88 protein-coding genes and 1 riboswitch (2 of these 89 cut by a window edge) are annotated in these 115343 nt (G+C 47.1%); of the genes, 46 read left to right on the top strand and 42 right to left on the bottom strand.

All coding sequences use genetic code 11. From position 1 onward, the window contains the following. Positions 1 to 1283: the 5' portion of a sensor histidine kinase gene (locus ACMVP2_RS12200; RefSeq protein ID WP_416867894.1), read on the bottom strand. 349 nt of this gene lie to the left of the window's left edge; the window shows 1283 of its 1632 coding nt (coding positions 1–1283); it begins with the start codon at positions 1281 to 1283; the stop codon falls past the left edge of the window. 122 nt (positions 1284 to 1405) lie between these two features. On the opposite strand from ACMVP2_RS12200, the gene ACMVP2_RS12195 reads away from it, so the two are divergent. Both ACMVP2_RS12195 and ACMVP2_RS12190 read left to right on the top strand, forming a co-directional pair. Beyond that, on the top strand, positions 1406 to 2368 hold the full coding sequence (locus ACMVP2_RS12195; RefSeq protein ID WP_416867893.1) for a T9SS type A sorting domain-containing protein: 963 nt from the start codon (positions 1406 to 1408) through the stop codon (positions 2366 to 2368). Positions 2369 to 2493: 125 nt separating this feature from the next. Beyond that, entirely contained in the window at positions 2494 to 2739 is a 246-nt protein-coding gene (locus ACMVP2_RS12190) for a hypothetical protein (protein WP_339785383.1), read from the top strand. Here the strand turns inward: ACMVP2_RS12190 and coaE are convergent. From coaE to ACMVP2_RS12155, 7 genes are all read right to left on the bottom strand, one after another. Beyond that, positions 2714 to 3346, bottom strand: coding sequence for a dephospho-CoA kinase (gene coaE, locus ACMVP2_RS12185; RefSeq protein ID WP_416867892.1), 633 nt, complete (start codon positions 3344 to 3346; stop codon positions 2714 to 2716). The two genes, ACMVP2_RS12190 and coaE, sit on opposite strands and share 26 nt — an antisense overlap. Beyond that, on the bottom strand, positions 3333 to 4292 hold the full coding sequence (locus ACMVP2_RS12180) for a hypothetical protein (protein WP_339785387.1): 960 nt from the start codon (positions 4290 to 4292) through the stop codon (positions 3333 to 3335). Before ACMVP2_RS12180 ends, coaE begins: the two co-directional genes overlap by 14 nt. Positions 4293 to 4318: 26 nt before the next feature. Continuing rightward, positions 4319 to 4639 (bottom strand): preprotein translocase subunit YajC, encoded by a 321-nt coding sequence (yajC, locus tag ACMVP2_RS12175; RefSeq protein WP_317489266.1) that lies wholly within the window; start codon positions 4637 to 4639, stop codon positions 4319 to 4321. 24 nt (positions 4640 to 4663) lie between these two features. Then, entirely contained in the window at positions 4664 to 5227 is a 564-nt protein-coding gene (locus ACMVP2_RS12170; protein WP_416867891.1) for a DUF1573 domain-containing protein, read from the bottom strand. A gap of 159 nt (positions 5228 to 5386) precedes the next feature. After that, on the bottom strand, positions 5387 to 5683 hold the full coding sequence (locus ACMVP2_RS12165) for a YtxH domain-containing protein (protein ID WP_151997673.1): 297 nt from the start codon (positions 5681 to 5683) through the stop codon (positions 5387 to 5389). Positions 5684 to 5692: 9 nt separating this feature from the next. After that, positions 5693 to 6871, bottom strand: coding sequence for a transcription antitermination factor NusB (gene nusB, locus ACMVP2_RS12160; protein ID WP_416867890.1), 1179 nt, complete (start codon positions 6869 to 6871; stop codon positions 5693 to 5695). 47 nt (positions 6872 to 6918) lie between these two features. Continuing rightward, positions 6919 to 8019 (bottom strand): Glu/Leu/Phe/Val dehydrogenase dimerization domain-containing protein, encoded by a 1101-nt coding sequence (locus ACMVP2_RS12155; protein WP_416867889.1) that lies wholly within the window; start codon positions 8017 to 8019, stop codon positions 6919 to 6921. 174 nt (positions 8020 to 8193) lie between these two features. Between ACMVP2_RS12155 and ACMVP2_RS12150 the strand changes: the two genes are divergently transcribed. Both ACMVP2_RS12150 and ACMVP2_RS12145 read left to right on the top strand, forming a co-directional pair. After that, positions 8194 to 9981, top strand: a complete 1788-nt coding sequence (locus ACMVP2_RS12150; RefSeq protein ID WP_416867888.1) for an ABC transporter ATP-binding protein — start codon at positions 8194 to 8196, stop codon at positions 9979 to 9981. Positions 9982 to 10066: 85 nt separating this feature from the next. Next, a complete protein-coding gene (locus tag ACMVP2_RS12145) occupies positions 10067 to 10879 on the top strand; it encodes a hypothetical protein (RefSeq protein WP_339785395.1) in 813 nt (270 codons plus the stop codon). 21 nt (positions 10880 to 10900) lie between these two features. Here ACMVP2_RS12145 and ACMVP2_RS12140 read toward each other — a convergent pair whose 3' ends face one another. Continuing rightward, positions 10901 to 11764 carry a helix-turn-helix domain-containing protein gene (locus ACMVP2_RS12140; RefSeq protein WP_416867887.1) on the bottom strand — a complete coding sequence of 288 codons (864 nt, stop codon included), beginning with the start codon at positions 11762 to 11764 and terminating at the stop codon, positions 10901 to 10903. 127 nt (positions 11765 to 11891) lie between these two features. Here ACMVP2_RS12140 and ACMVP2_RS12135 point away from each other — a divergent pair, with 127 nt between their 5' ends. Beyond that, a complete protein-coding gene (locus tag ACMVP2_RS12135; protein WP_416867886.1) occupies positions 11892 to 12365 on the top strand; it encodes a hypothetical protein in 474 nt (157 codons plus the stop codon). Between the two features lie 79 nt (positions 12366 to 12444). On the opposite strand, the gene ACMVP2_RS12130 is transcribed toward ACMVP2_RS12135, so the two are convergent. Continuing rightward, positions 12445 to 19449: a lamin tail domain-containing protein gene (locus tag ACMVP2_RS12130; protein WP_416867885.1), complete on the bottom strand. Its 7005-nt coding sequence runs from the start codon at positions 19447 to 19449 to the stop codon at positions 12445 to 12447. Between the two features lie 612 nt (positions 19450 to 20061). Between ACMVP2_RS12130 and ACMVP2_RS12125 the strand changes: the two genes are divergently transcribed. From ACMVP2_RS12125 to ACMVP2_RS12115, 3 genes are all read left to right on the top strand, one after another. After that, positions 20062 to 21219, top strand: a complete 1158-nt coding sequence (locus tag ACMVP2_RS12125) for a YncE family protein (protein ID WP_416867884.1) — start codon at positions 20062 to 20064, stop codon at positions 21217 to 21219. Positions 21220 to 21852: 633 nt separating this feature from the next. Beyond that, positions 21853 to 22317, top strand: coding sequence for a helix-turn-helix domain-containing protein (locus ACMVP2_RS12120; protein WP_416867883.1), 465 nt, complete (start codon positions 21853 to 21855; stop codon positions 22315 to 22317). Beyond that, positions 22304 to 22882, top strand: a complete 579-nt coding sequence (locus tag ACMVP2_RS12115) for a PIN domain-containing protein (protein WP_416867882.1) — start codon at positions 22304 to 22306, stop codon at positions 22880 to 22882. The genes ACMVP2_RS12120 and ACMVP2_RS12115 overlap by 14 nt, the downstream gene beginning before the upstream one ends. A gap of 289 nt (positions 22883 to 23171) precedes the next feature. Here ACMVP2_RS12115 and ACMVP2_RS12110 read toward each other — a convergent pair whose 3' ends face one another. Beyond that, positions 23172 to 24503: a sigma-54-dependent transcriptional regulator gene (locus ACMVP2_RS12110; RefSeq protein WP_416867881.1), complete on the bottom strand. Its 1332-nt coding sequence runs from the start codon at positions 24501 to 24503 to the stop codon at positions 23172 to 23174. Continuing rightward, a complete protein-coding gene (locus tag ACMVP2_RS12105; RefSeq protein ID WP_416867880.1) occupies positions 24500 to 25615 on the bottom strand; it encodes a sensor histidine kinase in 1116 nt (371 codons plus the stop codon). Before ACMVP2_RS12105 ends, ACMVP2_RS12110 begins: the two co-directional genes overlap by 4 nt. Positions 25616 to 25813: 198 nt before the next feature. Between ACMVP2_RS12105 and ACMVP2_RS12100 the strand changes: the two genes are divergently transcribed. Next, complete coding sequence (locus ACMVP2_RS12100) at positions 25814 to 26221, top strand: GreA/GreB family elongation factor (protein ID WP_416867879.1); 408 nt, start codon at positions 25814 to 25816, stop codon at positions 26219 to 26221. Between the two features lie 65 nt (positions 26222 to 26286). Next, positions 26287 to 26916, top strand: a complete 630-nt coding sequence (locus ACMVP2_RS12095) for an MCP four helix bundle domain-containing protein (protein ID WP_416867878.1) — start codon at positions 26287 to 26289, stop codon at positions 26914 to 26916. Between the two features lie 931 nt (positions 26917 to 27847). On the opposite strand, the gene ACMVP2_RS12090 is transcribed toward ACMVP2_RS12095, so the two are convergent. From ACMVP2_RS12090 to ACMVP2_RS12075, 4 genes are read right to left on the bottom strand one after another with little or no spacing between them, the layout of a single operon-like run. Then, the gene (locus tag ACMVP2_RS12090) at positions 27848 to 28750 is read right to left on the bottom strand and encodes a response regulator (protein WP_416867877.1); all 903 of its coding nucleotides are present in this window, start codon (positions 28748 to 28750) and stop codon (positions 27848 to 27850) included. After that, a complete protein-coding gene (locus ACMVP2_RS12085; RefSeq protein ID WP_416867876.1) occupies positions 28747 to 31056 on the bottom strand; it encodes a sensor histidine kinase in 2310 nt (769 codons plus the stop codon). Before ACMVP2_RS12085 ends, ACMVP2_RS12090 begins: the two co-directional genes overlap by 4 nt. Beyond that, complete coding sequence (locus tag ACMVP2_RS12080) at positions 31056 to 32279, bottom strand: DNA cytosine methyltransferase (protein WP_416867875.1); 1224 nt, start codon at positions 32277 to 32279, stop codon at positions 31056 to 31058. Before ACMVP2_RS12080 ends, ACMVP2_RS12085 begins: the two co-directional genes overlap by 1 nt. After that, positions 32276 to 32491, bottom strand: a complete 216-nt coding sequence (locus ACMVP2_RS12075; RefSeq protein WP_416867874.1) for a helix-turn-helix domain-containing protein — start codon at positions 32489 to 32491, stop codon at positions 32276 to 32278. Before ACMVP2_RS12075 ends, ACMVP2_RS12080 begins: the two co-directional genes overlap by 4 nt. A 602-nt stretch (positions 32492 to 33093) precedes the next feature. On the opposite strand from ACMVP2_RS12075, the gene ACMVP2_RS12070 reads away from it, so the two are divergent. Both ACMVP2_RS12070 and ACMVP2_RS12065 read left to right on the top strand, forming a co-directional pair. After that, positions 33094 to 34086 carry an aspartate-semialdehyde dehydrogenase gene (locus ACMVP2_RS12070; RefSeq protein WP_416867873.1) on the top strand — a complete coding sequence of 331 codons (993 nt, stop codon included), beginning with the start codon at positions 33094 to 33096 and terminating at the stop codon, positions 34084 to 34086. After that, entirely contained in the window at positions 34083 to 35264 is a 1182-nt protein-coding gene (locus ACMVP2_RS12065) for a class I SAM-dependent methyltransferase (RefSeq protein ID WP_416867872.1), read from the top strand. Before ACMVP2_RS12070 ends, ACMVP2_RS12065 begins: the two co-directional genes overlap by 4 nt. A gap of 160 nt (positions 35265 to 35424) precedes the next feature. On the opposite strand, the gene ACMVP2_RS12060 is transcribed toward ACMVP2_RS12065, so the two are convergent. Then, positions 35425 to 36702 (bottom strand): hypothetical protein, encoded by a 1278-nt coding sequence (locus ACMVP2_RS12060; protein ID WP_339785408.1) that lies wholly within the window; start codon positions 36700 to 36702, stop codon positions 35425 to 35427. Between the two features lie 184 nt (positions 36703 to 36886). Here ACMVP2_RS12060 and ACMVP2_RS12055 point away from each other — a divergent pair, with 184 nt between their 5' ends. Next, positions 36887 to 37351: a THUMP-like domain-containing protein gene (locus ACMVP2_RS12055; protein WP_416867871.1), complete on the top strand. Its 465-nt coding sequence runs from the start codon at positions 36887 to 36889 to the stop codon at positions 37349 to 37351. 2 nt (positions 37352 to 37353) lie between these two features. Here the strand turns inward: ACMVP2_RS12055 and ACMVP2_RS12050 are convergent, their stop codons facing one another. Beyond that, the gene (locus tag ACMVP2_RS12050) at positions 37354 to 38625 is read right to left on the bottom strand and encodes a hypothetical protein (protein ID WP_416867870.1); all 1272 of its coding nucleotides are present in this window, start codon (positions 38623 to 38625) and stop codon (positions 37354 to 37356) included. Between the two features lie 200 nt (positions 38626 to 38825). On the opposite strand from ACMVP2_RS12050, the gene ACMVP2_RS12045 reads away from it, so the two are divergent. Beyond that, entirely contained in the window at positions 38826 to 39299 is a 474-nt protein-coding gene (locus ACMVP2_RS12045; RefSeq protein WP_416867869.1) for an SRPBCC family protein, read from the top strand. 57 nt (positions 39300 to 39356) lie between these two features. On the opposite strand, the gene ACMVP2_RS12040 is transcribed toward ACMVP2_RS12045, so the two are convergent. From ACMVP2_RS12040 to ACMVP2_RS12020, 5 genes are all read right to left on the bottom strand, one after another. Next, entirely contained in the window at positions 39357 to 39956 is a 600-nt protein-coding gene (locus tag ACMVP2_RS12040; protein ID WP_416867868.1) for a hypothetical protein, read from the bottom strand. 52 nt (positions 39957 to 40008) lie between these two features. After that, a complete protein-coding gene (locus tag ACMVP2_RS12035; protein ID WP_339788486.1) occupies positions 40009 to 41490 on the bottom strand; it encodes a sodium:solute symporter in 1482 nt (493 codons plus the stop codon). 251 nt (positions 41491 to 41741) lie between these two features. Then, positions 41742 to 42668, bottom strand: a complete 927-nt coding sequence (locus tag ACMVP2_RS12030; RefSeq protein ID WP_416867867.1) for a dihydrodipicolinate synthase family protein — start codon at positions 42666 to 42668, stop codon at positions 41742 to 41744. A 36-nt stretch (positions 42669 to 42704) separates the two neighbouring features. After that, positions 42705 to 44102, bottom strand: a complete 1398-nt coding sequence (locus ACMVP2_RS12025; protein WP_416867866.1) for a DUF3748 domain-containing protein — start codon at positions 44100 to 44102, stop codon at positions 42705 to 42707. Between the two features lie 11 nt (positions 44103 to 44113). Then, entirely contained in the window at positions 44114 to 45289 is a 1176-nt protein-coding gene (locus tag ACMVP2_RS12020; protein WP_416867865.1) for a sialidase family protein, read from the bottom strand. Between the two features lie 203 nt (positions 45290 to 45492). On the opposite strand from ACMVP2_RS12020, the gene ACMVP2_RS12015 reads away from it, so the two are divergent. Then, positions 45493 to 46368, top strand: a complete 876-nt coding sequence (locus ACMVP2_RS12015; protein ID WP_339788498.1) for an AraC family transcriptional regulator — start codon at positions 45493 to 45495, stop codon at positions 46366 to 46368. A gap of 66 nt (positions 46369 to 46434) precedes the next feature. Here the strand turns inward: ACMVP2_RS12015 and ACMVP2_RS12010 are convergent, their stop codons facing one another. The 5 genes from ACMVP2_RS12010 to ACMVP2_RS11990 form a co-directional block, all read right to left on the bottom strand. Further along, positions 46435 to 47256 carry a DUF4097 family beta strand repeat-containing protein gene (locus tag ACMVP2_RS12010; RefSeq protein ID WP_339788501.1) on the bottom strand — a complete coding sequence of 274 codons (822 nt, stop codon included), beginning with the start codon at positions 47254 to 47256 and terminating at the stop codon, positions 46435 to 46437. A gap of 7 nt (positions 47257 to 47263) precedes the next feature. Then, positions 47264 to 48130 carry a hypothetical protein gene (locus tag ACMVP2_RS12005; protein ID WP_416867864.1) on the bottom strand — a complete coding sequence of 289 codons (867 nt, stop codon included), beginning with the start codon at positions 48128 to 48130 and terminating at the stop codon, positions 47264 to 47266. An 11-nt stretch (positions 48131 to 48141) separates the two neighbouring features. Beyond that, positions 48142 to 48930 carry a HEAT repeat domain-containing protein gene (locus ACMVP2_RS12000; protein ID WP_416867863.1) on the bottom strand — a complete coding sequence of 263 codons (789 nt, stop codon included), beginning with the start codon at positions 48928 to 48930 and terminating at the stop codon, positions 48142 to 48144. A 4-nt stretch (positions 48931 to 48934) separates the two neighbouring features. Beyond that, positions 48935 to 49501, bottom strand: a complete 567-nt coding sequence (locus ACMVP2_RS11995) for an RNA polymerase sigma factor (protein ID WP_416867862.1) — start codon at positions 49499 to 49501, stop codon at positions 48935 to 48937. 82 nt (positions 49502 to 49583) lie between these two features. Next, positions 49584 to 51233 (bottom strand): S41 family peptidase, encoded by a 1650-nt coding sequence (locus tag ACMVP2_RS11990; protein WP_339788510.1) that lies wholly within the window; start codon positions 51231 to 51233, stop codon positions 49584 to 49586. Between the two features lie 158 nt (positions 51234 to 51391). On the opposite strand from ACMVP2_RS11990, the gene ACMVP2_RS11985 reads away from it, so the two are divergent. The 3 genes from ACMVP2_RS11985 to ACMVP2_RS11975 are packed head-to-tail and all read left to right on the top strand — an operon-like array spanning position 51392 to position 54851. Continuing rightward, on the top strand, positions 51392 to 52213 hold the full coding sequence (locus tag ACMVP2_RS11985; protein WP_339788512.1) for an NAD(P)-dependent oxidoreductase: 822 nt from the start codon (positions 51392 to 51394) through the stop codon (positions 52211 to 52213). An 18-nt stretch (positions 52214 to 52231) separates the two neighbouring features. Continuing rightward, positions 52232 to 54250, top strand: coding sequence for an alpha amylase C-terminal domain-containing protein (locus ACMVP2_RS11980; protein WP_416867861.1), 2019 nt, complete (start codon positions 52232 to 52234; stop codon positions 54248 to 54250). A gap of 4 nt (positions 54251 to 54254) precedes the next feature. Further along, positions 54255 to 54851 carry a hypothetical protein gene (locus tag ACMVP2_RS11975; RefSeq protein WP_416867860.1) on the top strand — a complete coding sequence of 199 codons (597 nt, stop codon included), beginning with the start codon at positions 54255 to 54257 and terminating at the stop codon, positions 54849 to 54851. A 61-nt stretch (positions 54852 to 54912) separates the two neighbouring features. Here the strand turns inward: ACMVP2_RS11975 and ACMVP2_RS11970 are convergent, their stop codons facing one another. The 3 genes from ACMVP2_RS11970 to ACMVP2_RS11960 all read right to left on the bottom strand — a co-directional run bounded on the left by ACMVP2_RS11970 (position 54913) and on the right by ACMVP2_RS11960 (position 60711). Then, positions 54913 to 56214 carry a hypothetical protein gene (locus ACMVP2_RS11970; RefSeq protein ID WP_416867859.1) on the bottom strand — a complete coding sequence of 434 codons (1302 nt, stop codon included), beginning with the start codon at positions 56212 to 56214 and terminating at the stop codon, positions 54913 to 54915. A gap of 105 nt (positions 56215 to 56319) precedes the next feature. Beyond that, positions 56320 to 58983, bottom strand: a complete 2664-nt coding sequence (locus ACMVP2_RS11965) for a prolyl oligopeptidase family serine peptidase (RefSeq protein ID WP_416867858.1) — start codon at positions 58981 to 58983, stop codon at positions 56320 to 56322. Between the two features lie 105 nt (positions 58984 to 59088). Next, positions 59089 to 60711 carry an IS1634 family transposase gene (locus ACMVP2_RS11960; RefSeq protein ID WP_416865513.1) on the bottom strand — a complete coding sequence of 541 codons (1623 nt, stop codon included), beginning with the start codon at positions 60709 to 60711 and terminating at the stop codon, positions 59089 to 59091. Between the two features lie 282 nt (positions 60712 to 60993). On the opposite strand from ACMVP2_RS11960, the gene ACMVP2_RS11955 reads away from it, so the two are divergent. Next, positions 60994 to 61308, top strand: a complete 315-nt coding sequence (locus ACMVP2_RS11955; protein ID WP_416867857.1) for a HigA family addiction module antitoxin — start codon at positions 60994 to 60996, stop codon at positions 61306 to 61308. A 23-nt stretch (positions 61309 to 61331) separates the two neighbouring features. Here the strand turns inward: ACMVP2_RS11955 and ACMVP2_RS11950 are convergent, their stop codons facing one another. Together ACMVP2_RS11950 and ACMVP2_RS11945 are read right to left on the bottom strand one after the other, a co-directional pair. Further along, complete coding sequence (locus ACMVP2_RS11950; RefSeq protein ID WP_416867856.1) at positions 61332 to 64259, bottom strand: FAD-binding and (Fe-S)-binding domain-containing protein; 2928 nt, start codon at positions 64257 to 64259, stop codon at positions 61332 to 61334. Between the two features lie 79 nt (positions 64260 to 64338). Continuing rightward, positions 64339 to 64761 carry a hypothetical protein gene (locus ACMVP2_RS11945; RefSeq protein WP_416867855.1) on the bottom strand — a complete coding sequence of 141 codons (423 nt, stop codon included), beginning with the start codon at positions 64759 to 64761 and terminating at the stop codon, positions 64339 to 64341. A 126-nt stretch (positions 64762 to 64887) separates the two neighbouring features. On the opposite strand from ACMVP2_RS11945, the gene ACMVP2_RS11940 reads away from it, so the two are divergent. Genes ACMVP2_RS11940 through ACMVP2_RS11930 form a run of 3 tightly spaced genes read left to right on the top strand, consistent with a single transcriptional unit; the run spans position 64888 to position 67867 of the window. Continuing rightward, positions 64888 to 65490: a YceI family protein gene (locus ACMVP2_RS11940; RefSeq protein ID WP_416867854.1), complete on the top strand. Its 603-nt coding sequence runs from the start codon at positions 64888 to 64890 to the stop codon at positions 65488 to 65490. A 7-nt stretch (positions 65491 to 65497) separates the two neighbouring features. Continuing rightward, complete coding sequence (locus ACMVP2_RS11935) at positions 65498 to 66475, top strand: formylglycine-generating enzyme family protein (protein ID WP_416867853.1); 978 nt, start codon at positions 65498 to 65500, stop codon at positions 66473 to 66475. Between the two features lie 48 nt (positions 66476 to 66523). Continuing rightward, positions 66524 to 67867, top strand: a complete 1344-nt coding sequence (locus tag ACMVP2_RS11930) for a Gfo/Idh/MocA family oxidoreductase (protein WP_416867852.1) — start codon at positions 66524 to 66526, stop codon at positions 67865 to 67867. A gap of 60 nt (positions 67868 to 67927) precedes the next feature. Here the strand turns inward: ACMVP2_RS11930 and ACMVP2_RS11925 are convergent, their stop codons facing one another. Beyond that, positions 67928 to 68836: an FAD:protein FMN transferase gene (locus ACMVP2_RS11925; RefSeq protein WP_416867851.1), complete on the bottom strand. Its 909-nt coding sequence runs from the start codon at positions 68834 to 68836 to the stop codon at positions 67928 to 67930. Between the two features lie 194 nt (positions 68837 to 69030). Here ACMVP2_RS11925 and ACMVP2_RS11920 point away from each other — a divergent pair, with 194 nt between their 5' ends. The 12 genes from ACMVP2_RS11920 to ACMVP2_RS11865 all read left to right on the top strand — a co-directional run bounded on the left by ACMVP2_RS11920 (position 69031) and on the right by ACMVP2_RS11865 (position 86599). After that, entirely contained in the window at positions 69031 to 72090 is a 3060-nt protein-coding gene (locus tag ACMVP2_RS11920; RefSeq protein ID WP_416867850.1) for a PVC-type heme-binding CxxCH protein, read from the top strand. A gap of 40 nt (positions 72091 to 72130) precedes the next feature. Further along, positions 72131 to 73051, top strand: a complete 921-nt coding sequence (locus tag ACMVP2_RS11915) for a hydroxypyruvate isomerase family protein (RefSeq protein ID WP_416867849.1) — start codon at positions 72131 to 72133, stop codon at positions 73049 to 73051. 202 nt (positions 73052 to 73253) lie between these two features. Beyond that, positions 73254 to 73988, top strand: a complete 735-nt coding sequence (locus ACMVP2_RS11910; protein WP_339788550.1) for a hypothetical protein — start codon at positions 73254 to 73256, stop codon at positions 73986 to 73988. A 2-nt stretch (positions 73989 to 73990) separates the two neighbouring features. Further along, positions 73991 to 76753 carry a TonB-dependent receptor gene (locus ACMVP2_RS11905; protein ID WP_416867848.1) on the top strand — a complete coding sequence of 921 codons (2763 nt, stop codon included), beginning with the start codon at positions 73991 to 73993 and terminating at the stop codon, positions 76751 to 76753. Positions 76754 to 76757: 4 nt separating this feature from the next. Then, entirely contained in the window at positions 76758 to 78491 is a 1734-nt protein-coding gene (locus ACMVP2_RS11900) for a hypothetical protein (RefSeq protein WP_416867847.1), read from the top strand. Next, positions 78488 to 79654 (top strand): DUF4249 domain-containing protein, encoded by a 1167-nt coding sequence (locus ACMVP2_RS11895; RefSeq protein WP_416867846.1) that lies wholly within the window; start codon positions 78488 to 78490, stop codon positions 79652 to 79654. The genes ACMVP2_RS11900 and ACMVP2_RS11895 overlap by 4 nt, the downstream gene beginning before the upstream one ends. A 66-nt stretch (positions 79655 to 79720) precedes the next feature. Next, a complete protein-coding gene (locus ACMVP2_RS11890) occupies positions 79721 to 80881 on the top strand; it encodes a DUF4249 domain-containing protein (protein WP_416867845.1) in 1161 nt (386 codons plus the stop codon). Continuing rightward, entirely contained in the window at positions 80878 to 81951 is a 1074-nt protein-coding gene (locus tag ACMVP2_RS11885) for a DUF4249 domain-containing protein (RefSeq protein WP_416867844.1), read from the top strand. The genes ACMVP2_RS11890 and ACMVP2_RS11885 overlap by 4 nt, the downstream gene beginning before the upstream one ends. Before the next feature lie 18 nt (positions 81952 to 81969). Next, the gene (locus ACMVP2_RS11880) at positions 81970 to 83163 is read left to right on the top strand and encodes a DUF4249 domain-containing protein (RefSeq protein WP_339788531.1); all 1194 of its coding nucleotides are present in this window, start codon (positions 81970 to 81972) and stop codon (positions 83161 to 83163) included. 19 nt (positions 83164 to 83182) lie between these two features. Beyond that, a complete protein-coding gene (locus ACMVP2_RS11875) occupies positions 83183 to 84364 on the top strand; it encodes a DUF4249 domain-containing protein (protein WP_416867843.1) in 1182 nt (393 codons plus the stop codon). 95 nt (positions 84365 to 84459) lie between these two features. Further along, on the top strand, positions 84460 to 84837 hold the full coding sequence (locus tag ACMVP2_RS11870) for a hypothetical protein (protein ID WP_416867842.1): 378 nt from the start codon (positions 84460 to 84462) through the stop codon (positions 84835 to 84837). Between the two features lie 139 nt (positions 84838 to 84976). Further along, a complete protein-coding gene (locus ACMVP2_RS11865) occupies positions 84977 to 86599 on the top strand; it encodes an IS1634 family transposase (protein ID WP_416864871.1) in 1623 nt (540 codons plus the stop codon). A gap of 329 nt (positions 86600 to 86928) precedes the next feature. Here the strand turns inward: ACMVP2_RS11865 and ACMVP2_RS11860 are convergent, their stop codons facing one another. The 6 genes from ACMVP2_RS11860 to ACMVP2_RS11835 all read right to left on the bottom strand — a co-directional run bounded on the left by ACMVP2_RS11860 (position 86929) and on the right by ACMVP2_RS11835 (position 96327). Continuing rightward, positions 86929 to 87576 (bottom strand): hypothetical protein, encoded by a 648-nt coding sequence (locus tag ACMVP2_RS11860; RefSeq protein ID WP_416867841.1) that lies wholly within the window; start codon positions 87574 to 87576, stop codon positions 86929 to 86931. Positions 87577 to 87673: 97 nt separating this feature from the next. Further along, positions 87674 to 88012, bottom strand: coding sequence for an SCP2 sterol-binding domain-containing protein (locus tag ACMVP2_RS11855; protein WP_416867840.1), 339 nt, complete (start codon positions 88010 to 88012; stop codon positions 87674 to 87676). Positions 88013 to 88241: 229 nt separating this feature from the next. Further along, positions 88242 to 90377, bottom strand: a complete 2136-nt coding sequence (locus ACMVP2_RS11850; RefSeq protein ID WP_416867839.1) for a 3-hydroxyacyl-CoA dehydrogenase NAD-binding domain-containing protein — start codon at positions 90375 to 90377, stop codon at positions 88242 to 88244. Positions 90378 to 90488: 111 nt separating this feature from the next. Then, entirely contained in the window at positions 90489 to 91913 is a 1425-nt protein-coding gene (locus tag ACMVP2_RS11845) for a DUF4403 family protein (protein WP_339784524.1), read from the bottom strand. Continuing rightward, positions 91913 to 93211: an acetyl-CoA C-acyltransferase gene (locus ACMVP2_RS11840; protein ID WP_416867838.1), complete on the bottom strand. Its 1299-nt coding sequence runs from the start codon at positions 93209 to 93211 to the stop codon at positions 91913 to 91915. The genes ACMVP2_RS11845 and ACMVP2_RS11840 overlap by 1 nt, the downstream gene beginning before the upstream one ends. Before the next feature lie 92 nt (positions 93212 to 93303). After that, positions 93304 to 96327 carry an AsmA-like C-terminal region-containing protein gene (locus ACMVP2_RS11835; protein WP_416867837.1) on the bottom strand — a complete coding sequence of 1008 codons (3024 nt, stop codon included), beginning with the start codon at positions 96325 to 96327 and terminating at the stop codon, positions 93304 to 93306. 172 nt (positions 96328 to 96499) lie between these two features. On the opposite strand from ACMVP2_RS11835, the gene ACMVP2_RS11830 reads away from it, so the two are divergent. The 4 genes from ACMVP2_RS11830 (at position 96500) to ACMVP2_RS11815 (ending at position 99319) form a co-directional block, all read left to right on the top strand. After that, the gene (locus ACMVP2_RS11830) at positions 96500 to 97144 is read left to right on the top strand and encodes a DUF4230 domain-containing protein (RefSeq protein WP_416867836.1); all 645 of its coding nucleotides are present in this window, start codon (positions 96500 to 96502) and stop codon (positions 97142 to 97144) included. A gap of 25 nt (positions 97145 to 97169) precedes the next feature. After that, complete coding sequence (locus tag ACMVP2_RS11825) at positions 97170 to 98624, top strand: pyridoxal phosphate-dependent decarboxylase family protein (RefSeq protein ID WP_416867835.1); 1455 nt, start codon at positions 97170 to 97172, stop codon at positions 98622 to 98624. A 26-nt stretch (positions 98625 to 98650) separates the two neighbouring features. Further along, the gene (locus ACMVP2_RS11820; RefSeq protein ID WP_416867834.1) at positions 98651 to 98872 is read left to right on the top strand and encodes a UPF0175 family protein; all 222 of its coding nucleotides are present in this window, start codon (positions 98651 to 98653) and stop codon (positions 98870 to 98872) included. Between the two features lie 132 nt (positions 98873 to 99004). Continuing rightward, positions 99005 to 99319, top strand: coding sequence for a DUF3368 domain-containing protein (locus ACMVP2_RS11815; protein ID WP_416867833.1), 315 nt, complete (start codon positions 99005 to 99007; stop codon positions 99317 to 99319). Here ACMVP2_RS11815 and ACMVP2_RS11810 read toward each other — a convergent pair whose 3' ends face one another. Both ACMVP2_RS11810 and ACMVP2_RS11805 read right to left on the bottom strand, forming a co-directional pair. Further along, on the bottom strand, positions 99320 to 100423 hold the full coding sequence (locus ACMVP2_RS11810; RefSeq protein WP_416867832.1) for a homoserine O-acetyltransferase family protein: 1104 nt from the start codon (positions 100421 to 100423) through the stop codon (positions 99320 to 99322). 31 nt (positions 100424 to 100454) lie between these two features. Continuing rightward, a complete protein-coding gene (locus ACMVP2_RS11805; protein WP_152001295.1) occupies positions 100455 to 101762 on the bottom strand; it encodes an O-acetylhomoserine aminocarboxypropyltransferase/cysteine synthase family protein in 1308 nt (435 codons plus the stop codon). 252 nt (positions 101763 to 102014) lie between these two features. Then, a riboswitch (SAM riboswitch) is annotated at positions 102015 to 102123 on the bottom strand. A gap of 208 nt (positions 102124 to 102331) precedes the next feature. Between ACMVP2_RS11805 and tpiA the strand changes: the two genes are divergently transcribed. From tpiA to ACMVP2_RS11765, 8 genes are all read left to right on the top strand, one after another. Then, on the top strand, positions 102332 to 103096 hold the full coding sequence (gene tpiA / locus ACMVP2_RS11800; RefSeq protein ID WP_416867831.1) for a triose-phosphate isomerase: 765 nt from the start codon (positions 102332 to 102334) through the stop codon (positions 103094 to 103096). After that, complete coding sequence (locus ACMVP2_RS11795; RefSeq protein ID WP_416867830.1) at positions 103097 to 103441, top strand: DUF6150 family protein; 345 nt, start codon at positions 103097 to 103099, stop codon at positions 103439 to 103441. Between the two features lie 29 nt (positions 103442 to 103470). After that, positions 103471 to 104310 carry a 50S ribosomal protein L11 methyltransferase gene (prmA, locus tag ACMVP2_RS11790; RefSeq protein WP_416867829.1) on the top strand — a complete coding sequence of 280 codons (840 nt, stop codon included), beginning with the start codon at positions 103471 to 103473 and terminating at the stop codon, positions 104308 to 104310. A 74-nt stretch (positions 104311 to 104384) separates the two neighbouring features. Continuing rightward, on the top strand, positions 104385 to 109139 hold the full coding sequence (locus tag ACMVP2_RS11785; protein WP_416867828.1) for a hypothetical protein: 4755 nt from the start codon (positions 104385 to 104387) through the stop codon (positions 109137 to 109139). Between the two features lie 222 nt (positions 109140 to 109361). Then, positions 109362 to 110744 carry a dipeptidase gene (locus tag ACMVP2_RS11780; protein WP_416867827.1) on the top strand — a complete coding sequence of 461 codons (1383 nt, stop codon included), beginning with the start codon at positions 109362 to 109364 and terminating at the stop codon, positions 110742 to 110744. Positions 110745 to 110828: 84 nt separating this feature from the next. Continuing rightward, a complete protein-coding gene (locus ACMVP2_RS11775) occupies positions 110829 to 112856 on the top strand; it encodes a cytochrome c biogenesis protein CcdA (RefSeq protein ID WP_416867826.1) in 2028 nt (675 codons plus the stop codon). Positions 112857 to 112865: 9 nt separating this feature from the next. Further along, positions 112866 to 114161 (top strand): peptidoglycan DD-metalloendopeptidase family protein, encoded by a 1296-nt coding sequence (locus ACMVP2_RS11770; RefSeq protein ID WP_416867825.1) that lies wholly within the window; start codon positions 112866 to 112868, stop codon positions 114159 to 114161. 81 nt (positions 114162 to 114242) lie between these two features. After that, positions 114243 to 115343, top strand: the 5' portion of a protein-coding gene (locus ACMVP2_RS11765) for a patatin-like phospholipase family protein (RefSeq protein ID WP_416867824.1). 1191 nt of this gene lie beyond the right edge of the window; the window shows 1101 of its 2292 coding nt (coding positions 1–1101); the start codon lies at positions 114243 to 114245; its stop codon lies beyond the right edge, outside the window.

Below are 115343 nucleotides of genomic sequence, written 5' to 3'. Positions count from 1 at the left end.
GGTATTTTGGCCGGATTGGCTTTCATCTCGGTGGTGATTGTTCCGTTTCGTTTTTGCACCTGAAGCGCCACATTGTCAATGGCCTTTTCGATCAGGTCATTGATGTCCACGCTTTCCAGTTTAAGCCTGAAATCTTTTCTGTCGAGTGCGGCCATTTGAAGCACCTTTTCTACCTGAAGGCCGAGGCGTTTGTTCTCCTCAGAAATAATTTTCAGATAACGTTTTTGAAAGGTTGGCTGAACGGCCACCTGCTCATCCTGCAGAGCTTCGCAAGCCAGGGCGACCGTTGAGATGGGCGTTTTGAACTCATGGGTCATGTTGTTAATGAAGTCGTTCTTTATCTCCGATATTTTCTTTTGCTTGATGATGGTTTGCACGGCATAGCCAAAGCAAAAGATGATTGTCACCAAAAGCACGGCTGAGGAGGCCATGCTGGTCCAAATCTTCTGAAGCAAAAACGATTTTTGGTTGGGGAAGCTTATCAGCAGGGTGCTGCCCTCACCCAGCAAGTCGTTGGGGAAGAGGCTGGCCCTGAATTCCGTGTGCCGCCTTGTTTTCGGTTGATAGTTGGTGGAGGCCAAAACAATCTTGCCTGACTCCTCATCAACAATGCTGTAGTCGTACTCGGTGTTAATACCTTTATTTTCAAGCTCCGAAGCCAGCAGAGAATCAAGCTGATGTGGGTCGATCCTATTGGAGATGGTGGGTTTCTCAAAAAGCAGCTCGTGCAGCGCCACCTGGATCATTTCAGTTTTTTGAGCTGCTTTTTGTATGGTTTTCTTATACTGCCCAACGGCAAAATGCGTAGAGTCGCCGATTTCTGAAGTAAATGTGAAGCCACTGAATCCGTCGCCGGGTGATGATGGCACTACAAGAACAGACGTGTCCTGAACGACATAGATATTATCGCCTTCATTTGATTCGAATTGGTACTGCACACTATAAGGGAGCTTTTTCACCTTTTGAGAAGCTTCAACCGGTTCTTCTCCACTCTTCACCTCCCATTTTTTATAGGTGCTCTCAATATACCTGACATTGCCCGGGGCCATGGGCGTGACACTTCTGAACTTGATATTGGAATTGAAATTGTCGAAAGCCACCAGCATGGCCTCTTGCCTTTCCAGCTTGTCCACGGCGTTGGTCAGGGCAGTTTGCACGTCCTTTCTGAAGCGCTCCTGATTCACCTCTATCACAGCATCAATCCAGTAAAGCTGGAAGGCTACCAGCCCAATAAGGGCTACGCTCATTAGCGCTATGATCCAACGAAGGGTGTTCTTACTCATGCTCCAAATTTACGCTCTAGATACCTAACTGGTTCGCTTTTAACCTTTTTTAACAACAATTAACCATGCTTTAACATCCCCGCTTTGCTCATCGGAGTACATTTGGTTAAACACTACGAACTATGAAAACTATGACAGTAACAAAAAGAATAAGGCTTTTGCTCCCGGTCTTCGTATTGTTGGCTGGTGGAGCTCTGGCCCAAAAGCAAACCACTATTGAACAGTCAAAAGACAAAAGTATCCATGTGGAGTTGCGGACTGATGAAGACGGAAGCACCAAGACTTTCAAGAAGGAATATAAGACCAGAGAGGAGATGCTGGCCGACGAAGAGCTCAAGGCTTTTCTGGATGAGAATAAGCTGGATGTGCACTTTTACGACAATGATAAAGAAGAAGGCTTACATACCATCATTCTGGATCAGTCTCAGTCTCCGGGTGTAAAAGAGCGAATACATATTCTCTCGGACTCCGACTCATTAAAGTCTTTCTTTTTCGATGGTTCGGGAACATTTCAGTTCAATGGGACGGATGGAGCGCAATCATATGTTTTTAGAGCCCCTAAAGCCTCTGAAGATGCTGTTTGGATGTTTGGAGGGATGGATAGCCTCTTCAGTACGAAGCTAACCCCATTTGATATCGACTCGCTGAGGGAAGTTTTCGGACAGCGGTTCGAAATGGGTGGCGACAATGGTTACTTCTTCGAATGGGATAGTGAAGACGGCGACAAGCATGGGTCGACAATAGTGCTGCGAAAGAAAATAACTATCTCAAAAATAGAGGATAACGAAGCTTCGCTTGATCAGCTCCCGGCCAAAAAAATGGAAAAGCTTGAACCGCTGGACCTGACCTATTACCCTAACCCTAACAATGGCAGGTTCACGCTTAAGATGTCACTTCAATCAACTGATCCGCTACAGGTGTCTATTGTGGACCTAAGCGGGAAAACGATTTATGAAGAGGAAATCAAAACTTTCGATGGCAGGTACTCGAAGGAATTTAACCTCACTGACCAGCCAGCGGGCATTTATCTGCTTCAGGTGTTGCAGGGAAAAAGCAGGCTTGTTAGAAAAATAATGATCAATTAATAATTGCACGTATGTTTCAGAGAAAGGCACCGGGGCATTGCTTCGGTGTTTTTTATTTGGCGAAGTCCATTTCACTTTATCCGATTTTTTGTGATATTCAGGCATCTGTAAATCGAATAACTGGTTTGAAAAGCTTCGATCAATTGTCACTCAATCAAAAAATCAACAAGTTGTATGTTGAGGGAGAATTCCTGTTTGCGATCAGGTACTACGGGCACAAAGTGAACCTTTATCAACTGGGTTCACAGCTTTTTGAGGTTTTCTATAACCACAAGTATGACAGAATTGACAAGATTGAGCCCTTTGACGATAAAAGTACCAGAATAAAGTTCTACGCAGACCAGATCAAGCTTCCTTTGCAGCTTTTTTAGCGGCAGCGGTCAGTAGTTCTTCGTGTAGTGCCACTACCTCAGGCACCAAAAGTTCCTGCTCGTTATTGTTGAGTACATAGTCGGCCAGTTTTTTTTTCTCCTCGTCTTTGAGCTGATTCCCGATGATGTCCCTCACCTGCTTTTCGTTTCGCTGTGGATCACGGGCCAGCACCCGGCGAACTCTGAGTTCTTCCGGTGCCGTGACAAGCACGATGCTGTCCAGCGAGTTGTTTGAACCGGTTTCAAACAACAATGCCGCTTCTTTGATAACGTAAGGCTGATTACTTTGAACGGCTACCCAGGAAGCAAAATCCCGCCCGACAGCGGGATGTACCAGGCTATTGAGCTTTTGTAATTTGGAAGGATTTGAGAAAACTTCCTTTGCCAGAAAGCTTCTGTTGAGGTTTTGACCGTCCGGATAGGCCTCTTCTCCGAAAGCCGCCTTTATTTCCTCAACAAGCGCTTTGTCTTCTACCATTAGCGACTTGGCTCTGTTGTCGGAGTTATAGACGGGCACACCAAGCACTTCAAATACTTTGCACACAGTTGACTTGCCGGAGCCAATGCCGCCGGTGACGCCAACAAGCATGGGTTTACTGGTTGGCATGGCCGACCTTGAGTTTTTCAGGGAGCAGCTGAAGTTCGAGCACCTCCGAAGGCCTGAACAAGACGACGGGAGTAATAGTGGAATCTTCGCTGTTGTACATTTTGAAATCGGCAGCAATGGAAAATGCTGAATCGCTGACCTGGCTGGCCAGATCGCCCTTGATGGTGTAAAAGACGTACGTGGTGGTGTCAGCCAGATAAGGCACTTTGCCCCGGTACCTGTTTGGGAAGTTCACGGGCTGAATTTCTACCAGCAGGGAGTCTCTTATGAATTCTTCGGCTCTGAACTTAACAGTCACTGACTTGGGCGTCGAACTCATCAGTCGATTGTCAGTCAGGGGTACGGCCAGCGACCGCTCAAAATCACCAGCGATGTCGCTGCGGTCAAACTCCAGCAACCAGGTAGACGGAAATCGGTTCATAAGGCTTGATGGGCCTTCTATCAGCACACTGTCTGGCTCGTAAGTAATTGCGCTGGTGAGTCGGTAGTTTGTTGCAAGGGGAATGGTCAGGCTATCCACCACGGCCATTACCATTTTCTGAATTTTGGGCTCGACAGAAATAAAAAGTGTGTCCGTCACCACCCTGTTCAGGTCAATGTCAGTCAGCTGGTCTTTTATGATGTCGTAGAGGGAGTTTCTGGTAAGAAACTTTATTTCGGTGGGGTTGTCGAGTTGAATAACCAACGGGTCTACGTTGAACCAAAAGGTTTTGCGCAAGAGGTTCCAGCCCCCGCTGGCCACGTCAATACGCACTTCATCCGGAAGCGGCTTAACAATTACGACGCTGTCACGTGGGAAATCAAAAGCAATAGGGTAGCTGAGCCTGGCCTCGTAGTTTTTGTTGAGGGAGTTAAAAAACCAAAAGGTAGTAGCGGCTAAAACTGCCAATACTACTACCTTCCAATTTTCTCCAATCTTAAATGTAAAGATTTTTTTGTTTGCCATTCTAGCAGGCAATATTTGAGGTTTCCTTATGAGGCTGCTGCTGTCGGCGTCGCATATTTTTTGCTGGCATCCAGCGAAATAGCAGCCTTTTCGAATTTAATTTTCAGCCCCTTGTCAACCTCAAGAACAACCGTGTCGTCTTCCACTGCAGCAATCTTCCCGTGGATTCCCCCGGTGGTTACAACAGTGTCGCCTTTCTTTATTTCATCAATAAACTTGCGTTGCTCTTTCTGCTTTTTTTGTTGAGGCCTGATGAAAAAAAGCCAAAATATCAGGATCATGCCACCCAGCATAACAAACTGCATGTAGCCCCCACCTGAACTTGCCTGTGCTAAAATCAAATGCATTCTTATGTGATTGTTTAGGTATAATTATTTTTTGACCGGGCCATCTGCTGCACCAGCCTTAGGAGAAACCACCGCTTTGATGTTCAAACGTGATAACTTGGGGTTGGTGTTGGCTGTGATGCTGACAGTTTTGTTCTGCACACCTGGCTTGTTGCTACTGTTGAATTTGACCTGTATTTCGCCTGTTCCACCCACTGGAATAGGCTCTTTAGGCCAAACTGGCACGGTGCAGCCGCAAGAAGCTGAAGCGTTTGAGATAATCAAAGGTGCTTCACCAGTGTTAGTGAATTTGAACACGTGTTCGGCGATCTCACCTTCTGTGATCGTGCCAAAATCATGGGTCTCTTCGGCCCATGTGAAAACTGGTGCCGGCCCTGATGGCACTTCTTCTTCAAGCGCAGTTTGCTGAATGGTAGGGCTGGCTGTAGCTGCCGAGGAGGCTGGTCCGCTTCTGGCTTTGCCGGCTTCCAATTCTGCCACACGACCTTCCAATCTGGCCAGACGGCCTTCCATTTCGGCATTTGAGCAGCTAAATCCTACTGCCACTAATGCTCCAAAAACTAATACGTTAACTACTGACTTCTTCATGACTATGGTATTTTGAAGGGTTAGTAAAATTCTGTTAGGAACTTCAAATTTAGTATAAACAATGAATAAAACGGAATGGGCAGGTTAAAGATTCCCTATTACACGAAAGGCAAAAAGCCCTTTGCAGAGGAGAATTTAACCAAACTTTCCCGGGTCGTACTATTTTTTTCTGATCTGACCGATGAGCTCATCCACATCGTCAAGCAGTCTTTCTGCTTTTTCCTTAGCGTCGTTGATGATCCTTTCTCCTTCGGATTTCGCTTCGCTCTCCACCAGGCCTTTGCTCTCCATCAGCTCATCAATCAACTCCTGAAGTCTACCTTTGTACTTGTCGAGCTGGAAGGAAAGCTTGTCCCTCGTGTTTGTTCCCTTATCGGGAGCATATAAAATACCTAGCACCGCTCCTGTGGCGGCTCCAGCCAAAAATGCTATTAAGGTACCAGTAGTCCTGCTCATAGTATATTTCTATTTGTTATCAATTAATCCTCTTCCACTTTTCTTTATAACGCCTTTCGCAGCCAAATCGTTGGCCAATACATCTAATAATCCGTTGACGAACTGCTTGCTCTTGGGCGTACTATAGTTTTTTGATATCTCAATAAACTCATTTATCGTCACTTTTACCGGTATTGAAGGAAAATGAACCATTTCTGCGATAGCCATTTTCAAAATCACCTTATCGATAAGTGCAATTCTATCGATTTCCCAGTTTTTTGATTTCTCAGCAACAATGGCCTCATACTCTTCATTATTGGCAAATGTTATTTTAAACAGGTCACGAAAATAGTCAAGGTCGTCTTCCAGGTTGGCAGAAAGCTCCAGCAGTTGGAAAGGCTCTCCCTGCCCTTGAAACGCCTTGATTGTTTTCACCGCCAGGCTTTTCACAATGCCGCTGTTTTCTTCCCAATACAAGTCCTTCTCTTCCATGAAGGTTTGAATGGTTGGGTGTTTGAAAAACAGCTTTTTGATAATGTGCAAAACGATTTCTTTGTCCTGCTCCAGCGTTGGATTTGAAAGTAGCTGATAGGCTTTGTAAGCCTCGTCCGCTTTCAGAATGTCCTTGTACCAGGTGCTTGTGTCGTCTCTGTAAGCTGACCAGCTGAGCGACCGTTGGCCAAGCTGCTGCTGCAACGGTTCAAAATCAAGAAGGGCCTGAACAACCTTATTGTCGGCCAGGTTGTAGTCATTGGCCACAACAATTTTTTCCGACGACAGATTGCCCAATTGCTTTCTTTTTTCCTTCGATACATGCAGTGCAAACTCCGCAGGTAACATCAGTGCCAGATAGTAAGAGTCGTGGATGCTATCAACGTCTTTAAGCATGCGGCTCTGAAAAGCTTCCTTGTCCTTTTTGACCTGATTTCTGAAGTAGGTGACAGCGTCTGCCACAGATTTCTTCATCTCATCATCCGCCTCAGCAGGATATTGAATGGTATCATTCTTATGCTGCTCGGCGAAGCAAGTTTGCGCTATCTTTCCTTTCTTCTTGAGAAGTTTGGCGTCCTGAGGCTCCATACTATTCAAATCAGGCCGAAAGTAATCAGCGATTTGTTGATTGGCGATTTCAAAGTCGGAGATGATACTTTGCTCAAGAGCAAAATATGATTGCACGGCTTTGATCCGAAGGGTTCTTCTGTTTAGCATTTCCCAATAAAAAAAGAACGAAAAGTTTTATTTTAATTTCTATTAAGCTAGTAAGATAACTTGATCTTACCAATATCATTGATCCTGTTAATGGCTATTTCCATGGCTGATTCCTGAGGCGTAATGCCTTTTTTCTCTGCCAGATCAAATACCCTAAGGGTTGTTTCGTATATTCTTTCGGTCTGCTGATACACCACTTCCCTGTTATAGTTGCCTATTTGCTCGTAATACACATTAGTAATGCCGCCGCCATTGATAAGAAAGTCAGGTGCGTACAGGATTCCTTTTTCAATCAGCTTTCTGCCATGCTTTAGCTCTTCCGCCAGTTGATTATTGGCACCGCCCGCAATCATGGCACATTTCAACCGACCGATTGTGTCGTCATTTATCGTAGCGCCTAAGGCACAGGGTGAATAGATGTCAACGTCCAGGTCGTAAATGTCGTCGACAGGCACCACTGTGGCTCCGAAACTGTCGGCGGCATGCTTGAGCTTCTCTTCATGAAAGTCGCATACAAATATTTTTGCACCTTCTTTGGCGAGATGCTCCATGAGGTAGGTCGCCACATGGCCTGCTCCCTGTACTGCAACCTTTTTCCCCTTCAAAGAGTCGCTGCCATATACTTTTTTGGCCGTTGCCTTCATGCCCATGAATACACCAAAGGCCGTAACCGGAGAGGGATCACCTCCACCACCCATCGACTCCGGCACACCGGTTACGTAGGGAGTTTCCATTCTGATATATTCCATGTCACGGGTAGACATATTGACATCTTCCGCCGTCCAGTAACGGCCGCCCAGCCCATGCACGAACTTGCCAAAGCGGCGCATCAGCACCTCGTTTTTTATTTTTTTGGCATCGCCAATAATCACTGCTTTTCCGCCACCAATATTAAGGCCTGCAATGGCTGACTTAAATGTCATTCCCCTCGACAAACGCAGGGCGTCATTAAGGGCGTCCTCCTCCGAAGCGTAATTCCACATACGGGTGCCGCCAACAGCAGGCCCCAAAACTGTGTTGTGAATAGCAACTATGGCTTTTAAGCCAGTTGCCTTGTCGTGGCAAAATACCACCTGCTCATGCTCCAACTCCGACAGCTGGTTGAAAATACCCATGCCGGTGGTTTTCAATTCTGAAGTTTCGATCATCACGAAGATAAAATAAGGTCACATGTTGTTATTTGGGTTCAAAGCTTTCCCTACTTTTGACAAGAAATGTCGGAATTGCGTTTGTAGCCACAAAGCTACGTTTTTTTTAGGTTGCGAACCAAGGTATTCGCCAGGCCAATGAACCATTTACCCAAAGTCTCGTTTTAAGATTCAGTGAAAGATCTAGCAGCAATAAATAAGTATCTCCTCAAATATAAGTACCACCTGATTCTGGGTACTTTGTTCATTATAATTTCCAATGTGTTTGCCATTATTCCCGCCTATCTGGTAAGGCAGGCATTTGATATTGTGCAGCGGGGAATCAGCCTGCATAGTGCCTTTCAGGGCCTTGAGCTACAGTCGGAAACTTATGACTTGTTCACATCCAGCATCTTCATTTATGGTTTTTTTATTCTGCTGATGGCGCTGCTTCGGGGTGTGTTTTTGTTTTTCATGAGGCAGACAATTATTGTGATGTCACGCCTGATAGAGTATGACATGAAGAACGAGATTTATGCGCATTATCAGACGCTGCCACTTAGCTTCTACCGCCGCAATAATACTGGGGATCTGATGGCAAGAATCTCTGAGGATGTGAGCAAAGTGCGCATGTATATTGGCCCCGCCATCATGTATGGAATCACGCTGTTCACCCTGTTTTTTATGGTGATTCCATTCATGTTCAGCATCAACCCGAAGTTGACACTTTATTCTCTGTTGCCCTTGCCGGTGTTGTCGGTCAGCATCTACTTTGTTAACAACATCATCAACAAGCGTTCGGAAGAGATTCAAAGGAGTCTTTCCAATCTTTCAACTTTTGTGCAGGAGGCTTTCTCTGGCATAAGAGTGATTAAGTCGTTCGTGAGGGAGCACGACTTTGATGATAAGTTCAACAAGGAGAGCAATGAGTACAAAGACAAATCGCTGCAGCTCACCTTCGTCAATGCGCTGTTCTTTCCTCTCATCATGTTCCTGATCGGCCTCAGTACAATTCTCACTGTTTATATTGGATCGATTGAAGTGATGGCGGGAGCGATCACCACAGGTATCATCGCTGAATTTATTATTTACGTAAACATGCTTACCTGGCCGGTGACTTCCTTGGGCTGGATTACCAGTATCATCCAGCGGGCAGCGGCCTCTCAAAAGCGGATCAACGAATTTCTGGATACAAAGACAGAAATTGTTTCGACACTCAATGTAAAGCAAGAAATCAAGGGAGCGATTAAGTTCGAAGATGTGTCGTTTGTATACCCCGATTCAGGCATCAAGGCTTTGAGCCATGTTTCATTTACAGTGGATCCCGGCGACTCTTTGGCCGTGATTGGCACCACAGGGTCGGGCAAGTCGACCATTGCCAACCTCATTTGCCGCATGTACGATGTGAATCAGGGGCAAATAAAAGTGGATGGTCACGACATAAGAGCCTACAATGTTCAGCATTTGCGTGGGCAGATAGGCTATGTGCCGCAGGATGTATTTCTCTTTTCGGACACATTGGCTAACAACATTGCCTTTGGCGGCAATGACCACGACAGGGATCAAATAGTGAAAGCTGCCGAAGATGCTGACCTTCTCGAAAACATAAAGGGATTCCCGGCTGGGTTTGAGACCAAAATTGGAGAGCGGGGCATTACCCTGTCAGGTGGGCAGAAGCAAAGGTTGTCTATTGCCAGGGCCATTGTGCGAAACCCGCAAATCCTTATTCTCGACGATTCTCTTTCGGCTGTAGACACAAAAACAGAGAATTCGATTCTACAGGCGATGAAGCGCATCATGCAAAATCGCACGACGATCATTATCTCACACCGTGTATCTTCGGCCAAGCTGGCCAACAAGATCATTGTGCTGGACGATGGCGAGATCAAAGAGTACGGTGTCCACGAATCGCTGCTGGCTCAGGGCGGCATTTACAAAGAGCTTTACGAAAAGCAGTTGCAGACAGAAGAGAGTGAGGGGTAGGGTTGCCCCAGCTGATATAAGAAGCCTTAAATTTTATGTGATATTTGGCTGATAATGGTGTACTTTATTAGCTAAAGCATATAAAGTGAAGTTTTCCCTTTTGTTAGTTCTGTTTATTCTTCCTGCTGCCTGCCATCAAAGGCAACAAGTGCGTAGCGATGGCCCCAATTACACGCTTGTTGATGAGTATGATGGCATTGTTGTAGAGCGGTTCGATTCTTCAGTAATGGACGAAAATCGGTATAACCTTAACAATAAGATTTTCAGGGTAGGTACAGAATTCATTTATTCCTACTTGTACATTAGTCCATCGGGCAGGGAACTGCGCTACAAGACTACTGCCGACGGATGGGAGTTTGTTTCTCCTGATTCATCGGACCAGGCCACAATAACGAATATCATCATCAAGGCACTTCCAGGGCAGAACGACAGACCTGAGTACAAGCAAACAGTTATATCCTACCAGCTTACCCCTCAAACAACCTTTTCTATTTCCGGCGCTATTGAAAATGAAGCCAACCTTTGGGTGCACCCTCCCAGAGACGACCTTTTTAAGGTCCTGGAAATCAACCCGTTTCCCTATGTAAAATTCCCTTTGGAAATAGGGAACACATGGAACTGGAAGCTAGGAATTGGGGATCATTGGGGCGATGAGAGGTGGCTGAAATGGGAAGGGGACATTACAAATGAGTATACATACGAAGTTGCTGACAGCGAAGTGCGAAGCAGCAAATGGGGCAATCTACTTTGCTTTGAGACTGTATCGACAGCAAAGAGCAGGTTGGGAGAAACTAAACTAACTTCAATTTTTAACGAGGATGTTGGTTTTCTTGAATTCAACTATGTGAATATTGATGGGTCTCAAATCAGACTTACTCTCATTGACAAAATAGATTGATTCTTTGGCTTCAGGGGCTTTCTACACCTCCAGCTTGTACCCCTTGCCGTGCACGTTACTGATTTTAAGGTTAGGGTCTGCTTGCAGCTTTTTACGAAGCTTCGACACAAACATATCCAGGCTGCGGCCTACAATAACGCCTTCATCTTCCCACACTTCTTTCATGAGTTTGTCCCTTTCCAGCACCATGTTAGGCTGTTTGGCGAAGAGTGTCAGAATCTTTGCCTCTTTTGCCGTAAGGTCGATGATTTCGTTTTTGTGCTTCAGTATGCCGTTGTGCAGGTCAAAGGCAAACTGCCCAATCGAAAGTGTGGCCGACGGCTTTTGTTCATTCTGTGCAGTGGGAGCCTTTCTTAAATAAATAAACCCGGCCAGCGCCAGGCAGGTAAGGGCCAAGCCACCCAGCTTCCATTTTCCACCAGCAAGGAGAGTGGATCGTTCGAAGGTAATTTTGATCGCATAGCAACCCACCGGCTGGTCTCTGCCCTTACAAGGTACCAGGGTGTTTTCCTCCGTACCGGCCATTTGGTAACTGTACACAACCAAATTGCCAGTGCACTCCATCACGTTCACCACATAGGCGCTTGGTATAATTTTGGCGCTAATGCCGGGAGCAAGTGCCTCGTGGATGACCTTTACCAGTGTGTCGGTGGTGAATGTCAAAGGGTTTTCGAACCGGATCAAGTAGATGTTATTATCAACTTTTGTCACGGGAAGTACCCTTGATGACGAATCTCCTGCCGCCAATAGCACTCTATAGCCAACATTGCGCATGGCTATTTCCGCCTTTTCGCCAGCCATAGGTGGCGAGTCGCTGCCTGTGAGAAGGAGAACTGCAGCCAGGAGGCCAATTGCCAAACACGTCCCTGCCAAAATGGTCTTCATGTCTTAAAGGTACGGCTTTGCTCGAAGCTATGTTCAGCTTTTACAGCTGTTTACATTCTTTTTACAATTGATTTACTATTGCCGGACGGGCTGGTACCTAGTTTTGGGCAAACTAACAGCCAACGAGATGTTGAAATTACTTCTGTGCATTCTTTTGACGCTGCAGATCGGAGCCGTGCAGGCCCAGGCGGTCAATCCACTATTGTTGCTATCGAAAGAACAGCTAAAAGAAAGGAGGGATAAGATCATACAGGACAATGAGTTTGTGCGCAATGAGGTGGGCAGGCACACCAATATCCATGTGGACTGCCTGCTGCTCAATGGTGTATCGTTTGATGTGGCGCTGCTGGACACAAAAAGTTGGGGGTTAATATCGCTTGTGAGGGGAAAGCCTGGAAGCCCCGAGCAGGAAAACATTCCATTCAGGGCTTATCTGCGAAGAGGGGAGATTGTCATGTACAATGCATTCTTCCAAAATCCCGTGTATGAAGTGTCCATTTCTAAGGTGCTTTCGGGGGCAAAGCCTGGAGACGTAATCATTGTAGAGCCTGTGAGGGACGAGGACTACAAGGCCAAAAGAGTATTGAAGCTGATTGATTGAGAGGCTGGGTGTGAAGACACACCCACAAACACAAAGCCGTTCACTCTGTTCTGTCTTCAGACCGGAAGGCGAGCCCCGTTTAAAACCTGGCCCCCACCGCCACGGTGGTACGCACCACGTCCTTCTGACCAGCGGCATTGAAGTACTCAATCTGTATGATGTAGACACCCACTCTTGCCATTTCACCCTTGTCGGTGGAGCCATCCCAGCGGAAAAAGCTGCCATCTGCCACTGTTTGACCTTCCGTAAGCGTTTTGATTTTTCTGCCCGCTATGTCGTAGATATAGACGTCAATACGGGCATTGGTCAGGGAACTGTCGAAGGTGATTTCTGTGAAGCCGTTCAGAGCGTCGCCAGGGATAAAGGCCTGCGGTTCGGCGGATACTTTTCCGGTAGCGGGTTGCCCGGCCCTTTGGTTGGCATTGTTGTAACCTGGGGTTGCAAAGCCTGTCGTCGATATGCCTGACTCCCAGTTCCCCGGGTCATTTGTTTCGTGCTCCACGGAAACTCTTTCCAAAGCCACTCCTTTGACATCCTCAAGAAAAGGCGAGTGGAGGTCTTCATCGTAATTGAACCAGTCGAGTACCCGGCCGTCGACATTTCTGATAATCACCCCGCCTTCCGTGTTGGGGTAAGTGGGCAAATCTGCTTCGAAAAATGCCTCCACTTTGCCTGACGGGTAATCGCCCTTTAAGGTCGTGGGCGATTCCGTCAACACCAGAAAGTGGCCTGGTGCGAGCAGGTGATTCGAAGTTGTAATGGTATTGAAATCATTGGGCTGTCCCGTGGCTGTTATGATGTTGCCAATTTCCCAGCCCTGGATGTCAAGGTATTTGTCGGAGCGGTTGTAAAGCTCCACAAAATCGACACCGCCGCTTCTGGGGTTGAACAAGATTTCGTTGATTACCACATCCAGGCTGTCGGAGGGTGAGGGAAGAATGAAGCTGGCTGATAATTTTTCTGCCGGGCTGATGTTTCCCCGGCAGTCAGCAAGGCCCGAAAGAGAGACTGTATAGAAAGTGCCTGGACTGATACTTTCCTGATACTGAATAGTAAAGCTGTTGGCAAGCAAGTTCGACTGGATAGTGAGCTCTCCGAGCGAAGGCGTAATGCGGATCTGCAATTTATCTGCATCGATGATGACCTGCTCGCTAAGCCGTGCAAGCAGCGTAGAGTCGGAGATTGGGATAACTTCCATCAGACTTGCGGGTGTGCCGTCGCCCAGGGTATTGTTCACCGAGTTGATTTGACCAGGCGTCCCACCGTTTTCGTTGACCGAAGCTGTCCAGTTTTCTTCTCTGGCGCAGGGCAGATTTACATCGATGATCTCCAGCGACCAGCCGCCATCCTTTTTTGAGTTGTCGGTAAAAAGGCCGTCCTCATATTGCATGCGGTGAATCAGGTTACTTTCAATATAGAGGGAAATGTCGTCGCCGTCGTTTTTCAATGCGGGCATGGAAGTGATGACAAGTGTGGCGCCGAATTCCTTCAATCGGGGCTGGTTTCCCGAGCTGCAGAGAATGAGAAAAGACCCGGGAGCAATAGCTCCGTTAGGAAAAGTTGCTTGCTTTTCTCCTACAATCAAACTCGATCCGTTGTAGCTGATCCATTCGTTAGTGGGGTTAAAGATCTCGATGTACTCAGCTTCTGGCAAACCTTGTGTTGGGTCGGGGTCTGGCATGATTTCGGAGATGACTAGCTCTCCAAAAGTGGGGGGTCTGCCAACGCCAACCTTCATATCAGCTACTTTCATTTTGTTGCCACTACAGTCCACAATTCCGCCGACGGTGACCATGTACTCGGCTCCAGGAGTGAGCGGCTGCTTTAGTGTTGCCAGCACACTTGTCCGATCCTCTGCCAATTCAAACGAGGCCGCTTCAGGCCCACCGCTGACAGTCACTTGCAGATCGGTGAGCCCGATTTCGCTTATCCATTCTGAAAAGACCAGACTAAGTTGATTGGGCGCCACAACGGCTATGCTCACCAAAGCCGGAGCCACCGAGTCGACCTTCGAAAAAGTCAGAGAGTTAGCTGAACCTGGTGTACCACCAAGCTCATTTTTTGAAGCTGCCCAGCGATAGTCTTCCCCGCAAGCTGAGTCACCCAAAATCCGCTCAAGCGACCAGCCACCTTCGTCTTTTTGGGAGTCCTTGTACCAGGAGGTGGTATAAACCACCTGGTCGATGACTTCGCCATAGTAATTTATCAGGCTCAGGGAATCCTTCGTGTTGGACAGGGCCGACCAGCCAGCCAAGCCAACCGCATTGCCAAAGTCAGCAAGCGAGGCTGTGTCATTTTGAGAGCACAGGATCAAATAGCTCCCCGGCACAAGGCGACCTTCCCCCAAATCAAAAGCCTTATCGCTATTGACGAACCCAAATGCAGAGAGCTCGAAATCAATGTCGGAGTTGTTGAATAGCTCTACATATTCGACCTCAGGCAGCCCGACTGATGGGCTTGGGTCTGCCATGATCTCGGTGATCAGGACTTCACCAATCTTGGGAATGTTTGGTCTGGCGTAGATAAATGACAGCGTGTCTTCATCCATGACGTTGCCGGAGATGTCTTCGACATTTTTCACTACCAATTGATAGGCCGTCTTGTCGACAAACTCATTTTTGAAAGATAGCGAAACCGAAAGTTGATCAGCGCCTGTGAACACTACCTGGTCCGGTTGCGCCAATCCTATAACGGTGTAATGATTGGGACTGAGTGCTGTTGAACTGGAAACCTTTTCCGAGAACTCCACGATAACCTCCGAGAACAATCGGGAGAAGACGTTCTCAACTGTCGCCGGTTGTGCGTCGATAGCAAATGAGATGGATTGGTCAGGAATTTTTCTACCCCATACATCGTACAGCTCGGAAAAAGTGAGCGTCAAGGTTTCGTTGAAGGGAAGGTTTTCGTCAAAGTAGATATTCACTTTGTTGGGCTCGTCGGCATCCGTCAAAACAAGAGAAGGATTGATTTCCCCGGGGGCGACGACGACTTGCGTCGCTGTTGAAAGGCTGTCTGCATTGACCGGTACGGTAAGCAAAAGTTCAACAAGTACTGGGTGATTGGAAGTAACCTGCTCAACCCTGGAATGGTAAGTAAAGTCAATAGTTTTTGATGCGCCAAGGGCAATTTCATTCGCTGAAGTCAGACCATTGAATGTGTAGCCGTACAGTGAATCTTCCTCGAATTTGCCGGATACTTCCAGTTCTAACAGGTGAGCCTCGTCTCCTTTTTTCAGGGCCGCAATGTCGTTGCCGGTGACATTTGTGGCAGAGATATCGTTGTTCAACTCTTTGTTGAAAGAGATCAATACTTTGCTGTCCGAAGTGGCTGTCGCCTTTCCGGGCTGCAGGTCTTCGTTGTTGACGATGGCACTGATTTTCACGGACTTATTACCGTAAAAATCCGAGATGCCATCGATCACTAGTGGAATGTTATTGACATCCGGAAGAGCCTCAGCAAAGGTAAGGATCACCACATTTGAGTCTGGAAGTGTTCGTTTCGCTGTAGAGGGCTGCTTGTTGCCCAGGAGGTAATGGACAAGGGCTGATGCCTCGGCGGTAACTGGTTCGGAAAATGATATCTCCAGTGTCTTCGGCGAGGTAACGATAACCGCACTTACTCGGGGAGGAAGGGTGTCGTAAACGAAGGGTTTGGTAACGGCTTTGGTTATTTGGTTTCCATAAAGGTCTTTCAGGTTAACCACCGAAAGCTGCTGCTCGGTTTCCTGAGGAAAAGGTTCTCCAAAAGAAAGCAAGACAGATTTTTTATCCGTTTGCAAGGCAACAGCATCAGGGTGACCATGCGCTTTCCATTCGTAGTTGCCGGTGGCTTCCGCATACGAAGCCTGGAGGCGCTCATTTAGGTACACCAGCAAATGCGTGGCATCCTTCGTTGCGACTGAATCTATCACCGGAGGTTTTGTGTCGTATCGAAAAATGTAGTCAGGGGTAATCAGGGTTTCCTCCTCCGAAGTCACCAGATTGGAGATTGAGAGCGTCAGGTCTTTGTTTTCAGAGAAATTGCTTTCAAAAATTAACCGGGCAACGTTCTGGGCTACCGCAATTAGTTTCAACGGCTTAGCTTTCGCATCTAAACGGTAATTGTCTGCCGATGTAATTGATCCGTTGTCAGGAACCATATTGAAACTAACCGACAAAAAATTGGCTCCTTCCACCCACACCGAATCGATGTGTTGCTGCACGGAAAAGGCCAGCGTGACTGGAGATGCCATCACATTTTCCAGCGTGTCTTTCAGGTTACTCACCTCAATTTCGTAGGAGGCACCCACCGCAAATGGTTCTTCAAACTTCAGCAATACCGACTGAGGAGAGTCAGTCAGGAGATTGGCTTTTGCAGGAGCTGTTTCCAGCTCGATTATTTTGTAGTTTTCCTCTTTCTCGGCGTCTGTTTCTTTCAAAGGCTCGTCGAACTGAAGCAGCAGGCTGCTGAACGAACGAAGCACCACCTGCTCCGGAACCGGTGGCTTCGTGTCGTAGTAAAATTCAAACAGATTATTGTCCATTGAATTCCCGGCACAATCACTCAGCCCCGAAAGCTCCAAAGAATAGTGGGCTTCGGAGACCAAAGGCGTGGTCAGCACAATTGAAAGGGTCTGGTCGTCAGAAAAAGAAAAGCTGGCGACATCCTCACCATTAAGTTGAGCAGTAATGCCTGCCAGGTCAGTGCCCATTTTCTCATTGAAATGAATGGCGATGGTTTCTTTGTCTACAATTTCTACTTCCGCAACGGTTGGTGCAGTTGTGTCAGGCGAATCGTCAAAAACCGAGTTTTGAGTGCCTGGTGTGGCTCCTTTTTCATCGATGGACGTGCGCCAGTTGGCACTGCTTTCGCAAGCGGGCTGCGGGTTGATCTTTTCGAGCGACCAGCCACCGTCTTTTTCGCTGTCATCGTTCCAACTGCTGCTGAAAGTTACTTGCTCGATGGTGTTGCCGAGCTGGTCTTTCAATGTGATGACCTCGCCAGAGTTGGTGAGGCTGTTCCAGCTGGTTACGCTCACTGCATTGCCCAAAGCCTGGTAATCGGTCAGGTAGCTTGCAGGCACCAGTGCTACATAAGATCCCCCAGCGAGTGAATAACTGCCGATAGTGCCGCCGGTAAGTGTAAAACCTGATAGAGTGATGGTGTGATCGCCGGGGTTATAGATTTCTACAAACTCAGCCCCTGAAGCGGTAGGCAGCACCACAGGATCAGGACTGATGCCTTTGGGGTTAGGGTCGGCGAGAATTTCGGTGATGATGAGTGCACTGACCGGAGTTGCTTTGGCCACAGCAACAGCTTCTGCGATGTTTTCGGCTGAGGCATTGCCGGCGAGGTTGGTTACACCGTTGACGGTGAGCTCATAAGTGAAGTTGAAGAAATCTTCGGAGAAGGCAAGCTCGACGATTTTGTTATCTGCTTCGGAAATGCTGGCAGTTTGCGGGTTTCCAAAACCGTCGTCCAGGGAATAATTGGAGGCGAGTGCTGCGGAGCTTGGATCGACTGCTTGATTGAACGTAAGCTGTAATGTGTTTTCGCCAGTAACGCTGACCTCAGTAATGGTCAAAGACAGGTAAGAAAAGGCAAGCACGCTAGGCGCTGGCGAAAGAGGGGTTGATGACTCATCTGTCAGGTTGCTGATTGAAATTTCATAGCTGTCGTTTAGCAGAGGTGTGCCCAGGGTGAGCACCACTTCATTTGGTTCAGCGCCAATAGCCACAAAGGAGGGCATGCCGATGCCTTTGTTGACAGAATAGTTTTCCAGTGTTTGAGCTGGCCCAACTGCTACGGCTTTATTGAAGCTGATGCTTAATTGATTTTTGGACATCACTTCAACCGCCTCTGCGATGAGTGGAACAACAAAATCGAAATCGTAGGAAGCGCCAGGATCGATCTGGCTATTGCCGGAAGCGTTGGACAGGCCATTCGGTAAGGCCAGTTCATAATCCTGTTCACCCAGGTCTGTCCCGAGTGTGAGCAAAACTTCTTTTGCGTTGGAAGGGTTCAGCACTGCACTGGCGGGCGTGCCGATGCCACCGTTGATGGTGTAGTTCGAAACGGTTTCGGCTGCCGTTTCATCGACGTCATCGTTGAAAATGAGCTTTAGCTCGGTGGCGGAAGGAGTGATGATTTCCGAGAGGGCGAGTTGGGTGTAAGAAAAAGCAATGGGATCAATTACTCCCTGAAGTGTGCCTGTTTGCTCTTCTATCAGGTTTGACACTGTCAGGAAGTAGTCATCAGTTGATAGGTCACTGACCGTTAGCTCGACCCGAGAACTGTTGCCCGCTGAGCGAGTCGCTGAATTTACGGCAATGGCGTTGTCGATTGTGAAATTTGATGTTTCGCTAACTGTGGCCTCAGTCACTGCTTGATTGAAAAGCACCTTGACGGTGTTTTTAGAAATGACTTCGACACTTTCTACGGTTAGGCCAGCTGTGACGCTCAGAGAGCCGAAATAGTAGTTATTTTTGTTAGACGAAGTTTGATTTACTACAATTCCAAAATTTGATGTCGATGTAAATGTGTCGTCGAACACTGGTGCTTCATCTTCGACAAAATTAGTTCCCCCAGCAAGGTCGGCAGCTAACGTCCAATTTCCTACGTCATCTCTTGTTACACGTATTCTGGCGTTTGCCCCGCTGGACATTGCCGCATCAAAGGAGTGCATGATTCTGGATGTACTTGTGCCATTTTGCCTGTAAAGATCCACTCCATCATTTGAACCACCTTCACCAATTCTTATGAAATAGCCATTTAAACTAGTTGTAAGATTCTCCTGATCGGCCATCAAGTAGATCCTCATGTTATTGGTATTGCTTGGCGACACGGAGAGTTTTACACTGAACTCCCAGGTTGTCCATTTGACAAACTGATTGGGTGTGCTGATGAAATAAGAGGTTTCAATGTCGGGCCCCTGGCTTCGCAGTTTACTTTCACCAGCATTGAAAGTAAAATATTCAGTATTTCCAGACCAGACAGGATTTGCACTCAAATCCCCATCCGAGAAATCATCGATTACCTGACAAAGAGAGTGAAATGAAAGACAAGAAATAAGAATAATGGAGCAACAGATAGCTCTGGTAATCATATTTGAAAAAAGGTAGGTTGGTTATTTAATATAAACAATCTATCATATTTCAATTAAAAATTAGCTGCCAGTGGCTATTTTTTTGATTGTCATTTTGTGCAGCAATGGACTTACTTTGGCGGCCATGCCCTAAGGGGTGCAGTTGGACAAGCATTTTTTGAGTAAGCGTGGAAGCAATAGGAGATTTTTTTTCTGTCGCTTGAAGCCAGGAAACTATTGGCGTGTTATAGACCAGGGGTAGGTTACGTGTGAAGACACACGGACAAACAATTCATTTATTCGGTAAGCCTTTTTAGAAGTCTGTATTCCGCCGGGCTCAAGCAAAAACCTTTTCGATTAAGGTTTGCGTAAGGGATAGCAGCGGAAAGCCCGGAGCCGCCTCTTTGCGGTGAGGACTTGCGGCGAATAGCCCGACCCCCGCCAAGTCTTCTCTGTTGCTTTCAAACGGAATATTGCTGGCGGGGGCACGCCCAAACTGTCTTCCCGGTAATCCCGCTTAGCCATCAGCTAATCTATCGATCGGTGTCGTTCACCGAAAACGAGGCTCTCTTCGGGCTGGAGTCACTAATTTTGTGGCAGGTTTAATGGTTTTTATTGTTTTCCGAAATGCTTATGAGAAATTTTGTCGTTGTATCCTTTGTTCTTTTGTTCACCATTTTCACCGGTTGCGACCATGCTGCCGACGATCAGGCAACGCCGGCCAGAGATGTGACAATCGTTAATGATGAGGTGTCGCTCAACAGCAGGATGGTTAACCATCAGGATACTGTGTATACTACACCAGAAAATGATGGTGGGCGCACGATAAGGCATTTCAGGCTTATTCTAAAGTCTACCCTTACGCCGCCCGTGGTTGACGAAAATACGCTTCAGGCATCGTCGCTTCAGAACCATCAGGGAGGGTATTTGGTGAGCTACAACTACCAGGGTGAAGCGTATTACGGTGGCGTCGATTTTGTGGATGCCGACCTTAGGGTGACGAGCGAAATTTTGTATAACGATGCTGACATACATTCCCTTACCTCGCACGACAGGTATGTGTACCTGACGGGAGCTAAAAAAGGTGAAGAGCAGCCAGCTTACATAGAACGTGTGTTGCTTGATGGCGGCAAGTTTTCGATGGAGGATAACACTGTGGTAGGCCTGGGCAGCTATGCGGCCACGAGTGCCATTCAGCATCAGGGGGATATATTCGTCACCACTGGCAGCGACGAAACAAACGGTGGAGGGGTGTATAAACTCGACCGTAACCTGACACTCGAAAGCTATACGGCTTTACACGACGCCCGCTGGATTTTCGGGTCGGGCAACGAGGTGTTTGTGGCTCAGGGAACCCCCGGAAATGTGACCGTATTTGATTCGAAGTCGATGGGGACCAATAACAGTTTTTCGTTTGACGGGGCGAATGTGCCGGAGGCAAAAACGACCCTTGAGGTTGACAGCAAAAGGATATTTGTGGCAGCGGGCACTGAGGGTGTAAAGATTTTAGATATAAAGACAGGCGAACTGCTTCACACGATCACTTTCGACGAAGGGGTAGTGACCAACGCTGTGTCGGCCGAGCATGGCTTGCTGTTTATTTCCAATGGCGAAGATGGTGCCTATGTGGCGGTGTATGAAGAAGGCAATAACAAAGAAGCACCCGAGGTGCTTGGCAAAATAGACCTTGGAGAAAATCAGTCGGTGAACCATGTGCTGTTCCGAAACTACAGACTGTGGATAGCTGCCGGCCTTGAAGGCGTTCATCAGGTAGACATTGAGATTTGGTAAGCCAACAATAATATTGTTTGACAAACCAGTTTAGTGCCCATTCGGGCGACCCAGCTAAAAAGTCTCAATTTAGAGCCCCTTCGTGGGGCTTTTTTTATGCCTTTGGCCGATGCAAAGGGGTGACTAAATGCGCAACCAGTGCAAGGCGTGCCAGCGGGGCACTTTGAAGAGCGGGGGAAGACCTGGAAATCGGATGCCTTTTGCAAATATCGGTTGAGTGTGAAGACATACTCACAAACAATTTGTTTGGGGTCAATTTGGAAATACAGCAGGGGCTAGGCGCTCCCAGGGGTAGCGAATTTGAGGAAGTTTGCCGCAGAAGAAATCCTCGTATGCCAAAGGCTTCGGCGGACAAAGGAGGAACACAGAGCAAGAAGTCCCGTAGGGACGAAACAACGGTAACCCGAACCCATGCGAATGTCCTGCGAGTGCCGTCGGTACGACATATACAGTCCGAGCAAATCAGTGGCCTGCCCTAGAAGCCCATTAAAGAGGTTACTCTGTCCTGAGCCATAGAGTAACCTCTTTAATCTCCGACGGGTGCAGGGTCAAGGTTTACGCCCATTGTTCGCAATAAACAACTAATGTTTCGTTTATTTCGTTTATATTTGCAGTAGTAAACCAACAAGCAATATGTCTGATACGCAACTAAACAGTCCGCCCACCCATCAGGAGAGACAAATAGCTAATGAAGGATTTCAAAAGTTAATTGCGGCCATTGACGAAATTGGGCACCCAGAAAATACGCCGGAGATTTCCATTCTGGAAACTGGAGAGCCTATTCAGATTCCATTGAAGGTGCTGAAGATGCTGGCTGAGATTCTAAGGAACTACCGGGATGGGAATGCAGTTTCAATCGTTCCCGTGGGCACTGCCTTTACAACACAGAAGGCTGCGGAGTTTCTAAACTGTTCAAGACCTCATGTTACTAAACTGATAGACCAGGGCAAACTGAAGGCAGAAATGGTTGGCCGCCACAGAAGAGTGCAGTTTGAAGACCTTATCAAGTTCAAGAAGAATATGATTAAAGAGAGGAAAGAGGCTTTAATCGAGTTGATGAGAGATTCAGAGGAGTTGGGTTTGTATGAAACTGATTAACAGTGCGCACTTTACTGCTGTACTCGATGCCAATGTACTGTTTCCAGTAGTTATCCGTGACTATCTGATTTGGCTGTTGCTCTACGACTTATACACGCCAAAATGGAGTGGAAAGCTACTTGAAGAGTTTACTGACATTTTTCAAAAGAGAAATTTGAATTTATCGCCGGAGCAAATTAGTCGGCAGGTCAAACTGATTAATAAAGCCTGCCCTCATGCGCTTGTAGAAAGATACGAAGCCATTATCCCCTCGATAAAACTTCCTGATGAAAACGACCGTCACGTGGTAGCAGCAGCTATCAAATGCAACGCTAATGTGATTGTCACATACAACCTGCAGGACTTCCCTAACGAATACTTAGAAACGGCGGGGCTATCTGCCGTTGATCAGGATACCTTCATTGCCGATATGATAGACCTATCTCCAAAGAGGTGTTGTGAGGCTTTTCGGGAGATGGTGCTTACGAAGAATAAGCCTCCATACGATGAGCAGCAATATCTGGATATTTTGCGGCGGAATAAGCTTGTTCAGACGGCTGATGAATTGGAAAGGCACCTCGCATAATCCAACAGGGAATATCTCCGGGGATTCCTGATTGGCATGTTTCCACTAGAGCTAGAGTTTACAGCAGAGTTGCACAGAGCAAGAGTGCCGTAGGCACGACATATAGAATCCGAGCAGATCAGTCGCCTACCCTCGAAGCCCATTAAAGAGGTTGCTTTCTCCTGAAGCACAGAGTAACCTCTTTAATTCGAACAAATTTCCGAAGTCACCGGTGGGCAGAACAAGCAACAAGTTCGCACTAGCGTGTAGGTCTTGTCGTTCCGACCAGCAGGGGCTAAGCTTCTGCTGCTTACGCTTTCTTCATCTTTTCCCGAAGCGTTTTCCTGTCAATGCCAAGCACCCTTGCGGCGAGCGATACATTATTTTGATTGGCAGCGAGCACATCCGCTATATATCCCTTCACCATGTCGTCCAGTGTCCTGTCAAGAGTGCCCGACTGTGAGGCTGAAAACCGGAAAGATTCCGGCAGGTCGGGTACATCGATGGTCGAGTCGTCGGCCAGGATAACCAGGCGGTGCATCAGGTTTTGCAGCTCACGCACATTGCCCGGCCACGCATAACCCTGAAGCGCCCTGCTGGCTTTGGGCGTAAAGTGCATGGCTGATTTGCCAAGCTCCTTTACGTATTTGTTCAGGAAAAACTCAGCCAGCTGCAGTATGTCGGGCCCCCGCTCCCGGAGTGGTGGCAAATCGATGGTAATGATGTTGAGCCGGTAGTAAAGGTCTTCTCTGAACAGCCCCTTTTTAATCAGCTGCATAAGATCCACGTTGGTAGCTGCCACCACCCGCAGATTCACCTTCAGCGACTTTTTAGAGCCCACCATATAGAACTCTTTTTCCTGCAACACCCGCAGCAGCTTAGCCTGCATCGCAAGGCTGGTGTTGCTGATCTCGTCCAGGAAGATGGTTCCCTTATCGGCTGTCTGGAAAAAACCCGGCCGGGTTTCATTGGCCCCTGTAAAGGCTCCCTTCACATATCCGAAAAGCTCACTTTCCAGCAAATTGTCGGGAATGCCGCCGCAATTCACCGGCACAAAAGGTGCCTTAGAATCATTTCCGCCATAGTGCAGCGCCCGGGCCACAAGTTCTTTGCCTGTGCCGCTCTCCCCCTGAATGAGCACTGTGGCTTGTGTGGCCCTGGCCTTGGTGATGGTATCAAAGACCTGCACCATGCCCTCCGAGGCACCAACAATTCCAAAGGTTTGCGGTGATAGCTCCCTCCCTGACTTTTTCTTATGGCTCGTTTTTTTGAGGGCATTTTTCACCGCCTGAAAAAGCTCCTCGTCGGTAAAAGACTTCACAAGGTATTCTTCTGCTCCTATTTTGATGGACTCTACGGCACCCTGGATGGATGGAAACCCGGTGATGACAAGAATGGCCACCCCTTTGAAGTTTTCAGATACATGGCGCACCAGTGTAAGCCCACTTTCGCCGGGCATTTTCAGGTCGGTAATCAGCAGGTCTATGTTGATCGTTTCCAGAAGCTTGATGGCCGACTGTACATTGCTTGCAGCGAACACATGGTAGCCTACAGATTCGAGATTGCGCCTGATCAGCTCCACCGTTTCAGGCGAGTCATCCACAATCAGCACCTCATGGGCTGGAGAATTTTCTTTTTTCATTGCGTCGCCTGTTTGATGGGTAAGCTGATTTCAAACTTCGAGCCTTTTCCTTTGGTGCTTGATACCCTAATGCTGCCGCCGTGCGAATCGATGATGCCCTGCACTACCGACAGCCCAAGCCCCGTGCCATGCCCCAGGGGTTTTGTGGTGAAAAATGGTTCAAATATCCGTTTCATTACCGAAGCTGGCATTCCTGTGCCGCTATCTTTTACTTCCAGCAGTATATTCTTTGCTTTGTGGCTTGTGCTTACGGTTATCTTCCCCTCACCAGAGGTGGCATGCACCGCATTGGTAATGAGGTTTACAAGTACCTGGCTCATCTGCACAGGGTCTGCCTCAATCAAGGGGAGGTTCGGATCCAGCCGCTGGATAATATTGATGCCCCGCTCCTGAAAGCGAACATCAATGAAGTACAGTGTGTTGGCGATGGTGGTGTTGAGATTGACCTCCACAATTTGCTGGGGCATTTGCCGGGAGAAAATCATCAGCTTCTTTATTATCTCACGGGTATACAACGATGCCTTGATGATTCGCTCAAGGTCTTGCTGCTGCTGAAAGTTCAGCTCCCCGCCTTTTTTGAGCAACTGAGCGAAGCCGAGTATTTTACCAAGTGGTTCGTTCATCTCGTGTGCGATGCCTGCTGTGAGCTCGCCTACAAATGCCAGCCGCTCAGCATGCTGCAGGTGCGTTTTTAGCCTTTGTTTATCTTCCTCCGCCGCCGCCCTGCGGATAAACGACAAAAGTTCGCTGGCCACAATCTTGAGCAGGTTTTCTTCCTCCGGCAAAAAAGCGGAGTGTTTGTCGGTGAGCCCTTCGCCTCCCCTGTAGCCGACCTTGATAACGCCATAATCGGCATCCCCCACTTTCAGGGGCGACGACAAATGCCACCTGCACGCTCCGAAGCGGGACGTTGCGTAGGTTTTCTTATTCACCTTGATTTGAACCTCAGCAAGCTGGGGATACTGCATGGCCTCCGGCAAAATCTGCAATGTTTTTGTGAGTATGGCCTTCAGGTCGTTGTGCTGCTCCCAGGCAATTCTGGAAAGCTCATAAAGGCAGTTCAATTCCTTTACCCGTTCTTTCAGCTGAAAATCTGTCGATTGCTCATTCATAATTTCTGCCCAAAGCTAGAAATACTTCGCCACAATTCACCCGTCCTTTTGTTGGAAACACGTATTTGAAGTGAGGAATAATTCCCCAGTGGGTATTTTTTGCTCACCATCAAGATATTGAAACTGCACTGCGGTAGAATGAAGGGGGTTTTATCGTGGCACGCTTCGTGCATGATACATCGTCAATATATTGAAATTATGGAAAAGAGAATTGTAACGATCAGTGATTACGAACGATTGATGTCCCACAGGTACTACGCACTGTACCGTGCAAAAAAGCCAGAGATCGTAGAACGTTTCCTGATAGATTTAATGGAGGCCGAGCTGGTTGACCCATCACAAATCCCCGAGGGGATCATTACGATGAACAGTATTGTACTTTTAAAAGAGATTGGTGCGGGACACCAAATCGAACTTAAGCTGACGTATCCAAACGAATCGAACGAGCTGGAGCGAAAGATAGCTGTGTTTTCCTCCATTGGCACTGCTCTGCTGGGAAGGCGGGTTGGTCATGTTGTGTCCTGGCAAATACAGGGGAAATCAGCTGAAATGGAAATTCTCCGGGTTACCCATCAACCTGAACCTGTCGAATATTTTTACTTGTAAGAAGCTCAAAAGGCGGGTGGGTGAAAATCGAAAACATTTGAGTTAAACCATTAAACTAATATGTTATGAGGTGGCAAAAGATACTTAGCAAAAAAAGCAATGTTGGTCTTGCCCTGGTGGGAGTGCTGGTGGTTATGCTTTTACTCAGCTTTGTGCATAAGAGGCACCTTTCAGAGGTTCAGGCGGCCATGTCGTCCATTTATATGGATCGGTTGGTAGCAGAAACTCACCTATATCAGCTTTCGCACAAGATTTTTGAAAAAAAGATGCTGATCGACCGCAACGACGACCGTATGCTGGAGCAAAGCATACTGGCAAATGACACTATTCAGCAGCTAATGAATAAGTACGAGGCCACCTACCTCACGGCAGATGAATCGGTGCAGTTGTTGAAGCTCAAGGACTATATCAGGCTATCTCAGCAGTTTGAGAACCAGTTTATTAGCGGTGCGTCGCCCATACAAAGGGACGCACTGAGCCTGGAGCTGACCAAACATTACGACTCGATACTGGCAAGTTTAAATGGATTGACTCAGCTCCAGCTTCATGAAGCCCAAAAACTTATTGACGAGTCGAACCGGATCGTTGCTTCGAGCAACATGACTTCTCAACTGGCGGCAGGTATGCTCGTTGTTTTGGGCTTATTGATCTACGCCACGTTATCACCGGCCCGACTCCGCCTGGAGCATACCTAGGGATGGTATAGGAAGCTCAATTACATGTGTGGGAAGTCCTTCATTCAGGGGAGCTTACAGAAGGCCAGGCAATTAGTGATGGAGTCTGCCGCAGAGGAAATCCTTTTACGCCAAAGGCTTCGGCGGACAAAGGCCACCTGCGTCAGAGGCTTCGGCGGACAAGGAGAAGCGCAGAGCGTGAGTCCCGTAGGGACGGAACAGAGGTAAACCCTGAGTCACATACGAATGTCCTGCGAGTGCCGTAGGTACGGCATATAAAACCCAGGTAAGTGGGCCTGCCAGTCGAAATGCGGTTGCGAGCGTGGCCCTTAGTGATGTGCAGTATGTCTATTGAGACGATCGGTTATCTCCACCCTCACCAAACCAGCGCCATGCCTGCCCGCAGAAACGAAGTGTAGGCGAGGCCGATTGCGAAGATTGCTCACATCCACCATCACCATACCAACGTCATCCCGTTCCGCTATCGCTCCACTACGAAATGACGGCTGTTATGGAGGCTTCTGCAGATCAGCAGTTTTGCCGATGAGGCCCACCATGGAAGGTTCCTAGTGGTGTGCCAGTGGAGTGTGGCTCGATGAAATAACAGAGAATAAGTAAGTTTAATCGAAATGTGGTTTAATTCCCCGATCCTTGGATCGGAAATAGCTTTGTTTGTGAAACAAACTCAACTTGATACCCCGTCAGCTTGCTGCAGGGTAGTTCATTAAATGAAGACAAATGGCTAAGTTTTGCCAGCCTTTTTTGGGTTGGGTAGCAGCCTTGGTAACGGGTTAAATTACCTTCTTTTTTCTTGGAGCGATGTAGCTAACAGGGAATTTTGCGGCACTAACATTTGATTTTTATTGGGTAGACTTTCATTCTGTTATAAGGTGCAACGACGTGGCAAAAGTGCGCCGTGGTATCCGAGCTAAAATGCATCGCTTAGGGAAACCTAACCTTTCAATTGAGCAATAACCCTGTCAAGGTTGATCCTATGCTTATTGATGTCAATTCGAATTTTTTTGCATAGCTCATCATCAAAAGTAATTCCTTCAGCCTTGTTCCGGAAAAACTCTCGGCCATTCTCATCAATCTCAAGCACAGCATGAGCAAATTGATTTCTTATATTAATAACTTCTGCCTTGAAGTCAGCAATAAAGTCTTCCTGTCCTCTCAAACGGAGAATGTTACCGACTGCATCAGCACGTTGATGTGAGGAAAACATAACAGGGTCCGATAGGACTTTGTCCACTCTACTTTTCTTTTTAAAACTTTCAACTTTATGAAGCTTTTCCTGATGAAATGCTATTATGGAATCAAAGATTAAATTTATTACCTCATCATTTTGGTTAGCTTCGAAAAAAGAGTTTACAATCTGGAGAGTCGTTTGATCAAGGGAGCTAGTCTCATGCATAATCATTCCTCTCATGGCAACAATATGTTGGAATTTTTTAATAGTTAGGCCTATTAGGCTCTTCACTGCTTGCAAAACAAGATCCTTATGATCGCCCAAAAGGGTATTTGTTTCGAGAAAGCTAACCCTATTTATTCGATCTGTATCCGCTAGATCAGCTTGTGCCGTGTAGAAAAGAATTTCCGACATGACAGAGTGGTCTTGTCCCCGGATCGTTTTTATTATTTCATGGCCATTGCTATCATTTAAATGGTAGTCAGTTAGAATCAAGTCAAACGAATCATCCACACTCGCAAGGAATTCCTGTGTGTTATCTAATGCTGTAATTTCCGGTTTAAATCCACTTTCTCTTAGAAAGTCTTCAATTTCAGAAATAATCTCATCTTCGATAAACTCTTCAATCTTGTCATCTAACCAAAGGATTTTATAAGAGAGTTTCATGGTATGGTGATCTTAAAGGTAGTGCCACTATTTAACTCTGACTTAACATCTATCTCACCGTTCATTTTATTCTCAATTATATCTTTAATCTGATATAGACCAATCCCTGATCCCCCGGTAGTGGTATAGCCCAAATCAAATATATCCCCAATCCTGCTCGAATGGATTCCTTTTCCATCGTCTACAATCTGTATTTCAAGTTTTGAATCCTTAATGTGGAAATTGAAATTTACAAATGAAGCCCCTGCTTTTTCGGCATTGGAAACAAAATTATCTAAAATGGTGGTGATTTCTAGCGGGCGAATTGTAGTTTCAAATGTACTGTTATTGGTCTCCAAGTTAATTCTTAATTTAGTATCGATTATCGCATCTTCATGAATATAGATTTCTTTTAGATAATCGACAATAAAATCTACCAATTCAGTATCTATTTCGGATGCTTTTAGGTTAAAGTTTGCCTTCGTGATAAAGTTCGCAATGGAATTGATCTTAGATGCTTCAAGAGAAATTACCTTGATGTATTTCTTGGATGCTTCGTCAAGAGATGACAGATCCAGTTTTTTCATGAGTAGCCTCAAGTTACGGTGTATTCTACTTGACGAATGGTACACTTGATGCTGCATTGAAATTATACGTTCCTTATCTGTTCCAATCAACGCACCCTGAAAAGCACCTTTCTTGATTTGCCGTTCTAAGTTTTCTGAAACCTCCTCATTTTTTATTCCTTTATCTAGGGCTTCTTCTTCTGCTTCGTCTTTCGCCTTCTTTAGCTGTTCAAGTTTCAGGCTAGTCTCCCTAATACGGTTTAGAATATCCTTTTTGTCGAAGCTTTCACCCTCAATTGCATCAGAAATATTCTTTAAGGATTTTTGAACCGATTTTTCGCTCTTCTTATCTAGAATCTCCAGAATATCTGGAGCTAACTGCACAGCCTTAATATTTTTCGCAGATGAAATAGATTCGATGAGTCTTACCAAATTATCATTAACATCCTTAATGCCATTTTCACCCTTTTTGAAGGCTGCATTGAAGTTAATGTAGTCTTCTTCGGAAAGAAAATTTCCCCAATCCACTACATCAATAATGTAGCGTTCTACTCTCTTTAGGTTTTGATAAAACCACTCAATTAGTTGAAAATATTCCTTTGTTTTTAGTAACCCATCACCTCGACTTGTAGTTTCTCTTAATTCATCGTTAGGCTCTTTGATAGATATGTATCCAAGTATTTCACGAGTGCCCAAATATCTTGACGGACCTTGTACTTTCCTGTTATCAATCTTAAATGGATCTTCACCCCGTTCTCCGTATGGGTAAATTCTGACTCCATTTTTGTAGACGAAAACATGACCGTAGTTAACCGGTTCAACCCCCATTCTCCTTGTGAACGTTGACTTAGCGGAACGATTCAAGTAATAAATTTCAAGATCTACATTGTGCAACTTGTCGAGCAAATTTTCTTCGACAATTCTGTAAACGGGTATTCCACCCTCAAATAGAGTAGTTTCAATTTCCTTAGACACCTCGTCAGACACTTTGGATATGATTTTCGTGGTCTTAAGGTCTAGTGTTTCAAAAATGAGGTTTTGAATCTTGCCATTTACAATGCTTCCATAATCCTGATACTTTTTGTCTTCACTTAATTGTTGAGGGACTTTTAATTCGATTTCAAACAGGTCATCGTCTGGTTCGGTATTGGGATTGATGAGCTTAGCTAGATCACTTTTCAACTTCAAGAATTTTTCCCGGTCCCACTCACTTTTTAAATTTGAAATTTCAAGTACTGTGCCGTGTTTCAGATCATAATTACTTATTTCTTTTGTATCATGTAAAACACTTATGTCAACGAATTCATCTTTTATATTACCTTCGAACTCATCCCATTCAGTAAGCAGAGTTTCTACTTTGGAATTTGTCTCATCTTTTATAGTTTCAAGATATAAGGTACGCCCAAGCCTGTCACAAGAGAATCTGCCAATTCCCTTTGCCCCAGCATATGCTCTTTTGACTTTAATGCGGTCTCTGTAATTGTAGCCATCTTCTTCTGTTCCCTCTTTTTTGGCAGAATAAGCAACAAATAGCCACTTGTTAATCAAGTCATCATAGTTCATCCCTTTGCCGTTGTCCTTTATCACAATTTTGGCGTTTGGACTGTTTATCTGATCGAATAGGATTTCGACTCTGGAAGCATGAGCATCATAAGCATTTTTAACCAATTCAAAAATTGCTATGTAGTCGTCACTTATCAGATCACTGCCAATAATGTTCTTTAATGCGGCACTGATTCTAAACTGAAGTGGTTTTTGCATTAGTCAATCATTTGGCTTAAAACTCTTCCAACCTGCTCTCCAAAAAGCGGAGGGATGGCATTTCCTATTTGTGAATACCTTGGAACTTCCTGAGTTCTCATCTTGCCACCTGTTGTGTACTTTCCTTTAAACTCATACCAATCCTTGAACGATTGAATTCTGGCATATTCACGAACGGTAAATATTCTGGGTTCAGAGTAGTGTAGGTAGTCATCTGGTAAGGTGGTAATTGTTGACGCTGGCATATTTCCCGCAAGAGGAATTACGGTGTGCTTCTTTATCCCATAGGCCTTTTTAAGGTCTTCACTGAGTGTTTTATTTTTTGGGGCATTTAGGAGAATGTGTTGAAACCTCTTTATTGTCAATTCTTTATGATTTGGGAACCTATGACTATCAGGAATCTCACAGGAATTTTGAGCTCTTAGGTACTTCTGATACCCTGAGCCTGCCACCCCATAAACCCCTGCCTTAAACCCTCTGCTATCGGGTGACTCAGTTTGCCCATGCGAGTAAAGAAGATCAGATATTGCTTCGTTTAATGAGGTTGTAATGGATAGTCCTTTCGATACAAGAAATTTTTCTCTGTCGTTTTTCAACCTGTTGAAGAAAAGTTCGGGATTTACTGACGCAGCAATATCTCTTCTAATCCCAACGAGAATAAATCTGGTTCTCTTCTGAGGCACACCATATTCTGCAAAGTTTATAAGCTGTCCATGTACCTTATAGCCCACGCAGTCTATTACTTTTCTTTTTAAGGCCATAGTAACGTATTGAGAGTAAATTCTGCCTTTGACCTTGTTTCGATCAAATTGCTGAGTAAAACCCCGGACATTCTCAAAGAAGATCATCTTTGGCTGAACAATTCTTATGAATTTAATATAACTGTCAATTAGTTTATTTCTCTCATCCTGTTCGTAGCGCTTTCCCGCTGATGAAAATCCTTGACATGGGGGGCCACCGACAACCAAATCAACTTGATCTTTGAGTCTTGAAAGTTCCTCCGAATGGGACTTCAAGATTGCGTTGATGTCATGGTTTGTTTGAGGAAGCCAACCAGGCCATTCGAAATGCTTCTTTTTATTGAGTAGGTTATGTTCCAAGGTGGAAAATGCGTCCTTGTTTTTTTCAATGGCGAACAATCCTTTCCAGCCGGATAAATGCAAACCAAGAGATAGTCCTCCGCATCCTGCGAATAAGTCGATGTAGGTATTTGGTGTGCTCATTTCAACAACGTCACTTCTTTAAAAACTTCCTTTAACATTTCGTGAGGTTCGACATCTATAGCAAGCGCTATTAGATAGAGCTCTTTGGCTTTTAAGTGAGTTGCCGGGTTATTTGCTAGCTCGCTAATACGAGATCGGCTAATTCCTGTCCGATTCGATACAGCTGCCTTACTAATTGCCTTTTTCTCTAAATATTCGCCTAAATGGGTCATGCCAATTTCGAAATTTCGATCTAATGTACGGATAATGCTCCAATTGTTTAGAGAATCTAAACGTTCACTTGGACCGTCAGTCAGCTGGTATGGGTAAGTTCTTTTCTCTTTAGAGTTGGAGTCTCAACCTTTGCCTCAACCACATATTAAAATCTCCACACCCTCATGAAAGCCACATCGATCCTTTCTCTTCGTGAGGGATAGCAGCGGAAAGCCCGGAGGCTGAGGTACGAAGCTGAGGACTTGGAGCGAATAGCCCGACCCCCGCCAAACGGTTTCTACGACTTTCTAAGGGAATGTTGTTGGCGGGGGGCACGCCCATAAAAACGCTGCCAGGTCGGGGGATTCCGTTCCGGCGTCGGGTTCCACGTCGGCTCACTTCTCGGGCTCACTGCTATTATCCGGGGGATATCTCACCCTTCGGGATTCGATATGACGGCGTGTTATGGGGGCTTCGGCAGGAGGGCGGCCTTTCTATTGCTCCATAGACAAGCCCACATCAAAAAAATCACACAACAATTCATGCATTATCATGGCCCAAACTCGCTGGGCTTTAATGATTTCTTTTACTTTTGCACCTCAGTATTCAAAATTCAATTACAATGAAATTAGCGGTAGTAGGGGCCACAGGGCTTGTGGGCTCCGAGATGTTGAAAGTGCTGGAAGAAAGGAACTTCCACTTTGATGAGTTGTACCTGGTAGCGTCGGAACGCAGTGTCGGCACTAAGATAAAATACAAGGGCAAGGAATACAGCGTGATTGGGATGCAAACGGCGGTGGACATAAAACCGGATATCGCTATTTTTTCGGCCGGTGGCAGCACGTCGCTGGAGTGGGCGCCTAAGTTTGAGGCGGCGGGCAGCATTGTGATCGACAACTCGTCGGCCTGGCGGATGGATCCTGCCAAAAAGCTGGTGGTGCCGGAGATCAATGGCAGCACGCTGCGCATAGACGACCGCATTATTGCCAACCCCAACTGCTCCACTATTCAGATGGTGATGGTGCTGGCACCGTTGCATAAGAAGTATGGGATTAAAAGAGTGGTGGTGAGTACCTACCAGTCGGTGACGGGCACAGGCAAAGCGGCCATGGACCAGATGATGGCCGAAAGGGCCGGAAAATCGGAGCCCAAGGTATACCCTCACCCGATCGATATGAATGTGCTGCCGCACATTGACGTGTTCCTCGACAATGGTTACACCAAAGAGGAGATGAAGATGGTGAAGGAGACGACCAAGATTATGGGCGACGACAGCATTAAGGTGACGGCGACTACGGTGCGGGTGCCAACGGTGGGCGGCCATAGCGAGGCGGTGAACGTGGAGTTCCTGAAGGACTTTGACCTGGCCGAGGTGCGAGACCTGATGAGCCATACGCCGGGCGTGGTGCTGCAGGATGAGCCGTCGAAGAATATTTACCCGATGCCGATTTGGGCGCATAACAAAGACGAGGTGTTTGTAGGCCGGATCCGCAGGGATGAGTCGCAGGCCAACACGATCAATATGTGGATTGTGGCGGACAACCTGCGCAAGGGGGCTGCTACCAATGCGGTGCAAATAGCAGAGTACCTGGTGGAGGCTAACCTGGTGTTTTGATTGAAGCGCTGAGCCAACCGGACGTTCAGGCTTTTTTGAAGGCCCATGCTACGGACAGTCCGGCGAAGCTTGCTTTGCAAAGGCACCTGCCTGGGGGCGTTAGTGCGTCTCTGCTGGCATCTCAACTAAAGGCTCGTCAAAAGGCCAAAGACAAATTGCCATCCTGGCTGAGCCGGGATGGCATTATTTTTCCCCATGGCGTAGCCATGGAGCAGTGCTCGTCGGAAACGACGGCGGCCTGGAAGGCCAGCCACTACAGTGGAAGCTCCTTTGCCGACCTGACGGGTGGCGCTGGAGTGGATGCGTTTTTTTTCTCCCAGTCTTTTGAGCGAGGGGTGTATGTGGAGGCCGACGCCGAAAGGTGTGAGCTGGCCAGCCACAATTTTGGTGTGCTGGGCGCTCCGCATTTGCAGGTGGTACAAAATACAGCCGAGGCTTTTTTGGCAAGCAAGACCGATTCTTTCGACCTTATTTATATCGACCCCGACCGCCGGGCTGGTGCCCAACGGGCGGTAGGCTTTAGCGATAGCACGCCTGATGTGGTGCAGCTAATGCCGGACCTTTTGAAACGGGCAACCACGGTGTTGGTCAAGGCTTCGCCCATGATCGATATCCGCCAGGGTATTCGTGACCTGGGCGCCGTGCGCAAGGTGACGGTGCTGGCGGTGAACAACGAATGCAAGGAGGTGCTGTTTGAGTGTGGAGCGGCGGCGCAGCCGTTGCAGATTGAGGCAGTTCATTTGCTGCAGGGGAAGGAGCAGCGGTTTGTGTTTGATCCGGAGGAGGAGGGGACTGCCGAAGTGACATTGGCGGGCGTGCTGGCCTACCTTTATGACCCGAATGTGGCGATTACCAAAGCCGGAGCTTTTAAGACGGTTGGCACCCGGTACGGGCTGGCCAAGCTGCATGTGAATACGCATTTGTACACTTCTAACATGCTGGTGGGGGACTTCCCCGGCCGGACGTTCCGGGTGCTGGAGGTGCTGCCCTTTTCTTCGAAAGGACTGAAAAGTTTGAAGCTGCCTTTTGCCAAGGCCCATGTGATGAGCAAGAACTTTCCCCTGGAGGCGGCAGAGTTACAAAAGCGCCTGAAGCTGAAAGAGGGCGAGGAGGGTTTTGTGATGGGATTGACGGTTGGGAGTGGGAAAGTGTTGGTGGTGGCGGAGCGGGTGAATTAAGTCGAGTGTGGAGATACACCGGAGGTCGGTGATTTGTGGGCGGGTGTTAGGGGAGTGATCGTGTGTGAAGACACACTCGAAAACAGCAGTTGAGGGGCGAGAGGCCGAAATGAGGAACTCACAAGCTTGCTCGACTGGGGGCCTTGGGGGATGGGAGGGGCTAACGAACCCTGACACCAAAGCCTACCAAAAAGTCTTTCCTGTTCATTTTAAAACTGAGATTGCTCTTTATCTGGCTGTCATCAATATTATCGTACCGGCCAGCGTCACCAAATACATTCGCTTGCATCTGAGCAAAAATACCTATATGCCTCCCAAGCTTTCCTTCCAGACCAGCAGCAGCCAGAAAACCAGGCTGAGGGCTTGCCGGCTCAAACTCGTAATAGTCTTCATCGTAGTAGCCTTCATATTGTACGTACCGTTTTCGACTAACATCGCCCCCGTATTTCATTGATCTAAGGACCATGCCCGCCCGGATATATGGTGTGATTTTACTTTTTGAGAATAGCTCATAGTGGATTACCAGAGGGATTTTTGTCATTTTTCCGTCGATAACTACATCATTAACAGCTTCCGCAATGTTTCCATTAGGGAAAACATATGGTACGTTATGCAAAAACGAATAGTCAAATTGCGAGAAGTTCATCCCTATCTCTACCATCAACCTCTCGCTAATTCTCGGAAGTAATATACCGATGGCAAAACCGGTTTGGCGAATCGAACTTTCTATAGGGCCACTGCCTAGCAAGGTTTCGTCCCCGGTGGTGTTACCTGAATAATCGAATTTCATCTGCATCTGCCCAAAGTCGGTGTACACAGAAGGCGCAAGCCTGAAAATAGGTTTCTTTTTGAAAACTACCTCGTAGTCTGATCCTCGGCAGGTGTTGTATTGTTTAGTCAGAGCTATGAGTTTATCACGATTGACATTTGTAGATGAGGGAGATAGCTTAATTTCTGGACAATCTTGAAACAAATAGTTGAGAATACCATAGTGCACAAGGTTGGCTTTTGCATTGGTATATACACCATTCTGTTCCCGTATCATCGGAGTTGCCTCAAGCACTATGTAGGAGAGCGTGTCCTTTTTGAAAATGAAATGCTCTTTGTACATATATAAAGAGGTTTGCCCAACTACCAGCACCTCTATAAATTTCTTAGGCCGGTCAGGATCCACCTCGGAAATGGTCTCTGAAATAAAAAAGTTAAGCCCTTCAATACTAAAACCGCCAATCTCTCCAGGCGAGTACTTTACTATCTCACTACTGCCTTCTGCCTTGAATTGGCACTGAGAAAAATTAAGGTAAAAGTCTTTTTCGTTGATTTTCCCCCGTATGGTGTCGCCAGCGAGCGTGACAACAAACCCCTCTGTGAAGTTTTTTTGGCTGAAAAGTGGAAATGACAGAATTGTTAGAATCAGTAATAGCAGCGGCTTTTTCATGTAATTTCGAATTGAAAGGCCAATAATAGCTATTGTAAGATAATTTTTGTCTTGAGTAGGCTGCTTTTTTTGGCTTTGTTATGCAATTTTTTGCCGGCCACTTTCTGGTCATAGGGTGTTACCTAACCGAAGAAGGAAATTTTTTCGGAAGGGTGACTGTGGGGAGTGGAGGGTAACGCAGCCGTTGCAGATTGAGGCAGTTCATTTGCTGCAGGGAAAGGAGCAGCAGTTTGTGTTTGATCCGGAAGAGGAGGCCGCTGCCGAAGTGACGTTGGCCCATGTTCAGGCCTATCTTTACGACCCGAATGTGGCGATTTCCAAGGCCGGAGCCTTTAAAACAGTGGCAGCCCGGTACGGACTCGGTAAGCTGCATGTGAATACGCATTTGTACACTTCCGCCAAGCTGGTGGAGGACTTCCCCGGCCGGACGTTTCGGGTGCTGGAGGTGCTGCCTTTTAGCTCAAAAGTGATGAAGTCGGCAGCGTTGCCTTTTAAGAAGGCGCATGTGATCACCCGGAACTTTCCACTGGAGGCGGCAGAGCTGCAAAAGAGGCTGAAGCTGAAAGAGGGGGAGCAGGGTCTTGTGATGGGAGTAACGGTGGGGAGTGGGAAAGTGTTGGTGGTGGCGGAGCGGGTTGTGATAGCTTGAGACTAACGAACCCGAACACCAAAACCTACGAGATAGTCTTGCCTTATCATTTTGAAACTAAGTTTGAGCTCTCCGCTGTTACTCACATTGTCGTACTGGGCCCTGTCTCTAAATATATTTGTCTGTACCTGGCCAAAAATGCTTATGTGTTTTCCGAGCCTTCCTTCCAGTCCAATTGCCCCAAGAAGGCCGGGCAGAATAAGTGCTGGCTCAAAATTGTAGTAATCTTCCTTATAATAACTGTCGTATTGAAAATACCGCCGTCTTCCAATATTCTCTGCGTACTGTATTGATCTAATAACCACACCCGCACGGACAAATGGTGTAATGCTACTTTTTGAGAAAAGTTCATAGTGAACCACTAGCGGGATTTTGATCATTTTCCCATCAATAGTCACTTCATTTACTGCCTCTCCAATGTTCCCGCCTCCGAGATTAACGGGAGTATCATATATAAAAGAATAGTCGAATTGCGAGAAGTTCATCCCCAATTCTATCATCAATCTTTCGCTAATTCTGGGAAGGAAAAAACCGATCGCAAAACCGGTTTGATGCATAGTTCTTTCTACTGGCTCACTTCCTAAAATCGATTCATCTCCGTTTTCGTTGTCCGAATAATCGTATCGTAGTTGCATCTGGCCAAAATCGGTATAAACAGAAGGCGCCAGCCTGGCATACTTTTTCTTGAAAACCACTTCGTAGTCCGATCCCCGGCAGGCATTATACTGCTTAGTCAGACTAATGAGTTTACCCCGATTGATATTAGTTTTCGATGGGGAGAGGTCAATCTCCCGGCAGTCCTGAAACAGGTAGTTTAGGATGCCAAGATGTACCAGATTGGCTTTAGTATTTGTATTGAAGCCGTTCTGATCTCTTGCCATTGGAGTGGCTTCTAACACGAGGTAAGAAAGCGTGTCCTTCTTGAAGAGGAAATGGTCCTTATATCTATATAACGATGTTTGTCCCACCACAAGTGCTTCTATGAACTTCATCGGGCGATCCGGATCTACTTGCGTTATGCTCTCTGAAATAAAAAAGTTAAGCCCCCCGATACTAAAGCCTTTTATCTCTTCTGGTTCATACTTTACTACTTGGTCCCCCTGGTCAGCCTTGAACTGGCACTGAGAGAAGTTGAGGTAAAAATCCTTCTCGTTGATCTTTCCTTTGATGGTATCTCCCGACAGAGTGACTATAAATCCATCAGTGAAGCTTTTTTGACTGAAAAGTGAAAATGACAGAATTGATAGGACCAGGAATAGTTGTAGCTTTTTCATGTAACTTCGTATTGAAAGGCCAATAATAGCTATCATAAGATAATTTTTGCTTTGACCAGGCTGTTTTTTAGGCTTTCTTACACAATTTTTTTGCTGGCCACTTTCTGGTCGTGGACGGTGATGCCGGGTGTGAGGTACGGTGGTAGTGAGTGAAGACATGCCCGGAAAACGTTAAATTGTTGACGACCTGGAAAACTGTTATGCCAATTATTCAGATAAAGATGGTAATTGAGGCTCCCATAGACAGATGCTTTGACCTTTCAAGAAGTATCGATCTGCATAAAATATCCACCAGCCATACCGGCGAGGAAGCGATAGGGGGTGTGACGTCCGGCCTTATTGGTTTGGGTGAATCAGTGACCTGGAGGGCGAGGCACTTTGGTATCAGGCAAACACTGACGACAAAGATCACGAAATTTGATTCACCGAATTTCTTTGTGGACGAGATGGTGGAGGGTGCTTTCAAGAGATTCCGTCATGAACACCACTTCAGGGATGTTGATGGGAAAACTGAAATGCGGGACTGTGTTGATTATGATTTGCCACTTGGCATCCTTGGGAAAGTATTTGACTCGATTGTGCTTAAGAGGTATATGCAGAACCTTTTGGAGCAACGGAATTTGATCATTAAGGAATATGCGGAGTCTGATAAATGGATGGAAGTGCTGGATTAGCGGGTAAGAGTCAGTTATCATGTGTGAAGACACATACGATAACTGTAGGGGGTCATCTTAAGCTTTATTCTTTTTAATCATCTCCAGCTCCGCCACATCTAGTAAATCTTTTGGTCGCCCGCAGAGGGTCTTTTCTTTGATCAGGTCGTTGATATGGATAACTGTAATCGGCGTCTCGTCGAAGTGCCCTTTTCTTGCTTTGGCATAACATGCCTCAAAGTCCTCTGGCTTGAAAGCTTTGGTGTAGCCCATAAAATCAGCCACAAATCCTTCATCGCCAATGCTGATCGTTGACCAACCTGGCACCATGGGCACGGTCAGGTAGTTGTCGGCTGCAGGAACATCAATGGCCTTTAGCGCATTGACCAGGCGTTGTTTGTTCTCAGGCACCTCTTGAACCCATAAGTCCAGATCCTGAGTGGTTCTGACAAAGCCATGGTAAACTGTTGCAAATCCGCCAACGAGCATATATTTCACCTCATGATCAAAGAGGCTTTGTAAGAAAGCCTTTACCTCCTTGCTGGATATATCCATAAACGCTTTAGGGGGATTCTCTGGATTAGACTGATAGACTGTTTTGGCGACAAAATTCAGCTTGGCAAACCTGGTTAGGTTGCTACTTGCTTCCGAGTCGGTTGCTGCTGGTACATGTGCCATCAAGTAAATTTAACCAGAAAATGTCCGGATGTGCTATTTTCTGGACTGATTGTTAACGTTCTTTCTTCACAAGAGCTGTCAACCCAAACCCCACGCAAAATATTGCCGTCGTACTCAAAATGATGGTCAGGTTGGCATGAAAGGGGCTTCTGAAAGCGAGCCAGCCGTCGGAGGTGAAGAATACGGGCGATAGGCTCAGCCACATAATCACGAGCACACCTACTACCACACCAATAGCCGCATGCACACTTTTGGCTCTTTTGGAGATCACGCCCAAAAGGAAGAGTCCAAGCACACCTCCGCTGAACACCGACGAGAGCGCCCACCACGCATCGAGAGCGCTGGTGACGCCATTGAGGGCCAGGGCCACAAAAATGCTGGTGCCGCCCATCGCAAAGGAGGCGGTGAGCAGTACCCGCATCGACTCTTTTTGGGAAGGTGTTCTGTTGAAGAACTTTTTATAGAAGTCGGACAGGATGACCGTGCCGGAGCTGTTGATGCTGGTGGAAACCGTACTCATGCCCGCCGCAAAGATGGAAGCAATCAGCAGGCCGGTTACGCCCGCTGGCAAGCCCGTGACAATGAAGTAGGGGAATATTTTGTCGCCTGCACCCTGTAGCTCTGCGGGCAGCAACTCAGGCTTGGCCTGGTAGTAGGCGAACAGGGCTGTGCCGATAAAGAAGAAAAGCAGCGATACTGGAACGTACAGGAGGCTTCCCAGCCATGTCGATTTTTCCGCTTCTTTTTGGGTGCGGGCACTGAGGTAGCGCTGCACGTAGTTCTGGTCGACTCCAAAGTTTTGCAGATTGATGAACAGGCCATAAATCAGCAGCAGCCAGAAAGTGGAGGTGGTAAAATCGAAGTCGAAACTTCCCAGGCTGAATTTGTTAGCTTCGGAGGCAATCGTAAATACCTGGCCCGGTCCTTCGGGCATAGAAAACATGATGACTAGCAAGCTGGCCAGCGCACCTCCAACGAGGATGATGCCCTGAATGGCGTCCGTCCAAACGACGGCTTCAAACCCACCAAGGCTTGCGTAAACAATCACGCTGATGCCTGTTACCACAATGATCAGGGGAATGCTCCACCCGAGCAGGGCGTTCATGGGCAGTGCCAGCAGGTACATGATGGCACCCATACGGGCCAGCTGCGTGAGGAGGTAGCAAATGGAGGCGTAGGTGCCAGCCCAGGGGCCGAAGCGCTGCTCCAGGTAGTAGTACGCCGACTCGCTTTTTAGCTTGCGGTACAGCGGCACGAAGTACTTCACAGCGACAATGGCTGCCAAAGGAATGGAGAGGCTGAAGACAAAACCGTTCCAGTTGCCCATATAGGCGTTGCCGGGCAAGGCTAAAAAGCTGATGCTGCTGACAAACGTGGCGAAGATGGACATGCCAATCGCCCAGGCCGGTAATCTGCCGCCACCCAGGGTGTAGTCTTCGGCGGTTCGTTTCCGAAACGAAAACGAGATGCCGAAGCCGATGATTAGCAGCATGTAAAAGAAGAAGATGGCCAGGTCAATAATTGGCAAGTCCATGGTAGGTAGGTGTTAGTTAAGGTTAGGTTTTATCACGTAATACCGGTTCAAAATTAGAATATCGTCATTCCGGAAAATAGAGCCCCAGATTTCAAAAAGGGCTCTATTTATCCGGAATCTCTTAATGAATTGATGGAGATTGCGGACTGCCCGTCTGGGATAATTTTCTTCAGATTGGAGAAATATCTGAAGAAAATTTCCGCAATGACGTTCCTATTGATGATTGATGTATTCTCGTTTCTAGTCAAACATCAAAGTAAGCCTCTTTTTTCAAGCGTTAATTTAAACTGTTCAATGATAGGCGTCACATGTTTTGTTTCAGCGGAGTCAAAGGCTGCCAGTGGCGGGGCCATGTGGCTTTGGCAAATGTTCATCAGGGACAAGGCAGTTTTGATGCTCTTCAGGTAACTGGAGCTATACATGCCCACACCATAAAGGCTGTTGCTGATCTCCATCACTATGCTCTGAAGATCTGCGACGGTGGCAAAGTCTTTTTGTGCGGCGGCCTCGTAAAGTTTTACAAACAGCTTCGGAAACATATTCGCTCCTCCGCTCACTCCTCCATGGCCTCCCATCAACACCGACTCGGCCATGGCTTCCTCTGGCCCGACCAGTAAAGTGAAATCAGGTTTTGCCCGCAGCGACTGACACAGCGACTGAAAGTAAACCGAGTTGGCCGAGCTGTCTTTCAGTCCGATGATATTGGGGTGCTCGGAAAGGCGTACGGCCGTGCCTACCTCAATGTGCACTTTGCACAGCCCCGGCATATTGTAGAGGAACAGGGGCAGTGTCAGGCTTCCGGCCAGTTTTTCGTAGTAATTGAAGAGCTCCTTTTGGTTCAGGTTGAAATAGTAGGGTGGTGCGGCTACTACTGCCGAGGCCCCGGCCGCATGTGCTGCTTCCGCCAGACTGAGGCTCTCAACCAGCGAAGTGTCAGTGATGCCCACCAGCACGGGCACTCTACCCGCCGCTGCCCGGCAAGTTTCTTTGATCAGCTGACGCCGCACCGCATAGCTTAGGCTAGTCGATTCACCGGTGGAGCCCAGGATAAACAACCCGCTGACTCCCCCTGCTATCAGGTGCTCCACCACTTTGTTGAGGCCTGTGAGGTCGAGGCTCATGTCTTCGAGCAAAGGCGTCACCATGGGTGGGATGATGCCGGTGAGCGGTTGTTTCAATTTTTTGTTCCCAGTCATATAGTTGCTATCAAAAATTTATTTCAAAATGAATACCTGGTACCAGGCACCGTCAGCAGTTACCACCTTTCGGTTGTAAGCCAGCACATAGCCTTCGTTTGACCAGTTGATATTTTCGAGATCAGTGCTGTCGTAGCTCCTGACAAGAGACACCTTCGATGTTTCGCCTGTTTGAATATTGGTCAGGTAGACGTCCTGGCTGTAGCCGTAAGCCAAATATTTTCCATCTGCACTTATGCTAAACGAGGTGTCAAGGGAAAAGCCATTGTGCGTGATTTGCCTGGTGTCTCCGCCGTTTGGTGAAACAACATGCACTTGCACGAAGCCGTTGTCATCTTTCATAGGGAAGAAAATCAGTGAGCCATCGGGCAGGCAGCGCAGCCATTGACGGGGGCCTTGTACGCCTGGATTTTTCTGGTCGGTGGTGTAAGTGACCCTTCTTTGCCTGACACCTGCCGGGGGAAAAGGACGTTGTGTGGTGGTACCTTCCAAAGGCCTTTCACGATCAGCCATTGCCAGGTTGGTGTCCAGGTCTACAATGAATACTTCTGCCACGAGCTTGCCATTGGCAGCCCTTGTGTCACCCAAAAAAGCCAGCGCCTTGCTGACATGGCTACCGTCCGCTTTCACATAGCCATTTGTTCCGATCCAGCCTTCTTCATAGGCTTTTTCTATTTCGTCGCTGCCTGGCCGGGGACTTTCGGTGGTTTCGCTGACGATCACTGAAAACATGGTACCACCAAAGCTTTCGGCTGTTTCACTTTCTACTGCCACCGGCCCCTTGTCGATCATGACACCGATATTTCTCAGGTCTTTTTTTGAGGAATCCGTTTTGGACAGCTCTGCGATGACGTCGTCGTTATACGTAAAGCTGACCCATCGGCCGTCGCCACTGTAAGAGTGAGCGTGCGTACCGCCTCTCAGCGCCCCCGGAGTGAAGGGCGGAACTACGTCACGGGCGTCCTTTCTGACAAGCTGGTTGTTCTTGCCGAGGTCAACAGCCAGGCCGGTGCGCCGGGTAAAGTCGTAAGGCCTTGTGGCGTCGTAGTTGCTGAGGCCATGAATGAAAAGGATTTCATTTTGCTTCGGATTGAAAGCAACAGCTCCTACGCCGGGGCCGAACGCATTGGCGTTCGGGGCACTATAGACTTGCTTCACTTCTCCATGGGCAATATTGACCATTTCAACTGAGGGGTTCAGCCCAATTTGGGAACCGTCGTTTCTATTGTCGTACACCAGCCATTGGTCGTCTGGCGAAAATGCTTGCCTTTGATTTAGATAATGACCTTTGGCGTCGGAAGTAAGTTGGTATTCTTTCAGGTTCATATTGATTTCAGGTGTCCTGGACGATCCGCAGGCGGCCAGCGTTAAAGCTACTCCCAGAAAATATAGCGGCCTGCACATCATGGCTCTCATTTTTGCAAGGCTTACTTCTTCCTGAATTTCTTGATCCTGTGAAAGGTCAGGAAGTTGGCGTCGTGGCTTCTGTGTGCTCCTCCCAGTCCATCGTCATAAGCTGTTCTGGAGAGGAAGATGATATCTTTACCGTCAAACTGCCAGTCGACATACTGGAAACCATGTTTCACCGGGTCTTCATGTTGAAGGAGAACTTTCCTCACTGTCCAGTCGTGCAGATTTTCAGAACTGAAGAGCGCCTGAGTATTTCTCAGGCTGGCCGGGTTCTTTCCCTGGTTGGCAGCTTTTACTTCAGCGGGCACATCATTCGCAATTGTCCAGTATAATTGACTTTCTGAGTCAAACCGGATGGCGAACTTTTTGCTCCCTCCGGGAAAAGGAACAAAGCCGGTTGCTTCGTCAAATGTTGCCACTTTTCCGTCGCCGCTAATCGAAATAAAAGCAGCTTTTTCTTCCAGCGTAGAGCGGTCGTCGACCCGCAGAATGTCCAATATTTTTCCTTCGGGCGACACAACGGCGTTGCCTTCCAGCCAGCCTCCAAAGTTGCCTTCGAGGTAGGTAGAGTCGTAGTAGAGAGTATTGCTAAACGTCCAGTTGTCGGCTACCAGTGGGTCTTGTCCCACAGGAATCGACATCAAAAAGGCCCCGTAACGCTTGCCCCATTGTTTGATCGGGCCCATGGCGCTTTCCATGCCTTTCCACAGGCGACCATTGTGTTCAATCACGGGAACGGGGGCATTGTGGTATTCGCCTTCCAGCAGCAGCCCGGTTTGGTTGTCGACCGGTTCGGTCCACGTGGTGCCGTTGTCGGCCGATGTCCTGATGATGGTATGGCCGTGGTGCCTGTCGGTGCCGATGAAATACAACTTGCTTTCACTCACAAAAAGCTTCGACCAAAAGGCGCCATGAATTTCGGTCACAAACTTCCACGATTTCCCTTTGTTCGTCGACCGGTAAATCCGGGAGTCCGCTTTTACATGCTCATTGGAGTTGGGGCCAAAAAAATCGTGCGAGGCCAGGTAGTCACCATTGGGCAGCACTGCCAGGCTGGGGGAGCCGATGTATTTTCCCGATGAAGCGGGACTATGAGCGACAACAACGCCGGGCACCTTTGATACATCAGGTGCCTGCGCTGTCGCCAAACTACATATGAAAACAAAGAGGATTACTGTGCTAATTCGATGCATCTTTCAGTGTTGTTGGTGGTCGCAAACAAAAGGACGGCTCGCTCTTACGAAGATCAGCCTTTAAAGAGATCAACCACTATCTGCTTTTGCCAATAAATTGTATGATTTTGACATAGTGGTGTTTTATGTCTGGTAAAAAGTGGCAACTTTATACTTAATAGTTTGCTTGCACAACTTCACAGGCGGCAATCAATACATTATTTATGAAGCCTCATTTTCACAAAGTACCCATTGGCGCTGAGGACTCCTTCAGCATCAGGCACGATAGCCGACCCAACTTTGGTACGCTATGGCACTACCATCCTGAGCTCGAACTACACTATATCGTGAAAGGGGAGGGCACGCAGTATATTGGTGACAATGTGAGCAACTTCGGTAGTGGCGACATGGTTTTTTTAGGGCAAAATCTGCCTCACACCTGGCGCTGCAAGGAAGCGTATTTCGCTGGGGATGAAAATGTGCAGGTGGAGGCCTATGTGCTACATTTCCACCCAACTTGCTTCGGAAAAGACTTCCTTTCGTTGCCGGAAGCCTACCTTATTCCGAGGCTTTTTGAGAAGGCGAAGAAGGGGCTCAAGATTCACGGGGAAAGCAAGGCGAGACTAATTGAGCTACTGGACGGTGCCGTTCATGCCGAAAGCCTTGACAGGGTGATCTACCTGCTGTCCATTCTCAAAGTGCTGTCAGAAACAGACGAATTCGAGACAATAGCCCCAGCCTACGCCTTCAGCCACCTGTCCAGCGAGTCAGAAATGGTGCGGCTGGAAAAAATTTACTCTTACGTGCTGGCACACTACAAGGAGAAAATCACCCTGGAGGAGGTGGCATCGCTGGCCAACCTGAGCCTCACCTCATTTTGCAGATATTTCAAAACGATGACTAAGAAGACCTTTTCTGATTTTCTTACTGAGATACGCATCTCCAATGTGTGCCGGGCGATTGTAGAGGACAAGCTGCCCACCGAGGTGATCTGCTTTGAGTGTGGCTTCAACAACGTCTCCAATTTTTACCGGCATTTCAAAAAGGTGACTGGCATGACGCCTTTTGAGTATAAAAAGAAATACCTGGCGGAGGGTTAACGCCATCTTTCACAAAAAAGCCCGGCACCATATTGGCTCCGGGCTTTCGTTCTGCTTCTGCCTCTACTACTTCTTCCTTATATACACGTCGCCCTGCATGGTTTTGAAAAGGTATTCCTTTCCGCCGCCATTGATTTTGCCAAATACCCAGTCTTCGATAGATACTTTGTATACCCCATTGGACGACGACTTGTCCACTTTTGGGGCTGACTTCTCAATCACCATGTCGAAGTCGCTGAAGATGTCACCCCTGTCGGAGCGCATTTTGGCTGTCGCCTTTACGGCTGCTGGGAATGTCACATCCACGTCGCCGTTCAAGGTGGTAAAAGCCATTTGGGCTTCTGGGTTTACACTTTCAAGCGTCACTTTGATGTCGCCATTTACGGTATTGAGCACAGTTGACCCACCCACCTGCGTCATAGTGATTTCACCATTCACATTACTGATCTCGTGGGCACCGGTAACCCCTTTCACGTCGATGTCGCCGTCGTTCACTGTTGACAGTTTGAGGTCGAAGTTTTTCGGCACTTTGATGTTCAGCGTCATAGTTACCGCCCAGGAGTTGGTGGAAACTTTTACGGTGTTGCCTTTCTCGGTTGCCTCCAGCTCCATGGGGTTGCTGCTGATGCGTTTCATGCCAGTGGGTGTTACCACGCCCCGGTCGTCGTTTTTACCACCGCCAGCTACTGCCTCAATGATCACGTCCTTGCCATCGTAAGCATCCACATTGATGGATCCGTTGACCAGGCCTACCTCAAGCTTACCTTTTTCACCAGGTGAAGAAAGTGGAATAGCAATGGTTTCTTTGTTTCCCTCTTGCGCTTTGGCTGGCAGGGAAATGGCCGCCACTAACAGACCGATAAATGATAATTTGATTAACTTTTTCATTGTCCAATTATTTTGATTTTTTGACATAAATATCTCCGTTGAAGGTTTCGAAGGCCAGCAGATTGCCGCCCTTGCCCACCTTAATGTTGTTTTTCTGTGTTAGCTTGTACCTGGTGCTGCCATTTTTCTCAGTCACCTCTTTGGTCCATGCGGGTGGCATTACTTCCAGCCTTTCCATATCAGTATAGAAAGAGCCATTGAAGCTTTTGAAGGTAATGTCGGCATCGGGCTCACCCGGATAGTACACATTCACGTCACCATTGAGTGAATAGTAGCTGTTGCCACCCACCGGAGCTTTTGTATGCCGCACCAGTAGCTCCCCGTTAATGGTTCTTGCTTCCACGCTTCCTCCCATTTGTGTGAGGGTAACATCGCCATTGACATGATGCGCCGATACGTTGCTGTTCATTCCATCGATGACAATAAAGCCGTCGTTCACCGTGCGCACGTGCAGATTCACGCCTCTTGGCACCTTCACTTTGAAGTCAAAGCTGAATTTATAATCGACGTCCTTGCTCCAATTCCAATGGCAGTTGCAGGGGCCTTCAATCCTTTCGTTGTGAATAAAAGGCGCCTTGTTGTAAAGCACCAGAGCCGAGTCGTCCTCCAATATACCGAGGCTCATTTCACTCTTTCCCTTGTCCAGCAGTGCTTGCGTCTTTCCTGAAATTGTTAGCTCCGCCGTGACCATAATTTCCTGGCCGTCGTAGCCTTCAATTTGCAGGGAGCCATTGATATTGTAGATCTCAAGCACATTGTCAGGCGAAGGGGTTGCAAACTTCAGCGTTTTCTGAATTTTGATTTTTTCTGTTTCAGTCGCCCGGGCATAGCCGAAGCAGCCAATCAGGAATATGATTAACAATAGATTCTTCATTTGATTAGTATTTAAGTCAATACCTCGATGCTCTGTTGTACTTTTTGCCGCACAATGTCATTCAGGTCGTCTTTCTCTAAAAGCCCCTTGAGGGCGTCTACCGCTCCTTTTTCGTTGAGCGCTACCATGGCCTCCGCCAGGGCAATCTGCACCATGGGCGACGATTGCCTGCTGATGGAGCTCACCAAAGCTTGCCGCACTTCGGGATATCGCCCGAACCTCGCCAAAGCCTCTACGGTGACCATTCGCACATTCACATTTTCATCGGTATTCAATGTTTGAACAAGAGCCTCGATAACCCTGCTGTCAGCCTCTGGCAGCTCCGATGACAAGCTCACAGCCCTTAGCCGGTCCTGAACGGCTGGTTTCTCAAGCAATGTCAGCATCATCATTTCCTTCATGTCTTTCATTTCGCTGGAAAGAGAGCTGATTTCTTGCTTGTACTCACCAGAAGGTGACAGCACGTATCCAAAACCACCCCCCAGAGCGAAAATGAGCATGCCAAGTGCCAGTCTTCGCCACGACAAGACTTCCAAAATACTGACCCAGTTCACAGTCCCTCTTGGTGCCGTTGCCTCTTTGCGGAACTCACTCAGGGTAGCGTAAAAACGCTCGTCCATTGTGGCTTCCGGCTCTGGTGCCGCAGGGAGCTCATCCATGGCCAGCCAGATTTTCTCAAGACCTTCCAGTTCTGCAAGCTGTGCCGGGTCAGCCTGGCTCTTAAAGCTTTCCCACTCCTGCAAAGTGATGGACCCATTCATGTAGTCCATCCATTTCTCTTTTAGTTGTTCCTGGCTCATGACGTTATACCTTTTCCAGCTTTAAATAAACCTCTCTCAATTCCTGCAGCACCCTGTGCATCCGCACCTTTACTGCCCCTTCAGTGATTCCGAAGATGTCAGCCACCTGCTCGTACTTCATCCCCTGATATTTAGTGAGGATGAGCATCTCCTGTTTTTCAGGCGCCAGGTGTTTGATCGCTTTTTGCAAAAGCTCGAGGTCTTGCGATTTGGCCATTTGAGAATGCGCATTCTCATCCACCTTGAGCTTTCTTTCCCAGGGCTCCATGTCGTCGGTGTAAGAAACCTTCTTTTGTTTTTTGTAATGGTCGGCGTTTACATTCCTTGCCAGGTGATACATCCAGGCAGTAAACCGATGACTGCCGGAGGTGTCCTCCGTAAAGGTGTAGCGGTACTTGAGCATTCGGTAGAAGACATTGTGCACAAGGTCTTCGCTCACCGATCCGCTGCCGGTTAGCTTATAAAAAAAGCCAAAAAGATTTCTGTTGTGTCGCTCATACAGCAAAGCCATCTTGTCAAGATCGCCGGCCTTGACTTTCAGCATGAGCGAGTTGTCGTCCAAAGCATTCAAACCACCTGGGGTTATCGATTCATGTTCGGCGGGAAAACCTTGGTCGGAGAGAAAGGTTACATAGAATTACCTAAAAAGTTTTTCAGCCTAAAATTCTTTTGTACTCAGCAGGGTTATTCAGCACCTGAATCGCCTTTTGAATATCCGGATCGTCGGGGAAGGTCACTTCGATAAGGCCTTTCTGCAGGTAGTAGCGGGTGATGATCTCCTGCTCCAACAGCCCTTTGATGTCGTCTTTGAACTTGGTGAGGTCTTTTTCTTTCAGCGCATTGATTTTTTCTTCCAGGGATCCGAGTTGGTCTTCAAGGCTGGCATAGGTCTTGTCTCTCTTGGCTGCGGCAAGCAGGTGACGATAAGCCCTGTCCACGGAGGTTTCGTAAGAAAGCTCCTTTTTACGAACCCAACTTAAAAAATCGTTGTAGTCGGCGTCGCTCAGCTGAAACTCTCTGGCGGCCGAAATTTGAGGATGCTGGTAATGATAAAGCGTGGCATACTGGAACAAATAGCCCTTGGAAGATAATACAAGTGCGATGCTTGGATAGTCTTCTACCTCAACCACCACGTCAGGATCCAGCCCGTCGCCATCATATACCACCCGGCCATTTCCGGTTTTGAATGCTACTTTCAAAGAATCAGGCAGCTTGTTGACCGTGCCATCGGCATTGCGGTGGGCATAGTCCAATGCCTGAATACATCTGCCGCTAGGGATGTAGTATTTGGCGGTAGTGACTTTGAGCTGGGCATTGTAGCTCAGCGGGCGTGTGGATTGTACGAGCCCTTTTCCAAAAGTCTTTTCGCCAATCAAAACGCCTCTGTCGAAGTCCTGAATAACGCCAGCCACAATTTCGGAAGCCGATGCGCTGCCGCTGTTGGTAAGAATGGCCAAAGGAATTTGAGTGTCCACCGGCTCATCCAGTGTCTTATAAGTTCTGTTGAGGTCGGTGATTTTGCCTTTTGTGTCAACTACTTTTTTGCCCTTGGGAAGAAAAATATTCGAAATATTAACTGCCTCGTGCAGTAGCCCGCCCGGGTTGTCTCTTAAGTCAAGAATAATAGAAGTGGCACCTTCTTTCTTCAATTTGATCACCGCCTTTTTTACTTCGTCCCCGGCATGTGTTGTAAACTCAGTTAATTTGATCAGCCCAATATTCTCATTCACCATGCCTGAGTAATACACGTTGTCAATGGTGATTTTTTCACGATCCACCTGAAACACCATTGGCTCCTTTTTGCCGTATCGGTTAACGGTGATGCCAAAATTTGTTCTTGATTGCCCTTTGAGCAGCTTGCCCAAATCGAAGCTTTCTTTTTGTTCTACTTCAATGCCATTGATGCTCAGAATTTGGTCGCCTATCTGCAAGCCAGCTTTGTGAGCAGGGTAACCTTCCTGCAGCATGATGATGGTGTGGTGTCCTTCAAGAAATTCTGTGCTTGCACCTATGCCCCCGTATTCACCGGTTGTCATGGTGCGGAAATCTTCTATGTCGTCTTCTGGAATATATACTGTGTAGGGGTCGAGGCTTTCCAGCATCGCATCAATACCTGTTTTGATCAACCTGTTTGGGTTCACATCGTCCACATAGTAAGTGTTAATTTCCTTGTAGATGGAAGCAAACAAATCGAGGTTTTTGGCTATTTGAAAAAATTTGTCGCTGTAGCTGGAAAAACCAAACCAGCCGATGGCTAGTACTAGCAGCGTAGGTATAAAGAGGCGTCTTTGAAATTTACTCATTGTGCGGGCGTTTTGCGAGCGTCTACTTAAACGAATTATTTATTGAAGCAACGTTGCGGAGTTATTCTATACAATCATTCTTAAATTATGAATAATTCCCTTAATTTAAACAATAACGTTACCCCTTTCTAAATGATGCAGATCGAACCCATAAATATATGACATATTTTAAGAATAAAACAGTTTTTATCACCGGTGCCAGCAGAGGAATTGGCCTCGCCATAGGCAAAAAATTGGCCAGTGAAGGTGCCAATATTGTAATCGCAGCCAAAACAACCGAACCTCATCCGAAACTGCCAGGCACTATCTATACTGCAGCCGAGGAAATCGAACAGGCGGGAGGTAAGGCTTTGCCGTTGATGGTCGACATCCGTTTCGAAGACCAGGTGCAGGCCGCTGTGGAGAAGGCAGTGGAGACGTTTGGCGGGATTGATATACTGATCAACAACGCCAGTGCCATTAGCCTTACACCAACGCTGGCCACCGAAATGAAGCGATACGACCTCATGCATCAGGTAAATACCAGAGGCACTTTTTTGATGTCGAAAACGTGCATTCCCTACCTCAAAAAGGCAGAGAACCCACACATCATGAATATGTCGCCGCCGCTGAACATGGAGGCTCGCTGGTTTGCGCCTCACGTGGCCTACACCATGGCCAAGTTTGGCATGAGCATGTGTGTGCTGGGCATGGCCAAGGAGTTTAAAAAGGATAATATTGCTGTTAACGCTTTGTGGCCCCGAACAACCATCGCCACCGCTGCCGTACAGAACTTGCTGGGAGGTGATCAGATGGTGAATCAATCGAGGAAACCGGAGATACTCGCCGACGCCGCTTATTATATTTTAAGGAGAAAGTCATCAGAAGCCACTGGCAATTTCTATATTGACGATGAAGTACTGAAGGCGGAGGGGATTACTGACCTCACAGGTTATGCGGTTGACCCTTCTGCCAATTTAATGCCTGATTTCTTCATTTAGACAGCAACCCCAGCAACCATGGCCAAAAAGATCAACACTCCGATACTTGTTAAAAATGACCCCTGGCTGGAGCCATATGCCGAAGAGGTGAGTAATAGGATCGAAAGGTTCAATGCAGCCATGAGCGATATCAAGAAAGCTGCCGGCTCCTTGAACCAATTTGCCTCGGCTTACGAGTATTTTGGCCTTACTTACGACGACAAAGCCAATGGCTGGTGGTACCGTGAGTGGGCACCTGCGGCTCATGCACTGTCAGTGGTAGGCGACTTTAACGGCTGGGACAGAGAGGCACACAAGCTTAAGAAAAACAAGGAAGGCATTTGGGAGATTTTCATTGCTGAAGAAAAGAAGGGCGAGAAATTTCAGGACGGCACCAAGTTCAAAGTGCACGTGAAATCGGAGGCCGGCGAAATGGATCGGATTCCCGCCTATGCCACTTACGTGGTACAAGACCCAACTACCTATGATTTTTCAGCTTGCGTTTACAGACCAGCCAAGAAATTTAAGTGGACCGACACTAAATTTTCCTCCGTTTCTGCGAGTAAATGCCCGATCATTTATGAGTGCCATGTGGGCATGGCTCAGGAGAAGGAAGGGGTAGGTACATACCGGGAGTTTGCTGAGCTTACTTTGCCAAGAATCAAGAAGCTGGGTTACAATACTATCCAGATGATGGCCGTGCAGGAGCATCCTTACTACGGCTCCTTTGGCTATCATGTCAGCAATTATTTTGCACCCACCAGCCGCTTCGGCACACCGGACGACTTGCGCTATTTGGTGAACAAGGCGCACGAAATGGGTATAGCAGTGATCATGGACATCGTGCACTCACATGCTGTGAAGAATATTGCCGAAGGACTCAACAAGCTCGATGGCACCCAAACGCAATACTTCCACGAAGGAGGCCGGGGCTTTCACGAGCAGTGGGATTCCATGCTATTCAATTACGGAAAATGGGAAGTAAAGCAATTTCTGCTTTCAAATGTCAAATACTGGCTCGAGGAGTTTCATTTTGATGGGTACCGCTTCGATGGCATTACCTCGATGCTTTACTTCCATCATGGCAACGTAAGCTTCGATCACTACGACAAATATTTCGCTGCCGGGGTCGACTGGGATGTACTCACCTACCTGCAGTTGGCCAACGAAATTATCCATTCCAAAAAAGGTGCTATTTCCATCGCCGAAGACATGAGTGGCATGCCTGGCCTATGCCGACCTACCAAAGAAGGAGGACTGGGCTTCGACTATCGGCTGGCCATGGGCATTCCTGACTATTGGATCAAGTTGCTCAAGCACAAAACCGATGAAGAGTGGAATATCCACGAGATGTGGAGTACGCTGCAAAACCGGCGGTTTGGAGAAAAAAACATTGCCTATGCCGAGTCGCACGACCAGGCCCTTGTGGGTGATAAGTCGCTGGCTTTTTGGTTGATGGACAAGGAAATGTACACCCACATGCACAAGGAGCTTCCAAGTCTGATCATCGACAGGGGCATTGCGCTGCACAAAATGCTACGGTTGTTTACCCTGTCTTTGGGCGGCGAAGGCTACCTGACTTTTATTGGCAATGAGTTTGGGCACCCTGAGTGGGTCGACTTCCCGAGAGAGGGCAACGGCTGGAGCTACAAATATGCCCGCAGGCAGTGGAGCCTTGTGGATCATGCCGATCTGCGTTACCAGTACCTCAACAGTTTTGACGAAGCCATGGTGCACCTGGCTACCGCTGAGGCTATTCCTGACAGCCTACCGGCCCAGCAGCTCAATATGGATGATACCAATAAGGTCATCATTTTTGAACGTAAGAACTTGATCTTCCTATTCAATTTTCACGGTCAAAACTCCGTGCCCGACTACCGGTTCAAAGTGCAGCAGGGTGGTGATTACAAAATCGTACTCAATAGTGACCACGCCAAGTTCGGAGGCTTCGGAAGAGTAGACGACAAAATGATCTACCCAACAGTGAACCTGTATGGAGAACACTTCCTGAGTGTGTATTTGCCGGCAAGGGTTTGTTTGGTGATGAAGAAACAATAAATCTGTGTCAGAAAAGTCTTTTTGGGAGAAGGCTTCAGTTGAAGATGTAATCATTGTTCTACTCTGGGCAGGTATGGTGTTAAGCTTTTCTATTGCCTTGGTGACCGGTTATTCCCTATATGTGTCAGATGTGATTGGATTCATCGGGCTAACGGCGGTAACGGTAATTGCCTATTTGAAAAGAAGTTTTCTATTGCCGTCACTTGTAATTCTTCTTTTCTTCGGGATGTTAAACATTGCTTCGTTTTTGTACTTTATCAATTTAACTATTGCCTTTTCGAGTTTTGGAACAGGTATCACACCTGGTATTCAGCTCTATTCTCTAGCTCTTTTTTTCGTCCTTGCGCTTTTCAGAAGGCCAATTCTTATCCAATGGCTTAAAGAGACTGCGGGGATTTCGAACGAGCAAAGAATAGGCTCATTCGATAAGGCGGTAAAGTTTTATAAAACTAAGTTTGAGAAGTTGAGTGAGCAAGAACTTGTGAGGACTAGTAAACTTGACTTAACTGAAGAAGCTAGACAAGCGCTGACAGAAGTGTTTAAGGAAAGGAGGCGACAAGTTGGCGAGGCTTCAACTAACCTTATTGAACGAAAGGAATAATTGAGGTTACGGAAATCAACAACCACTCGCCTGTCGTAGAAGACTATAAAAATGATGTTGACTATCTTTTCTGCAACACCACGCTCTCCTTTACCCAGCAGCTCAAGACTATTTTATCTCCTTCCTGCATTCCTTCTTCGAAAATTTCTCCAATAGAAGGGAACTGGCTTTTTGCATCTTCCATGCCTTTTGCATTGCCCGCTTTGCGGTACATGTCGTAAGCCGCAATGAAAACAGCCCTGTCTTTCACCCGGCTCACACCTTCTTTGCAGTCTTCATAGCTATGGTAGTAAAGGTTACCTATCAGGTTGTAGGCTTCAGGCATTTCCTCCTGGTATCCGAGTGCCTTTCTCGCATGTGTTCGAGCCATCGCCTTTTGTTCCTGAGCTGCATAAATCCGGGCAATGTCCAGCGACGTCTCAGCCTTTTTTTCATTTTCATCGGTGAGGCTTAGCGCCTCATTGTAGTATTTTAGGGCAGCTTCATGATCATCGTCAGCAGCTCTTTTTGCCGCCAGAATTCTGGCAAAACCATAGGAAGGAGCTTCGTCCTGGATGATTTTGGCGGATTCAAAGAAGAGAGGACTGTCGGCGCACTTGCCTGTGAGCAAAAGATGAAAAACCTTCTTTGCCATCTTCAGGTTCGAGGGATCTTCTTTCAATTTACTTCCCAGGGTATTTTCTACAAAACTGCAATCCAGCGGAACAATTTCGATGAGAATCTGGTCAATCGTTTCCTGTATTTTTATCAACCACTCCGATGGTTCCTTGGCAATCTTTGCCTCAAGAATTTCGCTGATCCCGTCATAGTACTCCAGTACCTCCTCGTCAGAAATTGCCCCGCCAGTCAATTTCGACCTTTTTAGCACGTCCATAAAGGCGATGAGGTTGTTGTCGAACGCTGCCACTCCGTTCAGGCTGTTTGCCTTATCAAACAATTCAATCAGCTGCGGGTATTTCGCTTTGTTGTCCTTGTAGAATTTGTAGGCTGAAAATGCCTTGCGGTTGAGCACGTCTCCCTCATGGTTGAAGTACTCAATGCGTTTGTCGTAGACGGCCAACACCTGTTCCTGATAAGATGCCTTAGCTGCTGCGTCCTCCGCTTTTTCTGCGAGGTCTTCGTAAGTTTTGGCAGCACCAATGTAAAGACCCACATTCAGGTTCGCCACTTCCGCAAGCAGCCATTCAAGGTAGGGTAGTGCTTCTTCAGAATTGCCCAGCTTCGACAGGTCTGAGTAAAGCGCATAATACTCTTTTGCTTTGGCGGCTTTTATCGAATCTTCTGGCCAAATCCATCCGGGTTGGGCACTTAATCGGGTATAGCAAAGAAAAAAGACGAGCAGCAGGAGGGCTTTGGTAGTCATAACAGGAAATGATTTGTAGGTGATGTGTAATATAATTTAATCCTACAGGCGATCATTTCCAAACTTGTACGGTGATAGCCCTATTTAAGCGGAAAATGAGCGTATTTACTCCCTCACCACCCTAAACCCAACACTCCTTTTGTCCGCCATCATTGCGCCAGCCTTTTCGTCGGCAAAATCATAGGCACCAAAACCGTAGGTAGTTCCATCGGAAGCATATTCAGCTACGTTGCCGCCGAGGTCATAAATTTCGGCTTCGTTTACCTTGGAGGCTGGGAAGGAGCCTGCCTCTTTCAGGAGGGAGCTTTTTACTTCAGGTAACTTTGCTTTGAAGTCGGTCAGGTCGTCGATGGTTATGTTGTAGCCAGCCCAGTAGTTGAGCGTATTTTCCTTCGCTGCCGACTTGAGCGCCAGTTCATGCAGCTTTTTGGCTTCTGCCGTTGAAGGCAACCGGTAGGTTTGGCCAGTTTGTGCGCTTAGCCAGGAAACGTAGCCCTTCGCCTGCTCCAGACTCACTACTGCCGGGAAATTGTCCTGCCCGGCCGGGTAGCTAAACTCGGTGCTATAGGCTTTGAACTGTGCGTTGGTCACTTCAAATTTGCCAATGGCTATGGAGTCTTTTTTGGTCGCAGCAGTTTCGGGTATCAGGCTGCCCTTCGCCATTTCGCCGTAGGCTCCGTTTGCCGTTTTCGCTTTCTCCTTGCTGATTAGCTGCGCTAGCGGGCTGCCCTTTTTGAATGCCTCATTGGTTTTGTCTGGCTTGCCCCATAGGTACTTGTCGAACCAGGCGATTTCTTCGGTCATTTTGCGCTGCTGATGGGTAATTTTCTGCAACCCATGCGGCTGTCCGGGGAACCAAAGGAAGCGTACGTCGGCCTGCCCGATTTGCTGGAGGGCCCGGTAGTACTCCCAGCTTTGGTCACGGGGTACTGCCCTGTCTTCGCTGCCATGGAAAATAAGCGTAGGTGTTTTTACTTTCTCCATTTCAAATAGCGGCGACTTCAGGATATAGGCTTCGTTGTAGATTTTGCCATTGCGGTTGTCCCAGGGCGCCCCACCAAAGTAGCTCTGGTCGAACGTGACGCCAAACTGGCAGTTGCCATAATCAGAAGTCCAGTTCACATCGCCGGCGCCTACCGCAGCCACTTTGAACAGGTGGGGGTGCTCAACAGTGAGCATAGTGGCGAGAATGGCACCGTTCGACCAGCCCATTACAGCCATGGAATCTTCGTAGATATACCCCTTTTCGTTGAGCAGTTTAATGCCATTGATGATGTCTGGCAGCTCGTATTCGTAGTAGTGCCCCTTGATGGACTCCACAAATTTCTGTCCGTGATTGGAGGAGCCATGGTAGTTTGGCTTGAGGGTAAACACCCCCTTCTCAGCCATCAGGTGAGGGTAGTACCCCCAGCGATCCGCCCATCGATCCATGTCCACACCCGAGGGGCCACCGTGAATAGCTACGATGAGTGGGTATTTCTTCCCGGCTTCGTAGTCGGTTGGGTAAAAGAGAATGCCCGTCACTTCCTCTTCCAGGGCGCCTGTCCATGTAATCACCTCCGATTTTGTCATCGGTTTCTTCTCCAGATGCGGGTTAAGTTTGGCTAATTCCTGACCTACCACCAGCGAATTGCCCTTCTTTCCTTTTACAACCTCTGCTACCCGAATTTGAGTGGGGAGAGAAGCCGTGGAGTATCCTACCAGTAGCTTTGCGCCGTTTTTTGTCGTTGCTACCACGCTTAAATGATCGGTGTAGCTGCCCGCATTGATAATTTCTTTGCTCCAGCTGTTGCCGTTTTTGCTGTAAAAGGCCAGGCCATTATTAGCGCCTTTCGCCAGTGAGCCCATTACCAGAGAGCCAGCCACATCGTAGCCAGCACCTAAACCCCAGTCGTTGCCGAGGTTGACTTGGGTAACGCTATTGGTCGATAGGGTATAAAAATGCAGCAGGTCAATGCCAGCGCCCTGCCAATCGGGATCGGACGAGAGGACGCTTGTGAAATAGAAGCCGCTGTTATCGGCCGCAAATTGGAAGCTGCCGGGTGTTTGATAGCCGACAGCATGTATTTGCCGGCTTGTTTTGTCAGTGAGGTTCCAAAGGTGGTGTGTGGGGGAGGGCTTGCCATCCACACCATAATGAGGCGACATGGTTTGCGAGGTTACCGCCCATTTGCCATCGGGCGAAATGGCGTAGCTGCTGATGGGGAACTGGTTGTCCGTTACCCTTTGTACTTTTTTCTTGTCTGTATCGAACGTGAATAACCTGCTTGGTTTCACATGCAGAGAGTCTTCAATTACCTGCACATTGTCTTTTTTCTTTTCTATCTCTGTCTCATAAAGCGTCTTGCCTTCTTCTGCCTTGAAAATCAGGGTCCTTGCGTCCAGCCTTTTGAGCTGTGAAATAGACACGTCAAAAGAGTCGACAACGTAGGCCTCTCCGCCAAGTAGCGACATCGCCCACAGGTTTTTGCCCTTGGCTTTGGAAGAAAGGAAGTAGATAATTTCTCCATCGGCAGAAAATACAGGATTGCTTTCCGAGTCGTCACCTCTGGTAAGCTGCACTGTTTTGAAGTTGCCGTCTTTGTCTTTGCTATTGAGCCGGGTAAGATAAATGTCGGACACAAAGCTGTCTTTGTCGGGGGCAGGTCTGCGTTTCACCCAAGCCACCAGGTTGTTGTCGTCAGAAAAAATTGCGTCGGAAAGAGACTCCTGATTGACCACATCATCTACTGTCCACTTTTGGGCGTACGAAAAATGTGCGGCAGACAATACGGCAATTGCCAGGGTAAGTAGCTTCTTCCTGAGTTTGACACGATTTTGAGTTAAGTATCTGATATATAAGTAATTAAAAAATTGCTTTCGATATACAAGATTTTATAAGTATTTGATTATCTGATCCTTATGAAAAAGGTCTGGGAGGTTCTTTTCAGCCACTGCTTGTAGTAATTGCTGTGAGATTTCAGAGGTCTTGGAGCGCAGGTAGAAGTATTGATCGGCTTGTTTGACAAGGCTGACTTGCATTTTGGACAAGTGGGTTCGGATGGTTTGCTCTGTAAGTGGGGTGCCTTGTTTGGTTAGCCGAAGTTGTAAATGGTTTAGCATGCTATAGGCGATATAGCACAGACAAATGTGACCCTGGATACGCTTATTGGTCCAGTGGAACATCGGGCGGGTTTCCAGATAGCCTTTGAAGGTACGGAAGCTATGCTCTATCTGGTATAGATGGTGGTAGTGATCCAGCACCTGTTCATGGGAGAGTCCTTTGGCGTGGTAGGCGATGGCAAGGAAGCCGTCATACTTTTCGCTTCGTTTGATTTTTTCAGTATCAACCACATACTTTTCCCCTTCGGTATTTTTGAGGTAGTAGTGATGGGCCTTCTTTTTGAGTTGCGTTGGGTTTTTGAGCAACAATTCAGCCTTACGAAGCTTTTCTTCTCTTTCTTGTCGATCTTTTTCAGCTCGCTTTTCGCTGTAGGTAGCTATGATCTTTCGCTCATTGTATTCCAGGACAGTGTAGCGCACTTTGACCGGCTCACGCTCCGAACCTACTGAAGAACTCATCCATTGATGGTGATAGTTATCCAGATCGATCAACCGGGCCTGGATGGGTTTGGGGAGTACCTTGAGCCGCTCTCCCATGATGAACTCATAGCCTTTGTCAACAGTGACTTGCAGGTTGTCAGTATTGAGCATGCCTCGGTCGGCGACCAAGACGATGTTTTCGATCTGGTATTCTTTCTTGAGGCTTTCCACCATTTCTGTGTAGGTGTATCCTTCCCACAGGTCTCCGCTATAGAGTTTGTAACCGATGGGTTGCTTGTATCTGTCAATGAGCATGGCAAAAACCACTTGTGTGCTTCCTATTTTGCCATCTTTGCTAAAGCCTTTCTGACGCAATGCTCCTTCCTGTTCTATTTCTGATTCAAAATAGAAGGTGGTCACGTCATAGAACACCACATCTAATTTCTGGTTGAACAGGTCTCTACCAGTTTGGAAAATGGTTTGCTGGATCAGTTGGCTATGGTCAGCCAGGTAGTCCAGACTCCTGTAGAGGTGTTGCAAGGACACCTGAGCCAGTCCCAGGTATTCTTCCTGGTGGAAAAAGCTACCCAGCTTGCTACAAGGATCATTGAGGCGCTCAATGAGCAGTAGTAAAACCACTTCAGTAAGAGAGAAGGTCAGCTTTTTCTTTTTGGTGATCCGCTGAAATATGCGATCAAGGCCGTAATAGTGGAGTATTTTACGGTAAACCAACAGAAAGCCGTAGTTATATCTACCTTCTTCGCTGACTTGCTCACCGAGTAAATCCTTCAGATTTCCACCACCTAATTCATAGAGCCGCTGGCCCATTCGTTTCAGAGACTCGGGCGAAAAACTGTCTACCCGCCCCAGGCTGTAAAGCGTTTTGGTGCGTGGCTTGCCATCCTGGTCACGATAAGACTCAACGATGCGGATATAATCACCTGATGGCTTCTTGTCGATAATGATACTAGGCACTCAAAATCTGTTTGAGGCAAATCAAGCCACTATCTGAAAGAAAATCAAGCGAGTTTTCGATATACAAATTTCTGAAAAGTAGTCTAAAAAGTGCCCATACACAGCGCAATGGCACTTTTTCAATTTCAGCGTGTCAAACTCAGGGAAAAAGGGGACGTAATTGATCTTGATTATTTGGATTACCACTAATTGGATTATTTGTTGCTGAAGTAGAATGGCCATACAATGTAATGACACATGTAGAATAATTAGATAGATTAAATTTAAGAGCGAACAATAAAGATGAATTATATAGCAATGTATGACCCTTCCCACCCAGGAGAGATTCTTCGTGAAGATTACATGGAGCCTCTAAATATAGATGTAACGTCCATGGCAGAGAAGGTGATGATATCAAGGAAGCAACTTTCCTTGATCTTGAATGAAAAAGCTGGCATCAGTCCGCTGATGTCTCTTAAACTAGCAAAGGTATTCGGGACAAGTCCCGAGTTTTTCCTTCGACTTCAGCAACAATATGATCTTGCCAAGGCGAGGACGGAATTTGAAAAAATTGAAAAAGACCTTCCTGTGCTATATCAAGAAGAAAACCCGGCCTAGATCGGGTTTTCCTGTTTAAGGCCCTACACCAACGCCTCCCAAAGCACCTCCACCGGATGCTTCGCCACTCTGTCGGTGCCATCCTTGATCTGATGACGGCAGCTTGTGCCTGGTGCGGCAATGATGGTGTCGTCAGCTTCTTTCCTTACTGTTGGGAAGAGCACCAGCTCCCCAATTTGCATGGAAACCTCGTAGTGTTCTTTCTCATAGCCAAAAGAGCCTGCCATCCCGCAGCAACCACTTGGTATCATCAGCACCTCATAATTTTTAGGGAGGCTAAGCATTTTCTTGGAAGGCACTACCGAGCTCAAGGCCTTTTGGTGACAGTGACCATGTAGCCTGATTCTTTTCTTCTCTTCTGTAAACTGCTCTGCGTTGATATTGCCCTTTTCCATTTCGGCAGCCAAAAATTCGTCGATCAGGAAAGTGTTCTTTGCAATTTCCCTGGCCTGCTCCTTTACTTCACCTCTGGTCAGGTCTATGTATTCATCCCTGAAAGAGAAAATCGTACTTGGTTCAATCCCCAGCAGTGGCTTTTCATTTGACACCTTACCGGCCAACAACTTAATATTCTTCTCTGCCAGCTTTTTGGCTTCTTTGATAAGCCCTTTGGAGAGGTGGGCCCGACCTGATTCTTCGTGATTGGGCATTTCTACTACATAACCCAACTTGTCCAGCAGCTTGACTGCCGTCGCTCCAATTTCGGCGTCGTTGTAGTCGGTGAACTCGTCGCAAAACATGAGCACGCTGCCTTTCGCTTCAGATGAAGCTACTGTCGGTTTGAACTCCTTCTCAAACCAGGCACGAAAAGTTGTTGTGCTTAACCTCGGAATGGGCCTGTCCTGAGCAAAGCCAAGGAGCGCTTTGATAACAGATCCGGTTACGGGGTTGCTGATGCTGAAATTGTACAAGCCGGGTGCTATCGACGCCAGCTTGCTCGCTTTAGCAAAGCCTGCCACCATTCTGCTGCGGAAAGGAACGCCATTCGCTTCGTGATAATGCTGTGTGAACTCAGCCTTCAATTTACCCATGTCCACATTGCTGGGGCACTCCGATTTGCACCCTTTGCACGACAGGCACAAATCCATCACCTCCTTGATCTCTTTGTGATCGAATGGGTTTTTCTTTGTGCTGCTGGTCAGCATTTCCCTGAGCATGTTCGCCCTTGCTCTGGTGGTTTCTTTCTCGTTGCGGGTAGCCATAAAGCTCGGGCACATGGTGCCTCCACTCAAATGGGTTTTTCTACAGTCGCCTGAGCCGTTGCATTGCTCAGCTGCCCGAACGATGCCAAGAGTATCGGAAAAATCAAAGAGCGTGTCAATTTCTTTGGTGCCTTGCCCGATTGTATACCGAAGAGATGTGTCCATCGGCGGTGTGCGGACGATCTTGCCGGGATTCAGGATGTTTTCCGGATCAAAGGCGTCTTTGATCCTTTCCATCAATTCATAGTTCTTCTGGCCCACCATCTGAGGGATGAACTCCCCTCTCAGCCTGCCGTCGCCATGCTCTCCGCTTAAGCTACCTTTGTATTTTTTCACCAGGGTCGCTATTTCCTCGGCAATGGTGCGGAACATTTGCTGACCCTCCGCTGTCTTCAGGTCAAGAATTGGGCGGAGGTGCAGCTCTCCTGTGCTGGCATGTGCATAATGCACGCTGCTCAGCCCATATTTATGAAGAATCTCATTGAACTCTCTGATATACTCCGGCAGCTCGTTTACATCCACAGCGGTGTCCTCAATCACCGGAACGGCTTTGGCATCTCCGGGCATGTTGGCTAATAATCCGAGCCCTGCTTTCCTCAGCGTCCAAATTTTGCCCATGTCGTCACCAAAGAGAACTGGAAAATGATAGCCCAGGCCAACTGAATGCATCTCAGCAATCATTGCTGCAACATCTCTGTCTCTCTCTTCGGCTGTTTCCCTTCCGATTTCAACCACCAAAATGGCTCCCGGGTCACCCTGAATAAAGAACCTGTTTTTGTTCTGTTCGATGTTGCTCCTGGTACAATCGAGAATGATCTTGTCGATGAGCTCGCAGGCACTTGGGTTGTATTTGAGCGCAATGAGGTTGCCACGCAAGCTTTCCTCGATAGTATTATAGTGAACGCAAACCAGTGCCCTGTCCTTTGGAGGAAGTGGTACAAGATTAAGCTTCAATTCGGTAATAAAAGCAAGCGTGCCTTCGGATCCAGCCAGCAGCGAGCAAAGGTTGAAGTCGGGGCCCTTTTCGCTGAAAGGCTTTTCTCTCAGTAGCATGTCCATGGCATACCCCGTGTTGCGCCTGGGGATGCTTACCTTGGGGAATTCCCGCTCAATTTCCGTCTGGTTTTCGGGGTCATTTAAAATATCGAAAAGCGCTCCGTAGATCTTGTTTTCAAGGCTGGAATTGCTCTCTACCTTCTTCATGAACTCGTCCTGGTCCACAGGGCTAAAGACCGCCTCCGATCCATCGCTCAAAATTACTTTTGCTTCCAGCAGGTGCTCACGGGTGCTGCCGTACACCACAGAATTGGAACCGCAGGAGTTGTTGCCGACCATGCCGCCCACCATCGCCCTATTGGCTGTGGACGTCTCAGGAGCGAACATCAGGCCGAAAGGTGCCAGGTGTTTGTTCAAATCATCACGTACAACGCCCGGATGCAGGCGCACCCACCTTTCTTCTTTGTTTACCTCAAGAATCCGGGTAAAATATTTGGACACGTCTACCACGATGCCACTGCCTACTACCTGACCTGCCAGCGAAGTCCCTGCAGTACGTGGAATCAGCGAGGTTTTCTGCTGACGAGCAAATTCAATAAGTTTCTTGATGTCGGAAACGCTTTTTGGCATAGCCACAGCGAGCGGCATTTCCTTGTAGGCGGATGCATCTGTGGAGTATAACCTCCGCAGCACATTGTCAATAAAGAACTCTCCTTCAAGCGTAGAACCGAAGGTTTTTAAGGTGTTTTGCATAACTCACAAAGAAGAACTCAAATTTATGAGTTGAATCAAACAAATGAACAATAAGGGGGATATTCTTTATCTCCAGGAGCTAAATCCTTGTGAGCACAAAGTCTTTCTTTTCACCTTGCTCGAAGCTTTTGAGGGTCATGCTCTCATCAGTTTTTTCATATACTTGCCAGGTGCCGTCTATTGCTTTGGATGGTTCTTTTGGATTGGTAAGATCCACGGTCAAAACCTTTGCGGCCTCATCTACCTCATAAGACCCATAGGAATCGTTCTGTCCATTCTTATTGACAAGAAAATCGCCATTCGAAAATATTTCAAATGTGAATTCCGAGAGTGTTGCTGTTTCGTCAGTTCCAGCCAGCTTATAAGTTGTAATCGACCATTCTCCTTCAAAGTCTGCCGCTGTGATAGCCACCGGCTTGGGGTCTTCATCTTTGCTGCATCCGAGCATTGCCACTGCCACAAATAGTAAGGCCCATTGTCTCCACACACCTTTCATCGTCATCCGTTTCTTTTTTATTGTATGAATTTAAACAATTAATCAGGCCTTTTCACTGATTCGTCAAATGATTCTTCTGGTTCTCGTCATTTTACATTTAATTTATTATTCGAAAGGAATTACTTAAACGAAATGAAAAGAACACACCCGATTTTACTGGCGGTTGCCTTTTTGGCAATTTTCAACCAGAGCTATGGTCAAAACTCAGATTTGAAAGTCAGCAAATCTTCCGAAATGTCAATTTCTGGCACCTCCACACTTCATAGCTGGACCTGCAATGTCACTGACGTAAGCGGTACAGTTAAGGTAGATGAGAAAATTCTCAAAAAAGGCGAATTCAAGAAAGGCGATAAAATAGCGGCGGTGTCTATTACTGTGCCCGTGCTTAGTATCAAAAGCGAACGTGGTGAAACCATGGAGCAGAAAATGTACAATGCGCTCAAGTATGAAGAAAATCCGAACATTACATTTTCACTGACCGACAATCAGATCACCTCGCCCGGTAAAGAAGCCTTTGCTGTGGAAGCAAAAGGCAACCTTACCATCGCTGGCAAAACAAAAGCGATCACTCTCCCTGTAGCAGGAAAGCGTGATGCCAGTGGAAAGTATTCGTTCGAAGGTTCTTACAAACTAAATATGAAAGACTATGACATGGAGCCACCAACGGCCATGTTTGGGCAGATAGTAACCGGAGAAGAAGTGGAAATATCATTTAAACTAATTGTGGAGAACTGATAAGATTATGTTGTTGAAAAGATTGCTAACTATTGGCTGCGTTTCGGTGGCAGGTTTAACCTATGCTCAAGAGGCTTTGGAGCCCATCACCAAAACGATTGAAGGGAGTGAGGTGTCATTCAAAATGGTTCCCATTCCGGCCGGTACTTTTACGATGGGTAGCCCCGAAGGCGCAAAAAACAGAGAGGAAGACGAAGGCCCTGTTCATCAGGTAGCCCTGGAGGCATTCTATATGTCTGAAACAGAGGTCACATGGGAACTGTACGAACTATTCACCGACAAAGACAAAAGAGCTACCCTTGTGTATGTGGATGAGGCAAGCCAGAAGAAGGCCGATGCTATGGTAAAGCCCAGCACGCCTTATCTGGACCCCAGCTATGGCATGGGTAAGTATGGATTTCCCGCTACCAGCATGACACAGTATGCAGCCGTTACTTTTTGTAAATGGCTAAGCGAGACCACCGGAGAGTTCTACCGTCTGCCAACGGAGGCCGAATGGGAATATGCGTGCCGAGCCGGTTCAACCACAGCTTATTCATTTGGCGACAATGCGGACTCACTGAAAACTTATGCCTGGTTTTACGACAACAGCAACGACAAATACCACGAGGTAAAAGGTAAGAAGCCGAATGCCTGGGGGCTTTACGACATGCATGGCAACGTGATGGAATGGACGCTCGACCAATACCAGGCAGACTACTATGCAACTGTTGCCGATGGTCAGACAAATCCGTGGAGAAAGCCTACTAACCTGCATCCGAGATCGGCCCGTGGAGGCTCATGGGACGACGACCCGGAAGACCTACGGTCGGCCAATAGAACAACATCATCTCCCAACTGGCAAAAGCGTGATCCACAGATTCCTAAAAGCTTCTGGTGGGCATCAGATGCTCCATTTGTGGGCATAAGACTGGTAAAGCCAGCCAAGCAACCAACAAAAGCAGAGCAAGCGGCCTTCTGGGCTTCCGTTCTTGACGAAGGTTAACTATATTGATTTCCTGAAACTACCAATACATACTTAACACATACCGTTATGACTCATACTGATTCAAAAAATACCTCCGGGCTCAATCGCAGAGATTTCGTAAAAGGTTCTGCTATGGCTGCTGGGGGCATTATGCTTAGCGGGCTGGCATGGGATGCCAACGCTATGACCTTGCAAAAACCGAAGGAGCTTAAACTTGCTCTCGTAGGCTGTGGCGGCCGTGGTTCCGGCGCCGTAGTACAAGCGCTAATTGCTGACCCCAATGTGAAGCTGGTGGCTATGGCCGACGCTTTCAGAGACAGGCTTGACGCTTGCTACAGCAACATAACCAAAGACGATGTAGACGGCAAAGGCAGTTTGAAAGCAAAAATTGACGTGCCGGAAAAGAATAAATTTGTTGGATTTGAAGGTTATAAGAGCGCTATCGATCTGGCTGATGTCGTCATCCTGGCTACACCTCCTGGCTTCCGCCCCTATCACCTGGAGTATGCCATCAAACAGAGCAAGCATATCTTCTGCGAGAAACCTCTGGCTACAGATGCGGTGGGTATCCGTAAAGTTTTAGGTCTTCTGGAAGAATCGAAGCAAAAGAACCTCAATATAGTCGTTGGTCTTCAGCGTCACTATGATTCATCTTATCGTGAGGTCATGAAGAGAGTTCACGGTGGCGAAATAGGCGACGTTACATCAGGCCAGGTTTACTGGAACAGCGCTGGTGTATGGGTGAGAGAAAGACAACCCGACATGACAGAGATGCAGTACCAAATGAGAAACTGGTATTATTTCAACTGGCTATGCGGCGACCACATCGTGGAGCAACACATCCACAACATCGACGTGATGAACTGGGCCAAGCAAGGCTATCCGGTGAAGGCGCAGGGCATGGGTGGACGTCAGGTGAGAACTGGCAAGGAGTTCGGCGAAATTTTCGATCACCACTATGTGGAATACACCTACGAAGATGGTGCTATCATGAACAGCCAGTGCCGCCATATCAAAGGCTGCATGGACAAAGTAACCGAAGAAATTGTAGGCACCAAGGGTCGTGCCGACGGCAGCGGCAACATTGTTGACCTAAAAGGAAATACCATTTACAAGCACAGGGGCAAGGACGATCCGAACCCATACGAGCAGGAGCACGTCGAGCTATTTGCCTCCATCCGAAAAGGTGGAGTCATCAACGACCTTGAAAATGGAGCCAAGGCAACCATGACTGCTATCATGGGTCGTATGGCCACCTATTCTGGAAGAGAGCTCACCTGGGAAGAAGCAATCAATTCTGAGGTGAATTTGTTCCCAGACAGGCTTGCATGGGATGCGAATCCGAAGTCAATGCCCGACAAAAATGGTTTTTATACCATTGCGGTACCGGGAGTAACTCAGGTTATCTGACAAGAAATCGGGTAACTAACATTAGACCCTGGCGGCTTCAAACCCGTCAGGGTTTTTTGTTTAATTGACAAAGGACTGGCCAAAGATGAGCTGCTCCATTACCTCGCCATTTTTTTTCCACACCATGGCTGATACGTCGCTGTTTCTTTCCAGAAACCTCCTTATCTCTTCCATTTCCATTACACAAAAGGCGGTAGCATAGGCATCAGCCTGAGCGCCTGATGGTGCCCTAACAATAACAAAGGCCCCGTTGGTCAACGCCTCCCCGGTTTCTGGATCAATGATGTGCGAGTATTTTCTGCCCCCGAACTCAAGATATTGATAGATGTCGCCTGATGAGGCAATGAAACAGTTGGTGCATTTGATTAGCTCATTAATGCCAGGGCCGCTACTATTTTTATCCTCCAAAAGAAACTCCCACGTAGGCTTGCTGGCTGGAGCATCTGCCGCTGCGATTGAGCTGCCGGCTGACACGAACGACCGTGCAAACCCCTCTGCCTTTAGCACTTTCAGTGCCTCTTCAACAGCATAGCCTTTCCCGATTCCACCGAAATCGAGTTTCATCCCCCTTTTTACATACTTTATTTTAAACGGCAGCCTGGTTGTGTCTAACACAATAGCATCAAAGCCATTGACTGCCAAAGCCTCCTCAATCTGCCGTTGTCCGGGAAGCTCATTTTTGCGTTTTGCTCTTCTCCACAATTGTACCAGCGCACCAATGGTAGGATCAAATGCACCAAAAGTCTGTTCAGAAATGGCCTGCGACATCTTGAGCACCTCCCCTAAGTCCTCGCTCACCGCTACCCAGTTGGCAGGCGATGTAGCATTAAGCTGCCAGGTTTCGCTTTGTTCTGAATAGTCACTCAGCGCCAGGTTTATCTGATTGATACGGGCAAATGCCTTGTATGCGGCCTTTCGAGCCGTAAGGCTGTCGGGGCCATCAATAGTAATATTGAATATTGTACCCATTTTCGGTTCAGAGAAACTGAACTGCTGGGCCTGGGATGGCAAAACAGATAGTAGCAGCAAGAAAAGTAAAACCGTTGGCTTCAAAACAAGTGACTTTATATAATACAACGCTCAATCATCAAACTAAGCGTGGAATAAACGCAGGTTTTATCTATTTTGAAAGTTGATTTACAGAAACACCTACTTAACTCGTTATGGCAAAGAACATTTCCATGTTTAAAAGGGCAATTGCCTTGTCAATCGCCGCCGCATTTTTTACCCACTGCTCTACAGAAACTCCCCCTGTCGATCGCTCCATATTAACCGAAGCCCAAAAGCGGCTGCCGGAGTATGCCGTTTCGGGGCTGGAGGTAGCTGATGGATTGGAAGCAACACTTTTTGCCGCCGAGCCCATGATCATGAACCCTACCAACATCGACGTTGACCCCAGGGGCAGGGTGTGGGTGTGTGAAGCGTTTAACTACCGCAGCGAGCTCAACCCTGGCAATGAGGTAGATGCGAAAGGAGATAAAATCGTCATTCTGGAAGACACAAATGGCGATGGAAAGGCCGACAGCCGAAAAATATTTTATCAGGGAACCGATATCAATGCAGCTCTGGGCATAGGTGTTTTTGGTAACAAAGTCATCGTGTCCTGTAGCCCAAATGTGTTCATTTTCACCGACGAAGATGGTGATGATGTGCCAGACAAAAAGGAAGTGCTTTTTACCGGCCTGGGTGGAGTGCAGCATGACCATGCCATTCACTCCTTCACTTTCGGCCCTGACGGCAAGTTCTACTTTAATTTTGGAAATGCAGGTGATCAGCTGCTGGACAAAGACGGCAACCCCATTGTCGACATGGTGGGCAACGAGGTAAACGGCTCAGGCAACCCATACCGCCAGGGGATGCTCTTCCGCTGCGACACCGACGGCAGCAACATGGAAGTGCTTGGCTTCAACTTCAGAAACAACTACGAGCCAGCAGTCGACTCATATGGCTCCATCTGGCAATCTGACAACGACGACGATGGCAACAGAGGGGTTCGCATCAACTTCATTTTAGAATATGGCAACTACGGCTTTACCGACGAGTTCACCGGTGCGAGCTGGAGCACCCGCCGCACCAACATGGAAAAAGAAATTCCACTTCGCCATTGGCACCAAAACGATCCGGGTTCTGTCCCCAACCTTTTACAAACCGGCGCTGGATCACCTACCGGCATGATCGTTTACGAAGGGGACTTGCTTCCAGAAAGATTCAGGAACCAGATGATCCATACCGATGCAGGGCCTAATGTGGTTCGGGCGTATCCGGTGGAAAAGAAGGGAGCAGGCTACACTGCCTCCATCGTCAATATACTTAAGGGCAATGACGACCCATGGTTCCGTCCTTCGGATGTGTGCGTAGCGCCGGATGGTTCATTGTTCGTGGCCGACTGGTATGATCCTGGAGTTGGTGGGCACCAAATGGGGGATCAGGCCCAGGGAAGGATTTACCGTGTGGCTCCCAAGGGTGTTGACTATGAGGCAGAAAAAGTGAACGTTTCCAGCGCTGAAGCGGCAGTGAAGTCTTTGCAAAGCCCCAACATGGGCACTCGCTATCTCGCCTGGACGGCCCTTGAGGCAATGGGTAGTGAAGCGGAAGCAGCACTGAAAGGTCTTTTGAATAGCAGCAATCCAAGAATGAAAGCAAGAGCCCTGTGGCTGTTGGCCAGGATTGACGGGAAGACAGATGAATACATTCAGCTCGCAACAAGCGACCCTGATGAAAACATCAGGCTCACAGGGCTAAAAATTGCCAGGAGCCTGCAGGTGAAAAACCTGGATGATTATCTGGCAAAGGCAGCCTCCGACAAGTCGCCACAAGTAAGAAGGGAAGTCGCCATTGCAGTCCGCTATCTGGATTCACCAAAAGCGGTGGATATTTGGACTGACCTGGCACTGCAATACAACGGAAAGGACAGGTGGTATTTGGAAGCATTGGGTATAGGTGCCGATCCCAGAGGCGAAGAATTCTTTAAGAACTGGATAGAAAAAGGTGGCCTGGAGAAGCCAGGAGCTAACGATATTGTGTGGAGAAGCCGGGCCAAGTCGGCCCTGCCAATGCTGGCGAAGCTGGCTACAAATGGGGAAGGCAGCATGCATGACAATCTCCGCTATTTCCGTGCCTTCGATTTTCACAAAGATCCTTCAAAAGACAACCTGCTTGCCAGCATGCTGACGATCAAACATCCGCAGCAGGACAGCATAAAGATTCTGGCTCTGAGCCATATTTCGCCAGAGAAAATCAATTCGGATCCGGCAGTCAACAAAATCATGAGGGGTTCACTGGCACAAATGAAGGGCACTCCAACGTATATGGATTGGGTAAAAAGGTATCAGCTAAGAGACCAGGTGCCCTCGTTAGTAAGTATTTATACCCAGTCACCAAAAAGTGAATTTGGCCCGGAGGCGATTAAACTTGTGCACCAATTTGAGGGCATCGACTTTTTCAAAAAACAACTTCAGCAAAAAGACAACGAAAAGGTAATCGAAACGCTGAATGCGATGACCAACCTTTGGGGGCCCGAGGTTTGGAATACATTCAAGGAAATATCGCTTGATGAAAGCAGAGACCTGGCTGTAAGGAAAGCGGCCATCAAAGCCTACGGAACAGGCTGGTCGACCGAAAACAACCTTTTGGACATGGCATTGGCCAACGAGGTGCCTGAAGAGCTGAAAGAGACTGCGATGTATACACTTCTCAACGGCATTAAAAGCTCAGTAAGAAAAGAGGCGGCCAAAATGCTGGCCGCCGGAGACACCAAATTTGGCTCGATTGAAGAGCTGGTGGCTTTGGATGGAAGTGCTACAAACGGCGCTGCCATGTTTGAGAGGGTTTGCTCCACCTGTCACGTCGTCAACAACAAAGGAACCCAGTTTGGCCCACAGCTGTCGGAAATTGGCGACAAGCTTGGAAAAGAAGGTCTTTACAAAGCAATTATGTACCCTGATGCGGGCATCAGCTTCGGCTATGAGGGCTTTTTGATCACTACGGCAGCAGGCGAAAAGATAGCTGGCTACATTTCCAGTGAAACCAACGATGCCCTTGAAGTAACTGTCATTGGCGGTGCCAAAACAAGGTATGCCAAAAAGGATATCGTATCAAAAGAGCCACTTGAAAACTCACTGATGCCTACCGGGCTGCACAATGCCTTCACGCAGCAGGAACTGGTTGACCTGGTGGCTTACTTGTCTTCGTTGAAAAATGGAGCGCCAGTTGCTGCCCGATAACACAAAATATACCTACTCGAACACCTAAATAATTAACGAAATGAATAGAAGAGATTTCATTGGCAGAGCAGCCCTGGCAAGTGGCGCAGTTTCGCTTATGGGAGGTAGTGCCTTTGCACTACCGAACAAGAACACTTTCCAGGCCGTTGGTAAGCCATTTAAAATGGACTATGCGCCGCATTTTGGCATGTTTAAAAACCATGTTGGCGATGACCCAATTGAGGAACTGAAATTTATGTTTGACCAGGGTTTCCGGTCACTTGAAGACAATGGCATGCTTGGCCGACCCGTTGAAATGCAAAACAAGATCGCAGCAACGCTCGAAAGACTTGGCATGCGAATGGGGGTGTTTGTGATCGATGGCGGCGACAACTGGAAAATTTCCTTGACCACAGGGAAGAAAGAATTTAAAGATAAGTTTGTTGATACCTGCAAAAGATCTGTAGAGCTGGCCAAAAGAGCCAATGCCAAATGGATGACAGTTGTTCCGGGCTTCTACGATGCAAGCTTACCCATAGGGATACAAACAGCTAACGTAATCGACGCACTACGAGCTGGTGCAGAAATATTGGAGCCCCATGGGCTGGTCATGGTGCTTGAACCGTTAAGTGACAGACCTGATCTTTTCATGCGAACATCCGCCCAAACCTATGAGCTTTGCAAGGCCGTAGATAGTCCAGCCTGTAAGATCCTTTATGATATCTATCACATGCAAAGGAACGAAGGAAACCTCATCGCCAATATCAACCTTACCTGGGATGAAATCGCCTACTTTCAAATTGGCGACAATCCCGGAAGAAAGGAACCCACCACTGGTGAGATCAACTACAAGAATGTTTTCAAGCATATTTACGACAAAGGATACCGCGGCGTAATGGGTATGGAACACGGCATTTCAAAACCAGGAAAAGAAGGAGAAATGGCACTTGTGGCTGCCTATAGAGAAGTTGACAATTTTTAGTGTAAAAATAAGCCGTTTACCGATACTCATTCATTACAGCCACTTAGGGAATATCCTCGCTGCAAAGTGAGGGGTTTTTGGACTTAAATAGTTATAGAATGCTGAATTGTGTCAACTTTCGAAGTTGGTACAATTTAGCCCATTCCAGGCTTCAATGCCGGGTTTGGATTTGTATTGATTTTTATCTGTTTTACCTACTTTGATGCGAAAACTACTACCCTTGCTTCAGCTGGCCATTGGCGCTTGTCTGTACAATACTGCTCCGGCACAAAATCTCGTCAGCCAAAATCCCTCCATTGAAGTTCTCAGCAATCAGTACGACGCCGAAGTCGGGTATAGTGGCAGAATATTCAACGGCGCAGAATATGGAATCAAGTATGCAGATGTAGTTGATCATGCTTTTTTAGTTTCCGAGTGGCAACCTGGCAGCATCAACTTTCTCGACAGAGCATACAAAGGTCTCGAGCTACGGTATGACATTGTAAACGACCTGGTTGTTCTCAAACACTACGACCCCAACAGCGGCATCTCCATTGCTATTATGCCCGCTCAGGAAAAGATCAATTCTTTCACGCTTTCATCGGTGCAGTTTGTTCGTTTGCCCCCCCAAGTTACCGGGGAGCAGAAATCCCGCTTTTACGAGCTGATTGCTGACAAAGAATATAAACTGGTTGCCAAACACACGAAAGAAAAGTTCATTGACAAGTCAAGAGGAGCGCCGGTGGTCGGATTTCAGCACAAGGTCAAATTATACCTCAAAAAAGACGATGAATTCATCATCATCAGAAGCAAACGAGCGCTATTAAAGGTTCTCGAAGACAAAAAGAAAGAACTCGCTGACTACTCAAGAGCCAGAAAACTGTATTGGAACGAAAACCCGAAAAGAACTGCCGCCATATTAGTTGGCTATTACTTTGATTTAAAAGGAGAGAACTGAAAATGAAAAAAGCAGCTGTTTTATTACTTATGATAGGGCTGGGGTTCCATTCTCAGGCGCAAAACCCAACGATCACCGCTACTTTCAGCGAAACACCCTTTGATAAGGCGGTAAAAACCATAGAAGAGCAGGCAAAAACAGCGATCTTCTACAATCCACAGTGGACAGACACCATACGGGTAAACGCCACACTTAACTCAGCTTCTCTAAAGGAAGCTCTAACAGCCATCATTCCGTCCGCTTCCGACTTAAGTTTCTTCATCAATTCGGGAGGCAAAGTAATTATCTCGAAAGGCTACGTGATTCGGGAAAGCCTCCCAGTTGATTTTTTCACGAGGGAGCCCGTAGAAGACAAAATGGAGGTAGCTGCCCTGGAATTAGAAAAAACAAGAAATAATCAAGGGCCCGTGGAAGACGCCATAGAAAACAAGACTTTCGAAGTAGGCAAAAAAACGGCGGTGCTAGCCTCTGGGAAAGCTACGGTTGCCGGCTACGTGAAAAGCATGGCTTCTGGTGAGCCCGTCATTGGAGCATTAGTTTATATCGAAAACCCAAAAATAGGTACCATTACCGACCAGTTTGGCTACTACTCTCTCACCATTCCCAACGGCAAGCAGCTACTGAAAATCCAAAATGTGGGAATGAAAAGTACGAGGCGGCAAATCATACTCTACTCTGATGGACTTTTCAACATAGAAATGGAAGAGGATGTGGTGGCTTTGAAGGAAGTGGTGATCGAAGCCGAACGTGATGTAAACGTTACAGGTATGCAAATGGGGCTCGACAGGCTCGATATCCAGTCGATCAAGCAGATGCCTTCTGCTTTTGGCGAGGCCGATATTATGAAAGTAGCCTTAACGCTGCCAGGGGTTCAAAGTGTTGGCGAAGGTTCCAATGGCTTCAACGTGCGGGGCGGCAGCACCAGCCAGAATCTTATTTTGCTGAATGACGCTGTGATTTACAATCCTTCCCACCTTTTTGGCTTCTTCACGGCTTTCAATGCCGATGTGGTAAGAAATGTGGAACTGCACAAAGCGGGCATTCCGGCGGAGTACGGAGGCAGGATCTCGTCGGTGTTTGAGGTAGACATGAAAGATGGCAACAAGAAAAAATTCGCTGGCAGCGGCGGTATAGGGCTGGTCACTGGCCGCCTTTCTCTTGAAGGCCCGATCATAGAAGACAAGGCCTCGTTCCTTATTGCTGGCCGAAGCAGTTACTCAGACTGGATTTTGAAAAGGCTGCCAAACGCTACGTTCAAAAACTCCACAGCCGGTTTCAGCGACCTGAATGCGAGGGTTACCTACGACATTGATGAAAAGAACAGCGTATATATTACTGGCTATTTGAGTAATGACAGGTTCAGTCTCAACTCCGATTCGCTCTACCAATACACCAACTCCAACGCTTCCATCAAATGGAAAAAAATATTCAACAGCAGACTTTATGGGGTTTTCACAGGAGTTTCCAGCCACTACGACTACAGTCTGTCATCCGATGACGTGCCGGTAAACGCATTCAATCTGGGCTACGGCATTAACCAGCACAACTTCAAAGCTGACTTCAGCTACTTCCCTGAGTCCATGCATAAAATCGATTTTGGGCTAAGCAGTATTTATTATGATCTGAATCCTGGATTCAATAAACCTGTTGGTGACCAATCGATCCTTCAGGAAAAGATTTTGGAGAAAGAAAAAGGGATTGAATCGGCTATTTATGTAGGCGACAAGGTTGATATCAACGACAAGCTTTCTCTGTACCTGGGACTGCGCTATTCAATGTACTCGTTTCTTGGCCCAAAAAGCGTCATTCAATATGACCCGACCCGAGCAAAGGACGTAAATACGATGCAGGACACTGTGCAGTACCCTTCTGGCGACTTTATCAAAACCTATCACGGGCCGGAATACAGAGCTTCTATGAGGTATGCCTTCAATCCCATCAGTTCCGCCAAGTTGAGCTTCAATAGAATGCGACAGTATATTCATCAGCTATCCAACACCCAGGCCATTTCCCCCACTGATATCTGGAAGCTCAGCGATTCTTATATCAGTCCGCAGATTGGAGACCAGTTCTCTATCGGATACTACCGCAACATGAGGTCTAACAGCCTTGAACTCTCAGTGGAAACCTATTACAAGTGGCTAACCGATATGCTTGACTATAAAAACGGTGCAGTGCTTGTGATGAATGAGCACCTGGAAACTGACGTGATAAAAGCCAAAGGCAAGGCATACGGCCTCGAGATCATGCTGAAAAAGAAAACCGGCAAACTCAACGGATGGGTAAGCTACACGTACTCCAGAACGTTCGTACAAATCGCAGGACAGTTTCCGGAAGAAAGAGTAAACAGAGGCACATATTTCCCCGCCAGCTACGACAAACCGCATGACCTGACGATTGTTTCAAACTATAAATTCACCAGAAGGATCAATATTTCGGTTAATTACACGTACAGCACAGGGCGGCCAATCACCTACCCCCTGTCGGTGTATACCATAGGGGGTGCAAACCGGGTTCACTATTCCGACAGAAACGCCTATCGTATACCTGACTATAGCCGAATGGATCTGTCCATCAACTTCGAGGGCAACCACAAAATCAAGAAGCTAGCCCACAGTTCATGGACCTTCGCTTTGTTCAATGTGCTGGGGCGCAACAATGTGTACTCCATCTACTTTGTGACCGAGCAGGGTGAAATAAATGGCTACAAGCTTTCCGTCTTTGCCCGACCCATTCCAACCATCACCTACAATTTCAGATTCTAATTCCATGAGAAAGCTTAAAGCCATTTTTGGAAGAACGTTACCGAAAGCATCTGTGCTCCTATGGGTGCTGACCACAAGCAACTTGATTCAGGCTCAGGACATTTCCTACAGGGAAGAGATTCATATACACCACGATGGCCCTGTATATTTAACGGGTGATCGCTTAAGGTTTTCCGTAACATGTCTCGATCAGTCAAACCACCTGCTTTCTCCACTTAGCAGACTGGCCTATGTTGAACTCCTCGACAGCGAAAACACACCACTGGCACAGTCGATCATCGATTTGAATGATGGAAAAGGAAAGGGCGACATTCTTTTACCATTTACCGCCACTTCAGGCAACTACATCTTGAGAGCCTACACCAAGTGGATGCGAAATTTTCCTCCCGAGGACTATGCTTATTCAATTGTTACCATCATCAATCCATTTAAGTCGCTTGGGCTGTCAGAAAGCAGTGAAAAGCCAGCCACCAGAAAAGCCTATGCTCCCACAGCAGGTCTGACGATATCAACCGCCAGCGAAGTATATCGCTCAAGGCAAAAGGTAACCATCGACCTGGGATTAACTGGTGTAGAGGGTAGGCCTGCTAGTGGGCTGGTGTCAGTTTCTGTAAGCAAGGTGCCTGATTTCTTCACGACGGACGGGGAAAATTCCGGGAAGCTTCCGGTTGTTGTCAAAAAAAATCCCTCCCAGGGTTCATTTAAGCCCGACAGGCACTACTTGCCTGAAACGAAGGGGCAGTTCCTCACTGGTAAAGTGTATGAACCGGGCACCACAACCCCAAAGGCAAATGAATTGATCTACTTGTCTATCATTGGAGCTCAACCTGAATTCTATGCTTCAAAAGCTGATAGCGAGGGCGTTATCCGGTTCGAGATTGTGGATTTTTATGGCCAGGGAGAAGTGCACCTGCAAAGCGCCGATCCAGAGGCCAATGTAGATATAATTATTGATCCGTCGTTTTCGGAGGCCTTTGTTGCGCTCGAGGTTCCGCCACTCAATATTGACGAAAAGTGGGAAGGCTACCTGACTCAGGCGAGCCAGAATATGCAGGTTAGAAATGTGTATTCCAGTATTATTCCATTTGATGAACACCAGCTGTCGGCTGACTCATTACCTTTTTACGGTATTCCTGATCAGAAATACTACCTGGATGACTACACAAGGTTTCCTTTGATGGAAGAAGTGCTGAGGGAATATGTAGCTGGTATTTTCCCAAGAAAAAGAAACGACGAGTTCTATTTTAAGATGGTCAACGTAGAAAAAAATGAGATCATGAACAATGAACCGTTGATGCTCTATGATGGCCTTCCAATTAAAACGGCGAACACCATTATGGAGCTGGATCCTCGTCTTGTGAAGCGGATTGATGTAGTGACAAAAAGGTATTTGATGGGTGGAGCGATTTTCGACGGCATCACAAGCTTTCATTCATATAAGGGTGACTTGGCTGGGCTAGACCCGGCACTCACTGTCGGTCAGGACTATTCATTTATTGGGGTGCAGAAGGGGGCGAAATATGTGTTTCCCGACTACGACGATGTTAACTCAACATCGACATTGCCCGACTTCAGAAACACTCTGTATTGGGCTGATAGCAAGAAGATCAGTGACGGGCTTGGAGTAGTAGCATTTTTTACCGGAGACGATACCGGGACATATTTGATTGACGTTGAAGGAATCTCAGACTCAGGCGACTTGATCTCTCAAAAAAGGTTTTTCAAAGTGGAGAAATGAGAATAATCACCCTGGCCATACTGATATTTTTCGTGAGTGTTGGCTGCCTCGAAAGATTCGAGCCACAAGGAACGACGTTGACCAACCTATTGGTGGTGGAAGGGCAGCTTACAACTGGTTCGGAGGGCAACACAATCAAACTCTCCAGAACCCGGGCCATAGGCATGAAAGACATGGTACCAGAGCAAAATGCCATAGTGAAAGTGACAGATGGCCAATCAAACGACTACCTTTTTAAGGAAATGCTACCAGGTAAATATTACAGCCCGGCGGCAGATTTGACAGCAAAGGTGGGAGAAAAATATGTGCTCGATATTGTAACCGCCGGAGGCAGTCACTATCAATCCAGCCCGGTTACGCTTAAGCAAACTCCCCCAATTGAAAAAGTCTATTACAGCAGTGAAACCAGGCTGACTGACGATGGGAAAGTGCTGTCAGGCATTGCAATTTATCTCGATGCTTTCGACGAGGATAACAACACCAACTACTACCGCTGGGAATGGACAGAAAATTGGGAAATTCAAATGCCTGTCAACTCAAAATTCGACTTTCAAGTCGACAAAGACACCATCGGAATGGGCTATCCCATACCCAAAATTCTGCCGGTGAATATTTGCTACAACTCCGATACCTCCAGCAGAATAATGGTGGCCAGCACCAAAACCCTCTCTGAAGACCGTGTAAAAAAATATGAGATCAATTTTACCAGCACCAAAGGATTCAAATTAAAGAGCCTCTATGGCATTATAGTAAAACAATATGCTCTTGACGAAGCGGGATACAAATACTGGGAGGCTTTAAGGGCAAGCAGCGAAGGGGTAGGCACCTTATTTGACCCACAGCCTTATGAACTTACGGGGAACGTTTTTAATACAAGTGATGGCAACGAGCCGGTACTGGGCTATTTTGATGCCAGCACGGTGTCAGTTAATTCGCTGGTAGTCATCCGTGACCAACTTGATTCTCTCGTCTATCCTCTGGAGCAATGTTTTGAGGAGAAAGACACCGTGCCGTACAGGCTTGTACAAGACTACCTGCAGGCTGGTTACCTTATCGACACCACAGGTCTGTTTGGCACCACTTACGTAATAATGGCACCCGTAGATTGTAGCGACTGTAGACTCTACGGGTCGCTGGAGCGCCCAAAATTCAGACCTGATTGACAATTGGCCGAATTATGCAACATATCGCCCAAAGACTTCTTTGTTAAAGGTAAAAATCTCTTCAGAGTGACGTGCACTCTTTTGATAGGGTTCGACCTCATTGGATGCACCGAGCCTTTTACTCCCGAGTCCAAAGCTTACAAAGGTGTTCTTGTGGTTGACGGGTTTGTATCAGACGCAGAAGCCAGGTCATCAATAAAACTGACACGCAGCTCCCCTATCGACGTTGCCATTCCTACCCCGGAATCAAACGCCATTGTATCGGTAATAAATAAAGAGGGGACAAGTTTCGAATTTGAAGAAACCTCACCTGGCGTTTACCAGAGCATTGCGGGAGGTTTTAAGGGTGTTGTCGGGCAAGTTTATTCGCTTGACGTTTTGACTGACAATGGCAATCACTACCAGTCCAGGCCGGTTTTACTAAAAAAATCACCGCCGATAGATAGTGTTTATTTCGAACCCTCCGTCAGGCTGTCGGATATTGACGGAGATACAATTACGGGAGCCGCCATATTTATTGACACACATGACGACACGAATTCCACGAAGTATTACCGATGGGAATGGGAGGAAGACTGGGAAATAAGAGTACCCTACCCCAACACATACGACTGGATCACCTACGAGGACGGCAAATTTGGCTTTCCAAAGGAAAACGGAAATCAGATTGGCCTTTGTTACAACCATGAAGTAGGTAGAAACATCCATATTGCCACTACCAATCAGCTGTCAAGCGATCAGGTAAGCAAGTTTGAGCTCAACTACGTCACAACCAGAGATGGCTATAAGCTAAGGTCTCTTTATAGCATTTTAGTACGGCAATATGCGCTCGATGAAGAAGCCTTCTTATATTGGTCAGAGCTCGAAAAGACCTCTGAAACACTGGGTACTTTGTTTGATCCCCAGCCCTATGAATTGCGGGGAAACGTTTTTAACACTGACGACCCCGACGAAACCGTTCTGGGTTATTTTGGTGCCAGCACGGTTGAAGAGAAGCGCCTCTACATTACCCGTGAACAGCTTAAGGACATCAAATACCCAACCAACCCCTGTAGCCAGGACTTGCTTGAAGTTGAATACAGGTATGTGTACGACCATTTGGAAGCCGGCTACGTTATTGCTTACCTCGGCGACTACGGGGCCATCTCACTGTATATGGCACCGAAAGATTGCTGCGACTGTAGATTTAATGGCGTATTGGAGAAACCTGACTTTTGGCCATTATGAGCGAAGCGATTGTTTCAGCGTATATCTCCAGAAAACTAGCACTGGTTTTACCCATCGTTTTCATTTTTGAAGGGTGCATCGAACCATTTGACGGGAAGTCGACTGACTATGAAAACTCGCTGGTAGTAGACGCCGCCATATTCGACACGCCTGGTCCCTATCAGGTGCTCCTTTCTAGAAGCAGGCCTTTCGGCACCTCAAACTCTTTGCCTCAAACTGGCGCCTCAGTTTGTGTGACCACCCCTGAGGGTTTATGTTATCCATTTACAGAAGTGGCTCCGGGCAAATATCTTAGCGACTCGGCAGAATGGCGAGGGCAGCCGGGCACTACATACAAGCTGGAAATTGACGTAAATGGCATTCATTTTGAGTCCTCCGAGGAACTCCTGCGAAGCACACCGGCCATAGATAGCGTCTACTATGAGCTTGAGGAGAGGTATACTGACGCTGAAGAAGTGTTGTCGGGAATAGCCTTATTTGTCGACACGCATGACGAAAACAATTCGACCAAGTTCTATAAATGGACATCCATTGAAAGCTGGGAAATAAAAGTAGAATTCCCCATCGATTACAATTTATGGACGTGCTACGACTCCGACACGTCCAAAATTATTCAAATTGCCACCACCCGTGGGCTGTCCAAAAATGTAGTAAGCAGGCATGAACTCAATTATGTGAGCACCGAGGGGTTTCGCCTTGGCTCCTATTACAGCTTGCTGGTAAAACAGTCGGCCATCGACCAAAAAGCCTATAGCTACTGGTCGGAGATCAAGCAATCCACCGAAATGGCTGGCTCTTTGTTTGACATTCAGCATTACCCTATCCGGGGAAATATTTACAATACGTCAGACGCCGAGGAGGTGGTTTTAGGGTATTTTGAAGTGCTATCGATACAGGACAAGCGAATCTTTATCTCCAGAAGAGATGTCAAAGATCTCAACTTTCCAGGGCCCTCGTGCTATAGTGTGTGGGATGGTCCGCCATCTGACCCACGGTTTTTGCCCAGACGATGCACAGATTGCACCTACCATGGCGGCTCATTGAAGAAACCTGACTTTTGGCCTAACTAATACCTTAAAACAAAAAAATTGAAAATCACTGACACAATATTCTTTCAAAGAAAGCTATTTATTACCGGCAGAAATGCACTGTTGCTTGTGCTTTTAGGCAGCTGCATTGAACAATTCGACCCAAAAGTAATTGCCTACCAAAGCGTATTAATAGTAGATGGCTACCTCTCTGATAAAGCAGAGCCCTACAGAATTACTTTGTCACGGTCGAGGGCCCTAAATAACGAAGAGTTTCTTCCTGAGCTTGGTGCCAGTGTATCGATTATCGGAAGTGAAGGCGAAACATATCCCCTGGTAGAGGGCGATTCCGGCCTTTACATGAGCAATCCCAGCGAGTTTGTTGCCATGGTTGAAGAAACCTACATGCTGGACATAGTGACGGCCAACGGAAATCACTACCAGTCGGATCCTGTTGAAGTAAAATTAACTCCGCCCATCGATAGTGCCTATTTCAAAAGAGAGCAGCGAATCAGCGACGACGGTCTGAATCTGGATGGGATAAAAATTCTTGTAGATGCTCACGACCCAACATCGGGCACTCATTATTACAGGTACGAATGGTCGGAAACCTATGAAACCTATTTGGCATATGCGGCACCCTGGGACTATGATTCCATGGCGCCGGACCCGAGGTTTCCCATTAAGCGTAAGGAAGTTTTCGCTCAGGTATGCTATAGTTCAAGGCGAGGGAATAACATTTTGATTGCGGACACTGATCAACTGGCAGAAGATCAGGTAAGTGAATTTGAAGTGACTTATGTAAGCACAGAAGACTACAAATTGAGAACGAGGTATAGCATATTGGTAGAACAATTTGCGCTTGACGAAAAAGGCTTTCATTATTGGTCTGAGTTAAAGAAAAACTCAGAAAGCCTGGGCACCCTATTTGATCCCCTGCCCTACGAATTGCGTGGGAACATCAAAAATGTAAACGACCCTGACGAAGCTGTACTTGGTTACTTTGATGCAGCTCAATCGTCGCAGTTTCGATTGTTTGTTGACATTGACCAGCTCAGAGACCTGACCTTCCCCTCAACCGGCTGTCCCAATTCGCTGGACACAGTTGCCTTGCAGGACATCCCGATCAACCTGACGAGAGGTCGGCTTATTTCCGTATTAGGGCCGTATCCCGTTCAGTACGTTCTCATGTCGCCCAAAAGATGCGCCGATTGCAGAGTTTACGGATCGTTGGAAAAACCGGATTTTTGGTAACAGATGAATCACTTGAGGTATGAGTGACAAAAAATCCCTCATTCGTATCAATTACTTACTACTGCTACTACTTAGCAGCTGCATTGAAAAATTCGTGCCCGAAATACCCGAAAGTGATGGGGAATTGGTGGTGGAGGGATATGTTACTGATCGACCCGAAGACTACGTCATCAGGCTAAGTCGCTCACGGGCAATTGATCTTAAAAAAAGTTTACCAGAAACAGGAGCAACCGTCAAAATACTTGAGGGGGAGGCCATTGAACATCAGCTGACTGAAAGTGCAGACGGGGCCTATGTTAGCAAAGCAGGTGATTTCGTTGGCCAGGTTGGGTCAGAATACACGTTAGATATCGTTACGGCAGACGGCGTGCACTATCAGTCCAGCACCGAAAGAATGATCAAAACGCCTGCCATCGACAGTGTGTATTTTGAAAGAGAGGTAAGGTTCACTGATGTTGAAGATCTGTTAGTTGATGGAATAAAAATCCTGGTAGACACGCATGATCCTACTAATTCAACGAGGTATTACAAATGGGAGTGGAATGAAGACTGGGAATACAAAGCAACCTATCCAAATTCTTATGGGTGGGTGCCGGGTGACCGTATAACAGACCCTGGGCACCCTGTTTTCAATCCTTCACCCAATGTTTTCTGTTACAATACCAATTCGTCAAAGCAAGTGTTGATTGCTTCTACCAACACACTTGAAAGGGATGTACTAAGCAGGTTTGAAATAAAATACGTTAACACACTTGGGCGAGAGCTTGTTTCACTTTACAGCATTCTGGTGAAGCAGTACGCCATAAGCGAAAACGCCTATAAATACTGGCGAGAGTTAAAAGGCCTCAGCGAAAGCCAGGGAACATTATTTGACAAGCAGCCATATGCACTACCGGGCAACGTGGGCAACCTTAATGACCCCGAAGAAGTTGTTCTCGGCTACTTTGAAGCCCTTTCAGTCGATGAAGAAAGAATATTTATACGCAGAGAAGAGCTGAAAGAATTGGACTTCCCCACCAACACCTGCTACTACGAAAAAGTCGATTCGGTCAACTACTGGACTGTTCAGGACTACCTCGACCAGGGATACCTGATATATGGGGTAGGCGGTTTTCTGACAGCGTTTGTACACATGGTTCCAAGAGACTGTGCCGATTGCACCTATCATGGATCGCTCGACAAGCCTGATTACCTGCCATGACAAAGATGAAGAGCCTGAGCGCTCCCTGACGAAATTATACTATAAAGTATCAACGGCTTTCGTTAATTTCCGTTTCTTATTAACCCAACCTGAAAATGAAGAAGCTACTTACCCTGGCAATTGCCGTATTGTCTGCCGCACATTTTTCGTACGCCCAAAAGTGGACAGTAGATGATGTGGTCAATCAGGAGTCTCTTTCCGACGCAATTTTTTCTGACGACAACAACCTGGTGGCTTGGGTGAAACGCAGACCTGCCCCCGACAAAGACAGCTTTGTGTCCGACATTTATCTTACCCGGCTCAATAGCAAAGACAAAGACGGCAACTTCAAAACAGTGCAGCTTACCAGAGGTGACGACTCGGAAAGCAATCCTGTATTTTCTGCCGATGGAGAAATTATCTACTTCCTTTCTTCCAAAGCCAAGGGCAAAAACCTGTGGGCGATGTCGCTACTTGGCGGAGAGGCCTCCTGAGTTTGACACGCTGAAATTGAAAAAGTGCCATTGCGCTGTGTATGGGCACTTTTTAGACTACTTTTCAGAAATTTGTATATCGAAAACTCGCTTGATTTTCTTTCAGATAGTGGCTTGATTTGCCTCAAACAGATTTTGAGTGCCTAGTATCATTATCGACAAGAAGCCATCAGGTGATTATATCCGCATCGTTGAGTCTTATCGTGACCAGGATGGCAAGCCACGCACCAAAACGCTTTACAGCCTGGGGCGGGTAGACAGTTTTTCGCCCGAGTCTCTGAAACGAATGGGCCAGCGGCTCTATGAATTAGGTGGTGGAAATCTGAAGGATTTACTCGGTGAGCAAGTCAGCGAAGAAGGTAGATATAACTACGGCTTTCTGTTGGTTTACCGTAAAATACTCCACTATTACGGCCTTGATCGCATATTTCAGCGGATCACCAAAAAGAAAAAGCTGACCTTCTCTCTTACTGAAGTGGTTTTACTACTGCTCATTGAGCGCCTCAATGATCCTTGTAGCAAGCGGGGTAGCTTTTTCCACCAGGAAGAATACCTGGGACTGGCTCAGGTGTCCTTGCAACACCTCTACAGGAGTCTGGACTACCTGGCTGACCATAGCCAACTGATCCAGCAAACCATTTTCCAAACTGGTAGAGACCTGTTCAACCAGAAATTAGATGTGGTGTTCTATGACGTGACCACCTTCTATTTTGAATCAGAAATAGAACAGGAAGGAGCATTGCGTCAGAAAGGCTTTAGCAAAGATGGCAAAATAGGAAGCACACAAGTGGTTTTTGCCATGCTCATTGACAGATACAAGCAACCCATCGGTTACAAACTCTATAGCGGAGACCTGTGGGAAGGATACACCTACACAGAAATGGTGGAAAGCCTCAAGAAAGAATACCAGATCGAAAACATCGTCTTGGTAGCCGACCGAGGCATGCTCAATACTGACAACCTGCAAGTCACTGTTGACAAAGGCTATGAGTTCATCATGGGAGAGCGGCTCAAGGTACTCCCCAAACCCATCCAGGCCCGGTTGATCGATCTGGATAACTATCACCATCAATGGATGAGTTCTTCAGTAGGTTCGGAGCGTGAGCCGGTCAAAGTGCGCTACACTGTCCTGGAATACAATGAGCGAAAGATCATAGCTACCTACAGCGAAAAGCGAGCTGAAAAAGATCGACAAGAAAGAGAAGAAAAGCTTCGTAAGGCTGAATTGTTGCTCAAAAACCCAACGCAACTCAAAAAGAAGGCCCATCACTACTACCTCAAAAATACCGAAGGGGAAAAGTATGTGGTTGATACTGAAAAAATCAAACGAAGCGAAAAGTATGACGGCTTCCTTGCCATCGCCTACCACGCCAAAGGACTCTCCCATGAACAGGTGCTGGATCACTACCACCATCTATACCAGATAGAGCATAGCTTCCGTACCTTCAAAGGCTATCTGGAAACCCGCCCGATGTTCCACTGGACCAATAAGCGTATCCAGGGTCACATTTGTCTGTGCTATATCGCCTATAGCATGCTAAACCATTTACAACTTCGGCTAACCAAACAAGGCACCCCACTTACAGAGCAAACCATCCGAACCCACTTGTCCAAAATGCAAGTCAGCCTTGTCAAACAAGCCGATCAATACTTCTACCTGCGCTCCAAGACCTCTGAAATCTCACAGCAATTACTACAAGCAGTGGCTGAAAAGAACCTCCCAGACCTTTTTCATAAGGATCAGATAATCAAATACTTATAAAATCTTGTATATCGAAAGCAATTTTTTAATTACTTATATATCAGATACTTAACTCAAAATCGTGTCAAACTCAGGAAAAAGGTACGGAAGGTTACAGGAGGGAAAAAGATTTATTTGGGAAAGTTGGAAACACCCGACTTGGGGATATAAGAAAAATAGGAATAGATTGATATGAAGGAATTTGCAGCGGGTGGCGGTTGGGAGTTGTGTCTTTGCATCAAAGAAAAATAGCTATTCAAATAAAGGGATCAATTGCCATGGCTTTGGCCGGTGTGAAGACACACCGTTAAACTAGATATGTATTTAGTTTAGCTTGCTGTCCTTCCCTATCATTCTAGCCTAACAGTCATGATTTCCAGGCTGCTCATTGACCAGCTTTCATCGCAGGCCGGATAGTCGGTATTGGGTTGCACCAAACGGTCATAAAACTGAAGGAAGGCTGTCTTACTCGTGTGTGCTATAGTCTTTGTTATTTGATACACGCTGGTTCCGTCAGACAGATCGGCCCTGTGGCAAAAGCCTGGCAAAAAATAACTGGCGCCTGTTCTGGGATTGCTGAAGTCGGGGAAGCGCTTTGGGTAGGATTGAAAAAGGCAGTAGGTGCTTACACAAGGGCTGTTGGAAAAAGTGACGTCCATGATCCGAGTGTCGTCAAGTTCCATATACCACCGGTCCGGCCCATCGTCTCCACCGGCGTTGCCGTCCCAGGAATCATGTAACAACAAAGTAAAGCTGACCTCCAGAAAATCATGCTTCGGCATATCTGAAAGGTCAAGACTAAAACCACCTCTGTTATAGGGGCCAACAACCCAATCGCCATTAAAGTCAGAAGAAATACCTCCTTCTATTTCCCCCAATCCAGTCTGGTCAAACTGACTGACGAATACCACTTCGGTCAATTCCTCCTTCGGTTGGCATTGAGCCAACAGAATTAGCACTGAGAGAAAAAATGTGGCTTTGATGACGTCCAACAACATAGGCATACTTTTCAGCTTACAACAATAACATCATCATTCTACATAAGTCAATTTATCGACTAAGATGTTCTAAATTTTTTAACTCAGTTGCCACTGGCTAAAACAACCTCTTAAACAGCTTCGTAAACTTCAGCATCTCGTTCAGGTCGCTCACTTTGATTTTGCCCATCATAAAGGCCATTTCGGCGCTGCGTTTGCCCAGCTCAATTTCTTCATATACGGCGTCGCTTGTTTTTATTGTGCATTTCGCCTCGCCCTCCAATCCCTGACTGACACGGCAGGCGCCTTTCTCGATTACAGCAGTAAATAGCCCGCCGTTTTTTCCTTCGATATCAAAGTGAAATATCGTTTCAAATCCTTCCTCCAATTTTTCAGGCCTGAAGCGATCCTGCAATGACAAAACTATTTCCCGTGCTATCTCTGGTTTGGTTTCCATGGTTTCTTGTAGGTATCTAATGCTATTTCTAATAATTTTTACATCTTCAATCTCCTGACTGGTGCGACCTTATCGGCACCAGCGTCCGCTGAAATCTCTGTCTTTCGTGCCACCAGCCTGGCTTCCCCCAAGTCGTTTTTCCAACCCTCCAAGGGGTTTTAACCCTTGAAGGGCTTTTAATAAGACTTCTACAGTCCAAGCGAGACGCTTCAACTATCTGCCTTAACTGCTAATAAAACTTCTTACCTTTCTCCGCCTGCTCCACCAGCAATTCGGCCGGCTTGAACCTGGCTCCTATTTCTTTCTCCAACTGAGTCATCTTCTCAACAATAGTTTTGGCTCCCTTGGCATCGACGTACCGGAACGGACCACCCAGAAAAGGCGGGAAGCCCAACCCAAAAACAGCCCCGATGTCTCCATCTCTTGGCTTTTTCAATATGCCTTCCTGCAAACAATAAATCGCCTCATTGATCATAATCAATGATAGCCTATCCTGTATTTCGGAATCTTTAAAGGCTTTGCTTCCCCGGCTATCAATTAAGCGCAACGCCTCATCATTCACTTTGCCCCTCAGTTTCTTGCCGGTCTTCTCATCGTACTGTAGAAAACCCTTTCGGTTCTTTCGGCCCTTAAAGCCCGCTTCGGCAAGTTTGTTCAGCAAGTCGGAGCTCTTCGCCCCCCGCTTGTTGAAGAAGGCTTCCAAATCGCCTTTGTTAATATGAGCGCCCACGTCAATACCTACTTCATCAATCAAGGTGATCGGCCCGACCGGGAAGCCGAATTTCTTCATTGCCTTGTCCATCTGCAACGGATCGGCCCCTTCCTGCATGAGCAGCAGCGCTTCATTGATAAATGGCGCCAGGATTCGGGTAGTGTAGAAACCCGGGCCGTCTTTCACTACGATACAGGTTTTGCCCTGCTTTACACCTACTTCCAGCGCTGTGGCGGTTACCCAATCGGCTGTTTTACCCGTAACAACTATCTCCAACAGGGGCATTTTGGGCACTGGCGAGAAATAATGCATGCCGACGACTGTCTCCGGCCTGGAGGAGGCTTCTGCGATTTTAGTGATGGGCAGCGCTGACGTGTTGGAAGCAAAAACACAATCCTTGCGAAGAGTGGCTTCGGTCTCTTTCAGCACTTTGTGTTTGATGTTAATGTCTTCAAACACAGCCTCAATGATCACATCCGCCTTGTGGAAACCCTCGTAAGTAGTTGTGGTGTGTACTCTGTTGATGATAGTTTCGGCGTCCGCTTTGGTGATGGCTCTTGTTTTTACCTTTTTCATCAGCACCGACCAGATGTTCTTTTTGGCCTGGGCCGATGCTGGCTCCTGCAAGTCTTTCAGCAAAATATCGGTGCCATTTTGAACTGTGACTTCCGCTATGCCTTCGCCCATGAGGCCTGCACCTAAAACTCCTAAAGTTTTGACTGGCCTGGCAAGCTCTTTCATCGGGTTTTTGCGAAGGGCATTCATCGCAAAGAAAATATTGATCAGCTGAAATGCCTCGGGCGACTGAAGCAGTTGATCGAACAGTTCAGTCTCTCTTTCGGCAGCCTGCTCCCGGGTATGGCTCAATCCGTATTTAACTGACTCGAGTATCTTATAAGGAGCAGGGTAGTTGCCGTTAGTTTGGCGAAGCATCATTTTTGTTGCCTGGCTGAAAATAACTCCCCGGGTCAGCGGGTTGCTTTCAAGCACCTTTGAAGGCAGGGGCATTTTGCTTTTTCTTTTGTACTGACCTGTCGACAACTTTCTGGCAAATTTGATAGCGGCATCAAGTAGCTTAGGTTGATAAACCAACTCATCTACAAGCCCCATTTTAAGGGCTGGAAAAGCGTAAACATTTCGTCCTGTCAGAATCATACTAAGGGCATTCTGCACACCCACGAGTTTTGGGAGCCGGTAAGTGCCCCCCAGGCCAGGAAGCAATCCTAGCTTCACCTCCGGCAAAGCCATCATGGTGCTGCTATGATTGCTCGCCACTCGTCCGGCACAAGCCAGGCTGATTTCCAGGCCCCCACCCATGCATGCACCGTGGATAGCAGCCACACAAGGCTTTTTGGAGTCTTCCAGGTCACGCAGCATAGCATGGCCAGCCTGCGCTGTTGCTTTCGATTCACCCGGCTTCATTTGCAAAAACTTCTCTATATCGGCACCAGCCATGAAACCCTTCTTCCGGCTTATCAGCACAGAGGCTTTAAGGCCTGAGTCTGCCTCAATCTGCTGCATTACCTCCCGAAACTGCGCCTCAGTGTCAATGGAAATCTTGTTCCACTCTTCACCAGGCAAATCCATCCAGATCACGCCTATGTCGCCGTGTTTTTCAAGAGTCAGAAAGGAGTGTTGTGCTTTTGAAGCCATGATAAATTGAATTAAGAATTGCCTGGAAACGCCCCCAGGCCTTTAGTATGCATGCAGAGTAAATATAGACGATTATTTAGGATTATGTAAGGCAAATAAACACGAAGTTCTCTATTGGCTGATCGCCTTTTGTTGCGTACTATCTTTTCGTATTTCCTGCAGCCTTATTTCGGCCATGCCTCTCACCTGAATAATCATTTGAAGGTCTTTGGAAGTAATAAGAGTTGCCAGTGGCATAATCTCCCATGAATCAATATACACCTCCAGCTTTTCCGCTAGCCTTCCCTTTTCTATTCCGCTTGTGATGAGCATGGGGATCATGTCGGCATAGGGCTGGAGTTCATAGGTAAGCTGCCTTTCAACCATCGCCTTTATGGAGCTATGGAGCAGCCAATCGGCAGAAGCCAGAACGGCATCATCAGAATCTACCACAAAGTCAAAGTCTTCTATCCGAAAGCTCTTGGATGCCCTATCTATCACAGGCCTTCCCTGAAGATACACATCGCCCCTCACATCGCCTGTCAACCCCACCTTCACGGCCAAACCATCCTCCGTACCGTACACCTCCACATCCTTGATTTGCGCCGAATAACCTGCCGAATCGATCTTCATTCCCACAAGTTTTTTTCTACTGTATTTGTTGACCCTGTCAAACGGAAGCGTACACAGCACGTTTGCCACCAGGCTGTCCTGATGGTCTGTTTGAAAACTAAACTCAGGTAAGGGCACCGACGCAACGGTCAGGTCATCTCCTTCCACGAGCGTTGATATTTGAGCCGTTAATTCCGCTTGGGCCGTAATTTGTCGTTCAGGGCCACGGGTCCATCTTGCTTTCAGCGTCTCGGCTTTGGCCAGCAGCCAAATCCTTGGTTCATCCTTTTTCAGTCGGATAGGTTGCTGCAAGTCGCTCCAGATTTTTTCAATGATTTTCCTTGTGTCGATGGTCTCTTTCATAAAACCATCCAGCTTCAGTGTAAGGCTATCCTGGTGGTCGTTCAGCGCTTTCTCGACAGGTTTTCGGAAATTGATGGTCGCAATTCCGAGATTCATCACAGGGTCGCTTTTCCAAACTATCTCCTCAATAACAGTTTTGGGCCTGATGCTCCAGTCTTTTTCAAAACCAAGCTCCGTCTTAAAGAGCAGTTCCAATTCAAACTCTATCGGCGTTTGATTTTGGATTTTCACACCCAAAATATTCTTCATGTATTGACCTGAAACTTTCAGATGAGCCCGATAGCGAAGGTCTGGTGCTTTCCAGGTCAATATTATCGGCTGTTGCTTAGTAAGCTCAAAGTAAAGACTGTCGCTTGTATTGACCGCTACTCTCTTTCTCAGAAAGGTACCATCGATTTTTTCGTTGATGAGGGCTTCTACCTCATCCAGGCTAAAGCTGAGAGGGATGGTCAGTCTTGAAACCGGCGGAGCTAGCGTTGAGTCGAGCGTAGTTCTTTCCGGAGCGTCGGTTTTTGTTTTCTTGCATGAAAAAAGCACCAACCCGAGGGCGACGGAAATCAGTACACATTTTAAGATATGCATTACACCTTTTCTAGAATCATGCCATGACCATGGGCCCCCGCTGCACAGGCAGCCAGCAGGGCCAGCTTGCCATTCTCTCTTTTCAATCGATTCATTGCTGTAGTTACCAGCCTCGCTCCAGTGGCACCAAAAGGATGACCCAAAGAAAGTGAGCCTCCGTGAATGTTAAATTTATCCATATTTATCTCTCCAGCTTTTGCAGTCAATCCCATTTTCTCCTTTGCAAATTGGTCGGAATTCAATGCCTTGAGATTAGTGACTATCTGGGAGGCAAAGGCCTCGTGAAACTCTATAACATCCAAGTCTTTCAAGGTGAGTGCCTGTCGTTGCAGCAGTTTGTAGGTGGCATATGCCGGACCCAGCAGAAGCTCTTCATTGGGATCCTGACCCGTGAACACATAGTCTCTGATTTGAACGGATGTGTCATAGCCCAGGGCTTTGGCTTTTTCTTCGCTCATGAGCAATACAACTGCGGCACCATCTGTGAGGAAGGAAGCATTGCCTGCCGTTATTGTCCCATTCTTTTTGTCGAAGGCTGGTCGCAGCTTAGCAAGTTTTTCAACAGTTGTATCACCACGATAGGTATTATCCTCTTTGATCGCCTTGAATGATGGCGGAAACTCTGCCGCAGTAATCTCACCGGCCAATATCCCTTCCCCGGCGGCTTTTGCAGCTAATTGGTGCGACCGTGCAGCAAATTCATCCTGCTCTTCCCGGGTAACACCAAATCGGGTGCCCATCAACTCGCAGTCCTGGCCCATGGTGCGGCCGGTGGAATACTCAGCAATCTGGGGCACCTCTGGTTTAAAGTCTGACGGACGGAGCGACAAAACAAACTTCAACCATTCGCCGGTCGACCGAATCTTCTGAGAAGCGAAGAGCTTGGTTCTCATTTTCTTGGGAAAGCCTATCGGGATATCCGACACACAGTCGGTTCCGCCTGCAACAACCACATCGGCATGACCAAGCCTGATCAGGTCAGCTCCTTGGGCAATGGCCTGGTTGGCGGAAATGCAGGCCTGGGAAACAGTATGTGCGGGTGTGGTAAAAGGAATACCTCCGGTGAGGGCACATTCTCTGGCTACGTTTGAGGTCACAATATTATGCACCACGGTACCCATGATCACCCGTTCAACCTGAGCCGCATCGAGAGAGGCTTTTTTCAAAAGACCCGAAATAGCCACAGCGCCCAGTTGATAGGCCATAAGATCCCGATAGCCCGTGCCCGACTTTAGAAAAGGCGTTCGGGTGCCATCGACTACTACTACTTTCCTTCCGACATATGATTGCTTTGCCATATCTGGGGCTGTTTAATTGGATATAATTATACAAAAAAACCCTCAGGACAATAAACATCCCGAGGGTTTGAAACGTCTCGTGAGGGCGGGAATTATTCTCCTCCTCCTTTTTTCTTCTTAAGCAGCCCTTTCAGTTTGTCGGCAGCCTCTTCTTTCACTTCTTCTTTCTTTTCTTCAACTTGCTCCTTCACTTCCTCCTTGGCTGCTTCTTTTTTCTCCTCTACTTCTTTCACAACTGCTTCTTTCTTTTCTTCAGCCTGCTTGACAGCCTCGGCCTTGGCTGCGTCAGCTTTCTGTGCGGCCTCTTTTTTCTTGGCATCCATTTCTGAAGCTATCTTAGCCTTGGCAGCATCTGTGGCCGATTTTCCACCCTCGCCTGCATCTACGCTTTTCAATGTCACTTTTGGATCATCATAAGTGCCTCCAACGCCGAAGTTCATCACAATATTGGAGGAGATAGCTGAACTCACTCCCGTGACAGATGCTATTGCCTGATTGGCTGCGGCAGATGCAGCACCAGCAGGCACATTCATAGCCATTACGTAGTCCATTGTGCCATCTATACCATTACTTCCGGCAATCGTGGTTTTGTATTTGCCTACATTCACATCGAAAGGCTTCAGCCACACTCTTCCGTCCCTGATTTCGGCTTGCATAATCACGTCTTTCAGACTCAATGTCCCTGAGTCATCACCAAGTTTTGAAACAGACGACAAAGTGGTCAGCACTTTAAGGTCATTTACTTTACCCTCAGCGACTTTCACCACACCCTGCCCCAGGATAGACTCCATCACAGGCATCATATCCTGACCCAAAGCACCAGCCATAACAAAGTCTGTTGAGAACTTGCCTTCCATCTTCTCAGCTATTGGCGCCAGTTGTTGAACTGTTGTGAATGTATTATACGCTGCTTTGATTGACATATCGGTGATTGAAAAGTCAAAGGCAAACACGGGCTTCTCCAGGTCACGGCTATCGTACTCCCCGTCCATAGCAAACAGGCCATCCATCAGGTCGAACTTACCATTGTCAAGTTTTACGACACCGTCTTTCACAATGATATTGCCCTTCATGTTTTTGATCTCCATGTTGTCATACAACAGACTGGTAATACTTGATCTAAGAATGAAGTCGATATTCTTTGGAACTTCCACTACTTCAAGGGCAGCCGTGTCGGCCTCCACGGTGGCAGTGGTGTCTTCATCGGTCATCCACTCGTTCAGGTCAAACGAGTTTGAAGAAAAGTTCAGTTCGCCTTTGATGGTTTCATCGTTCAGCGCATAGGCCATGTAGTTGGTAATGGCGCCGGTCATGGCCATGTCGCTACGACCAAGCGTAGCATTGAACTTACTCAGGCGCACTTCTTTTGGATTGAAGCTAAGTTCAGATTCAGAAATAGCGAAGCCCTGGGGCAGGTCAGCATCGGCATAGTAGAAGTTGCTTACGGTCATCCCTCCGCTTGTGGCCAGCTTGTCGTATCTCTCGGCATCTACATCCGACATTTTGCCTTTCGTCTGCATGTTGGCAGCGATTTTGCCTTTCAGTTCCATGCCCTCCATTGGGAAGATTTGCATGATTTTCTCGAGATCAATACCTCCGTTCACTGCCAAATCCCAGGTATAGTCATCCAGGTTTTCAAACCTTAGTGTTGATTCAAGCTTTTCCCCATCTACCAACATGGTGAATTTGTCCATCAGCACCACTGTCTCTGCCATCCTACCACTTTCGTTTTTAATGGTAGTGTGCATGTTGATTTGCTCCATCGGTATCGGATACTCTGCATATTTGATGAAACCATCGGCCAAGCCCATTTCCATATCAATGGTTGGAATCGTGTTGGCAATGCTGTCATAAACGCCCTGAGATTTGGCATTCATACTAAAAATACCCTTCATCTCAAGGCCCTCCATAGGGAACATAGTGGCCAGCTCCCCGAGGTTTAGTTTTGCCTGAATGTTAGCTACCATGTCGTAGTTCAGCAGGTTTTTGATAGTCAGCTTAGCATCAACGGGATTATTGCCAAAGTCAAGATGAAATTGCTTGATGTCAACCAGCGTATTGTCTATGTTGCCATCAGCGCAGTCGATCAGCATATCAACATTCACATTGCTGACTGCTGAGGGCAGATCCGGATATTTGAAATTGCCGTCGATTACCTTCATGCCAAAGTTGAATGCCGGCATTTGAGTGTCGTTGTAAATGCCTTTAACAAACCCGCTGAACTGGGTATCGCCAGAGGCTGTCAGCCCGGTGAAGCTATCACTGTACATACCAGGCACAAGCGACAACAACGACTTGAAGCTGTTTTCAGGCGATGAAAAATTGATGTCCATGTCGTACCCTTCTTCTGGCATGGCAAAATATCCATCAAAGTTGAGTCCGAAGTCGTTGAGCGCTACTTTGTTGTCCTTGAATGTGAATTTGAATGCATCCAAGTCCATATTCAGGACCATATCAGCAGTCAGTTTCTTATTGGAAATGTACTCCACACCATCGTAAGATATCGTCATCTTATCCACTTCCGTATATGTGTCCATGTCAAATACCGACAATGTAAAGTCGCCGCTTCCAGTGTGGTTCATTCCTTTCATTGCCATGTAGAAAGGTATGGTAGCGTCGTCATAAACGATGTTGCCATTTTTGATTTCCCATTTGTCGATGCCAAACTGAACATCGCCACTTTCTGTTGGGGTTTCTTCGGCAACTGGTTCCTCAGAGGGCTTGGCGATATCATAATTGGTTTTGCCATTGGCCAGCACTTTCACGTAGATGTTTGGTTCGTTGAGGTACAAGCCGCTGATACGGTAGTTGCCGTTGATCACAGACATGATGTTGACCACCACGTCGACCTGGTCAACTGCTGCAAGTGTGTCCTTCTTAAACTCATCAATGCCAACCACCCCCAGGCCACCGAGTGTTACCGTTAGATTGGGAAAGTTTTTGAAAAGTGTGAGGCCGAAGCGAGACTCATCAAAATACACTTTGGCGTTAACATTCTCTGCAATTGCATCGTCGAGCGCCGCCTTAATATCATCTTTATAGATGAATGGTAGTATGGCTGCCGCCAAAAGCACGACTACAATGAATCCACCAACAATCAATAGAAACTTTTTCATGGCTGAGTGATTTTAAATTCGGAAAGGACAATTACCCGTATATATTACGTTTTCGTTTGAAGTAATTAGATGCAAATTAACAATTTAGAATGCTGAATGATAATAACGAGGGCACGATTTATTTATGATGTTTATGCATCAGCATCAATTGAATTTATAATTTTCACAAACAATGATCTTTACACCCAAAATAATCTTCAGAATTCTGCTATGGGCGCTCTTGCTGGTTGGCGGAGTAGTGCTGTGGTTCAACAGTGGGTTGTTTGTTGAGCCGGCCACAGTGAATCAGCGACACCAAGTGCTGCTGAAAGAAATCGAAGCTTTGGGCAAGCTAGAGCTGGTGAAGTACCGGATGCAGGATGTGGTGGAAATAGAGAGGCTTAGCAAGCGCTACCTGGATCTGGGCATTTTCAGGATTCAGGATGGTGGCGACTCAAGGGCGGTGCTGATTGCTGCAGGAGAAGCTGTAGCATGTATTGACCTTTTAAAAGTGACGACATCGGACATTATCGACGGAGACACGCTGGTGATTCAACTACCAAAACCGGAGCTTTGTTACCACAAAATTGACCACAGCAAAAGCAGGTTTTACGACTTAAAAAGAGGCATTGGTCTGGAAGACAAAGAGTTTAACCAGTTTATTGACACTGCTTACGCTCAAGCCGAGGCACAGATGATGAAATCTGCCCTCGATGGTGGTATCCTTGAGGAGGCAGAGGAAATGGCCTACAAAATTCTCTTGCCGCTACTCAATAAAGTTGCGTCCCGGCCTGTAATCATTTATTTCAAAGAGGAGGACGTTATCCGCTTAAACTAAGCCTGTTGAAAACTCTCTACATCAAATGAATCTAGACTTTCAGGAAAAAGAATTCCGGCAATACACCGAGCAAGCGGTATCCATTTACTTCGACTGGTTAAAGCGCCTCCGAGGTTCCAAAATCTATCACAACTATACACCAGCGCAAATTCAGGAGCGATTCAATGAAACGCTGCCAGAGGAAGAAACGCCTGTTGAGTCGCTGCTGGCCAGTGTTGGCTCCGACGTTTTCGAGATGTCGAATTTTAACCCAAGTCCTAATTATTATGGCTACATCACCGGAGGAGGCAATCAGGTTGGCATACTTGCTGAGTTTCTAAAAGCTGGGCTGAACCAAAACAACCTGAAATGGCACAACGCCCCAGCCAACTCAGAAATGGAGAAAATTGTCATCAAATGGCTCTGCCAGTTCATGGGTTATCCTGATGATAGCGCAGGTGTGTTGGTAAGTGGAGGTTCGGAAGGTAACTTCCTGCACCTGGCTGTGATGCGAAAAGTGATGGGGCCTGCTTCTCTTTCTCAGAAGGGCCTTTATGGCCAAAAGCCCATGACGGTCTATGTTTCTAGTCAGGGTCACTCCAGCTTCGACAAGGCCATGGACCTGCTGGGTATGGGCAAAGACTACCTTCGGAAAATCCCTGTAGATGGTCAGTTTCAGGTAAGGGTTGATTTGATGGAAGAAGCCGTTCAGAAAGACCTGAACGAAGGCTTATTGCCCATTGGTGTCATTGGCATTGCGGGCTCCACCAACAACGGCGCCATCGACAAGCTGGATAAACTCGCAGCCCTCGCCAAAAAATATAAATTGTGGTACATGGTAGACGCTGCCTACGGCGGGCCGGCGGCTGGCACCGCTGTTGCTGGCCATCTTTTTAGGGGCATGAGTGAGGCAGATGCAGTTCTTGTGAACCCACACAAATGGCTCTATGTGCCGTTTCAAGTGGCCGCTGTCATTGTCAGAAAAAAAGAGCACCTCAAAAACACTTTCAGCCTGGTGCCCGACTACCTTCGGGGAGGTTTGGAAAAAACGGAGCGAGAAGACCTAATGGATTTGACGCTACAGCTCACCAAAGACTTTAAAGCGCTCAAGGTATGGATGACGTTCAAAGCCTACGGGGCGAAAAAACTGCGACTAGCAATCGAGAATGATATTGCAGTAGTGAGGTATTTCCAGGAGCTAGTGAATGCCTCCGATGATTTCGAAATGCTGGGGCCAGCCAATTTGTCGATAGCTACCTTCCGTTATGTGTCGGAGAACGATGGAATAAAGAGTAACCAGGCAAGAGTTGACGCAGTAAACGAGCGGATACTTGAACTGATTGAAGAAGACGGGCGCATCTTTTTTGCTGGTACCCGTATTAATAACAGACCTGCTTTGCGCATCAACTGCAATAATTACAGAAGAACAAAAGCCGATATTGACTTTTTACTCATGGTACTGAGAGAATTGGGGGAGAAGGCACTGTTGAGATCCGTTTAGTCGATTTTGCATTATATTTGTCTTACATGAAAACAATTACGCTCAATCTTCCGGAAGAAACCGACGAGAAAGAAGTCAAAATGATCGTTGCTTCATCACTCTTCGAAAAAGGGATATTGTCATCTGGCCAGGCTGCCACCTTTGTTGGCATCTCCAAACGAGAATTTATTGAAACCGTTGGCAACTACGGAGTGTCGATTTTCGGAGAAACAGCAGATGACCTGAAGAGGCCGTTTCCCAATGGCTGAGATTATTATCTCCGACACAAGCTGTCTAATTGCTTATCAACGAATTGACAGGCTAGACATCCTTCAAAAGTTATTTCATGAGGTGATCATTACTGAGCAGGTTCTCTCAGAGTTTGGCTATGCTGTACCTGAATGGATAAAGGTCAAATCAGCGCCGCCCCGTTCAGTCATAGCATTCTTGAAACGCTCGATTTGGGAGAAGCAAGTTCAATTTCGCTTGCTCTAAAAACACCTGGTTCAATTCTAATCCTTGACGAGCGGAAAGGAAGGAAAGTTGCCACCGACCTGGGCCTGGAAATTATAGGATCATTAAGAGTCCTCCTCCTCGCAAAAGATAAAAAGATTATTCCAAGTGTGCGTGAGATGGTGGATCAGCTTTCAGAACACAAATTCCGATTTTCCACACACGTCGTCAGGCAGCTTTTGACAGAGGCAGGAGAAGCATAGCTACACCGCCACCATCACCCTCCGGTAAAACTTCTCTATAGAAGCGCCGATGGCTTCCCATTCTATCAGAAATCCATCGTGTCCATAGAGCGAATCGATGATATCCAGCGAGGCATCGTCTACGTGGGAGGCCAAAAAAACCTGCTCATCTATGGGAAACAAAATGTCGGACCTGATGCCAACAAAGTGTGAGTTGGCTTTTATCTGCGAAAGTGCTTTCTCAATGCTGCCTCTGCCTCTGCCTACGTTATGTGAATCCATCGCTTTTGATAGCCTCCAGTAGCTATAGGCATTGAATCGTTTCTTCAGCTTTTCTCCCTGGTACTGCTGATAACTCGACGCCAAATAGTCATCCGTTTTTTCTGTTGTGTCCTCCTCCTGGGTTCTTTGGTAGGTGAGGTAGTGCCTGTAGGAAAGCAGGGCGATTGTTCTGGCGGTCTTCATTCCCTCAAGTCCTGCATCCGGTTTGCTTTCTTTAAAGGTTGCGTCGTTCACAATCGCCATCCTCTGCGACTCGTTGAAAGCAATGCCCCAGGGTGAATGGTGGGCGTTGGTGGAAACACCAATGAGATTTTCAAACACGTCAGGCTCAATAATGGCCCACTCCAGTGCTTGCTGCCCCCCCATAGAGCCGCCAATCAGGGTGTGGACTTTTTCAAAGCCAAGGGATTTTCTCAATTGAATAAAAGCGCCAACTATGTCTCTATTGGTGGGTGTGGGAAAATCGTGAAAGTAAGGTTTGGCTGTTGCGGGATTTTTGTCGAGTGCATTGGTTGAGCCGTAACAACTCCCCAGCATGTTGGCACAGATCACAAAAAACTTCTCGGGATCATACACCTTACCAGGCCCAAACAAACCGGGCCACCACTCTGAAGGATTCGAGTTGCCAGTAAGCGCATGACACACCCACACAACATTGTTCCTTTCGGGGTTTAGTTTACCAAATGTCGTGTAGAGCAAATGGTACTCTGTCAATTCCCGACCGGACTCAAGTTTCAATGGCTGGGTCGATCTGTATAATTCCTCGGTTATTTTCACTAAGTCCTCTTCTTTTGGGTTAAAATTCCTCCCGGCCACTGGATGTATAGCCGGGAGGTAAGTCATCAATTAACCTGTATATATAATTAACTAAAATTTACTTTTTCAGCTGGTCAAAAGCCTGTATCAAGTCAGCTTTAATGTCATCTACATGCTCGGTACCAGCCGACAGTCGCAATAAATTAGGATCGACCCCAGCTTTTAGCTGCTCCTGCTCGCTCAACTGCTGGTGCGTCGTCGACGCCGGGTGAATAATCAGCGTTTTCGAGTCACCCACGTTGGCCAGGTGGCTCACGAGTTTCAGCGAATCAACAAACTTTTCTGCGTTGGCCTTACCTCCTTTGATTTTGAATGACAATACACCACCAAAGCCTCTTTTCAGGTATTTCTTGGCCAATGCGTGGTATTTGCTGCTAGCAAGTCCCGGGTAGTTCACGCTTTCAACCAAGGGATGTTTCTCCAGCCATTGCGCCAACTCAAGGGCGTTCTGCACAGTTCTGTCTAGCCTGAGAGAAAGTGTCTCAATGCCCTGGAGCAGAAGGAAAGAATTGAACGGACTTATGGCCGGCCCAAGGTCACGCAAACCCTCCACCCTGGTTCGGATAGCAAAGGCAATGTTGGGCAGCCCAAGTGGATTTCCTTCACCAAACACTTCCCAGAAGTTCAGGCCATGGTACCCTTCAGATGGCTCCGAAAACTGCTTGAACTTTCCATTGCCCCAGTTGAAGTTTCCTCCGTCAACAATGATTCCTCCGATACTTGTGCCATGACCACCTATCCACTTAGTGGCTGATTCAACCACCACGTTGGCTCCGTGCTCTAGCGGTCGAAACAGGTAGCCACCGGCGCCAAAGGTGTTGTCAACCACCAAAGGAATATTATGCTTCTTCGCTACTGCTGCTATCGCTTCAAAATCGGGAATATTGAATTCCGGATTGCCTATCGTTTCAAGGTAGAGCGCTCTGGTATTTTTGTCGATCAGCTTTTCAAACTCGGCTGGTGAGTCATTTTCTACAAACCTCACGTCAATCCCCAACCTCTTGAAGGCAACTTTGAACTGATTATAAGTGCCTCCGTACAAGTGGTTGGTAGATACCAGGTTTTGGCCTGCTTCCAAAATGTTGTGCAAGGCCAAAAGCTGTGCGGCCTGGCCCGATGCTGTTGCCACTGCAGCAACACCACCTTCCAGGGCCGCTATTCTCTTCTCGAAAACATCCGTTGTCGGATTCATGATCCGTGTGTAGATGTTCCCAAATTCTTTCAGGGCAAACAGGTTGGCACCATGCTCAGAGTTTTTGAATGTATAGGAGGTGGTTTGGTAAATAGGCACCGCCCTCGACTGTGTGGCTGAATCTACTTCCTGACCTGCATGTAATTGCAGTGTTTCAAATCTTAATTGTGACATATTATAAGGTGTTTTTAAATTGAAGTTGAATTAAAAAATTGCCTGTAACGGGTTGGCTCCCTGGCCAATAGTCCGTCGTTTGCTGCTAAGCGACAAAGGCAAAAGCGCCTAGCAGCACATACAGCAACAACAGCAGGCAAAAGCCGCCCTGAATGAAAAATTTAATACATGAAATGTGTGAGCCGATGACCGGCCGTGCGATGAGATAGCGCTTGTCGCTAGAAGAGATTCCTGATTTTTCATTTTGCTCTCAATTTATATTCTCCGCCAACCGACGGATCAGGATTTAGCACCTTACCACCTTGAGTGGCCGGTTGCTAGCGCTTCATAGAGCCTGTCTCTCCACGCTTCTTTATAAATCAATTGCTAAGAATTGACTTGAAGGCACAAACGTAGATATGCCGAATTATGTTTCCAAACATTTTGTGGAAAATTTCCTCAGTGCCGATTTTGTAGGTATTACCTCGAAAATGAAGCATTTTATTTTGTGCTCTCCTGACAATTAACTCAAATGCGGTCTTCTAAATATTCATATTCAGCTATATTTGGGGCCGATTAAAATGAAAATCATGAGAAAGAAGATTGTAGCAGGAAACTGGAAAATGAATAAGAACCTGGAAGAAGGACATCAGCTAACTTCCGAGGTGGTTAACATGGTGAAGGATGAAGTGACCAGCGACGTGCAGGTGGTTTTATGTACCCCTTTTATTCATTTAAACTCTATCAGCAAACTTTTAGCAGGAAGTAAAAACGTAATGCTTGGTGCGCAAAACTGCAGCGAACATGCGTCAGGTGCTTACACAGGCGAAACGTCAGTTTCGATGCTCAAGTCTGTCGGCACTCAGTTTGTCATCATAGGCCACAGCGAGCGAAGAGAATACTTTGGAGAAACAGATGCTCTTTTTGCAAAAAAGGTTGATGCGGTGCTGGCAGCTGGTATGACGCCTATTTACTGCTGTGGAGAGAAGCTGGAAGTGCGTGAAGCCAACGATCATATTAAGTTGGTCACTGCGCAGGTATCTGAAGCGCTTTTTCACCTGTCAGCAGACGCTCTTCAAAAAGTAGTGATTGCCTATGAGCCTGTTTGGGCTATCGGAACCGGTAAAACAGCCTCCTCTGCACAAGCGCAGGAAATGCATGCTGAAATCAGAGCCCATCTGGCTGGAAAATATGGCAAGAATGTTGCCGAAGAGATCACTATACAATACGGAGGCAGTTTGAAGCCCGACAATGCAGTGGAAATTTTTGCCCAGCCCGACGTGGACGGCGGGCTGATCGGCGGCGCTTCACTAAAGTCACGTGACTTCGTCGACATTGTAAAAGCAATGAAGTAAATGAACATTTTCGTTTTCCTCGGTTTAATTGGTCTAAGCCTTTCTTCTGTTGACGAACCAATGGTTGCCGCAGATCAGGATTTCTGTGGTGTTTATGGTGCCATATACGTGGAAACAGATCGAAGAAGGGCTGACTACCTGGTTTTTGAAGATGAAAACGAAGCTTTTGCCGACATGCTGATTTTCAAAGAAAGCAGCAGGGTTTTCGCCGACAGACAGGGGATTTGGTACTTCACCAAAAACCGGGGCATGGCCGACTTCACGATATATTATGTCAAAGAAAAAGGCCAGCAACACTTTTCTGTTAATTTCACTGACACCGAATCATTTGCCGGCTGCAGATAGGCAGTTAACCACCCTAATCCAGGTCAACTATGGACTTTATCGAATTGCAAATTAAGACCTCCAGGGATCTTGCAGATATCCTCATAGCCGAGCTGGGAGAAATTGGCTTTGACACCTTTGAGGAAACTGACGAGGGGTTTAATGCCTACATTTTGGAAGGGAGCTTCAAAGAGGCTGACGTCAAAGAAATTATCCAGAAGTATTCTTTCCTTGGCATCGCCAGCTACGAAAAAGTAAAGATTCCAAAGGAAAATTGGAACCAAAGCTGGGAAACAAACTACCACCCCATCGAAATCCCTGGCCGCTGCAGGGTCAGAGCCTCTTTTCATAAACCCGACCCATCTTTTCCGTTGGAAATAGTCATCAACCCAAAAATGTCGTTCGGCACAGGGCACCATTCCACCACCTATCTCATGATGGAACTACTGCTTGATAGTGATTTGCAGGGAAAGTCAGTGTTTGATTTTGGTACTGGCACCGGCATATTGGCCATTTTGGCTGCTAAACTTGGCGCAGCGCACATCGATGCCAGCGACATCGATGAGTGGTGCATAGAAAACGGCATGGAAAACATCGCCATCAACGATTGCAGTAATATCAAAATCCAGCTAGGCACTGTAAAGGAAGTGAAAAAAAACCCTTCTTACGACCTGGCCATCGCCAATATCAATCGAAATGTGTTGCTGGAAGAAATGCCGGACTATGCCGCTGTGCTTCCGGAAGGCAGCAAGCTGTACCTAAGCGGCTTCTACGAAACTGACCTACCAGTAATTGAGGAAAAAGCCTCGTCACTTGGCTTTCGCAAGACCACCCATAGGGTGCGAGAGAAGTGGGTGGCTGCTGCTTTCGAAAAAAAGGCGGTCGAATAGATAGTAACAGGCCCTCATTTTTCGTTACCTTTGAAGTTATGCAGGTGTTTTTAAGGGAACGGTTATCTCTCAAAATGAGATTCTTAGCAATATTGCTATTGCTGTCCTCACATCTATGGGCTCAACAGTTTACCTTTTCCACTGACCCCAACACATTCGGGCAAGATTTATCAAACGGCATAAGACAAATTGACAATGAAGGTGCGGCCAAGATCGCCGCTGACTTTGTCACCGTGTGGAATTCGGGTCAGATCAATGCCGACCAGAAGAAAATCATTATCGACATTGCCGTCAAAATGCGGGATCGGAGAATGCGCACCTACCCATATTTCGAGTTCTTCGGTGCCTACATAGCCTACGCCATTCAAAAGGAAAATATCAGCTCCACCGAGCTCACAAATCTTCTCAAGATCAATAACCAGGTAGTCGACACCTACCGCAACAAGGAGTACAGCGAGTTTTTGCTCATGCTCAATCAATTTTTTGCCCGAAGGGCTTTGTACTACACCAAATACTTCAAACTATATGCCGAGGGAGGCACTTATGGTTTTGAATTGGACGAGGCGGAACCAGCTTATGTATTGCCGGCTGAGGAGCCCCCGATCGAAGAGGAAATTTCGGCAGATAGCGGCTGGGGAACCGCCGACAGCAGCAACGATGGTTGGGGCACACCGGCTAATAGCGGATGGGGCAATGACTCAGGATGGGGCAACGACCCGGTAGCGGAGCCTGCGCCAGTGGCTGATGCTTTTGTGGCCGAAGTGGTTAGTCAAGCACTACTCCCGGAAGTGAGCGGCCCCGTGATAAAGCTCAACAATGTGAACTTCAGGTTAGTAACACCCTATGACTCCGTCGGCATCCAAAACACGTCGGGCTCGGTTGTCATCCACGACAAAGTGTTTGTGGGCAGCGGGGGTAAGTTTAACTGGCCCGGCGAAGCAAATGGTGCCGAAGCCGCCTCTGTTACCTTTACTGATTACAGCTTTGAAATCACTAAACCAAGAATAAGTGCGGAGAAGGTCAGCCTCAGCTTCCCTGCCTGGTTTGATGGAGAAGCAGAGGGAATTTTCGACTTTAAGAGCTATCAGAGAACAGACAAAGAGGAGCTGTATTTTCCTCAGTTTACTTCCTACTATGCCGACATCACTTTAAAACTTAAAGCCCCAAATGCTACATATACCGGGGGATTTTCCATCATAGGGAACAAATTTTACGGCACCTCCGCTCTCAAGCGACAGTCTGTGCTCAACATCAGAGACGACTTCGGTCGTTCTTTCACAGCAAGGGGCATCAAGTACGCCTTTGAAGACTCCCTGATAACGTCGGATAAGGCGATGGTCACCATTTACCACAACGGTGATTCGATCTTCCACCCACAGAATAAACTGGTTTTTGACGAGGGCAAAAACCTGCTCACCTTATACAGAGATCAGAATAAATTCAAAGGCACTCCCTATTCGTCTTCGTTTTTCCTGATGGACTTCAGCGCCGATAAAATCAGCTGGGATTTGGAAACCGACAGCCTCGATATCTCTATTATGAATGCCCGAAACCGTATTCCTGCGGTTTTCGAGTCTAAAGACTATTTTAGTGAAAAGCGGTTCTCAATGTACCCGGGCTTGTTTGGCTATCACCCTATCATGGCTGTGGTGCGGTATGCCAGGAATTCAGGAGCAAGTGAGTTTTACCTCCGCGACATGACAACGGCCTATAAGCTTGACTACAACCAGGCACTGGCAGCAATGAATTTCCTTTACCAAAATGGCTTCATCAATTTCCAGGTTGAAACGGGCTTCATAAAGGTGAAGGACAAGTCTTTTCACTATATTCTGGCTAATCAGAATAAGAAAGACTACGATAATCTAATCGTACCTTCTCTTACTGAGCGGTATCCAAACGGTACCCTCAATTTTGGCACCAAAGAGCTCACTGTTAGAGGCGTTGACAGGGTATATATCACTACTGACCTGAAGGTTTACATGGAGCCAGACAGTGGCGTGGTAAAAATTCTCGAGGGTAGAGATTTATTGTTTAATGGAATGGTGAATGCCGGAGATTTCGTTTACAAAGGAAAGGACTTTCAGTTTCAGTATGCCGACAACCTCTTTGCCATGCCGACTATTGACTCTATCAGGATTCAGATTCCGGTGCCTGACTCACTCAAGGTTGAAGGTGGTGAAGAAAAGACAGCCTTGCACAACCACCTCGAACTTACCTCCGGAACCCTCTTTGTAGAAAGCCCCGATAACAAGTCAGGAAAAAAGCAAAACCTTCAGTACCCTTACTTTACTTCAGATTCCGAGGCTGTTGTTTTCTTCGACTCTAAGGAGATTCTTAAAGGGGCTTATAACAAAACAGTTAGGTTTGTGATACCGCCATTCGAAATAGACAGCTCCAACAGAAGTGATGGAGCAAGTATAAGTTTTGAGGGCACCTTCCATGCTGGAGACATCCTGGAGCCGTTTGAAGAGAAGCTTGTTATTCAACCTGATAAGTCGCTGGGCTTCGAACATAAAATACCTGAGAGCGGCTATAAGCTGTATGGGGGCACTGGAACACTCTACAACAGCCTAAGCCTGAGCTACCGGGGCTTGAGGTCAAATGGAAAGATTGACTACTTAACGACTACCGTATACTCCAACGACTTTATTTTCTATTTGGATTCTACCTCAGCCATCGCTCAAAGTGGCGAAATCAGGCCAGGAAACCTAGGGTCAGCGTCCTTCCCACAAGGTATAATGGGAGCCCTGAGAATGAAATGGCTGCCCAAAAAAGACAGCATGTTTCTCAAAAACATCGGTGACCCCATTGAGCTGTATAATGGCACGGCCAAGCTTCAGGGGGCTGCGAACATTACTGCCAAAGGGGCCTTTGGGCTTGGCACGCTGGAGACCCGTGGTTCCAGGGTAAAGTCGAAGCAGTTTAGTTTTTCGGAAACAAAGTTCAGCGCCCGCCATGGAGCGTTTGAAATTTTGACTGACAACCCGGATAAACCAGCCATGGCCGGGGAGGACATTGCGTTAAATTTTGACCTTGAAGCAAACGTGGCAGACGTTCACCCTGAAAAGGCAGGTGTAGCGGCCATAGGCTTCCCTTATGCACAAATGAAAACGTCGATTACCAACGCCATCTGGAACCTAAACGACCAAAAGATTACGATGAGCAAGCCGGCTAATGTTGCCATCGAAGACTCCTACTTCTACTCAACCCGGCCCGACCTCGATTCGCTGGCGTTTAATGCAACGGCAGGTATCTACGATATCAACCGCTACGAGTTGAACCTGCAGGGCATTCCGTACATCACAGTGGCGGATGCGGAAATCACGCCGGAAAACGAAGAGATTACGATCCTTGAGAACTCAACACTTCAGGAGCTTAAAAATGCTATTGTCAGGATTGACACTGCCAATCGTTACCATACCCTGACCAACGGACTCATCACCATTGTCGACAGAAATAAATTCACTGGCAGCGCACTGTATCAGCTCGTCAATGCGGCGCAGGACACTTTTACGATCAAGTTCAATCAATTTGAGCTTCAGAATGTGCCTATAGCCAAGAACAGGTTCAAAACGATGACCGTGTCGGAAGGCGATGTGCTGGAAGACCAGGACTTTGTGATGTCGCCAGGGTTCCTGTACAAAGGTCGGGCAAAAATGTATGCAGACAGGAGGGCGCTTGAACTGATTGGCGGGGTGAAGCTCGACTGGAAAAAAGAACGGGACTCTCAGTGGATCAGCTATACTAACAAAACTGAAAATCCTGAAGTGCTTGTCAACTTTGATGCCTCGACAGCTGAAACTGGCCAGAAACTGGTTGCCGGTCTACACTACGATTCATTTGATGACATTATATACCTGACCTACATTAACGACAAAAACGACCCGGCGGACTTCGATCTTTTTACGCCTCATGGCATCCTTTCTTATAATCTCGAAGGGGATTTCTACAAAATAGAAGATAAAGCCAAGTCAGACGGGAATTCCTACGCTGGTAGCACATTCATATACTCCGAAAACACCAACAGCGTCATTTTTGAGGGCCCTATGACCTTTATAAAGAACAGCCCGGATTTTACATTGAGGGCATCTGCAAAAGGGATTGGCCGACTCGACTCCTCTTACTTCAAAATGACGGCTTTTTTAACGGCCGATTTCAAAATCAGCCCTGCCGCAACCGACGTGATGACAAAGGATCTGGTTGACATTATTGAGCGCATCGGGGCCCCACAAGCAAATAACATACAGGGTGACTTGGTTTATCTCCTCGCCAATCTCACCAGTGATCAAATTGCCAAGAGCTATGAAAACAACTCTTTGAAAAATTACGTGCCGTTGGTATCTACTTCACCAGAGCTTCAAAAGGCACTGTCACTCTCGGAGGTAAACCTGCAGTGGAATGCTACGCACAAGGCCTGGTACAACGATGGCAAGATTGGCATTTCAAACATTTTCAGAAACGACATAAATGCTGAGGCAGATGGCTTTGTTGAAATCAAGAGAGATCCCCTCGGAGACATTGTAAATATTTTCATCATGTTTTCGGAAGCCACCTGGTACCACTTCAGGTTCGACCAAAACAGGCTCCTCATTCTCTCTTCCAATCAGAAATTTAATGAGGCCATAAGAGGTTCGTCCACGTTAGAAAAAGCTGGGCTTGGTGCTTTTGCTCTTGGGCTTGGGGAAGAGGCTGAAACGATGACTTTCATCAACAACTTCCGCAAAAACTATTACAACATCGACAAGCCGTTCAAATTACAGTTCGCTACAGACCCTGCCTTTGGGAAGGACAGCTTCGATACAATAGAAAAAGACAAAGACGGCTTCTAATCCCGCAACTGTCAGGATAAGCAAGCCTTTCCCTAAAGTTAGACGGGGAGTGCTCCTTTTTACCATCCCGCCATGGACAAATACCATTGATACATAGCAGATTTGCCTTTGCAACGTCTTGGTAATATTCCTTACTTTTACCCGATAAAACCACGGGTGCTTCTTTCCGAAGAAATACAGGATAGCATCCGGGGAGACATTAGCCTGATAAATTAGAATTTCATGAGTGTTAAAACCAAGATTCCGTACATCGAGCAAAACCAGCAACGGTTTTTAGATGAGCTTTTTGAACTGTTGAGAATTCCATCGGTGAGTGCCGACAAGAAGTTCAGGGACGATGTAAAAAAAGCGGCGGAGTTTATAAAAACGAAGCTAATTGAAGCCGGTGTCGATAAAGCTGAAATCTGCCCTACAGCTGGCCATCCCATTGTTTATGGAGAAAAAATAATTGACCCCTCACTTCCAACTGTTCTTGTATACGGACACTACGACGTGCAGCCTGCCGACCCGTACGAGCTTTGGGAAACACCTCCGTTTGAACCTACCATCAGAAACGAGAAAATCTATGCCAGGGGGTCTGCCGACGACAAAGGCCAAATGTATATGCACATTAAGGCTTTTGAAACGATGATGCAAACCGATTCACTCACCTGCAATGTAAAGTTCATGATTGAAGGTGAGGAAGAGGTGGGCTCTAACAACCTTGGCATTTTCACTGAAGCCAACAAAGAGAAGCTGAAGGCTGACATGATCATGATTTCTGACACAGGCATCATCAGCAATGAACATCCTTCAATCACAGTGGGATTGCGTGGCCTCACCTACGTGGAGGTAGAAGTGACAGGGCCCAACAGAGACCTTCATTCCGGCATGTACGGTGGCGCTGTAGAAAATCCCATCAACGTGCTCTGTGAGATGATCCATAAAATGAAGGATAAAAATGGTCACATCACTATTCCCGGGTTTTACGACAAAGTCGTTGAGTTATCAAAAGCAGACCGGGAGGCAATGGCGAAGCAGCCCTTTTCGCTCGAAAAATATAAGAAAGACCTCGACATAGCTGACGTATTTGGAGAAAAAGGCTTCTCCACAATAGAAAGGACAGGGATTCGGCCGACCTTCGACGTCAACGGCATTTGGGGTGGATACATTGGTGAGGGTGCCAAAACAGTGCTTCCCTCGAAAGCCTACGCCAAAATCAGCATGAGACTGGTGCCAAACCAGAACTCCGATGAAATCACAAAACTGTTTACGGACTATTTTCTGAGCGTGGCCCCTAAAACGGTTAAGGTCAAAGTAACGCCCCACCATGGTGGCGAACCCGCTATGGTATCTACCAAGTCCACGGCCTACCAGGCTGCAGCACTGGCGGTGGAAGAAGCTTGGGGAAAAGCTCCGATCCCCACCCGGGAAGGGGGGAGCATACCGATCGTAGCACTGTTTCAAAAAGTATTAGGCCTCGACTCTTTGCTGATGGGATTTGGGCTTGACGAAGATGCCATCCATTCTCCTAATGAGAGCTATGGTATCTTTAACTACATCAAAGGAATTGAAACCATCACGCTATTTTATAAACACTTTGCCACTTTGAGCAAAGCGAAATAAAACCAAGCAAACAAACTCTCTGCGAAGGGAATACGTTAAGGAGTCAAATTTGGCCCTTTCTCTTTCCGGAAAAAGAAGAAACTGATGAAAAGAATACTACTAGGTCTGTTTGGAATTTTTACCGTTTTTGCCTCCTATGGGCAGGTGCAAAAGCCCATATCGTGGAGTTATGAGCTGAGCAATAATGATCCCAAAGTAGGCGATACCCTTAGCCTCGTTTTCAAAGCTAAAATAGACAACACCTGGTATCTGTATTCGTCAGATTTTGATCCTGATCTTGGCCCCATTGTAGCAGAGTTTGATTTCGTGGGCGATCCTTCTTACGAAGCAATTGATAGTATCAGACCTATTGGGGCGAAAAGAAAATACGATGACTTATGGGAAGGGGAATACACCTATTTTAGAGAGCATGCTGAATTTCGTCAGACCATTCTCGTCAACAGCCTGCCGGTTAACCTTTCAGGCAGCTTTTTCTATCAGGTTTGCACCGATGTAGATGGCAAATGCATCAACTTAGATGAAGACTTCACATACGCCACTTTCTCTGGCAAGATCGAAAAAAACTCTGCCAAGATTAATGAAGGTTCGAACGGAGTGGATCGAACTATCCCTGACAAAATAGACTCCTATGACAATGTATCTCTGTGGGGCTTCATGGTCATTGCTTTTCTTTACGGACTTGCCGCACTCATGACTCCATGTGTGTTTCCAATGATTCCCATGACCGTCACCTTTTTCACTGGGAAAGGAGATAAGAAAAGTGGAAAACGAATGGCCTTGTTTTATGGCTTCAGCATCGTGCTTATTTATACCCTGATCGGTTCTCTTGTTGCTCCGTTTATGGGCCCGGAAATTGCCAACGACCTGGCCACTGGCTGGGTACCCAATATCATCTTCTTTTTGGTCTTCATTGTTTTTGCCCTGTCCTTTCTCGGACTTTTCGAAATCACTTTGCCTCATAAATGGGTGAATAGCATAGATAGAAAAGCTGACAAGGGAGGACTAGTAGGGGTCTTTTTTATGGCTTTTACGTTAGCCGTGGTTTCGTTTTCGTGCACTGGGCCAATTGTCGGAAGTATACTTGTACAATCTGCCGGAGGGATGATTTTAAAACCAATCTTGGGCATGCTAGCATTCTCCATGGCTTTTGCAGTGCCATTTACGTTGTTTGCTTTTTTCCCGAACTGGCTGAGCACATTGCCAAAGTCCGGCGGGTGGCTCAATTCCGTTAAAGTGGTGCTGGGCTTTCTGGAACTCGCTTTGGCTTTTAAATTTTTGAGCATCGCCGACCAGGCCTATCACTGGAATATCCTCGACAGGGAAATCTACCTGGCTATCTGGATTGTGGTGTTTACCTTATTGGGTTTTTATCTGCTGGGCAAAATACAGCTGCCTGGTGACAGCAAAATGGAGAAGCTACCTGTGCCAAGGCTAATTCTTGCAGTAGTTACTTTCACATTCGTGGTATATATGATCCCAGGCATGTTCGGTGCCCCTCTGAAAGCCCTGGCCGGGTATTTACCTCCACAATCCACGATGGACTTTGACTTGCCTGGCATTGTTCGTCAGCAGGGGGCTTCTTCCAATTCAGGCACTGCATCCAACAGCATCTGCGAGCCTCCCAAGTATGCAGACATGCTCCACTTCCCTCATGGTCTCACTGGCTATTTCGACTATGACCAGGCCATTGCCTGCGCACGGGAACAACAGAAGCCGCTTTTTATTGATTTTACCGGACATGGCTGCGTGAACTGTCGGGAAATGGAGGCAAGGGTGTGGTCTGACCCTCAGGTGCTCGAAAGACTAAAAAATGACTTTGTACTAGTGGCGCTTTACGTGGACGAAAAGACCGAGCTGCCCGAATCACAGTGGTATGAGTCGGAATATGATGGTAAAATCAAAAAATCCATTGGGAAGCAAAATGCAGACCTACAGATCACGAGGTTTAACAACAATGCCCAGCCTTTTTACGTGATTTTGGATCCAAACGAGAACCTTTTGGCTGCTCCCAAGGCCTATGACCTCAATATTGCTAACTTTGTAACGTTTCTGGATGAGGCGAGTTCTTCTATGAAGAAGAACAAACCCGTTTTTTCGACCATAAACCCCTGATTCGACCTGATGAAGAAATACGTTCTGGCAGGAACCATCTTAGTAATTATCTCTTGTTTATTTTTCCTCGCATATAAACACCAGCAAGCTACCTACCAACCCGAGTATACCGGTGAAACCGAATTGGTGACGGTAGACACAGTCACCACCGTCTACGAACCCGAAAGACTCTACGGTTTTAATTTGGACTCTTTTAACGTTCACGAGGACATCGTAAAAAGAAACCAGACGCTGTCAGATATTCTCAAGACCTACAATATTGATCCCGCCAAAATTTATGAGGTGGCCACTAGCTCAAGAAAAGTCTTCGATGTAAGAAAAATTGGCTACAGAAAAAACTACACCGTTTTCACCACAAAAGACTCAGCGGCTAGGGTGGTAGCCATGGCTTACGAGCCAGACAAAACCGAATTTGTGGTCTTCCATATGTCCGACTCTGTTTATACAGAACGAGTGCAAAAGGAAAAAGTGCTTCAAGTTCGGGCTATTGCCGCTAAAATCGAGTCTTCGCTCTATGAGACGCTCATCAACGCCAATGTTTCCCCCATGCTGGTTTCGAAGCTGGTTGATATGTACGCCTGGCAAATCGATTTTTTTCATATCGATGCCAATGATTACTTCAAAGTCATATTTGAAGAAGAATTAATCGAAGGCGAGGTGGTAAATATCCCAAGGGTAGTGGGAGCTTATTTCTATCACGCTGGCCGTGATTTTTACTCGGTTTACTACAATCAGGGAGACGGACTGGATTACTTCGATGAGGAGGGAAATAGCCTCCGAAAAGCTTTTCTTAAAGCCCCGGTTAATTTTAGTCGGATAAGCTCAAGGTATTCGGGTAGGCGATTTCATCCCGTGCTGAAAAGGTACAGGTCTCACCTTGGAACAGACTACGTAGCACAAAAAGGCACACCGATTTATACCGTTGGAGACGGTGTCGTTACTGAGGCCACCTACAATTCAGGAAACGGGAACTACGTGAAAATACGACACAACGCCACCTACACCACCCAGTACCTTCACATGAGCAAAATAGCCAGCGGCATGCGGCCTGGCAAGGCTGTGAAGCAGGGTGAAGTTATTGGTTACGTAGGAAGCACTGGTCTGGCTACCGGCCCGCATGTTTGCTTCCGGTTCTGGCGCAACGGTGTTCAGGTCGATCCTTTCTCTGTCGAAATCCCACCTTCTCAGCCGATTGCTGACACGCACAAAGAGGCCTATTTCAAAGAAAGGGACAAAATTCTTTCGGCTATAGACACAATCACGTTCCTAACCGAAAAGCCGGTTCTTAATGCTTCTGTAGATTAATGCGCTCTCCGGGAATGCTTTAATTTGTTAGCTGCAGTTTAGGAAGTATATTCTCGCAAAATTTTTTCAAAACAGACAAATATGAGGAAGCGGCTGACTTTGCTCCTTTCAATGTCATTCATTTACTGTTGCAGCTTTTCCCAAAAAGTGGCGCTTGTATTAAGCGGTGGCGGAGCTAAGGGGCTGGCACATGCCGGAGTAATCAAAGCCCTTGAGGAAAACAATATCCCTATCGACTACATAGTGGGCACGTCCATGGGCAGTATTGTAGGTGGGTTCTATGCCGCAGGATACAGTGCAGACCAGATCATGGAAATAGCTCTTTCTCAGGACATTCAAGATTGGGTAAAGGGAGTGATCAGGGATGACTACAACTACTACTACACCCAGAAAGACCCCGACTCCCGATGGATGTCAGTCGAATTGTCACTTGACTCTTCCTTCACTGCCTCCTTTAATGCCAATATAGCTGAAGATCATGCGCTTAACTTCGCCCTGGCCGAACACCTGGCGCAGGCATCCCGAAAGTCCGTTTACAATTTTGATAGCCTTTTTGTGCCGTTCAGGGCCACTGCGGCTGAGGTATTCACTCAGCAGGCAGTACTGTTGAGTGATGGAAACTTGTCGGATGCACTCAGGGCTTCAATGACCGTCCCCTTCTTTTTCCGCCCTATAAAGTTTGATGGAAAGTATCTTTTCGATGGAGGCATTTATAACAACTTTCCCGTGGACATTGCCATTGAGGAGTTCAAGCCTGACATCATCATTGGCGTCAACGTAGCCTCGAAAGTGTACAAAGAGTACCCCACCAAAGAAGCAGACCACCTTGTAAATGAACAATTGCTCTTTCTTATGCTTGATAAGTCTGACCCAACCAGGCTTGAAGGTAACATCTACATCGAGCCCAATCTGGAGGGACTCAGTTCCACCGACTTTGCCAGAGCCAAAAGTATCACCGATAGCGGCTATGTGGCAGCAATAAGGCAAATGGAGTTCATCAAATCGAAAATAGACCGTCGAGTTGGGGAGGAGGAAGTCACCGCTGCCAGAAGTCTATTCCAATCAGATTTTGTCCCGCTCGACTTCAGTGAGGTGGAGGTAGAGGGGTTTAATTCCAGACAAACAAAATACCTCGACAATCTGCTGGAGAAAAAGAATAAAATTGTTGAGCTGGAAAAGATA

Origin of the sequence: Imperialibacter sp. (assembly GCF_048007035.1) — a bacterium.
In the GTDB taxonomy this organism is placed as follows: Bacteria; Bacteroidota; Bacteroidia; order Cytophagales; family Cyclobacteriaceae; genus Imperialibacter.
The sequence above is the reverse complement of the archived record's forward strand: the minus strand, read 5'-3'. Positions and strand labels throughout refer to the sequence as shown.

Bases quoted from the DNA above. Each gene is read 5' to 3' on its own strand.
- ACMVP2_RS12195 (WP_416867893.1), top strand. From the start codon at position 1,406: ATGAAAACTATGACAGTAACAAAAAGAATAAGGCTTTTGCTCCCGGTC.
- coaE (WP_416867892.1), bottom strand. From the start codon at position 3,346: ATGCCAACCAGTAAACCCATGCTTGTTGGCGTCACCGGCGGCATTGGC.
- ACMVP2_RS12180 (WP_339785387.1), bottom strand. From the start codon at position 4,292: ATGGCAAACAAAAAAATCTTTACATTTAAGATTGGAGAAAATTGGAAG.
- yajC (WP_317489266.1), bottom strand. From the start codon at position 4,639: ATGCATTTGATTTTAGCACAGGCAAGTTCAGGTGGGGGCTACATGCAG.
- ACMVP2_RS12170 (WP_416867891.1), bottom strand. From the start codon at position 5,227: ATGAAGAAGTCAGTAGTTAACGTATTAGTTTTTGGAGCATTAGTGGCA.
- ACMVP2_RS12165 (WP_151997673.1), bottom strand. From the start codon at position 5,683: ATGAGCAGGACTACTGGTACCTTAATAGCATTTTTGGCTGGAGCCGCC.
- nusB (WP_416867890.1), bottom strand. From the start codon at position 6,871: ATGCTAAACAGAAGAACCCTTCGGATCAAAGCCGTGCAATCATATTTT.
- ACMVP2_RS12155 (WP_416867889.1), bottom strand. From the start codon at position 8,019: ATGATCGAAACTTCAGAATTGAAAACCACCGGCATGGGTATTTTCAAC.
- ACMVP2_RS12140 (WP_416867887.1), bottom strand. From the start codon at position 11,764: ATGAAGACCATTTTGGCAGGGACGTGTTTGGCAATTGGCCTCCTGGCT.
- ACMVP2_RS12135 (WP_416867886.1), top strand. From the start codon at position 11,892: ATGTTGAAATTACTTCTGTGCATTCTTTTGACGCTGCAGATCGGAGCC.
- ACMVP2_RS12130 (WP_416867885.1), bottom strand. From the start codon at position 19,449: ATGATTACCAGAGCTATCTGTTGCTCCATTATTCTTATTTCTTGTCTT.
- ACMVP2_RS12125 (WP_416867884.1), top strand. From the start codon at position 20,062: ATGAGAAATTTTGTCGTTGTATCCTTTGTTCTTTTGTTCACCATTTTC.
- ACMVP2_RS12120 (WP_416867883.1), top strand. From the start codon at position 21,853: ATGTCTGATACGCAACTAAACAGTCCGCCCACCCATCAGGAGAGACAA.
- ACMVP2_RS12115 (WP_416867882.1), top strand. From the start codon at position 22,304: ATGAAACTGATTAACAGTGCGCACTTTACTGCTGTACTCGATGCCAAT.
- ACMVP2_RS12110 (WP_416867881.1), bottom strand. From the start codon at position 24,503: ATGAAAAAAGAAAATTCTCCAGCCCATGAGGTGCTGATTGTGGATGAC.
- ACMVP2_RS12105 (WP_416867880.1), bottom strand. From the start codon at position 25,615: ATGAATGAGCAATCGACAGATTTTCAGCTGAAAGAACGGGTAAAGGAA.
- ACMVP2_RS12100 (WP_416867879.1), top strand. From the start codon at position 25,814: ATGGAAAAGAGAATTGTAACGATCAGTGATTACGAACGATTGATGTCC.
- ACMVP2_RS12095 (WP_416867878.1), top strand. From the start codon at position 26,287: ATGAGGTGGCAAAAGATACTTAGCAAAAAAAGCAATGTTGGTCTTGCC.
- ACMVP2_RS12090 (WP_416867877.1), bottom strand. From the start codon at position 28,750: ATGAAACTCTCTTATAAAATCCTTTGGTTAGATGACAAGATTGAAGAG.
- ACMVP2_RS12085 (WP_416867876.1), bottom strand. From the start codon at position 31,056: ATGCAAAAACCACTTCAGTTTAGAATCAGTGCCGCATTAAAGAACATT.
- ACMVP2_RS12080 (WP_416867875.1), bottom strand. From the start codon at position 32,279: ATGAGCACACCAAATACCTACATCGACTTATTCGCAGGATGCGGAGGA.
- ACMVP2_RS12075 (WP_416867874.1), bottom strand. From the start codon at position 32,491: ATGACCCATTTAGGCGAATATTTAGAGAAAAAGGCAATTAGTAAGGCA.
- ACMVP2_RS12070 (WP_416867873.1), top strand. From the start codon at position 33,094: ATGAAATTAGCGGTAGTAGGGGCCACAGGGCTTGTGGGCTCCGAGATG.
- ACMVP2_RS12060 (WP_339785408.1), bottom strand. From the start codon at position 36,702: ATGAAAAAGCCGCTGCTATTACTGATTCTAACAATTCTGTCATTTCCA.
- ACMVP2_RS12050 (WP_416867870.1), bottom strand. From the start codon at position 38,625: ATGAAAAAGCTACAACTATTCCTGGTCCTATCAATTCTGTCATTTTCA.
- ACMVP2_RS12045 (WP_416867869.1), top strand. From the start codon at position 38,826: ATGCCAATTATTCAGATAAAGATGGTAATTGAGGCTCCCATAGACAGA.
- ACMVP2_RS12040 (WP_416867868.1), bottom strand. From the start codon at position 39,956: ATGGCACATGTACCAGCAGCAACCGACTCGGAAGCAAGTAGCAACCTA.
- ACMVP2_RS12035 (WP_339788486.1), bottom strand. From the start codon at position 41,490: ATGGACTTGCCAATTATTGACCTGGCCATCTTCTTCTTTTACATGCTG.
- ACMVP2_RS12025 (WP_416867866.1), bottom strand. From the start codon at position 44,102: ATGAGAGCCATGATGTGCAGGCCGCTATATTTTCTGGGAGTAGCTTTA.
- ACMVP2_RS12020 (WP_416867865.1), bottom strand. From the start codon at position 45,289: ATGCATCGAATTAGCACAGTAATCCTCTTTGTTTTCATATGTAGTTTG.
- ACMVP2_RS12015 (WP_339788498.1), top strand. From the start codon at position 45,493: ATGAAGCCTCATTTTCACAAAGTACCCATTGGCGCTGAGGACTCCTTC.
- ACMVP2_RS12010 (WP_339788501.1), bottom strand. From the start codon at position 47,256: ATGAAAAAGTTAATCAAATTATCATTTATCGGTCTGTTAGTGGCGGCC.
- ACMVP2_RS12005 (WP_416867864.1), bottom strand. From the start codon at position 48,130: ATGAAGAATCTATTGTTAATCATATTCCTGATTGGCTGCTTCGGCTAT.
- ACMVP2_RS12000 (WP_416867863.1), bottom strand. From the start codon at position 48,930: ATGAGCCAGGAACAACTAAAAGAGAAATGGATGGACTACATGAATGGG.
- ACMVP2_RS11990 (WP_339788510.1), bottom strand. From the start codon at position 51,233: ATGAGTAAATTTCAAAGACGCCTCTTTATACCTACGCTGCTAGTACTA.
- ACMVP2_RS11985 (WP_339788512.1), top strand. From the start codon at position 51,392: ATGACATATTTTAAGAATAAAACAGTTTTTATCACCGGTGCCAGCAGA.
- ACMVP2_RS11980 (WP_416867861.1), top strand. From the start codon at position 52,232: ATGGCCAAAAAGATCAACACTCCGATACTTGTTAAAAATGACCCCTGG.
- ACMVP2_RS11970 (WP_416867859.1), bottom strand. From the start codon at position 56,214: ATGACTACCAAAGCCCTCCTGCTGCTCGTCTTTTTTCTTTGCTATACC.
- ACMVP2_RS11955 (WP_416867857.1), top strand. From the start codon at position 60,994: ATGAATTATATAGCAATGTATGACCCTTCCCACCCAGGAGAGATTCTT.
- ACMVP2_RS11950 (WP_416867856.1), bottom strand. From the start codon at position 64,259: ATGCAAAACACCTTAAAAACCTTCGGTTCTACGCTTGAAGGAGAGTTC.
- ACMVP2_RS11945 (WP_416867855.1), bottom strand. From the start codon at position 64,761: ATGACGATGAAAGGTGTGTGGAGACAATGGGCCTTACTATTTGTGGCA.
- ACMVP2_RS11940 (WP_416867854.1), top strand. From the start codon at position 64,888: ATGAAAAGAACACACCCGATTTTACTGGCGGTTGCCTTTTTGGCAATT.
- ACMVP2_RS11935 (WP_416867853.1), top strand. From the start codon at position 65,498: ATGTTGTTGAAAAGATTGCTAACTATTGGCTGCGTTTCGGTGGCAGGT.
- ACMVP2_RS11930 (WP_416867852.1), top strand. From the start codon at position 66,524: ATGACTCATACTGATTCAAAAAATACCTCCGGGCTCAATCGCAGAGAT.
- ACMVP2_RS11925 (WP_416867851.1), bottom strand. From the start codon at position 68,836: ATGGGTACAATATTCAATATTACTATTGATGGCCCCGACAGCCTTACG.
- ACMVP2_RS11920 (WP_416867850.1), top strand. From the start codon at position 69,031: ATGGCAAAGAACATTTCCATGTTTAAAAGGGCAATTGCCTTGTCAATC.
- ACMVP2_RS11915 (WP_416867849.1), top strand. From the start codon at position 72,131: ATGAATAGAAGAGATTTCATTGGCAGAGCAGCCCTGGCAAGTGGCGCA.
- ACMVP2_RS11910 (WP_339788550.1), top strand. From the start codon at position 73,254: ATGCGAAAACTACTACCCTTGCTTCAGCTGGCCATTGGCGCTTGTCTG.
- ACMVP2_RS11905 (WP_416867848.1), top strand. From the start codon at position 73,991: ATGAAAAAAGCAGCTGTTTTATTACTTATGATAGGGCTGGGGTTCCAT.
- ACMVP2_RS11900 (WP_416867847.1), top strand. From the start codon at position 76,758: ATGAGAAAGCTTAAAGCCATTTTTGGAAGAACGTTACCGAAAGCATCT.
- ACMVP2_RS11895 (WP_416867846.1), top strand. From the start codon at position 78,488: ATGAGAATAATCACCCTGGCCATACTGATATTTTTCGTGAGTGTTGGC.
- ACMVP2_RS11885 (WP_416867844.1), top strand. From the start codon at position 80,878: ATGAGCGAAGCGATTGTTTCAGCGTATATCTCCAGAAAACTAGCACTG.
- ACMVP2_RS11875 (WP_416867843.1), top strand. From the start codon at position 83,183: ATGAGTGACAAAAAATCCCTCATTCGTATCAATTACTTACTACTGCTA.
- ACMVP2_RS11870 (WP_416867842.1), top strand. From the start codon at position 84,460: ATGAAGAAGCTACTTACCCTGGCAATTGCCGTATTGTCTGCCGCACAT.
- ACMVP2_RS11860 (WP_416867841.1), bottom strand. From the start codon at position 87,576: ATGTTGTTGGACGTCATCAAAGCCACATTTTTTCTCTCAGTGCTAATT.
- ACMVP2_RS11855 (WP_416867840.1), bottom strand. From the start codon at position 88,012: ATGGAAACCAAACCAGAGATAGCACGGGAAATAGTTTTGTCATTGCAG.
- ACMVP2_RS11850 (WP_416867839.1), bottom strand. From the start codon at position 90,377: ATGGCTTCAAAAGCACAACACTCCTTTCTGACTCTTGAAAAACACGGC.
- ACMVP2_RS11845 (WP_339784524.1), bottom strand. From the start codon at position 91,913: ATGCATATCTTAAAATGTGTACTGATTTCCGTCGCCCTCGGGTTGGTG.
- ACMVP2_RS11840 (WP_416867838.1), bottom strand. From the start codon at position 93,211: ATGGCAAAGCAATCATATGTCGGAAGGAAAGTAGTAGTAGTCGATGGC.
- ACMVP2_RS11835 (WP_416867837.1), bottom strand. From the start codon at position 96,327: ATGAAAAAGTTTCTATTGATTGTTGGTGGATTCATTGTAGTCGTGCTT.
- ACMVP2_RS11830 (WP_416867836.1), top strand. From the start codon at position 96,500: ATGATCTTTACACCCAAAATAATCTTCAGAATTCTGCTATGGGCGCTC.
- ACMVP2_RS11825 (WP_416867835.1), top strand. From the start codon at position 97,170: ATGAATCTAGACTTTCAGGAAAAAGAATTCCGGCAATACACCGAGCAA.
- ACMVP2_RS11820 (WP_416867834.1), top strand. From the start codon at position 98,651: ATGAAAACAATTACGCTCAATCTTCCGGAAGAAACCGACGAGAAAGAA.
- ACMVP2_RS11815 (WP_416867833.1), top strand. From the start codon at position 99,005: ATGGATAAAGGTCAAATCAGCGCCGCCCCGTTCAGTCATAGCATTCTT.
- ACMVP2_RS11810 (WP_416867832.1), bottom strand. From the start codon at position 100,423: ATGACTTACCTCCCGGCTATACATCCAGTGGCCGGGAGGAATTTTAAC.
- ACMVP2_RS11805 (WP_152001295.1), bottom strand. From the start codon at position 101,762: ATGTCACAATTAAGATTTGAAACACTGCAATTACATGCAGGTCAGGAA.
- tpiA (WP_416867831.1), top strand. From the start codon at position 102,332: ATGAGAAAGAAGATTGTAGCAGGAAACTGGAAAATGAATAAGAACCTG.
- ACMVP2_RS11795 (WP_416867830.1), top strand. From the start codon at position 103,097: ATGAACATTTTCGTTTTCCTCGGTTTAATTGGTCTAAGCCTTTCTTCT.
- prmA (WP_416867829.1), top strand. From the start codon at position 103,471: ATGGACTTTATCGAATTGCAAATTAAGACCTCCAGGGATCTTGCAGAT.
- ACMVP2_RS11785 (WP_416867828.1), top strand. From the start codon at position 104,385: ATGAGATTCTTAGCAATATTGCTATTGCTGTCCTCACATCTATGGGCT.
- ACMVP2_RS11780 (WP_416867827.1), top strand. From the start codon at position 109,362: ATGAGTGTTAAAACCAAGATTCCGTACATCGAGCAAAACCAGCAACGG.
- ACMVP2_RS11775 (WP_416867826.1), top strand. From the start codon at position 110,829: ATGAAAAGAATACTACTAGGTCTGTTTGGAATTTTTACCGTTTTTGCC.
- ACMVP2_RS11770 (WP_416867825.1), top strand. From the start codon at position 112,866: ATGAAGAAATACGTTCTGGCAGGAACCATCTTAGTAATTATCTCTTGT.